91 protein-coding genes, 2 pseudogenes and 1 riboswitch (1 of these 94 running past the window's edge) are annotated in these 115,343 nt (G+C 70.5%); of the genes and pseudogenes, 24 read left to right on the top strand and 69 right to left on the bottom strand.

Annotated elements, in window-relative coordinates; all coding sequences use genetic code 11:
* The 3 genes from ACIQTP_RS21130 to ACIQTP_RS21120 all read right to left on the bottom strand — a co-directional run.
* Positions 1-739, bottom strand: partial view of a histidine kinase gene (locus tag ACIQTP_RS21130; RefSeq protein ID WP_403401759.1) — the 5' portion only. It extends 620 nt beyond the left edge of the window; 739 of the gene's 1,359 nt are visible here — the first part of the coding sequence; its start codon is at positions 737-739; the stop codon falls past the left edge of the window.
* Positions 740-878: 139 nt separating this feature from the next.
* A complete protein-coding gene (locus ACIQTP_RS21125; protein WP_402045876.1) occupies positions 879-1,727 on the bottom strand; it encodes an ABC transporter permease in 849 nt (282 codons plus the stop codon).
* Entirely contained in the window at positions 1,724-2,659 is a 936-nt protein-coding gene (locus ACIQTP_RS21120) for an ABC transporter ATP-binding protein (protein WP_168511504.1), read from the bottom strand. The genes ACIQTP_RS21125 and ACIQTP_RS21120 overlap by 4 nt, the downstream gene beginning before the upstream one ends.
* Before the next feature lie 222 nt (positions 2,660-2,881).
* On the opposite strand from ACIQTP_RS21120, the gene ACIQTP_RS21115 reads away from it, so the two are divergent.
* On the top strand, positions 2,882-3,541 hold the full coding sequence (locus tag ACIQTP_RS21115) for a class I SAM-dependent methyltransferase (RefSeq protein WP_403401757.1): 660 nt from the start codon (positions 2,882-2,884) through the stop codon (positions 3,539-3,541).
* Positions 3,542-3,650: 109 nt separating this feature from the next.
* Here ACIQTP_RS21115 and ACIQTP_RS21110 read toward each other — a convergent pair whose 3' ends face one another.
* Genes ACIQTP_RS21110 through ACIQTP_RS21095 form a run of 4 tightly spaced genes read right to left on the bottom strand, consistent with a single transcriptional unit; the run spans position 3,651 to position 5,889 of the window.
* Entirely contained in the window at positions 3,651-4,013 is a 363-nt protein-coding gene (locus ACIQTP_RS21110; RefSeq protein WP_403401755.1) for a DUF4180 domain-containing protein, read from the bottom strand.
* A gap of 50 nt (positions 4,014-4,063) precedes the next feature.
* Positions 4,064-4,951 (bottom strand): ABC transporter permease, encoded by an 888-nt coding sequence (locus ACIQTP_RS21105; protein WP_403401753.1) that lies wholly within the window; start codon positions 4,949-4,951, stop codon positions 4,064-4,066.
* Complete coding sequence (locus ACIQTP_RS21100; RefSeq protein WP_403401751.1) at positions 4,948-5,133, bottom strand: hypothetical protein; 186 nt, start codon at positions 5,131-5,133, stop codon at positions 4,948-4,950. The genes ACIQTP_RS21105 and ACIQTP_RS21100 overlap by 4 nt, the downstream gene beginning before the upstream one ends.
* Positions 5,134-5,181: 48 nt before the next feature.
* A complete protein-coding gene (locus ACIQTP_RS21095; RefSeq protein ID WP_403401749.1) occupies positions 5,182-5,889 on the bottom strand; it encodes a hypothetical protein in 708 nt (235 codons plus the stop codon).
* A 28-nt stretch (positions 5,890-5,917) separates the two neighbouring features.
* Between ACIQTP_RS21095 and ACIQTP_RS21090 the strand changes: the two genes are divergently transcribed.
* Positions 5,918-6,721 (top strand): response regulator, encoded by an 804-nt coding sequence (locus tag ACIQTP_RS21090; RefSeq protein WP_403401747.1) that lies wholly within the window; start codon positions 5,918-5,920, stop codon positions 6,719-6,721.
* On the opposite strand, the gene ACIQTP_RS21085 is transcribed toward ACIQTP_RS21090, so the two are convergent.
* Complete coding sequence (locus ACIQTP_RS21085; RefSeq protein ID WP_403401745.1) at positions 6,722-7,768, bottom strand: FUSC family protein; 1,047 nt, start codon at positions 7,766-7,768, stop codon at positions 6,722-6,724. It lies immediately after the preceding gene.
* A gap of 60 nt (positions 7,769-7,828) precedes the next feature.
* Between ACIQTP_RS21085 and ACIQTP_RS21080 the strand changes: the two genes are divergently transcribed.
* A complete protein-coding gene (locus ACIQTP_RS21080) occupies positions 7,829-8,329 on the top strand; it encodes a MarR family winged helix-turn-helix transcriptional regulator (protein WP_403401743.1) in 501 nt (166 codons plus the stop codon).
* 71 nt (positions 8,330-8,400) lie between these two features.
* Here the strand turns inward: ACIQTP_RS21080 and ACIQTP_RS21075 are convergent, their stop codons facing one another.
* A complete protein-coding gene (locus ACIQTP_RS21075) occupies positions 8,401-9,750 on the bottom strand; it encodes a hypothetical protein (RefSeq protein ID WP_403401741.1) in 1,350 nt (449 codons plus the stop codon).
* A 558-nt stretch (positions 9,751-10,308) separates the two neighbouring features.
* Positions 10,309-13,326: a glycoside hydrolase family 3 protein gene (locus ACIQTP_RS21070; RefSeq protein WP_403401739.1), complete on the bottom strand. Its 3,018-nt coding sequence runs from the start codon at positions 13,324-13,326 to the stop codon at positions 10,309-10,311.
* Positions 13,327-13,640: 314 nt separating this feature from the next.
* On the opposite strand from ACIQTP_RS21070, the gene ACIQTP_RS21065 reads away from it, so the two are divergent.
* A complete protein-coding gene (locus tag ACIQTP_RS21065) occupies positions 13,641-15,509 on the top strand; it encodes a lectin (protein WP_403401738.1) in 1,869 nt (622 codons plus the stop codon).
* Between the two features lie 466 nt (positions 15,510-15,975).
* Here the strand turns inward: ACIQTP_RS21065 and cimA are convergent, their stop codons facing one another.
* The 6 genes from cimA to ureA all read right to left on the bottom strand — a co-directional run bounded on the left by cimA (position 15,976) and on the right by ureA (position 23,439).
* A complete protein-coding gene (gene cimA / locus ACIQTP_RS21060) occupies positions 15,976-17,580 on the bottom strand; it encodes a citramalate synthase (protein ID WP_382237346.1) in 1,605 nt (534 codons plus the stop codon).
* A gap of 284 nt (positions 17,581-17,864) precedes the next feature.
* Positions 17,865-19,184: an MFS transporter gene (locus ACIQTP_RS21055; RefSeq protein WP_403401736.1), complete on the bottom strand. Its 1,320-nt coding sequence runs from the start codon at positions 19,182-19,184 to the stop codon at positions 17,865-17,867.
* 142 nt (positions 19,185-19,326) lie between these two features.
* Positions 19,327-19,863: a TetR/AcrR family transcriptional regulator gene (locus ACIQTP_RS21050; RefSeq protein WP_403402018.1), complete on the bottom strand. Its 537-nt coding sequence runs from the start codon at positions 19,861-19,863 to the stop codon at positions 19,327-19,329.
* Positions 19,864-19,943: 80 nt separating this feature from the next.
* Positions 19,944-20,981, bottom strand: coding sequence for an agmatine/peptidylarginine deiminase (locus ACIQTP_RS21045; protein WP_403401734.1), 1,038 nt, complete (start codon positions 20,979-20,981; stop codon positions 19,944-19,946).
* Between the two features lie 14 nt (positions 20,982-20,995).
* The gene (locus ACIQTP_RS21040; protein ID WP_095852443.1) at positions 20,996-22,672 is read right to left on the bottom strand and encodes an urease subunit alpha; all 1,677 of its coding nucleotides are present in this window, start codon (positions 22,670-22,672) and stop codon (positions 20,996-20,998) included.
* The gene (gene ureA, locus ACIQTP_RS21035; RefSeq protein WP_403401732.1) at positions 22,669-23,439 is read right to left on the bottom strand and encodes an urease subunit gamma; all 771 of its coding nucleotides are present in this window, start codon (positions 23,437-23,439) and stop codon (positions 22,669-22,671) included. Before ureA ends, ACIQTP_RS21040 begins: the two co-directional genes overlap by 4 nt.
* Before the next feature lie 163 nt (positions 23,440-23,602).
* Here ureA and ACIQTP_RS21030 point away from each other — a divergent pair, with 163 nt between their 5' ends.
* The gene (locus tag ACIQTP_RS21030) at positions 23,603-25,048 is read left to right on the top strand and encodes a cytosine permease (RefSeq protein ID WP_403401730.1); all 1,446 of its coding nucleotides are present in this window, start codon (positions 23,603-23,605) and stop codon (positions 25,046-25,048) included.
* On the opposite strand, the gene ACIQTP_RS21025 is transcribed toward ACIQTP_RS21030, so the two are convergent.
* The 5 genes from ACIQTP_RS21025 to ACIQTP_RS21005 all read right to left on the bottom strand — a co-directional run bounded on the left by ACIQTP_RS21025 (position 25,026) and on the right by ACIQTP_RS21005 (position 30,437).
* Positions 25,026-25,235, bottom strand: coding sequence for a hypothetical protein (locus ACIQTP_RS21025; RefSeq protein ID WP_403401728.1), 210 nt, complete (start codon positions 25,233-25,235; stop codon positions 25,026-25,028). The two genes, ACIQTP_RS21030 and ACIQTP_RS21025, sit on opposite strands and share 23 nt — an antisense overlap.
* 82 nt (positions 25,236-25,317) lie before the next feature.
* Positions 25,318-26,613, bottom strand: a complete 1,296-nt coding sequence (locus tag ACIQTP_RS21020) for a KamA family radical SAM protein (protein ID WP_403401726.1) — start codon at positions 26,611-26,613, stop codon at positions 25,318-25,320.
* A gap of 101 nt (positions 26,614-26,714) precedes the next feature.
* Positions 26,715-27,785 carry a hypothetical protein gene (locus ACIQTP_RS21015; RefSeq protein WP_403401724.1) on the bottom strand — a complete coding sequence of 357 codons (1,071 nt, stop codon included), beginning with the start codon at positions 27,783-27,785 and terminating at the stop codon, positions 26,715-26,717.
* Between the two features lie 222 nt (positions 27,786-28,007).
* On the bottom strand, positions 28,008-29,096 hold the full coding sequence (locus ACIQTP_RS21010; RefSeq protein WP_403401722.1) for a branched-chain amino acid aminotransferase: 1,089 nt from the start codon (positions 29,094-29,096) through the stop codon (positions 28,008-28,010).
* Positions 29,097-29,393: 297 nt separating this feature from the next.
* Positions 29,394-30,437: a 3-isopropylmalate dehydrogenase gene (locus ACIQTP_RS21005; RefSeq protein WP_402045826.1), complete on the bottom strand. Its 1,044-nt coding sequence runs from the start codon at positions 30,435-30,437 to the stop codon at positions 29,394-29,396.
* Between the two features lie 142 nt (positions 30,438-30,579).
* Here ACIQTP_RS21005 and ACIQTP_RS21000 point away from each other — a divergent pair, with 142 nt between their 5' ends.
* Positions 30,580-32,148 (top strand): purple acid phosphatase family protein, encoded by a 1,569-nt coding sequence (locus ACIQTP_RS21000; RefSeq protein ID WP_403401720.1) that lies wholly within the window; start codon positions 30,580-30,582, stop codon positions 32,146-32,148.
* Between the two features lie 102 nt (positions 32,149-32,250).
* On the opposite strand, the gene ACIQTP_RS20995 is transcribed toward ACIQTP_RS21000, so the two are convergent.
* Both ACIQTP_RS20995 and ACIQTP_RS20990 read right to left on the bottom strand, forming a co-directional pair.
* The gene (locus ACIQTP_RS20995; protein WP_097286358.1) at positions 32,251-32,379 is read right to left on the bottom strand and encodes a hypothetical protein; all 129 of its coding nucleotides are present in this window, start codon (positions 32,377-32,379) and stop codon (positions 32,251-32,253) included.
* A 237-nt stretch (positions 32,380-32,616) separates the two neighbouring features.
* Positions 32,617-34,059 (bottom strand): DHA2 family efflux MFS transporter permease subunit, encoded by a 1,443-nt coding sequence (locus tag ACIQTP_RS20990; protein WP_403401718.1) that lies wholly within the window; start codon positions 34,057-34,059, stop codon positions 32,617-32,619.
* Positions 34,060-34,125: 66 nt separating this feature from the next.
* Here ACIQTP_RS20990 and ACIQTP_RS20985 point away from each other — a divergent pair, with 66 nt between their 5' ends.
* Together ACIQTP_RS20985 and ACIQTP_RS20980 are read left to right on the top strand one after the other, a co-directional pair.
* A complete protein-coding gene (locus tag ACIQTP_RS20985) occupies positions 34,126-35,088 on the top strand; it encodes a LysR family transcriptional regulator (protein ID WP_403401716.1) in 963 nt (320 codons plus the stop codon).
* Positions 35,089-35,570: 482 nt separating this feature from the next.
* Positions 35,571-35,777 (top strand): DUF5988 family protein, encoded by a 207-nt coding sequence (locus ACIQTP_RS20980; RefSeq protein ID WP_402045811.1) that lies wholly within the window; start codon positions 35,571-35,573, stop codon positions 35,775-35,777.
* Between the two features lie 31 nt (positions 35,778-35,808).
* Here the strand turns inward: ACIQTP_RS20980 and ACIQTP_RS20975 are convergent, their stop codons facing one another.
* The 3 genes from ACIQTP_RS20975 to ACIQTP_RS20965 form a co-directional block, all read right to left on the bottom strand.
* The gene (locus ACIQTP_RS20975; RefSeq protein WP_403401714.1) at positions 35,809-36,672 is read right to left on the bottom strand and encodes an alpha/beta fold hydrolase; all 864 of its coding nucleotides are present in this window, start codon (positions 36,670-36,672) and stop codon (positions 35,809-35,811) included.
* A gap of 102 nt (positions 36,673-36,774) precedes the next feature.
* A complete protein-coding gene (gene pruA / locus ACIQTP_RS20970) occupies positions 36,775-38,415 on the bottom strand; it encodes an L-glutamate gamma-semialdehyde dehydrogenase (protein ID WP_403401713.1) in 1,641 nt (546 codons plus the stop codon).
* 49 nt (positions 38,416-38,464) lie between these two features.
* The gene (locus ACIQTP_RS20965) at positions 38,465-39,391 is read right to left on the bottom strand and encodes a proline dehydrogenase family protein (protein ID WP_403401711.1); all 927 of its coding nucleotides are present in this window, start codon (positions 39,389-39,391) and stop codon (positions 38,465-38,467) included.
* A gap of 163 nt (positions 39,392-39,554) precedes the next feature.
* On the opposite strand from ACIQTP_RS20965, the gene ACIQTP_RS20960 reads away from it, so the two are divergent.
* Complete coding sequence (locus ACIQTP_RS20960; RefSeq protein WP_403401709.1) at positions 39,555-40,838, top strand: PucR family transcriptional regulator; 1,284 nt, start codon at positions 39,555-39,557, stop codon at positions 40,836-40,838.
* 521 nt (positions 40,839-41,359) lie between these two features.
* Here ACIQTP_RS20960 and ACIQTP_RS20955 read toward each other — a convergent pair.
* Positions 41,360-41,947: a TetR/AcrR family transcriptional regulator gene (locus tag ACIQTP_RS20955; RefSeq protein WP_403401707.1), complete on the bottom strand. Its 588-nt coding sequence runs from the start codon at positions 41,945-41,947 to the stop codon at positions 41,360-41,362.
* 97 nt (positions 41,948-42,044) lie between these two features.
* Here ACIQTP_RS20955 and ACIQTP_RS20950 point away from each other — a divergent pair, with 97 nt between their 5' ends.
* Complete coding sequence (locus ACIQTP_RS20950; RefSeq protein WP_403401705.1) at positions 42,045-43,610, top strand: MFS transporter; 1,566 nt, start codon at positions 42,045-42,047, stop codon at positions 43,608-43,610.
* A gap of 327 nt (positions 43,611-43,937) precedes the next feature.
* Positions 43,938-46,904, top strand: coding sequence for an AAA family ATPase (locus ACIQTP_RS20945; protein WP_403401703.1), 2,967 nt, complete (start codon positions 43,938-43,940; stop codon positions 46,902-46,904).
* Between the two features lie 69 nt (positions 46,905-46,973).
* On the opposite strand, the gene serA is transcribed toward ACIQTP_RS20945, so the two are convergent.
* From serA to ACIQTP_RS20915, 6 genes are all read right to left on the bottom strand, one after another.
* Complete coding sequence (gene serA / locus ACIQTP_RS20940) at positions 46,974-48,563, bottom strand: phosphoglycerate dehydrogenase (RefSeq protein ID WP_403401701.1); 1,590 nt, start codon at positions 48,561-48,563, stop codon at positions 46,974-46,976.
* 326 nt (positions 48,564-48,889) lie between these two features.
* Positions 48,890-49,888 carry a ketol-acid reductoisomerase gene (gene ilvC / locus ACIQTP_RS20935; RefSeq protein ID WP_402045784.1) on the bottom strand — a complete coding sequence of 333 codons (999 nt, stop codon included), beginning with the start codon at positions 49,886-49,888 and terminating at the stop codon, positions 48,890-48,892.
* A 115-nt stretch (positions 49,889-50,003) separates the two neighbouring features.
* Entirely contained in the window at positions 50,004-50,534 is a 531-nt protein-coding gene (gene ilvN / locus ACIQTP_RS20930; protein ID WP_054234575.1) for an acetolactate synthase small subunit, read from the bottom strand.
* Positions 50,535-50,561: 27 nt separating this feature from the next.
* The gene (locus ACIQTP_RS20925) at positions 50,562-52,418 is read right to left on the bottom strand and encodes an acetolactate synthase large subunit (RefSeq protein WP_403401699.1); all 1,857 of its coding nucleotides are present in this window, start codon (positions 52,416-52,418) and stop codon (positions 50,562-50,564) included.
* A gap of 226 nt (positions 52,419-52,644) precedes the next feature.
* The gene (locus ACIQTP_RS20920; RefSeq protein WP_403401697.1) at positions 52,645-55,692 is read right to left on the bottom strand and encodes a putative bifunctional diguanylate cyclase/phosphodiesterase; all 3,048 of its coding nucleotides are present in this window, start codon (positions 55,690-55,692) and stop codon (positions 52,645-52,647) included.
* 413 nt (positions 55,693-56,105) lie between these two features.
* Positions 56,106-57,047 carry a 2-hydroxyacid dehydrogenase gene (locus ACIQTP_RS20915; RefSeq protein WP_403401695.1) on the bottom strand — a complete coding sequence of 314 codons (942 nt, stop codon included), beginning with the start codon at positions 57,045-57,047 and terminating at the stop codon, positions 56,106-56,108.
* Between the two features lie 76 nt (positions 57,048-57,123).
* Here ACIQTP_RS20915 and ACIQTP_RS20910 point away from each other — a divergent pair, with 76 nt between their 5' ends.
* On the top strand, positions 57,124-58,131 hold the full coding sequence (locus tag ACIQTP_RS20910) for an aldo/keto reductase (RefSeq protein WP_403401694.1): 1,008 nt from the start codon (positions 57,124-57,126) through the stop codon (positions 58,129-58,131).
* A 114-nt stretch (positions 58,132-58,245) separates the two neighbouring features.
* Positions 58,246-59,397, top strand: a complete 1,152-nt coding sequence (locus ACIQTP_RS20905) for a PQQ-dependent sugar dehydrogenase (protein WP_403401692.1) — start codon at positions 58,246-58,248, stop codon at positions 59,395-59,397.
* 16 nt (positions 59,398-59,413) lie between these two features.
* On the opposite strand, the gene ACIQTP_RS20900 is transcribed toward ACIQTP_RS20905, so the two are convergent.
* The 15 genes and pseudogenes from ACIQTP_RS20900 to ACIQTP_RS20830 all read right to left on the bottom strand — a co-directional run bounded on the left by ACIQTP_RS20900 (position 59,414) and on the right by ACIQTP_RS20830 (position 77,929).
* On the bottom strand, positions 59,414-59,650 hold the full coding sequence (locus ACIQTP_RS20900) for a DUF6191 domain-containing protein (protein ID WP_403401691.1): 237 nt from the start codon (positions 59,648-59,650) through the stop codon (positions 59,414-59,416).
* 38 nt (positions 59,651-59,688) lie between these two features.
* Positions 59,689-62,772 carry an AAA family ATPase gene (locus tag ACIQTP_RS20895; protein WP_403401690.1) on the bottom strand — a complete coding sequence of 1,028 codons (3,084 nt, stop codon included), beginning with the start codon at positions 62,770-62,772 and terminating at the stop codon, positions 59,689-59,691.
* A 146-nt stretch (positions 62,773-62,918) separates the two neighbouring features.
* Positions 62,919-63,116 (bottom strand): hypothetical protein, encoded by a 198-nt coding sequence (locus tag ACIQTP_RS20890; protein WP_403401688.1) that lies wholly within the window; start codon positions 63,114-63,116, stop codon positions 62,919-62,921.
* A gap of 223 nt (positions 63,117-63,339) precedes the next feature.
* Complete coding sequence (locus ACIQTP_RS20885) at positions 63,340-63,942, bottom strand: hypothetical protein (RefSeq protein ID WP_403401686.1); 603 nt, start codon at positions 63,940-63,942, stop codon at positions 63,340-63,342.
* 64 nt (positions 63,943-64,006) lie between these two features.
* Positions 64,007-64,573 (bottom strand): GNAT family N-acetyltransferase, encoded by a 567-nt coding sequence (locus ACIQTP_RS20880; RefSeq protein ID WP_402045755.1) that lies wholly within the window; start codon positions 64,571-64,573, stop codon positions 64,007-64,009.
* The gene (locus tag ACIQTP_RS20875; RefSeq protein WP_403401684.1) at positions 64,551-66,806 is read right to left on the bottom strand and encodes an MMPL family transporter; all 2,256 of its coding nucleotides are present in this window, start codon (positions 66,804-66,806) and stop codon (positions 64,551-64,553) included. Before ACIQTP_RS20875 ends, ACIQTP_RS20880 begins: the two co-directional genes overlap by 23 nt.
* Before the next feature lie 244 nt (positions 66,807-67,050).
* Positions 67,051-68,568, bottom strand: a complete 1,518-nt coding sequence (gene gatB / locus ACIQTP_RS20870) for an Asp-tRNA(Asn)/Glu-tRNA(Gln) amidotransferase subunit GatB (RefSeq protein WP_403401682.1) — start codon at positions 68,566-68,568, stop codon at positions 67,051-67,053.
* Between the two features lie 16 nt (positions 68,569-68,584).
* Positions 68,585-68,827 carry a hypothetical protein gene (locus ACIQTP_RS20865; RefSeq protein WP_101400827.1) on the bottom strand — a complete coding sequence of 81 codons (243 nt, stop codon included), beginning with the start codon at positions 68,825-68,827 and terminating at the stop codon, positions 68,585-68,587.
* Positions 68,824-70,329 carry an Asp-tRNA(Asn)/Glu-tRNA(Gln) amidotransferase subunit GatA gene (gene gatA, locus ACIQTP_RS20860; RefSeq protein WP_403401680.1) on the bottom strand — a complete coding sequence of 502 codons (1,506 nt, stop codon included), beginning with the start codon at positions 70,327-70,329 and terminating at the stop codon, positions 68,824-68,826. The genes ACIQTP_RS20865 and gatA overlap by 4 nt, the downstream gene beginning before the upstream one ends.
* Before the next feature lie 5 nt (positions 70,330-70,334).
* A complete protein-coding gene (gatC, locus tag ACIQTP_RS20855) occupies positions 70,335-70,631 on the bottom strand; it encodes an Asp-tRNA(Asn)/Glu-tRNA(Gln) amidotransferase subunit GatC (RefSeq protein ID WP_010984178.1) in 297 nt (98 codons plus the stop codon).
* Positions 70,632-70,950: 319 nt separating this feature from the next.
* A complete protein-coding gene (locus ACIQTP_RS20850) occupies positions 70,951-73,197 on the bottom strand; it encodes a putative bifunctional diguanylate cyclase/phosphodiesterase (protein ID WP_403401678.1) in 2,247 nt (748 codons plus the stop codon).
* 260 nt (positions 73,198-73,457) lie between these two features.
* On the bottom strand, positions 73,458-75,653 hold the full coding sequence (gene ligA, locus ACIQTP_RS20845) for an NAD-dependent DNA ligase LigA (protein ID WP_403401676.1): 2,196 nt from the start codon (positions 75,651-75,653) through the stop codon (positions 73,458-73,460).
* Positions 75,654-75,668: 15 nt separating this feature from the next.
* Entirely contained in the window at positions 75,669-76,664 is a 996-nt protein-coding gene (locus tag ACIQTP_RS20840) for a methionine synthase (RefSeq protein ID WP_403401674.1), read from the bottom strand.
* A complete protein-coding gene (locus ACIQTP_RS20835) occupies positions 76,661-77,359 on the bottom strand; it encodes an SDR family oxidoreductase (RefSeq protein WP_403401672.1) in 699 nt (232 codons plus the stop codon). Before ACIQTP_RS20835 ends, ACIQTP_RS20840 begins: the two co-directional genes overlap by 4 nt.
* A gap of 7 nt (positions 77,360-77,366) precedes the next feature.
* Positions 77,367-77,929 (bottom strand): annotated as a pseudogene (locus ACIQTP_RS20830) (TIGR00730 family Rossman fold protein).
* 50 nt (positions 77,930-77,979) lie between these two features.
* Between ACIQTP_RS20830 and ACIQTP_RS20825 the strand changes: the two are divergent.
* Positions 77,980-78,303, top strand: a complete 324-nt coding sequence (locus tag ACIQTP_RS20825) for a DUF427 domain-containing protein (protein WP_095852477.1) — start codon at positions 77,980-77,982, stop codon at positions 78,301-78,303.
* 122 nt (positions 78,304-78,425) lie between these two features.
* On the opposite strand, the gene mnmA is transcribed toward ACIQTP_RS20825, so the two are convergent.
* On the bottom strand, positions 78,426-79,553 hold the full coding sequence (gene mnmA / locus ACIQTP_RS20820) for a tRNA 2-thiouridine(34) synthase MnmA (RefSeq protein WP_403401670.1): 1,128 nt from the start codon (positions 79,551-79,553) through the stop codon (positions 78,426-78,428).
* Between the two features lie 292 nt (positions 79,554-79,845).
* Here mnmA and ACIQTP_RS20815 point away from each other — a divergent pair, with 292 nt between their 5' ends.
* Together ACIQTP_RS20815 and ACIQTP_RS20810 are read left to right on the top strand one after the other, a co-directional pair.
* Positions 79,846-80,544 (top strand): N-acetylmuramoyl-L-alanine amidase, encoded by a 699-nt coding sequence (locus tag ACIQTP_RS20815; RefSeq protein ID WP_403402016.1) that lies wholly within the window; start codon positions 79,846-79,848, stop codon positions 80,542-80,544.
* A gap of 261 nt (positions 80,545-80,805) precedes the next feature.
* Complete coding sequence (locus tag ACIQTP_RS20810; protein WP_403401669.1) at positions 80,806-82,299, top strand: multicopper oxidase family protein; 1,494 nt, start codon at positions 80,806-80,808, stop codon at positions 82,297-82,299.
* Positions 82,300-82,576: 277 nt separating this feature from the next.
* Here the strand turns inward: ACIQTP_RS20810 and ACIQTP_RS20805 are convergent, their stop codons facing one another.
* The 3 genes from ACIQTP_RS20805 to ACIQTP_RS20795 all read right to left on the bottom strand — a co-directional run bounded on the left by ACIQTP_RS20805 (position 82,577) and on the right by ACIQTP_RS20795 (position 84,375).
* The gene (locus tag ACIQTP_RS20805; RefSeq protein WP_403401668.1) at positions 82,577-83,746 is read right to left on the bottom strand and encodes a cysteine desulfurase family protein; all 1,170 of its coding nucleotides are present in this window, start codon (positions 83,744-83,746) and stop codon (positions 82,577-82,579) included.
* A 109-nt stretch (positions 83,747-83,855) separates the two neighbouring features.
* Entirely contained in the window at positions 83,856-84,185 is a 330-nt protein-coding gene (locus ACIQTP_RS20800) for a DUF4190 domain-containing protein (RefSeq protein WP_403401666.1), read from the bottom strand.
* Positions 84,186-84,207: 22 nt separating this feature from the next.
* Positions 84,208-84,375: a hypothetical protein gene (locus ACIQTP_RS20795; protein WP_097286339.1), complete on the bottom strand. Its 168-nt coding sequence runs from the start codon at positions 84,373-84,375 to the stop codon at positions 84,208-84,210.
* Positions 84,376-84,519: 144 nt separating this feature from the next.
* Between ACIQTP_RS20795 and ACIQTP_RS20790 the strand changes: the two genes are divergently transcribed.
* Positions 84,520-85,146: a TetR family transcriptional regulator gene (locus ACIQTP_RS20790; RefSeq protein WP_403401664.1), complete on the top strand. Its 627-nt coding sequence runs from the start codon at positions 84,520-84,522 to the stop codon at positions 85,144-85,146.
* 102 nt (positions 85,147-85,248) lie between these two features.
* On the opposite strand, the gene ACIQTP_RS20785 is transcribed toward ACIQTP_RS20790, so the two are convergent.
* Both ACIQTP_RS20785 and ACIQTP_RS20780 read right to left on the bottom strand, forming a co-directional pair.
* Positions 85,249-85,623, bottom strand: coding sequence for a hypothetical protein (locus ACIQTP_RS20785; RefSeq protein ID WP_403401663.1), 375 nt, complete (start codon positions 85,621-85,623; stop codon positions 85,249-85,251).
* A 125-nt stretch (positions 85,624-85,748) separates the two neighbouring features.
* Positions 85,749-86,732 (bottom strand): helix-turn-helix transcriptional regulator, encoded by a 984-nt coding sequence (locus ACIQTP_RS20780; protein ID WP_403401661.1) that lies wholly within the window; start codon positions 86,730-86,732, stop codon positions 85,749-85,751.
* Positions 86,733-86,941: 209 nt separating this feature from the next.
* On the opposite strand from ACIQTP_RS20780, the gene ACIQTP_RS20775 reads away from it, so the two are divergent.
* The gene (locus tag ACIQTP_RS20775) at positions 86,942-87,523 is read left to right on the top strand and encodes a TIGR03086 family metal-binding protein (RefSeq protein WP_403401659.1); all 582 of its coding nucleotides are present in this window, start codon (positions 86,942-86,944) and stop codon (positions 87,521-87,523) included.
* On the opposite strand, the gene ACIQTP_RS20770 is transcribed toward ACIQTP_RS20775, so the two are convergent.
* The gene (locus tag ACIQTP_RS20770) at positions 87,516-88,376 is read right to left on the bottom strand and encodes a thioesterase family protein (protein ID WP_403401657.1); all 861 of its coding nucleotides are present in this window, start codon (positions 88,374-88,376) and stop codon (positions 87,516-87,518) included. The genes ACIQTP_RS20775 and ACIQTP_RS20770 overlap by 8 nt on opposite strands.
* A 216-nt stretch (positions 88,377-88,592) precedes the next feature.
* On the opposite strand from ACIQTP_RS20770, the gene ACIQTP_RS20765 reads away from it, so the two are divergent.
* A complete protein-coding gene (locus tag ACIQTP_RS20765; protein ID WP_403401656.1) occupies positions 88,593-89,822 on the top strand; it encodes an alpha/beta hydrolase in 1,230 nt (409 codons plus the stop codon).
* Here ACIQTP_RS20765 and ACIQTP_RS20760 read toward each other — a convergent pair.
* Positions 89,722-90,387 carry a trimeric intracellular cation channel family protein gene (locus tag ACIQTP_RS20760; protein WP_402045701.1) on the bottom strand — a complete coding sequence of 222 codons (666 nt, stop codon included), beginning with the start codon at positions 90,385-90,387 and terminating at the stop codon, positions 89,722-89,724. The two genes, ACIQTP_RS20765 and ACIQTP_RS20760, sit on opposite strands and share 101 nt — an antisense overlap.
* 47 nt (positions 90,388-90,434) lie before the next feature.
* Positions 90,435-91,826: a M1 family metallopeptidase gene (locus ACIQTP_RS20755; RefSeq protein ID WP_403401654.1), complete on the bottom strand. Its 1,392-nt coding sequence runs from the start codon at positions 91,824-91,826 to the stop codon at positions 90,435-90,437.
* A 389-nt stretch (positions 91,827-92,215) separates the two neighbouring features.
* On the opposite strand from ACIQTP_RS20755, the gene ACIQTP_RS20750 reads away from it, so the two are divergent.
* Positions 92,216-92,737, top strand: coding sequence for a hypothetical protein (locus tag ACIQTP_RS20750; protein WP_402045695.1), 522 nt, complete (start codon positions 92,216-92,218; stop codon positions 92,735-92,737).
* Positions 92,738-92,817: 80 nt separating this feature from the next.
* Here the strand turns inward: ACIQTP_RS20750 and ACIQTP_RS20745 are convergent, their stop codons facing one another.
* The 8 genes from ACIQTP_RS20745 to ACIQTP_RS20710 form a co-directional block, all read right to left on the bottom strand.
* Positions 92,818-94,206 carry an ABC transporter ATP-binding protein gene (locus ACIQTP_RS20745; protein ID WP_403401653.1) on the bottom strand — a complete coding sequence of 463 codons (1,389 nt, stop codon included), beginning with the start codon at positions 94,204-94,206 and terminating at the stop codon, positions 92,818-92,820.
* Positions 94,207-94,229: 23 nt separating this feature from the next.
* Entirely contained in the window at positions 94,230-95,324 is a 1,095-nt protein-coding gene (locus ACIQTP_RS20740) for an ABC transporter ATP-binding protein (RefSeq protein ID WP_402045689.1), read from the bottom strand.
* Positions 95,321-96,319 (bottom strand): ABC transporter permease, encoded by a 999-nt coding sequence (locus ACIQTP_RS20735; RefSeq protein WP_060896606.1) that lies wholly within the window; start codon positions 96,317-96,319, stop codon positions 95,321-95,323. The genes ACIQTP_RS20740 and ACIQTP_RS20735 overlap by 4 nt, the downstream gene beginning before the upstream one ends.
* Positions 96,320-96,430: 111 nt before the next feature.
* Positions 96,431-98,230, bottom strand: coding sequence for an ABC transporter substrate-binding protein (locus ACIQTP_RS20730; protein ID WP_403401650.1), 1,800 nt, complete (start codon positions 98,228-98,230; stop codon positions 96,431-96,433).
* 69 nt (positions 98,231-98,299) lie between these two features.
* Positions 98,300-99,307, bottom strand: coding sequence for an ABC transporter permease (locus tag ACIQTP_RS20725; RefSeq protein ID WP_402045682.1), 1,008 nt, complete (start codon positions 99,305-99,307; stop codon positions 98,300-98,302).
* 343 nt (positions 99,308-99,650) lie between these two features.
* Positions 99,651-100,451, bottom strand: a complete 801-nt coding sequence (locus ACIQTP_RS20720; RefSeq protein WP_403401649.1) for an enhanced serine sensitivity protein SseB C-terminal domain-containing protein — start codon at positions 100,449-100,451, stop codon at positions 99,651-99,653.
* 198 nt (positions 100,452-100,649) lie between these two features.
* On the bottom strand, positions 100,650-101,453 hold the full coding sequence (locus tag ACIQTP_RS20715) for an enhanced serine sensitivity protein SseB (protein WP_403401647.1): 804 nt from the start codon (positions 101,451-101,453) through the stop codon (positions 100,650-100,652).
* A 139-nt stretch (positions 101,454-101,592) separates the two neighbouring features.
* The gene (locus tag ACIQTP_RS20710; RefSeq protein WP_403402014.1) at positions 101,593-102,273 is read right to left on the bottom strand and encodes an AAA family ATPase; all 681 of its coding nucleotides are present in this window, start codon (positions 102,271-102,273) and stop codon (positions 101,593-101,595) included.
* Positions 102,274-102,442: 169 nt separating this feature from the next.
* Positions 102,443-102,543: riboswitch (glycine riboswitch) on the top strand.
* Between the two features lie 146 nt (positions 102,544-102,689).
* Here ACIQTP_RS20710 and gcvT point away from each other — a divergent pair.
* From gcvT to ACIQTP_RS20690, 4 genes are all read left to right on the top strand, one after another.
* Positions 102,690-103,808: a glycine cleavage system aminomethyltransferase GcvT gene (gcvT, locus tag ACIQTP_RS20705; RefSeq protein WP_402045673.1), complete on the top strand. Its 1,119-nt coding sequence runs from the start codon at positions 102,690-102,692 to the stop codon at positions 103,806-103,808.
* Between the two features lie 128 nt (positions 103,809-103,936).
* Positions 103,937-104,314 (top strand): glycine cleavage system protein GcvH, encoded by a 378-nt coding sequence (gene gcvH / locus ACIQTP_RS20700; protein WP_403401645.1) that lies wholly within the window; start codon positions 103,937-103,939, stop codon positions 104,312-104,314.
* 13 nt (positions 104,315-104,327) lie between these two features.
* Entirely contained in the window at positions 104,328-105,590 is a 1,263-nt protein-coding gene (glyA, locus tag ACIQTP_RS20695) for a serine hydroxymethyltransferase (protein ID WP_403401643.1), read from the top strand.
* A gap of 172 nt (positions 105,591-105,762) precedes the next feature.
* On the top strand, positions 105,763-107,130 hold the full coding sequence (locus ACIQTP_RS20690) for an L-serine ammonia-lyase (protein ID WP_403401641.1): 1,368 nt from the start codon (positions 105,763-105,765) through the stop codon (positions 107,128-107,130).
* 279 nt (positions 107,131-107,409) lie between these two features.
* Here ACIQTP_RS20690 and ACIQTP_RS20685 read toward each other — a convergent pair whose 3' ends face one another.
* From ACIQTP_RS20685 to ACIQTP_RS20670, 4 genes and pseudogenes are all read right to left on the bottom strand, one after another.
* Complete coding sequence (locus tag ACIQTP_RS20685) at positions 107,410-107,658, bottom strand: BTAD domain-containing putative transcriptional regulator (protein WP_403402012.1); 249 nt, start codon at positions 107,656-107,658, stop codon at positions 107,410-107,412.
* An 8-nt stretch (positions 107,659-107,666) separates the two neighbouring features.
* Positions 107,667-107,993, bottom strand: a pseudogene (locus ACIQTP_RS20680) (BTAD domain-containing putative transcriptional regulator); the annotation flags it as partial.
* 227 nt (positions 107,994-108,220) lie between these two features.
* Positions 108,221-108,673: a hypothetical protein gene (locus tag ACIQTP_RS20675; protein ID WP_402045661.1), complete on the bottom strand. Its 453-nt coding sequence runs from the start codon at positions 108,671-108,673 to the stop codon at positions 108,221-108,223.
* Between the two features lie 96 nt (positions 108,674-108,769).
* Positions 108,770-115,189: an RHS repeat-associated core domain-containing protein gene (locus tag ACIQTP_RS20670; RefSeq protein ID WP_403401639.1), complete on the bottom strand. Its 6,420-nt coding sequence runs from the start codon at positions 115,187-115,189 to the stop codon at positions 108,770-108,772.
* Between the last annotated feature and the right edge of the window lie 154 nt (positions 115,190-115,343).

Raw genomic sequence — 115,343 nt, 5'->3', positions numbered from 1 at the left:
TGACGGAGAGGTTGTGGCCGACGATGTCGTGCATCTCGCGGGCCACCCGGGTGCGTTCGGCGGCGGCGGCGAGCTTGCTGCGCTGGTCGCGTTCGATCTCCAGGCGGGTCGCACGGTCGCGCAGGACGGCGAGCTGGGCGCGCCGGATGCGTACGGCCAGACCGAGCGCGACCGCCGCGGTGATCGTGCTGAAAAGGAAGAACAGCGCGTCCAGGACGGACACCGCGGACGGCAGCCGCAGGGCGACCAGTCCGAGGGCGGCCGCGGTGACCGCGCAGGCCACGGGCAGCCGTCGGAGCTGTCCGTGCAGCACCAGGCTGTAGAGGGCGATCAGCAGGGCGACGTCGGCGCGCAGCCAGACTCCCAGCGCCACCTGGAGGAAGAGCACCGCGGCGATCACGGCGAAGGCGAGTGACGGCCTCCGGCGCCGCCACAGCAGCGGCAGGACCAGTCCGGCCTGCAGCGCGACGGTCACCGGCCAGGGCAGGTGGGTGACCTGGGTGTCGAAGGCGTGTCGTCGGCCCTCGTCGTCGTGCACCAGGTCCGGTACGCAGAACATCAGCGCCACGACCACGATCACGCCCGTGTCCAGGACCCACGGATGGTTCCGGTCGCCCTGCTTGAGCCGTCGGCCGAGCCGGGACAGCCCGCGGGCCAGGGGATGGTTCCACGGCAGCTCCGCCTCCGCGAGGGGCAGGTCGGAGGGTGCCCCTCGGTGGGCGGTGTCGTCGATGCTCATGGGGGTCACTGGTCCGCGTTCATGGATGTCACCGGTTCGCGTTCATGGGTGTCACCTGTCCATTGTGTGTCCGGCCGCCTCCCCGTCCGGGTGTTCCTCCGGGTGTCCCTCCGGATGCCTCTCCGTCGGGTGTCAGGTGTCAGGCGTCGGTGCGTAGGAGGCGGTAGGCGGCGCCCGCCAGGGCGAGCACGGTCCAGCCGAGGAAGACCAGGAGCCCGGCCGTGGGCGCGAGGGTCGTCGAGTCGTGGGTGAGCGCGAACATCGACTGGCCCGCGTTGCTGGGCAGGTAGGGGCTGATGTCGTCCTGCCACGAGGTGGGCAGCAGCGAGATCAGGCCGGGGATCAGCATCAGCGAGGCGACCAGGACCGATATGCCGCCGGCGACCGAGCGCAGCAGGGCGCCCAGGGCGGTGCCGATCACGCCGACCAGGCCGAGGTAGAGGCCCGCGCCCAGCAGGCTGCGCACGACACCGGGGTGGGAGATCGTGAGGGCCGCGGGGGTGTTGGAGACGATCCCGCTGGTGATCATGAACGCGATGAAGACGCCGATGGTGGAGACGACGAGGGCGACCAGGCCGAATACCGCCGCCTTCGACCACAGCACCGGCAGGCGGCGCGGGACGGCGGCCAGCGTGGAGCGGATCATGCCGGTGGAGTACTCGCCGGCGGTGACCAGCACGCCCAGGACGCCGAGCGCCAGCTGGGCGAAGTTCGTGCCGAACACGGAGAGGCTGAGCGCGGTCGCCGAGGCGTCGTCCGGGCGCAGCCGCTCACCCGAGTTGATCTGGGACTTGTAGTGCGCGGCGGCGATCACGCCGAACGCGACCAGGAACAGCAGGCCCAGACCGAGGGTGATCCAGGTGGAACGCAGCGACCACAGCTTGGCCCACTCCGAGCGCAGCACGCGCCGGCCGGTGACCTTGTACTCCGGACGTGCCGTCCGCGCCGGTGCGGGCGCGGAGCTGTCGGTGACGGTGATGGTGCTCATGCCGCCCTCCCGGGGGCCTCGACGGTGGCGGTGGCGTGGTACTCGACGGCGTCACGGGTCAGGTCCATGAACGCCTGTTCCAGCGAGACGGTCCGCGAGCTGAGCTCGAACAGGGGGATGCCGTGCTCGGCGGCCTTGAGACCGATGGCCCGCGCGGACAGACCCGTCACGTGCAGTTCCTCGGAGCCGACCTCGCCGGTGATCTCGACGCCGGGGCCGGCCAGGACCTCGCGCAGGCGGGCCGACTGGTCGGAGGCCACGGTCACGGTGTCACCGCCGGCCTGCTGGACCAGCTCCTGCACGGTGGTGTCGGCGAGCAGGCGACCGCGGCCGACGACGATCAGGTGGTCGGCGACCAGCGCCATCTCGCTCATCAGGTGCGAGGAGACGAAGACCGTACGGCCGTCCGCCGCGAGTCCGGTCAGCAGGTTGCGGATCCACAGCACGCCCTCGGGGTCCAGTCCGTTGACCGGCTCGTCGAGCATGATGGTGGCCGGGTCGCCGAGGAGCGCCGCGGCGATACCCAGCCGCTGGCCCATGCCGAGGGAGAACGCGCCCGCGCGCTTCTTCGCCACGGACTGCAGACCGGTCAGCTCGATGACCTCCTCCACCCGGCGGCGCGGAATGCCGTGGGTGTAGGCCTGCGCCATCAGGTGGTCGAACGCGGAGCGGCCCGGGTGGATCGACTTGGCCTCCAGCAGCGCGCCGACCTCCTGAAGCGGTGCGGTGTGCTCGGCGTAGTGCTTGCCGTTGACCGTCACGCTGCCGCCGGACGGTGCGTCCAGTCCGACGATCATGCGCATGGTGGTGGACTTGCCCGCGCCGTTCGGGCCCAGGAAGCCGGTGACCGTTCCGGGCCTGACGACGAAGTCGAGCCGGTCGACCGCCGTCTTCTCCCCGTACCGCTTCGTCAGCTGATGTGCCTCGATCATCGTTCTTCCCTCACGCTCGGGGGGCCTGTGACCTGCCCCCGCCAGACTGCTCACTCGCCACGCTAGGGGCCCGCGGACCGGGATCCGTGGTACCCGGGAGCTCAATGAGGTGCGGCCCGTAGTACCGAGGTACCACGGGCCACGCGTGGGGGGGATGACGTCACCTCCCGCATACTCCCTGGTGGTTACGGAGGTCGCGGGCCCTCCCCTACAGTCGCCCGCGTGACTGATCTCGCCTACCTCGCCGCCGTCCGGGAGTCGTACGACAGGGTCGCCGCCGACTACGCCGAACAGGTCAAGACCCCGGCGCAGCTGGATCCGCTGTCGCGCTCCATGCTCGTCGCGTTCGCCGAGATGGTGCGGACGGCCGACGCCGGCGCCCTCGCGGACCTGGGATGCGGGCCCGGCCGGGTGACGGCCTACCTCGCCGAGCTGGGGGTGTCCACATTCGGCATCGACCTCTCGCCCGCGATGGTCGAGCTGGCCCGTCGGGCCAACCCGGGTCTGCGCTTCACCGTCGGGTCGATGACCGAGCTGCCCCTCGAGGACGACGAGCTCGGCGGCATCCTCGCCTACTACTCCGTCCACCACACTCCACCGGAGTTGTTGCCGGTCGTGTTCGCCGAGTTCCGTCGCACGCTCGCACCCGGCGGCCGTCTGATGGTCGCCGGCTATGTGGGAGCCGGGGAACATCTGCGTCCGACGCAGGCGTACGGCGGCCATCCGGTGTCCTTCGAGTCCTACCTGTTGCCGCCGGACCAGGTGGCCGAGCTGCTGGAGCAGGCCGGGCTCGTCGTCACCGCGCGGCTGGTGCAGGAGCCCGGCGAAGGAGCCAGGAGGACGGTCGCCACGTTCCTCGCCCGAAAGCCGGAACGGTCATGAGGCCGGATGCCGCCAACGTCACGGGGCAACACGCCCAGCTCTTCAGCCACTGGCCCTTCAGCCATTGACCCTTCCACCGTTAGCCCTTCGGCCGTTAGCCCGTCAGCCGTTAGCCCTTCAGCCGTTCGCGCAGTTCCTCGAGATCGGTGAGGAACCAGGTCTGCCGCCCCCGGTTGCACTCCCGGACGAAGTCCCGCAGCGCCGAACTGGCCTCCGTGTGACGGGAGATGTCTCCGAGGACGACGAGTGCCATCCGGTAGTTGGCGAACTTCTGGACGATGCCACCGGCCACCCGGGTACGCAGCTGAAAGAACGCCTCGTCGAACCGCTCGGCGGGAATGACCACCCACTGCGCGCCCTGGTAGCCGGCGTTGCCGATGAGATCCAGGACGTCGCCCTCACCTCCGATGACCTCGCCCTCGGCGGCACACATCATCACGGGCACGTCATGGATCGTCTGCAGGGTGCTCATGAAGATCGAGGCTAGGCGTGAACGCTCCCTGCGGGCTACGCGTTTCCCGGCTACGCGTCCCGGCGTGCGAATATCGCGCCGCCCACCAGCAGCACGCCCAGCGCGTACGCCGCCAGAACCCCCAGCCCCGGCCAGGGGCCGATCGGCAGGCGGGCGAGGTCCTTGGTCGCGCGGATGGCGAGGCCCGCCGGTATGGGGGCCCAGCGTTCGAGGCGGTCCTTCCAGGTGGGTGAGCCGAGGAGGTCGGACATGAGCGGGGCCACGTAGAGGATTCCCAGGCCCGTGGTGATCGCCGCCGCGCTGTCGCGGAGCAGCACCGCCAGCCCCAGGCCCAGGAAGGCTATGAGGATCAGGAAAAGGGTGGAGCCGAGGGCGGCGCGGAGGGTGGGGGTGTCGGTGAGGGAGAGGAGCGGGTAGCCCGCCTCGGGGGTGAAGCCGTTGGCCGGGAGGATCCAGCGGGCCGTGGCGAGGGACGCGAGGATCGCGGTGCCGGCCGCGATGCCCGTCGCCGCGGCCATCACCGCCGCCTTCGACACCAGGACCGTCGCCCGGCGCGGGATCGCCGTCAGCGTCGTCCGTACCGTGCCCGTGCCGTACTCCGCCCCCATCGACAGGGCGCCCAGGACGAGGACGGTCGCCTGGCCGAGCCACAGACCCGTCAGGGCGAGCTTCACCGTGTCCTCGTGGCAGGCCGCGGCGCTCGCGCACTCCCGGGTGCTGACCGAGGACACCGCGGCCGTGCCCACGGCGAAGGTCAGGGCCACCGTCGCGGCCAGCAGCAGCCAACTGCTCGGCAGCGTGCGGAGTTTGGTCCACTCGGCGTGAAGCGCGCGGAGTGCGGGCTGTGTGCGGAGTGCGGCCTGTGTGCGGAGTGCGGGATGGGCACCGTGTGAGGGCCCTGCGGGGTGGGCGCGGAGTACCGGCCGCGCGCGCCTCATACGTCCCTCCTGCGCAGGCGCCAGGCCGCGAGGGCGAGCGCCACGGCCACGTACGCACACAGGACGGCGAAGCCGTTCCACGGGGCCATGGGGTAACAGCCGCTCTCCGGGAGGCAGTTGTGCTGCACCTGCGGGTAGTACGTCACGCCCTGCTGGACCGCGAAGGCCGCCGCCGGAGTCACGCGCAGCAGCGAGGTCGCGATCGGGAGCGGGAGGGCGAAGGCAAGGATCTACGGGAGGACCACTAGGACCACGACGGCCGTGATCGCGCCCGCGCTGTTGCGGAGTATCGCTCCCAGGGCGAGGGCGAGGACCGCCACCAGGGACAGCAGTGCCGCGCTGCCCACCACCGCCCGCAGGGCGGGTGGGTCGAGGAGTGACAGGTCGGGGTAGGCGGGTGGCGCGAAGCCGTGGGAACGCATCGTGCGTTGGGCCAGGGAGAAGGCGATCGCCGTGGCAGGCAGGCTGACGGCGAAGGTGATGCCCCCGATCACCAGGGCCTTCGCGGTGAGGACCCGCACCCGGCGCGGAGTCGCCGTGAACGTCGTACGGATCAGGCCGCGCTTGTACTCGGTCGTGATGAACAGGGCTCCCAGGGCGACCATGAAGAGGATGGCCACGAAGACGCCCTGGAAGCTCATCTGGACGCTGTCGGCGCCGGTCTCGTCGGGGGCGATGTCGCCCTGGCCGGTCAGAGCGTAGACACCGGCCGCGGAGACGGTGGTGGTGCCCGGCTCGGCGCGGGCGGGGCCGGATTGCGGGGTGTCCGGGTCGTTCGGATCGGGGGCGCCCACGTCCGTGCTCGTCCAGGTGGCCGAGCCGGTCGCGGTGGCGCCGCTCAGGGCCAGGTGGTCGAAGGTCGCCCCGGCGGTCGCGCCGCCGGCCGTCTCCGACGTGCTGCCGAACGGCGCGCGGCGGTGGCTTTCTGGTCGAGGCACGGCTGCCGGTGCGGGCGGAGGCTCTCGTATGACGACCGCCGTAGAGGCCTTGGAAGCCGAGGGAGGGGCCCCGGCCGTGCGGATCGTGGTGGCCGACGACCACGAGGTGGTGCGCGCCGGGTATGCCGGACTGCTCGCCACCCAGGCGGACTTCACCGTCGTCGGCACGGCGTGCGACGGCGCCGAGGCGGTGCGCGTCTGCCGGGAGCGGCGTCCCGACGTGGTCCTCATGGACGTACGGATGCCGGTGATGGACGGGATCCAGGCCACCGCCGAGCTGATGGGGCACGAGGCCGGGGATGCGCCGCGCGTGCTCATCCTCACCACCTTCGATCTGGACGAGCATGTGTATGACGCGCTCGCGGCCGGGGCGAGCGGGTTCCTGCTGAAGGACGTGACGGCGGAGCGGCTGTTCGAGGCGGTACGGGTGGTGGCCGCCGGGGAGGCGCTGCTCGCGCCCGTCATCACCCGGCGGCTGATCGCGGAGTTCGCCCGGCTCAAACCCAGGGCGCCGACGGGGACGGCGCTCGGCGTGCTCACCCCGCGCGAAACGGAGGTGTTGCGGCTGCTGGCGGAAGGGCTGTCCAACCCGGAGATCGCCGCGCGGCTTCAGGTGGGCGAGGAGACCGTGAAGACCCATGTCAGCCGGGTGCTGTCCAAGCTGGGGCTGCGCGACCGTACGCAGGCGGTCGTGACGGCGTACGAAACGGGGCTGGTCGTGCCGCGTGCGGCGGCTCCGGAGGGGTTCGGACGGCAGGATCCGCGGAGGGAGGGCGTGCGCGGGATGAGACCGAGTGGGGAGGGGCTGCGTGGACCGGGGTCGCGGGGTTAGTCAGGCGGGGCTGGGGGCCGGTGTGCGGCGGCGTGGGATCGGCAGAACGCAGCAGGCCGACACGATCGCCAGGACCGCGCCGACCGCGATCGCCCCGAGACGGGTGGGCAGCAGGACCTGCGCGTCCTGGCCGAAGTAGCCGAGGAGGAGGGAGAGGGCGCTGGTCATGCCGGCAGCCCAGTAGGCGTAGTTCAGCGGACGCAGGCACAGGGCGACGGCCAGTACGGCGAAGATCAGGACGACGGAGGTCCGGCCCGTGATGCCGGGGGTGGCCACCGCGGTGGCGAGCAGTGTGCCGGCGCAGGCGCCGACCAGGCGCTGCACTCCCTTGCGTATGACGTCGTCGCGGCCACGGTTGCCACTCGCGACCACGTACACGGTCAGCACCATCCACGGCCAGTGGTGGTCGAAGAGGAGTCGTCCGAGGGTGAAGGCCGCGGCGACGGCGGCGGCCATCTGCCACGCCATGCGGGTGCTGGGGACGGGGCGCAGTCGGGAAGCTCGTCGGGGGCGGTGCGGCTCCGGGTCGGGCTGCCAGGGGCCGAGGCGGTCGGCGGACATCTGGACCAGCCAGACGCAGCCGCATGCCAGCAGCCCGATCACCGCCGACCAGCCCCAGCTCACCAGCGCGCTCTGGGCCCTGGACGGCAGCGCGGGGCCGGGGACGACGAGCAGGGCGACCAGCGGCAACGTCATCAGCGTGCCCGCCTTCGTCGCGGCCGGGCCGAAGCGGCGGATCCAGATGGGCAAGGAGATGGCGAGGGTGAACACCGCGGCGCCGAGTGCGTAGTGGTCGGCGATCAGGTGGCCGAGCAGGGTCGCCGCACCGGCCAGGGCGGGCAGCAGGACACAGGCCATGAGGCGACGGCGGGCGTCGGCGGTCCGCTGGGCGCGGGCCAGGGTGAGGGTCAGCGCGACCGCGAGGACGAGGACGTCCGTGTGCAGTGCGGCGGCGTTCTCCAACCACAGGGCGAGGAAGTAGGAGAGCAGCACAGCCGTCATGGTCAGCGCCGCTTCGTAAGCGTTGCGTATGTGTTTGACCGGCATGGTGCCGATGCTAGGGGGATTGGGGCTGTGGAGAAGTAAGGTTTCACTTACGATATGAAGGTGGATCACCTTTCCTACGCCGCCCAGATCCGACGTGGTGTCGTCCGGCTCAATCGGCGGCTGCGGCAGGAGCGGGGCGAGGGCAGCCTCAGTCCGAATCAGCTGGGGGTGCTGGGGCACTTGCGTCGGCGTGGGGCGGCGACACCCGGCGAGGTCGCGGCGGCCGAGCGGCAGCGGCCCCAGTCGTTGACCCGGGTCTTCGCCGAGCTGGAGGCGGACGGGCTGATCGCGCGGACGGCCGACAGCGCGGACCGGCGCCAGTCCGTGCTGACACTCACCAGGGAGGGGCTGCGGGCGCTGGAGCGGGACATGGCCGAGCGGGATGCCTGGCTGGCGGCGGCGCTCGGCACGTTGAACGAGACCGAGCGCGAGGTGTTGCGGCTGGCGGGAACACTGATGGACCGCCTTGCGGATACCGAGCCTCAGGAGCCTTCGGCCGGGACCGCTGCGCTTCAGGAGCCTTCGTCCGGAACGGCCGAGCTTCAGGAGCCTTCGCCTTAGAGGCCTTCGTCCCGGCGGACCCCGTCTCAGGAGGCTCGGTCTGAAGAGGCTCGGTCTCAGGAGGCTTCGTTTCAGAAGCCGCTGCCGAAGTCTCCTCCGCCGCCGAAGTCGCCGCCACCGCCGTCCCCGAAGCCGCCGCTGAAGTCGCCGGGGTCGAAGTCGGAGCCGGATACGTCGCCGCCGCCGTAGCCGCCGAAGTCTCCGTAACCGGAGCCGTAGTCGGAAGCGTAGGAGGGGGTGGCCATCACGCTGCCGAGCAGGGTGCCGACGAGGAGGCCGGGGAGGAGGCCGCCGCCGAAGTAGCCGCCCGCCCAGGGGCCGTAGGCCGGGCCGGCATCCCAGTACGGGCGGCGGCCGTAGTCGGTGTCGACCTCCCGGACCGCCGGGGCGCGGCCGTCCGCCAGACGGGCCTGGTCCGCCGCGCAGACCGGGACCTCGCGGGGAGCGCCGCCTGCCGGGGTCCAGGTCGCGTCGGCGACCGACGGGCCGTGTCGCGGGTCGAAGAAGCAAGGGGCGCGGCGTTCTGGCAGGGGCTTGCCCTCGCGACGGGAGGACAGCAGCGCGAGGGAGAAGCGGCCGTCCTCCAGGGACTGGGTGACGGCGCGTACGTCCTCCGGGCGGCGGGCCGCTGCCATGGACGACTTCGCCTGTTCGTAGGCGTCGAGCGCGCGTTCGTAGTCGGCGCGCATCGCGTCGTCGGCGCCGGCCTCGGCGGGGTGGAAGTCGAGCCGGTCGAGTTCCTCGCCGAACGCGGTGATGTCCTCGTCGACGACCACGCGGAGTTTGTCCAGTGCTTCCCGCTGTTCCTGCTCTTTGCGGCGGCGGTTGCGGCGTACGAGGGTGTAGGCGCCCGCGCCGCCGGCCACGACTACCGCGGCCACCGCGATGAGGGCGCTGGTGGAGACGCCGTGTCCGTCGGTCGAGCCCCAGCTCTTGGGGGCCGAGCCGTTGATGTTGGCCAGGGCGCGGTCCGTGAAGTTGTTCAGCTGGGTCTTCGCCGGTTCGCCCTGGACGCTGGTGACGAGGTTCTGGACGGCGGTGCGGGGCATGACCGCGGTGTCGGCGCGGGCGTCGAAGCGGGTGCCCAGTCTGATGGCGTACAGGCCTGTGATGCCGGTGTCGGTGCGGAGGTTCTGGAAGAGGTTCTGGGTGGGGAAGTCCGCGGGGAGGACGGCCACGAAGACGGGCTTGTTCGCGTTCTTGATCTTCTTGGCCAGGGTGTCGGCGTCTGCCTTGGAGAGCAGTGCGGAGGCTGCTGGGTCCACGTAGACGGGGCTCTTGCGGAGGGCTGCCGCCACTGATCCCACGTCTGTGGCCGCGTGGGCGGGGGGTGTGGTGAGGGTGAGTGTGAGTGCCGTGAGGGCGGCGAGTGTCAGCGCGATCAGCAGTCCGGGGAGTCCTCGGATCAGTGCGGCCTTCATATCTCCGAAGCTACCTGAACGTGCGCAAAACTGGGCATTGGGGGTGATGGGGGTGGGGTGGCCCGAGGGGTTTCTCGCCCCCGCCGCCCCTACCCATTCCCATCCCCAGGGGCTCCGCCCCTTCAACCCCGCCAGGGGCTACGCCCCCGGACCCCCAAACCCCCACAGCCCCCTGCGGCTCCCCGTCGCCCGAAGGGCTCGTCCTCAAACGCCGGACGGGCTGGCGATGCGCACAGCGCCCCTTCAGCGGCACGGGAAACTGCGCGACCAGCCCCCGGCCGCCCGCAGCCGAGCGACTCGGGACGGGCGGGGAATGGGGCCAAGCCCCACCCAAGGGGCGCGAGGAACTGCGCGACCAGCCCCCACCCACCCACAGCCGAGCGACTCGGGACGGGCGGGGAATGGGGCCAAGCCCCGCCCGAGGGGCGCGGGAACTGGGTGAGCTGTCCTACGCCGTTCGCGGCCGGATGGCTGCCGGAGTCCGGGGCGGAGCCCGGGGATGGGGCGGCGGGGGCGGGAGAACTTGGCCCGCCCCCGCCGCATATCAGCCTCTCGGCGTCACCTGGCTCGGTATGCCTCCAGGAGTTTCGTCAGTGCCTGGGTGTAGTGGGCGGTCAGGAGTAGGTGGTCGGCATCTGCGAAGGGTTTGGCGAGTGCGGGGGTGATGGTCGAGCCGGTGCTCTGCTGGACCAGGAGGCGGCCCTTGGTGACCGCGGCGCGGCCCAGTCGCGCCGAGCCGATTCGGTCAGCCGTCCGGGCGACGAGGGTGAGGGCCTCGAGCGTGGCCGCGCCGCCCTCGGGAACCTTCGTGAGTGTTGTCAGGCCCCAGCCGTAGGGGAACTGGGGATCGTAGGACGCGTCGCCGACGTTGATCGGGAGTTGGGCCTCCGACTTGGGCCAGGTGACGGGGAGCTGGCCGGTGAAGGCGCGCTTGCCGTACAGCACGTCCGCCACGCCGTCGCCCTCCGTGCCGGGCAGCCACGAGGCCACCAGGGCGTCGATCTCACCCAGGCGGTCGCCGATGAGCTGCGGGCGGCCCGAGACGATCAGGACCGCACACTTCATGGCGGCGCACACCTTGTCCACGGCGGCCTGGTCGGCGGGGGTGAGAGTGAGGTCGTTGCCGTTGCCCACATCGCCGACGCCCTCCGCGTAGGGAGTCTCGCCCACGACGACCACACCCACGTCGTAGCCGGACGTCGGCGCCGAGGCGTCCTTCGAGTAGGTGACGTCACCGCCGGCATCGCGCATGCCCTGCAGGATCGTCGTACCGTCCGTGTGCTTCCCGGACGCGCCCTGCCAGGTGATCGTCCAGCCGCCGGTCTGGTTGCCCAGGTCGTCAGCGTTCGAACCGGCCACGTACACCTTCTGGGACTTCTTCAGGGGCAGTACGCCGGCCGTGTTCTTCAGGAGGACCTGGGACTTGGCCGCCGCCTCGCGGGCCACCGCCCGGTGCGCGGTCGAACCGATCCGCGACGCGCCGCTCGTGTCGGCGTACGGCTTCTCGAAGAGGCCGAGCTTGAACTTCTGCGTCAGGATGCGCGACACGGCGTCGTCGATCCGCTTCGCGCTGACACGGCCCGCGGTGGCCTCGTCGATGAGCGTCGTACGGAAGTCCTTGTACGAGTACGGCACCATCATCATGTCGACGCCCGCGTTGACCGAGGTGCGGACGTGGGAGGCGTAGTCGCCGGGGAGCTGGTCGATGGCGTTCCAGTCACTGATCACGAAGCCGTCGAAGCCCATCCGGCCCTTGAGCACGCCGTTGATCATGTCCGCGCGGGCGTGCATCTTCACCGGGCCCTGGCCGTCGCCCAGGATGTCGAGCGAGGAGTACGAGGGCATGACCGAGCCGATGCCGCGGTCGACCGCCGTCTGGTACGGGGCCAGGTGCACGGCCTCCAGCTGCTGCCGGGTGACCTTCGTGACGCCTTGGTCGATGGTGTAGGAGCCGGTCGTGGAGGAGCCGTACTCCGTGCCGCCGTCGCCCACGAAGTGCTTCGCGGTCGCCAGCACCTTGTCGTCGTCCTTCAGGTCCTTGCCGTCGCGGGCGCCCTGGAGGCCCTGGATGACCGTCTCCATGGACTTCACGAGGGCCGGGTCCTCACCGAAGGACTCGTACGAGCGGCCCCAGCGTTCGTCGCGGGTCACGCACAGGCAGGGGGCGAAGTCCCACGGGATGCCGGTGGCGCGGACCTCGGCGGCCGTCACCGCGCCCGCCTTCTCCGCCAGGCCCGGGTCACGGGTCGCGCCGATGCCGATGTTGTGCGGCATGATCGTCGCGCCGGTGAGGTTGTTGTGGCCGTGCACCGCGTCCACGCCGTAGATCAGCGGGATCTGGAACCGCGTGGCCTGCGCCCGGAGTTGGTAGCCGTCGATCATCTTCGCCCAGGCCGCGGGGGTGTTGGGCGTCGGCGTGGAGCCGCCGCCGGAGAGCAGCGACCCCAGGTCGTACGAGGCGATGTCGCCGCCCGCGCCGATCGCGCCGCGCTCGGCCTGGGTCATCTGCCCGGCCTTCTCCTCCAGGGACATGCGGGACACGAGGTCGGCGACGCGCTTCTTCACGGGCAGTTTCGGGTCCAGGTACGGCAGGCCGTGGGCGTCGATGACCACCTGCGGGGTCTCGGCGGGGGCCTTCGCGCCGGTGACCGTGAGCTTCAGGGGAATCGTCTCGGCGGGTTCGGCTGACTTGTCGCGCAGCGTCGGAACCTGGATGGTGCGGGTGGCGCCGGAGGCCGTGCCCGCCGGGAAGGTGATCTCGCCCTTGACCGGTGTGTAGTCCTTGCCGGACTCGGCGGTGCCGCCCGCGCTCTCGTACGCGACCGTCACGGGTTCGTCGATCGGGGCGGACCCGGTGGTGGCGACGGAGAGCTTCACCGACGCCGTCCCGCCCTCCTTCACCGGGTAAACGGCCGAGTCGGCGCTCACGGAGGCGCGCAGGGACTGGTCGGCCTTGCCGTACAACTCGACGTCGTCCATGGCGAACCGGCCCTTGACGCCGACCGGGAGCGTGAGGGCGTACCCCCACATCTGGGTGAGGCCGAGGACCTGGTCGATGCCGCCGACGGGCTGGTAGTCCGTGCGGTAGGTGAAGTCGGTGAAGGGGATCTCGATCTGTTTCCAGCCGGTGAAGTCGTCGGTGAAGGACGTCGTCCACAGCTCAGAGGCCTCGCCGTTGGCGCCGCCGTCCTTGATCTCGAAGGCGATCTTCTTGGCGTTGTTCTGGCCGTCCCACCAGAAGCGGACGCCCTTGTGGGCCGACCAGTCGTGGGCCGGCTGGTCGAAGGCGAAGTCGTGGGTGAAGCCGCCGTAGCCGCTGATGTCGTAGGTGCCGGTGAGGACCTTGGTGCCCTCGGGGGCGTCGGTGCGGGTGGTCAGAGCGAGCGCGGGCGGGTCGTCGGCGTCGCCGCCCCAGGTGAACAGGCCCCCGGCGGGGGGATTGGCGAAGGGGACCTCGCCCTCGAAGCGGTCGACGGGGACGGGGGCCGGTTCGTCGGCCGTGGCCGCTCCGGCCGACAGGAGCGGCAGCAGCCCCGTGAGCAAAGCGGCGGAGGCGAGCAGGGCGGTTCTTCGCATGGACCTTCCCTCGACTCTACGTAGTCCTGTAATACCTGGTGATCCCTGGTGATCCCTGACTGAATGCCTGACTGAATGCGTGACGGCGTCTCTTCTGGTTGCTCTCTTACGACTTAGATCACGGCGTGAGTTAACTGGCGTCCCGGGAGGCCGTCAAGACTTCACGTCAGAACCGGTACACGGGCAATGCGCGGCCGGATCAGGGCAGTTGTTCTTTCACGCCCTGAACGCGAGACCCCTTGACGTGGACCCGAAGCCGTCATTTACTCACGGCTCGCACGCCCCCTCCCCCACACCCAGAAGGGCGACGCGTCATGAGGAGATCCACTCGGGCGGTCCGTTTGCTTCTTGCCGGACTGCTCACCACCGCCGGACTGACCGCCGTCACGGCGGCGCCCGCGCACGCCGCGGGCGAACCCGTCACGGCCTGGCTGACCACGACGGACGACGACGGCGGACGCCATGTCGTCCGCGGGCTGCAGGCCCAGACGCCGTTCGCCTTCCAGGCCGGTACTGGTGGCAGCGGCGAGAACATCACCGTCGACGAGAACACCCGCTATCAGACCTTCACGGGCGGCGGCGCGTCCTTCACCGACACCGCGGCCTGGCTGATGAACAGCAGCGGGGCGCTGTCGGGGGCCACGCGGGACGCGACGATGCGCAAGCTGTTCTCGCCGACGGAGGGCATCGGGCTCTCGTTCCTGCGAAATCCGATGGGCGCGTCCGATCTCGCCCGGTACGGGTACACGTACGACGACGTGCCGGCCGGGCAGAGCGACCCGTCCCTCTCGTCGTTCTCGATCGCGCACGATCTGGCCGACGTGGTGCCGCTGACCAAGCAGGCGCTCCAGCTGAACCCCTCGCTCACCGTGATGGCCTCGCCGTGGACGGCGCCCGCCTGGATGAAGGACAGCGGGCAGCTCAACGGGGGCTGGCTGAAGTCGGAGGACTACGGGGCGTACGCCTCGTACTTCGTCAAGTACCTCCAGGCGTACCGGGACCAGGGGGTGCCGGTCTCCTACGTCACCGCGCAGAACGAGCCGACGTGCTGCTCGGGGTACCCGTCGATGAGCTGGAACGCGTCGGGGCTCGCGTACTTCACGAAGAGTGAGCTGCTGCCGAAGCTGCAGGCCGCGGGGCTGTCCACGAAGGTGCTGGCGCACGACTGGAACTGGGACGTGTACGACTCGTACGCCGCCCAGACCGTCGACGACGCGGCCGTGCGCGCGCATCCGAACTTCGGGGGGATCGCCTGGCACGGGTACGGCGGGGACGTGGGCAAGCAGACGAGCGTGCACAACCAGTACCCGGGGGTCGACGCCTTCGGGACCGAGCACTCCGGTGGCACCTGGATCGCCAACCAGCAGCGCGAGGACATGCTGAACATCGTCGACTACACGCGGAACTGGGCGAAGTCGGTGACGAAGTGGTCGCTGGCCGTCGATCAGAACCGGGGGCCGCACAACGGGGGGTGCGGGACGTGTTCCGGGCTGATCACCGTCCACAACGGGGACGGGGCGAGTGGGCAGGTCGACTACACGATCGAGTACTACACGATGGGGCAGCTGACGAAGTTCGTGCGGCCGGGGGCGCAGCGGGTGGCCTCTACGGCGAGTACGTCCGTGCCGAACGTGGCGTGGCGCAATCCTGACGGTTCCAAGGCGCTGATCGCCTACAACGACTCCTCGTCCGCGAAGACCGTGACCATCAACTGGGGCTCGCAGCACGCGACGTACTCGCTGCCGGGGAAGACGTCCGCGACGTTCACCTGGGCTGGGGAGCAGGCCGGTGGGGGTGGACAGACGGGGACGTTCGTGGGGCTCGCCGGCAAGTGCCTTGATGTGGCCGGGGGGTCGTCGGCGAACGGTACGGCGGTTCAGCTGTACGACTGCAATGGCTCGAACGCCCAGCGGTGGACGGTGGCGGGGGACGGGTCCGTCCAGGCGCTGGGCAAGTGCCTCGATGTCACGTCGGCGTCCACGGCTGATGGGGCCAAGGTTCAGCTCTACGACTGCAATGGGAGTGGGGCGCAGCGGTGGTCGTACAACGGGTCGACGGGTGACGTGGTCAATTCGGCGGCGGGGAAGTGTCTGGACGTGACGGACAACTCGGCGGTGAATGGGGCTCGGGCGCAGATCTGGTCCTGCACGGGGGCTGCCAATCAGAAGTGGGCGCTGCGCTGACGGGGCTTGCCCTCTTTTCTCGCCCCCGCCGCCCCTACCCGTCCCATCCCCAGGGGCTCCGCCCCTTCAACCCCACCAGGGGCTACGCCCCCGAACCCCCGCGGGGATCCACCCCTGCACCCCACCAGGGGCTACGCCCCCGAACCCCCGCGGGGATCCACCCCTGCACCCCACCAGGGGCTACGCCCCCGAACCCCCGCGGGGCTCCGCCCCTGCACCCCACCGGGGGCTGCCGCCCCCTGAACCCCCCGCGGGGATCCGCCCCCGAAACCCCCGCGGGGATCCGCCCCCGAACCCCCCGCGGGGATCCGCCCCTGGACCCCGCCGGGGCTGCGCCCGTGAACCCGCATCGGCCTGAACGGCCTCGTCCTCAAACGCCGGACGGGCTGGGGGATGCGGGGCGCAGCCCTCGCCCGGGGGGGGCCTGGGGGCGGAGCCCCCGGGCTGGTCCCCCGGGCGGGGTCGGCTACTGCGCCGGCTCTACGCCCGCGCGCAGCAAGCCGTACGTGTACGCATCCTCCAGCGCCTGCCAGGACGCCGCGATCACGTTCTCCGCGACGCCCACCGTGGACCACTCCCCCGCACCGTCGGACGTGGAGATGAGGACGCGGGTGGTGGACTGGGTGCCGTGCTTGCCTTCGAGGATGCGGACCTTGTAGTCCACGAGTTCCAGCTTGGCGAGCTGGGGGTAGATCTTTTCGAGGGCGACCCGCAGGGCACGGTCGAGCGCGTTCACCGGACCGTTGCCCTCCGCCGTGGCGACGATGCGCTCGCCCTTGGCGAAGAGTTTGACGGTGGCTTCGTTGGCGTGGGTGCCGTCGGGGCGGTCCTCGACGATCGCGCGCCAGGACTCGACCTGGAAGTACGTACGGGCCCGCCCCTCCGCCTCCTCGCGGAGCAGGAGTTCGAAGGAGGCGTCCGCCGCCTCGTACGTGTAGCCCTTGAGCTCGCGCTCCTTGACGCGTTCCACGACGCGGCCCACCAGCTCGCGGTCGCCGCCGAGGTCGATGCCGAGTTCCTTGCCCTTGAGCTCGATGGACGCGCGGCCCGCCATGTCGGAGACCAGCATCCGCATGGTGTTGCCGACCTGCTCGGGGTCGATGTGCTGGTAGAGGTCCGGGTCGACCTTGATCGCGGAAGCGTGCAGGCCCGCCTTGTGGGCGAAGGCCGAGACGCCGACGTACGGCTGATGCGTGGAGGGGGTGAGGTTGACGACCTCGGCGATCGCGTGCGAGATGCGGGTCATCTCGCGCAGGGCGCCGTCAGGGAGGACCTTCTTGCCGTACTTCAGTTCCAGGGCGGCCACGACCGGGAAGAGGTTCGAGTTGCCGACCCGTTCGCCGTAGCCGTTCGCGGTGCACTGGACATGGGTCGCGCCCGCGTCGACGGCGGCCAGGGTGTTGGCGACCGCGCAACCCGTGTCGTCCTGGGCGTGCATGCCGAGCCGGGCGCCGGTGTCGGCGAGGACCGTGGCGACGACCGCCTGGACCTGGGCGGGGAGCATGCCGCCGTTGGTGTCGCAGAGGATGACGACGTCGGCGCCCGCCTCCCAGGCCGCGCGGACGACCGCCTTCGCGTACTCGGGGTTCGCTCGGTAGCCGTCGAAGAAGTGCTCGCAGTCGACGAAGACCCGGCGGCCTTGCGAGCACAGGTGGGAAACCGTGTCGCGCACCATCTCCAGGTTTTCGTCGAGGGTGGTGCGCAGTGCGAGTTCGACATGGCGGTCGTGGGACTTGGCGACCAGGGTGATCACCTGGGCACCGGAGTCGAGAAGGGCCTTGACCTGCGGGTCCTCGCTCGCCTTGCCGCCCGCGCGGCGGGTGGCGCCGAACGCGACCAGCTGGGCGTGCTTGAAGTCGATCTCCTGCTGGGCGCGGGCGAAGAACTCGGTGTCGCGCGGGTTGGCGCCGGGCCAGCCGCCCTCGATGAAGCCCACCCCGAAGTCGTCCAGGTGCCGTGCGATGGCCAGCTTGTCCGCCACGGTGAGGTTGATGCCCTCACGCTGCGCGCCGTCGCGCAGGGTCGTGTCGAAGACGTGGAACGAATCGTCGAGCTCGCTGGTTTCGGTCATGGTGTTCGGCTCCTGATGTCGGATCTCGGTCTGTACCGGAATGACCGGCTCCACCGTCCTCCAATGATCCCTCGCGCTCCCTTCCCGGCTTGAGGTGGGCCAGGAAAACGAAAAACCTCTCGCGGGTGCGAGAGGTCTGCGCGCGGGTCGAGGACGACGATGTCCGCCCGTACGTGGTGGTACGTGGCGGTCACTGCGGACCGGCGCGCCTGCTGCCAATAATCATGGCGAACGAGAGCACGGGGGCAGTCTGGCACATACCGCCCCCGCGCTCACGGGTTGTCTCAGGATGCGAGCCGCGCCTTGGGCTCCGAGGAGGGTTCCTGGCCGGGGCCGGCCCGGTTGAGGTCCAGGTCGCGGGTCTCCCGCATGGTGACGTAGACCACCAGCGACACCGCCGCGCAGCCTGCCACGTACCAGGAGAAACCGGACTCGATGCCCGCGTCCTTGAACCACAGGGCGACGTATTCGGCCGTACCGCCGAAGAGGGCGTTGGCGATGGCGTACGGGAGCGCGACGCCCAGGGCGCGGATGCCGGTCGGGAACAGCTCCGCCTTCACACAGGCGTTGATGGAGGTGTAGCCGGTGACCACCACCAGGGCCAGCAGGGCCAGGCCGAGGGCGGGCCAGAAGCTGCCCGCGTGCCGCAGCATCGTCATGATCGGAACCGTCAGGAACGTCGAGCCCACCGCGAAGGTGATGAGCAGCGGGCGACGGCCGACGCGGTCGGAGAGGCGGCCCGCGAGCGGCTGGAGGCAGGCGAAGACGATCAGCGCGGTGAAGGAGACGAGGGTCGCGGTCTCCTTGGGCAGGCCCGCCGAGTTGGAGAGGTACTTCGTCAGGTAGGTGGTGTACGTGTAGTAGGCGACCGTGCCGCCCATCGTGAGCGCGATGACCAGGAAGGCCTCCCTACGGTGCTGCCACAGGGCGCGCATCGTGCCGCGCTCCTCGCCGGACGCGGCCTCCTCGTACACCTCGGTCTCCAGCATCGTGCGCCGCAGATAGAAGACGACGGCGGCGCCGAGCGCGCCCACGATGAAGGGGATGCGCCAGCCCCAGCTGTGCAGCGCGTCGTCGGACAGGGTGCGCTGGAGGATGATCTGCAGGCCGAGGCCGAGGATCTGGCCCGCGGTCATCGACACGTACTGGAAGCTGGAGGCGAAGCCGCGCCGCTCGGGGGCGGAGGCCTCGGTGAGGTAGGTGGCGCTGGCCGCGTACTCGCCGCCCACCGAGAGCCCTTGCAGCAGGCGGGCGACGAGCAGGACGACCGCGCCGCCGTAGCCCGCCACCGCGTAGGTCGGTGCGAAGGCGATGAGGAGCGCCGACAGCGACATCAGGGTGACGGTCAGCGTCAGGGCGGTCTTGCGGCCTCTGCGGTCGGCGACCCGGCCGAGCAGCCAGCCGCCGACCGGGCGCATGAAGAAGCCGACCGCGAAGATGCCCGCGGTGTTCATGAGCTGGGCGGTGGGGTTGTCGTCGGGGAAGAAGGCTCCGGCGAAGTAGGTGGCGAAGCTCGCGTACACGAACCAGTCGAACCACTCCACCATGTTGCCCGCCGAGCCGACCCAGATCTTCTTCCAGTGCTCTCGTCCCGTGAGTGCCATGAGCCGTAACGTGCCCGCTGATCACGGCCGCGACAAGGGCGCCTCACGTTTTGTTCATTGCGTTCATCACGTTCGCCCTCACGGCGGACGCCGCGTCGGACGGTACGGCCGCCCCGGTGAGCGCGAGCGGGCCGAGTGACGGTCAGCTCAGGGATTCGTCCAGAAACTCCCTTACGTGGCGCAGGATCTGTGCTCTGTCCGTGCCGCGCAGTCCGATCGCCACATGGATGGAGAAGCCGTCGAGGAGGGCCCGCAGCCGGGCGGCGCAGCGGTCCGGGTCGACCGGCCGGAACTCGCCGCGCGAGACACCCTCGGCGAGCAGCGCGACCAGGTCGCGGTGCCAGGCGCCTTCGATGGCGACCTGCCGCTCGCGGGCGTCGTCGTCGGCGTTCTGTGAGCGGTTCCAGACCTCCAGCCAGAGCGTCCAGTGCGGGTCGCGGTGGCCGTCGGGGACGTACAGGTCGACGTACGCGTCGAGCCGCTCACGGGCGCTGCCCCGCGCGGCGAGCAACCGGCCGCGCTCGGCGCCGAGCCGCCCCTCGCTCCACTCCAGGGTCTGCAGCAGCAGTTCGTCCTTGGAGTGGAAGTAGTAGAGGAGGTGACCGCTGCTCATGCCGACCTCGCGGCCGAGCGCCGCCATGGTGAGCTTCTCCAGACCACACTCGGCGATCATGTCCATGGCTGCGGCCAGCACGTCCTCGCGCGGAGGCGCGTTCTTCCTCCGCGGCGTGCTGTCCCCTGCCACGTGCGACTCCTGGTTCAGATCCTCGGCTGCTGCTGGGTGATGCAGTGGATGCCACCGCCTCCGGCAAAGATCGTACGTGCGTCCACCAGTGTCACCGTCCGCTCGGGGAAGAGCCGTCGGAAGATGCCGGCCGCGAGCTCGTCGCGCGGGTCGTCGAAGCCGCACAGGACCACGCCGCCGTTGCAGAGGTAGTGGTTGATGTAGGAGTAGTCGGCCCAGTGGCCGTCGGCCTCCAGGACCGTCGGGGCCTGGACCTCGACGATCTCCAGGCGGCGCCCGCGCGCGTCGGTCGCGGCCTTGAGCAGGCCGGTGACCTCCTTGGTCACCTCGTGGTCAGGGTGCGCAGGGTCCGGCTGGGAGTGCGCGACCACGACTCCGGGGCGGGCGAAGGCGGCCACGATGTCGACATGGCCGAGCGTGCCGAAGCCGTACGGGGGGTAGTCGCCGGTCAGCCCGCGCGGCAGCCAGATCGCCTTGCGGGTGCCGAGGTGGGCGTGGATCTCCGCCTCCACCTGCTCGCGCGTCCAGTCGGGGTTGCGCTCGGGGCCGAGTTGCACGGTCTCGGTCAGGAGCACGGTTCCCTCGCCGTCGACATGGATCGCGCCGCCCTCGTTGACCAGCTTCGAGGCGTACGTCTTCGCCCCCGCGAGGTCCGAGACATACGTGCCGATCTTGGCGTCGTGCTCCCAGCGGGCCCAGTCCTGGGCGCCCCAGCCGTTGAACGTCCAGTCCACGGCGGCCAGTTCGCCGTTCCCGTTGGTGAGGAAGGTGGGGCCGATGTCACGCATCCAGGCGTCGTCGAGTTCGCGTTCGACGGTGTCGATGTCCGGGCCGAGCAGCGCCCGGGCCGCCTGCGACTGGCCCGGCCCGCACACGACCGTCACCGGTTCGAACCGGCGGATCGCGCGCGCCACCGCCGCCCAGGCCGCGCGCGCCTCGGCGAGGTCGTCGGGGTTGTCGAAGGTGGGGTTGGGGCCCGGCCACGCCATCCAGGTGCGCTCGTGCGGGGTCCACTCGGCGGGCATGCGGAAACCGTCGGCGGCAGGAGTCATGACGTGCACCTTCATCACAGGAAGTAGAGACGGTTGAGGGAGACCGAGTCGGCCGGCTCGGAGCGCAGCGGGTCGCCGTCGAGGGTGACCAGGCCGGTGCGCTGGTCCACGTCGACGGATCCCGTACGGGAGTTGAGGCGCAGGTCGGCGGGCCCGATCCCGCGGGTGCCGCGCACGGCGACCCGGCGTCGGCGCGTCGGCATGAGGTCGTTGCCCTGGTCGAGCGCGGCCTGGGCGACGAAGGCGACCGAGATCTCGGCGGGCGTCGCGCCGTGCGCCCCGAACTGCGGCCCCAGGACGAGGGGTTCGCAGGTGTCGGTGGCGGCGTTCGGGTCGCCGACGACGCCGTACGCCGGGAAGCCGGACTTGAGGACGAGCTGCGGCTTGGCGCCGAAGAACTCCGGGCGCCACAGGACGATGTCGGCGAGCTTGCCGACCTCGATGGAGCCGACCTCGTGGGCGAGCCCGTGGGCGATGGCGGGGTTGATGGTGAGCTTGGCCATGTAGCGCAGGACGCGCTCGTTGTCGTGGTCCACGTCCGCCGGGGCGCCGCGCTCGGCCTTCATCTTTCCGGCCATCGCGAAGGTGCGGCGCACGGTCTCGCCCGCGCGTCCCATGCCCTGCGCGTCCGAGGAGGTGATCCCGATCGCGCCCAGGTCGTGCAGCACGTCCTCGGCGCCCATGGTCCCGGCGCGGATCCGGTCGCGGGCCATGGCCGCGTCGCCGGGCAGGTCGGTCTTCAGGTCGTGGACGGAGACGATCATGCCGTAGTGCTCGGCGACCGCGTCCCGGCCGAAGGGCAGGGTGGGGTTGGTGGAGGAGCCGATGACGTTCGGGACCCCCGCCATTTTCAGGACGTTCGGCACGTGACCGCCGCCGCAGCCCTCGATGTGGAAGGCGTGGATGGTCCGGCCTTCGAGGACGCGCAGGGTGTCCTCGACCGACAGGCATTCGTTCAGCCCGTCGCTGTGCAGGGCGACCTGGACGTCGTGCTCCTCGGCGACGCGCAGCGCGGTGTCGAGGGCGCGGGTGTGGGCGCCCATGTCCTCGTGGACCTTGAAACCGCTCGCGCCGCCCTCGGCCAGGGCCTCGACGAGGGGTGCGGCGTCGGAGGACGAACCCCGGCCCAGGAAGCCGATGTTGACCGGCCAGGCGTCGAAGGCGTTGAAGGCGTGGCGCAGGGCCCAGGGCGAGTTGACGCCGACGCCCCACACCGGCCCGAACTCCTGGCCGATGATCGTGGTGACGCCGGAGGCGAGCGAGGCCTCCATGATGCGCGGTGACAGCAGGTGCACGTGGGTGTCGACGGCTCCGGCGGTGGCGATCAGCCCCTCGCCCGAGACGATCGACGTGCCCGTACCGACGACCACGTCGACCCCGTCGAGGGTGTCGGGGTTCCCGGCCCGCCCGATCGAGCAGATCCGCCCCTCGCGGATGCCGATGGAGACCTTGCGGATCCCCTGGGCCGCGTCGATCACCACCACGTTGCTGATGACGACGTCGCAGGTCTCGCGTACGGCGGCGGCCTTGAGGTGCAGTCCGTCGCGGGCGGTCTTGCCGAAGCCGGCGAGGAACTCGTCGCCGTAGCGCTGGGCGTCGGACTCGACGCGGATGGTCAGTCCGGAGTCACCGAGGCGGACACGGTCGCCGGCGCGGGGGCCGTGGGTGGCCGCGTACTCGTAAGGATTCATCGCCGCTCGGCTCCCTCGTTCTCCCCGACGCCCCCGGCATCCCCGGCATCCCCGCTGCCCCCGCTGGCCCCGGCATTCTCAGTGCCCGTGCCCCCGGCCCCGAGGTATCCGCAGGCGGCGGCCCTGCGCAGGGCCTCTTCCCTGGCTCCGGGCGCGTCCAGCGGCCCGTCGACCAGGCCCGCGAAGCCGATGGCGATCCGCTCACCGCCGATGGGCAGCAGCCCGACCTCGATGCTCTCCCCCGGTCCGAAGCGCACGGAGGACCCGGCGGGGACTGCGAGCCGCATCCCGTAGGCCGCCGCCCGCGGGAAGTCGAGCCGCGGGTTGGTCTCGAAGAAGTGGAAGTGCGAGGTGACGGAGACGGGCACGGTCGCGGTGTTGGTGACCGTCAGCCGGACGACCGCGGCGGGCTCGGCGTGCGCCGGCCCCGGCAGCAGCGCGCCCGGCGCCCGCTCCCCCAGTCCGCCCCCGAGGGGGTCGCTGACCACCGCGAGCCGGGACCCGTCGTCGAAGACGGCCTCGACATGCACCTCGGTGACGACATCGGCGACGCCCGGCAGGACGTCGTCCGGGCCGAGCACCGCCCGGGCCGCGGCGATCGCTTCGGCGAGCCGGCGCCCGTCCCGGGCCGCCTCGCACACGGTGTCCGCGATGAGGGCGGTCGCCTCGGGGACGTTCAGCCTGAGGCCCCGGGCCCGGCGGGCACGGGCCAGCTCGGCGGCCCCGAAGAGCAGCAGCCGGTCACGTTCCGTGGGGGTCAGTCTCATGTCCGGGCACCTCCTTGCCTTCCTCGATTTAGAGCACCACTCTAAACGCGAGATTCATGGAACGGAAACATTGACATCCAGAATCTGGTCACAGACATTGAACGTCGTTCTAACTAATTGAACGTCGCTCTAACTCTCAGGCGGCCGTCGAAGGAGACCAGCCATGCCGATCGAACAGCGCGGAGTCGACACCATCCCCGACGAGGAACGGACCAGCGGGCCGGGCGACCTCGTCTCGATCCTGCTGGGGTCGAACCTCTGTCTGGGCGTGATCATCTTCGGCTGGCTGCCACCCTCCTTCGGGCTCGACTGGTGGTCGTCGGTGAGCGCGATCGTGGCGGGCACGGTGATCGGCACGGCGCTCACCGCGCCGCTCGCGCTGGTGTCCCTGCGCACGGCGACGAACCTCTCCACCTCCTCCGGCGCCCAGTTCGGTGTGCGCGGACGGCTGGTCGGCTCGGTCGTCGGCCTGCTGCTGGCCCTCGGCTACACCGCGCTGACCGTCTGGATCGGCGGCGATGTGATGGTGAGCGTGCTCGGCCGCCTGTTCGGGCTGCCGGCGAACGGGCTGTCGTACGCCTTCGTGTACGCCGTCCTCGCCGCCGCCACCGTCGCGGGCGCGGTGTACGGCTACCGTGTGCTGCTCGCGATGTCCCGGGTCCTCGCGGTCGGCATGACCGCGCTCCTCGCGCTCGGTGTGCTCGCCTACGCGCCGCACTTCACCACCGCCGCGCTTCCGGAGACCGGCGGCTATCTGCTGGGCTCCTTCTGGCCGACCTGGCTGCTGGCGGCGGTCGCGGCGGGCCTGTCCGGACCGATCGCGTTCATCACCCTGCTCGGCGACTACACGCGCTACATCTCTCCATCCAGGCACTCCTCCCGTACGGTCCTGCACGCCACCTGGCTGGGCCTGATCGCCGGGCTGCTGGTCCCGCAGCTCTTCGGCACCTTCACGGCGTACGCCGCCCGCGCGGCCCTCGACTACGCGGGGCCGCTGGTCTCCGCCTCCCCCACCTGGTACCTGGTCCCGCTGCTGCTCGCCGCCTCCGCCGGGTCGGTCGGCAACGCGGGCCTGATGCTGTACTCCATGGGCCTGGACCTGGACGCGATCCTGCCGAAGGCCTCGCGCGCCCGGGCCACGCTCACGGTCGCCGTCGTCGCCACCGTCTGTGTCTTCGTCGGCCACTACGCCTGGAACGCGCAGTCCGCGATGACGTCCTTCGTCCTTCTCCTGACCGCCATCGGCACCCCGTGGGCGGTGATCACCCTCATCGGCTTCGCCCGCTGCCGCGGAATCTACGACCCGGACGCCCTCCAGGTCTTCAACCGCCGCTCCCGGGGCGGGATCTACTGGTACCGCGCCGGCTGGAACGTCCAGGCGACGGTCGCCTGGGCACTGGGCGCGTTCGCCGGCCTCCTCGCCGTCTCCCTCCCGTCGTACCAGGGACCGCTGCTGTCCCTCACCGGTGGGGTGGACTGCAGCTTCGTCCTGTCGGGGATGGTGGGCGCGCTCGTGTACCTGGTGCTGTGCCCGAGGGCGGCCTCGGACACAGCCGGCTCGGAGTCCGACCAAACGGAGGTCGGTGTTACAGCAGGCCCACCGTGCTGAACATCGGCAGGAGCAGGGCCAGGGTGCCCGCGAACGCCACAGCTGCGGAGGTGATGACAGTGGTGGCTGTGGTTTCGTCCTCCTGGACCTTCAGGAGGGCCGCGGCAAGCGCTACGACCAGGGAGGACAGGATGGCGATCAGGAGCCAGGCGACGGTTGTTCCGGCCTGGGCCGGCAAGGTGTTCACGGCGGCGTCCTTCCGGGAGGTGAGGGGATCAAGTCGGTCAGCAGGACGGCGGGACGACCGTGGTCCTCTCGCCGGGCGGGCGTCATACCGGGTCGAGGCCGGGTAGGAACCGGCTCTCGCCGAAAGCGGGCTTCAGGTCGCTGAACCAGGTGGCGTTCTCGTCGTACGCGGCGAAGAACGGGCGGCCCACCAGCTCCGGGTCGCGGGCCTGGATGAGGTGGAGCACGAAGACCTTCTCGCCGGCCACCTCCGTGATCCCGTCCACGCACACCTTGCCCGGCATGGCCGACATGACCGGGCCGCGCACGGTCCGCGCGAGGCCGGACACCTGGGCGTAGGCGTCGCGGAAGATCTGGTGAGCGCGGGCGAGCGGCACCCCGAAGTAGCCCTGCGGGCCGGTGTCCCGCTCCACGAACTGGTAGTACGGCACCGCCCCCAACGCGGTCGTCTCGTTCCACAGCCCGGCCCATGCCTCGGCACTGTCGTTGATGCCCCTGACCAGCGGCCCCTGGCAGCGGATCACGGCACCCGTGTCACGCACCCGGCGCATCGCCTCGCGCACCACCGGGGGCCGCAGCTCCTGGGGATGGGTGAAGTGGGCCATCAGCGCGAGGTGGCGCCCGCTCGCGACGACCTTCTCGAACAGGCGCAGCACGTCGTCGGCGTCACGGTCGGTGAGGAAACGGTACGGCCAGAAGGCGAGCGACTTGGTGCCGATGCGGATCGACTGGACCGACTCGATCTCCAGGAGCGGTTCGACGTAGCGGCGCAGCACCTCGGTGCTCATCACCATCGGGTCGCCACCCGTGACGAGGGCGCTGGTGACCTCCGGGTGGGCGCGCAGATAGGCGGATGTGGTGGCGATGTCGTCGGTGGCGATGCGCAGGTCGGACTCGCCGACGAACTGGGGCCAGCGGAAGCAGTACGTGCAGTAGGCGTGGCAGGTCTGGCCCTGGCGGGGGAAGATCAGCACCGTTTCCGGGTACTTGTGCTGGAGGCCGGTGAGGCGCCGCCCCTCGTACACGGGGACGTTGGCGTCCAGCTGGCCGGAGGGATGCGGGTTGAGCTTCATCCGGATCTCGTGGGCCGCGCGCAGGACGTCGGCCTTCGGGGCGTCCCGCGCCAGCAGCTCCGCCATCAGCTTGAGGTCGGGCTCGGGCAGCATCTCGGCCTGCGGGAACGTCAGCCGGAAGATCGGGTCGTCGGGCACGGCCGTCCAGTCGATCAACTCGTCGACCACGTAGGCGTTCGTACGGAACGGCAGGACGGCCGCCACCGCCCGCAGGGCGAGTCGCCCGGCGGGCGGCAGGGACACGCGCCGCAGCAGGCCGTCCAGGTCACGGGGCGTGAAGGCGCGAAAGCGGGGGCTCGGGTGCAAGGACCTGGAGCTGGTGTCCGGAGATCGGAGGCTCAGGTGCGCGGAGCCGGGTCTCGCGGGCTGAGCGGGGTGGAGCGCTGAACTCATGTGTGCCGGGGCCTCTATTCCCTGACCAGGACCGACGGCCGCAACTCGACGAAGGCGGCCGCCGACGCATCGTACTTCTCCGCGAAGTGCTGCATGAGCAGCCCGTGCAGCTCGCTCTCGTCGTCCACGACGATCAGCTCGTGCGCGCCGGGGGCGGTCAAGGCGTCGCTGTAGGCGGAGAGTTGGTCGAGGCGGTGGCGGGCCATGTACGACACGAGGTCGTGCCCGGCGACGTACAGGCAGTCGTCCACGTAGACGAAGCGACAGCTGAACGCCCGGCGGCCGTCGGTCGCGTCGACCAGGGTCAGCGGCAGACGGGTGAACCGCTCCATCGGCTTGCTCTGCTGCCACAGCTCGTCGAAGCGCTGTTCGACGAAGGTGCCGAGCGGGGAGCGGACGGCGACTTCGAGCTGGACACCTTCGCCGGAGAGGCGCCCGACGGTGAGGAAGGAGACCAGGGAGCGCTCGTCCCAGCGGTAGAGGGTCACGCCGGGGGACGTGGAGCAGAGGCGTACTTCGAGGAGCTGGCGGGAGTTCTCGTCGAGCCGGAGCGCGAACCGGTCCAGCGTGCGCAGGTTGCGCATGATGTCGCGGCGGATGTCGGCGCTCTGCTCGCCCAGTTCACGGCCGCGCAGGATGACCGCGAGGGAGTCGGGGTCGAGGAGGAGGATCTGCACGCGGGCGCCGTGCCCGGTGGCCGCCTTGATGCCGCGGAAGAGACGCTCGGAGAACTGCGGGCCGAACACGTTGGAGAAGGTGTCGAGGACCTTCACGTTCGAGGTCGCGCCGTTGACCTGGGCGCTGAACCACTCGTAGTCCAGCCGGGTGTGTTCGCGGACCCGGCCCTCCTGGGCACGGCTGATCAGCGGGCCGATCACGAAGACGGTGACGACGACGCCGACGATGTCGGTGCCGAGATTGAGGGTGAGGTTCTCCTCGTAGTTGTCCATCCGCGAGCTGCTCCAGAGGAGGAGGGCTGCGACGGCGGCGAGCAGGACGAGGACCGTGAGGCTCTGGGGGCGGCGTGGGGTGCGTAGGGTGCGCAGCAGCCGGCGCAGTCGTGGTATCGGCGACCCTGCGCTCACCTGCGCTCCCTCGGTGGCCGTACGGGCACACGGGAGGGCGGCACACTCCCCCCGTGGAGTCTGTGGAAACTGTGGATACCCGTGTCACGGAGCCGCTACGCGTCGAACGAACCGCCGGTCCCCGCACTCCTGTTGGGGAGAGGGGGACCGGCGGGAGGCGTGGGATGCAGTGGACCGACGGGCGCGAGGGTCGCGAGGGTCGCGAGGGTCGCGAGGAACGTCCTAGCCCAGCGGGTGCATCCAGCCGTGCTTGTCCTCGCTGATGCCGCGCTGGATGTCGAGAAGCGCCTCGCGCAGCTTCAGGGTGACCTCGCCGGGCTCACCGCCGGACTGCTGCCACTCCGTGCCGGTGCGCTTGACCGTGCCGACGGGGGTGATGACCGCGGCCGTGCCGCAGGCGAAGACCTCCGTCAGGGTGCCGTTCTCCGCGTCGCGCTGCCACTGGTCGATGGAGACACGGCCCTCCTCGGCGGTGTGGCCGAGGTCGCGGGCGACGGCGAGGAGCGAGTCGCGGGTGACGCCCTCCAGGATGGAGCCGGTGAGCGACGGAGTGATGATCTTGTCCCCGTACACGAAGTACAGGTTCATACCGCCGAGCTCCTCGATCCACTTGTGCTCGACCGCGTCGAGGTAGCAGACCTGGTCGCAGCCCTTCGCCGCGGCCTCGGCCTGGGCGAGAAGGGAGGCCGCGTAGTTGCCGCCGGTCTTGGCGTCGCCCATGCCGCCGGGGACGGCGCGCACACGGTCCTCGGAGAGCCAGATCGACACCGGCTTCACACCACCCGCGAAGTACGCGCCCGCCGGGGAGGCGATGACGAGGAAGAGGTACTCGTTGGCGGGCTTCACACCCAGGCCGACCTCGGTCGCGATCATGAAGGGGCGCAGATAGAGGGACTCCTCGCCGCCGTGGGCGGGGACCCAGTCCCTGTCCTGCTGGACCAGCACGTCACAGGCCTCGATGAACGTCTCCACGGGCAGCTCCGGCATGCCGAGCCGACGGGCGGAGGCCTGGAAGCGCCGGGCGTTCTTGTCCGGGCGGAAGGTGGCGACGGAGCCGTCGGGCTGACGGTAGGCCTTGAGTCCCTCGAAGATCTCCTGCGCGTAGTGCAGGGTCATGTTCGCGGGGTCGAGGGAGAGCGGGCCGTACGGAACGAGCTGGCCGTCGTGCCAGCCGCGGCCCTCGGTCCACTTGATCATCACCATGTGATCGGTGAAGTGGCGGCCGAACCCGGGGTTGGCGAGGATCGCCTCGCGCTCCGCCGCGGAGCGGGGCTGCGAAGAGGGCTTGAGCTCGATCGTGGGCGTCGTCATGTGGTTGTCCTTCACCGGTTGTGTGTGACGGGCCGCGCTCACGCCCGCACTGCCAGTGGCCAGTACTAGGACGTCCGAGCATTCCCTCATTCCCGCGGCTCCGCGTTCGATTATCGCGCGCGCGAAGCCCTGGACGAAACGGGGTGAACATGGCCCGGGGGTTGCCCAGGGGTTGTTGATGGTGGCACCCGGCGAGGGCATGGCGAAAGCCGCCGGGTGCGGACGCGACCCGGCGGCTCCTACGGAAGGTAAGTGGCGGTGGGGGTCACCCCACGCCCTTAAGGCAGTGGAGGAGGGTCAGCCGGCTACTCGTACGGCGAGCGCGTCGCCGATTTCCTCGGTGCTGCGGGCGGGCTTGCCCACGCGCTCGGCGAGGTCGGCCGAGACGGCGTCCTCGATGCGGGCGGCCTCGGCCTCGTAGCCGAGGTGGCGCAGCAGAAGGGCGACGGACAGGACGGTGGCGCTGGGGTCGGCCTTGCCCTGGCCCGCGATGTCGGGCGCCGAGCCGTGCACGGGCTCGAACATCGAGGGGAACTCGCCGGAGGGGTTGATGTTCCCGCTCGCGGCGACGCCGATGCCGCCGGAGACGGCCGCGGCGAGGTCGGTGATGATGTCGCCGAAGAGGTTGTCGGTGACGATCACGTCGAAGCGCGCCGGGTCGGTGACGAGGTAGATCGTCGCGGCGTCCACGTGGATGTAGTCCGTGGTGACCTCGGGGAACTCCTCGGCCACCTTGTTGAAGACGTTCGTCCAGAGGTGACCCGCGAAGGTCAGCACGTTGTTCTTGTGGACCAGCGTCAGCTTCTTGCGCGGGCGGGCCTGCGCGCGGGCGAAGGCGTCACGGACGACACGCTCGACACCGAAGGCCGTGTTGACGGAGACCTCGGTGGCGACCTCGTGCTCGGTGCCCTTGCGGATCGTGCCGCCGTTGCCCGTGTACGGGCCCTCGGTGCCCTCGCGGACCACGACGAAGTCGATCTCCGGCTGGCCGGCCAGCGGGGTGGCGACACCCGGAAGGAGCTTCGACGGACGCAGGTTGACGTGGTGGTCGAAGGCGAAGCGGAGCTTGAGCAGGAAGCCGCGCTCCAGGACGCCGGACGGGACCGAGGGGTCGCCGATCGCGCCGAGCAGGATCGCGTCGTGCTGCTTGAGGGCATCGAGGTCGGCCTCGGTGAGGGTCTCACCGGTGGCCCGGTAGCGCTTGGCCCCGAAGTCGAACTCCTTGGTCTCCAGCTTCACATCCTGCGGAAGGACGGCGGAGAGCACCTTCAGCCCCTGGGCCACGACCTCCTGGCCGATGCCGTCACCGGGGATCACTGCGAGATTGATGCTGCGAGACATGAAGGCACCGTACTCCGTGTCCCATGGAATGACACGAGGTGTCCGCCATCCGGACATCGTCGGGGTGTCGCGAATCGTTTCTTCGACCTGCGTTCACTCCTGCGTATGGCGGGCGTTGGGACTTGCTGGGAAGTTCACCGTCATGGACCTTCCCGACTTCGGCATTCCGCAGCAGCTCGCGAGCCGGATGAGCATGGCGGAGCAGTACGAGTACCTGCGCACGAGGCTCACGCGGCGCCGCGCCCTGGTGACGGCGGGCGCGTTCGCGGGCGGCGGGCTGCTGGCCGGCTGCTCCTCCCCGTCAGGGACGGTGAGGCACGGCTCCGCCCCGGGCAGGAGCGTCACGGGACAGGTGCACGGTTCCGTCGTCACTCCCTTCGGCCGCCATCTCGCCTTCGGCGCCGACCCGAAGACCCAGATGCGGGTCTCCTGGCAGGTGCCGCTCGCGGTCCGCAGGCCGTATCTGCGGGTGGGCACGCATCCCGGACAGCTGAGCCGGAAGGTCGGGGCCGAGGTCCGCGCCCTGCACACGCCGGGGGTCACGGGCGTACGGCCGGCACTGGAGCAGTACTACGTGCACGCGGCCCTGGACGGTCTGCGGCCCGGCACGACGTACTACTACGGCGTCGGCCACGACGGCTTCGACCCGGGCTCACCGGCGCACAGGTCGACCGTCGGCTCCTTCCGCACGGCGCCCGCGCACCCGGAGAAGTTCGTCTTCACCGCCTTCGGCGACCAGGGCGTCAGCTCGGCCGCGCTCGCCAACGACAAGGTGCTGCTGCGCCAGAAGCCCGCCTTCCATCTCCACGCGGGTGACATCTGCTACGCGGACGGGACGGGACAGGGCAAGAAGTCGGACGGGTTCGACCCCGGGTACTGGGACCTGTTCCTGAAGCAGACGGAGCCGGTGGCGAAGTCGGTGCCGTGGATGGTGACGACCGGCAACCACGACATGGAGGCCTGGTACTCGCCGGACGGGTACGGCGGCCAGGCGGCCCGTTTCTCCCTCCCGGACAGCGGCTTCGACCCCCGGACGTCACCGGGCGTCTACTCCTTCACGTACGGCAACGTCGGCATCGTGGCACTGGACGCGAACGACGTGTCGTACGAGATTCCCGCCAACCAGGGCTACACGGGCGGCAAGCAGACGAAGTGGCTGGACAGGAAGCTGGGCGAGCTGCGCTCCTCGGCGGCGGTGGACTTCGTCGTGGTCTTCTTCCACCACTGCGCCTATTCGACGTCCGCGCACGCCTCCGACGGCGGGGTGCGCGCGGCGTGGCTGCCGCTGTTCACCAAGCACCAGGTGGACCTGGTGATCAACGGTCACAACCACGTGTACGAGCGGACGGACGCCGTCAAGAAGGGCGCGGTGGGCCGTTCGGTGCCGGTGGGCGGCTCGACGGATCCGACGCGGGACGGGATCGTCTACGTCACCGCGGGCGGCGGCGGCAAGGATCTGTACGGCTTCCCCTCGGGCGTGAAGGACAGCTACGAGGGGCACGTCGGCCGCCACGAGTCCGTGAGCAGCTTCCACTGGACCAAGTCGCAGGACCAGCAGCGCGAGACGGTGGAGTGGTCCCGGGTACGGTACGCCGGCTTCTCCTTCCTCTCGGTGGAGGCGGAGGCGGGCCCGGCGCCCCAGCTCAGGGTCTCGGCGCTCGCGGAGAGCGGCAGGCGCATCGACCACTTCGAGGTGCGGCGCGGTGGCTGAGCGCACGGCGGCGGCTCAGCACTCCGAGGTGCGGCGCGGGGTGTGAACCCCGCGCCGCACCCCGTGCGGGTGCGGCTCCCGGCATGGGGTGGTGCGGGCGGGTCAGTGACCCGTCTCGCCGCCGTTGTCCCTGCGGTCGAGGGCGCGCTGGAGGGCGGCGGCCGCGTTCTTGCGGTCGGACTCGCTGGTGCGGGACACGTGGCGGACTCGGCGGACGGTCGTCTCGGCCATGATGGATCGACTCCTTGCCTCCGGAAAGCGGCCCGGAACGGACCACCGGAAGTGCGGTTGGGAGGGATACGAGACTCCCCCACTGCCTCAAGGGCGTGGGCGGGGCCCCCAGGGCCGGGGAGCGGTGCCGCAGGGGTTGCCTGCCAGGGGCACCGGCTCACGACCGCCATTCGCTTGGTCTAGCGAGACGTTCGGCTCCTACAAAACTAAGTCAGGAAGGAGCATCTGTCTCCACAGTTAGTCGGACTTCCTACTATCTGAGACGGTGGATTGGGTCACACGGCCCTGACCTGGGACAACAGTTCGCGCGGCATCGCCCGCCGCGGGGTGCAGCCGCAGGGCGCCCGCCGTCGGAACGAGACACAGCACGCCGAGCACCACGAACGCGACGGCGTACGCCGAGCGCGTCCCGTCCGTCAGCGCCGCGCCCGCGCGCAGCGCCACGGCGGTGACGGCCACGCCGAGCCCCGCGGCCAGTTGGTGGGAGGTCGCGAAGAGGGCGTTGGCGTCGCGCAGCCGCTCCGGCGGGGTCTCGCTGAAGGCGATGGTCGCGTAGCCGCTGAGGCCGACCGAACGGGCGACACCGGAGAGCACCGCGACGACCGCGATCACCGCGACCGGCGTGCCCCGCGTGAACAGCGCGCAGGCCGTGGTGGTGACCGCGAGCCCGAGCGTGGAGACGATCAGCAGCGGACGGAAGCCGAAGCGGTTGATCAGATACGTCGTCGCGGGCTTGACCCCGATGTTCCCGACGAAGACGAACAGCACCACGGCGCCCGACTTCACCGCGCTCCAGCCGAACACCTCCTGGAAGAGCAGCGGGAGGAGAAAGGGGAGGGCGGCGACGACCGCCATGTAGAGCGAGCCGTCGAGCGCCGACGCGCGGAAGGACTGGACGTCCAGGGTGCGGAGGTTGACCAGCGGGTGCGGGGTGCGCAGCAGATGCCGTACGGCCGCGGTGAGCGCCGCGGCGGCGATCGCGCCGACCGCCACCACCTGCGCGGCAGATCCTCCGGTCGGGTCGGAGAGCAGGTGCGCGGTCCAGGTCAGGGCGGCGAGACCGGTACAGGTGAGCAGGGTGCCGGCGAGGTCCAGCGGGGGCGTCTCGTCCCGCGGGGCCGGTGCGATGAGGCGGTGCGCGACGAGCAGGGCGACCACGCCGAGGGGCACGTTCAGCAGGAAGATCCAGTGCCAGGAGGCGTACGTGGTGATCAGGCCCCCGAGCAGGGGCGCGAGCACCGGGGCGACGAGGCCGGGCCACACGATGTACGCGACCATGCGCGGCAGTTCCCGCTTGGCGGTGCCGGTCAGGACGACCAGCCGGCCGACCGGCACCATCATGGCGCCGCCGACGCCCTGCAGCACACGGGTGCCGACGAGCACACCGAGGTTGGGGGCGAACGCGCACGCCAGGGAGGCGAGGGTGAAGACCGTGATCGCGGTGAGGAAGACCCGGCGTGGGCCGAAGCGGGCGGTGAGCCAGCCGGAGAGGGGGATGAGAACGGCGAGGGTGACGAGGTAGGCGGTGATGACCAGGCCCACGGAAGTGGGGGCGGTGTGCAGGTCCCGGGCTATCTGCGGGACCGCGGTCGACACGATCGTGCCGTCCAGCATCTCCATGAAGAAGCAGCCCGCCACGAGGAGCGCGGTCGCGGTGCCGCGCCGGTGAGAATCCGTCATGGGTCCAGGTTCGGGGCACCCATTGCTGCACACAAGGTCCGATTCCTTCACGTAGCCTTGCGTCTCATGCAGCATTCAGCGCATGCGTCGTCCGGGTCCGGGCTGGCCGCTCCCCTCCCCGACATGAACCTCCTGCCCGCCCTCGACGCCCTGCTGCGCGCGGGCAGCGTGGCGGGCGCGGCGGCCGAAGTGAACGTCTCCCCCTCGGCGATGAGCCGCACCCTGGGCCGGCTGCGCCGGGTGGTCGGCGACCCGCTCCTCGTCCCGTCGGGGCGGGGCCTGACCCTGACGCCCCGCGCGCGGGAGATGCAGCCGCGGGTGCAGACGGCGCTGGCGGGCGCGGTGGCGGCGCTGCGACCGCCGGCCGATGTCGAACTCTCCTCCCTGCGAAGGGAGTTCAGAATCCGCACCAACGACGGGATCGCCCTGTCCCTCGGCGCCCCGCTGCTGGAGCTGGTGGCCCGCGAGGCACCCGGCGTACGGCTGCGACTGCTGCCCGAGGGCGAGGAGGACCCGGCGGATCTGCGTACCCATGTCGATCTGGACGTGGGCGAGTTGCCGGACCCGCTGCCGCACGATGTGCGCGCCTCGACGCTGTACGAACACCGGATGGTGGCAGTGGCGCGGGCCGGCGCGGAGTTCGCGCGCGAGCCGCTGACGCCGGAGCGGTTCGCCGCGCTGCCGCACATCACGATGACACGGCGCGGCCGGGCGCACAGCGTGGTGGACGAACACCTCGCCGGGCTCGGCCTGCGCCGCGACGTCCTGGCCACCGCCCCCAACTACGGGGCGGCCTGCTTCCTCGTTCTGCGCACCGACGCCCTGGCGCTCGTCCCGGCGGAGGTCGCGAGGGAGGCGGAGCGCTGGATGCCGCTGGTGGTGCTGGAGGTTCCGCTGGACCTGCCGAGGATGTCGTCGGGCCAGGCGTGGCACGTACGGCTCGACATGGATCCGGCGCACCGGTGGCTGCGGGGGGCGCTGGCGCGGGTGGCGGAAGAGGTCGGGTGCGTCGTCGACGCGTCCGGGTGAGGCCGACGGTCTCAGCACGCCCCCGTCGGACGTCAACGGCACCTACGCGGGCGCCCACGTGACGCTTGCCGCGGACTCGTCGACGTACGGGCTGAGTCTCTGGAACGACGAGCCGATCCTGACGACCGGCCCGCTCACCACCCCCCGGCGTCCCGGGGGCCGCGCAGGAGGACTACGCGGACTACGCGGTCGAGCGCGCCGACCGATCCCGTCGAGCGCGAGAAGTGGCGCCTTCCACGCCGACGCGTTGGGGCGGCTACTGACGGGTGATCCGGGCCGCTCGGCGGTCCTCGCGCGCCGGTGGGCCGTACGACCTGCGAGAACTGACCCACCGTGGCGGCCCGCCCCTCCCCTTCCCCCGAGCGGGTCGGGGGAGCCGCTCGTGCCCGACGACCGCCGACGGCACGGCGGCGGATCGCCCACACGACTGATCCTCCGCGCGGCATGCGACATCGGGCTCCGCCAGGGGGAACGGTGACGTCATGAGCGACACGACCAAAGCACTGCTCGAGGGCGGCCCGGATGATCTGCCCGAGCGGATCGTCCCGGGGCCGCCCCCTGGAACGGACGTGAAGATCGAGTTGCGCGGTGGATACGAACACTTCAGGGCGACCCCACGGCACGCGGACACGCCCGAGGGCAGGCTGCCCGTGTACGAGTGGTGGGAGCGGACGGAGTTCGCCGGGTGACGCCACGTCCGCCGCGGCGAGGGGCGGCGGATCACGGCAACGCCGCCGTCACCGCCTCCCTGAAGCCCCTCGGGTCCTCGGCCCACGGCAGGTGCCCGGCCTCCGGCAGGATCACCCGGCGTACCCGGGGCAGCGCCTTTTCCAGTGAGTCGACCGCCGAGCGCGGCCGGATGTCGAGCGCCCCGTCGACGACGACCACGGGCAGGTCGAGTTTCCGGCAGGCGGCGTAGAGCTCCGGGGTGCCCCAGGTCGTTCTCCGCTCGGCGTTGAAGGCCTTGTTGCACTCGGTGTTGATGTCGAACCAGGGCTCGGCCATCCGCCCGGCAAGCTCCAGGTCCCGCTCGCGGTCCACGAACTCGGCGGACCACTGCAGCACCGCATGCTCCCGCTCCTCCGCCTCGGAGCGCTCCGGACGGCCCGTCAGCTCGCGCCAGCGGGCCAGGCGTTCGGGGCGCTCTCCAAGCCGGGCGACGAGGTTCGCCTTGAAGCCGTCGAACCAGTCGCCGTCGGGTCCGATCCCCGTACCGCTCACATAGACCAGCGCGCTCACCCGCTCGGGATGGGCCAGCGCATAGCTCAGCACCAGCTGTGCGCCCCACGAGTGGCCGAGCAGCGTCATCCGCTCCAGCCCGAAGTGCCGCCGTACGGCCTCCAGGTCGGCGACGAACCGCTCGCTCGTCCAGGGCCCCGCGCACCGCTCCGACCGTCCGCAACCGCGCTGGTCCCAGCGGTGGACGGCGGCCCCGTCCCCCAGTGGTCCGGCCACGTCCTCGAACATGTCCCACAGGCCGGGGCCGCCGTGGCACAGCACGAGCGGGGCGCCTTCACCCGACCGCTCCGCCCACAGACGTACTCCGTCGTCGGTCTCGACCGTCTCACTTCGCGTCCGGGCCATGGGGAGATTCTGCCCGGAGACGCCCGAGACACCCGGACATGGAGACGGGCCGGGAAGCCCGCTCGGAGGTCGGGCTTCCCGGCCCGGGTTCGGAAGGGCTGATCAGCCCATGTGCGGGTACGTGTAGTCGGTCGGCGGGACCAGCGTCTCCTTGATGGCGCGGGTCAGCGTCCAGCGCATCAGGTTCTGCGGGGCGCCCGCCTTGTCGTTGGTGCCGGAGGAACGGCCGCCGCCGAAGGGCTGCTGGCCGACGACCGCGCCGGTCGACTTGTCGTTGATGTAGAAGTTGCCCGCGGCGTAGCGGAGCTTCTCCATCGTGTACGCGGCGGCCGCACGGTCGCCCGAGACGACCGAGCCGGTCAGCGCGTAGTCGGACGCCGACTCCATCTGGGTCAGCATCTCGTCGTAGCTCTCGGCCGAGCTGTCGTCGTACACGTGCACGGCGAGGAACGGGCCGAAGTACTCCGTCTTGAAGACCTCGTTCTCCGGGTCGGAGCACTCCACGACGGTCGGGCGCACGAAGTAGCCGACCGAGTCGTCGTACGAGCCGCCCGCGACGATCGTGCAGGTCGGGTCGGTCTTCGCCCGGTCGATCGCCGCCTTGTTCTTGGCGAACGCGCGCTCGTCGATGACCGCGCCCACGAAGTTCGCGAGGTCGGTGACGTCACCCATGGTCAGGTAGTCGACCTCGGCCGCGAACTCCTCCTTGAACCCGGAGTTCCAGATGGACGCCGGGATGTACGCGCGGGAGGTGGCCGAGCACTTCTGGCCCTGGTACTCGAAGGCACCACGGGTCAGGGCGGTCTTCAGGACCGCGCGGTCGGCGCTGGGGTGCGCGACCAGGAAGTCCTTGCCGCCGGTCTCGCCGACCAGGCGCGGGTACGAGCGGTACTTCTCGATGTTGTTGCCGACCGTCTTCCACAGGTACTGGAAGGTCTTGGTCGACCCGGTGAAGTGGATGCCCGCGAGATCGCGGTGCTCCAGGGCGACCTTGGAGACCTCGATGCCGTCTCCGGTGACGAGGTTGATGACGCCCTTGGGGAGACCGGCCTCCTCCAGGAGCCGCATGAGCAGCACGGCGGCGTGGGTCTGCGTCGGGGACGGCTTCCAGACGACGACGTTGCCCATCAGCGCGGGCGCGGTCGGCAGGTTGCCCGCGATCGCCGAGAAGTTGAACGGCGTGATCGCGTAGACGAAGCCTTCGAGCGGGCGGTGGTCGAGGCGGTTCCAGACGCCCGGCGAGTTGGCCGGGGGCTGCTCGGCGAGGATCTGGCGGGCGTAGGCGACGTTGAAGCGCCAGAAGTCGACGAGCTCGCAGGGGCAGTCGATCTCGGCCTGCTGGGCGGTCTTCGACTGGCCGAGCATGGTGGAGGCGGCCAGCGTCTCGCGCCAGGGGCCGGCCAGCAGCTCGGCGGCGCGCAGGATGATCGCGGCGCGGTCGTCGAAGGACATCGCGCGCCAGGCCGGCGCGGCGGCGAGGGCCGCGTCGATGGCGTCCTGCGCGTCCTGCTGGGTGGCGTGCGCGCCGGTGCCGATGACGGCCTTGTGGTTGTGCGGCTGCACGACCTCGAAGCGCTCACCGCCGCCGAGCCGCTTCTCGCCGCCGATGGTCATCGGCAGCTCGATCGGGTTCTCCGCCAGCTCCTTGAGCTTGGCCTCCAGGCGGGCGCGCTCGGGCGAACCGGGGGCGTAGCCGTGCACCGGCTCGTTGACGGGGGTGGGGACCTGGGTCACAGCGTCCATGGTTTCCGTAACTCCTTTATGAGCGGGTGGTTCGGGCTCGGCCCGTGGTTCAGCCCTTGGTCAGAATGCTGCGAACGAAGAAGAGGAGGTTGGCCGGCTTCTCGGCGAGGCGGCGCATGAAGTAGCCGTACCAGTCGGTGCCGTACGCGGTGTACACCCGCATGCGGTGGCCCTCGGCGGCGAGCCGCAGGTGCTCCTCGCCGCGGATGCCGTACAGCATCTGGAACTCGTACTCGTCCAGCTTGCGCCCGGCCTTGCGCGCCAGTTCCTGCGCGATGGAGATGAGGCGCGGGTCGTGGGACCCGATCATCGGGTACCCCTCGCCCTCCATGAGGATGCGCAGGACGCGGACGTACGCCTTGTCGGTCTCGGCCTTGTCCTGGTAGGCGACCTCGGCGGGCTCCTTGTAGGCGCCCTTCACCAGGCGGACGCGGCTGCCGCTCGCGGCGAGGCGGCGGGCGTCGGCCTCGGTGCGGTACAGGTAGGCCTGGATGACGCAGCCGGTCCCCGGGAAGTCCTTCCGCAGCTCCTCGTGGATGGCGAACATCGAGTCGAGGGTGGTGTGGTCCTCGGCGTCCAGGGTGACGGTGGTGCCGATGGCGGCGGCGGCCTCGACGACGGGGCGCACGTTAGCGAGGGCCAGCTCGTGGCCGCCCTCCAGCGCCTGGCCGAACATCGACAGCTTGATCGACATCTCGGCCTTGGTGCCGAGGTCCAGCTCCTTCAGGTGCTCGATGAGCTCCAGGTACGCGTCCCGGGCGGCGAAGGCCTGCTCGCGGGTGGTGATGTCCTCGCCGACGACGTCGAGGGTGACTTCCAACCCCTTGGCGACGGCGTCCTGGACGACCGGAACGACCTGGTCGACGCTCTCACCGGCGATGAAGCGGGCGACGACCTGCTTGGTGCCGGGGGCCGCCGACACGAAACGGCGCATCCGGTCGCTGCGCGACGCGGCGAGAATCACGGGACCCAGCACGGGGCACCTCCACAACAAGGCGAGCAGAAGGCCGTATCCCGACCATTCGGGTACGGCACGGAGAACCACCGTGAAACCTAAGGATCCCTCCGATCCTGAGCCATCGACAGCTGTCACGCATCCGTGCCCTGGATCTCAGACAGATGTATGAAGGGCTGCGGAATTGCGGGAGAATGCCCGGGTGAGCGACGAACACAGGGATCACAGAGAGCCCCGGGATCACCGGGAGCACCGAGATCACCGTGGCGACCACGGCGGCTATCAGGAGCTGGTCGACGAGATCTCGGCGCTCCTCGGTGTGCCCGCGACGCTGGAGAACCGGGACTTCGAGCTGATCGCCTTCGGCGCCTACGACAGCGAGGGCGAGCTCGACCCGTCGGCCCTGGACCCCGTACGGACCCGCTCGATCCTCACCCGCCGCTCCACGACGGCGGTCCGTACCTGGTTCGAGGGCTTCGGCATCACACGCGCGACGGCCCCCGTGCACATCCCGCCCACCCCGGAGGCGGGCGTGTACCGGGGCCGGATCTGCCTGCCGGTACGCCATCGGGGTGTCGTCCTCGGCTACGTCTGGCTGCTGGAGGACGACCCCGGCCCGTCCGAGGCGCAGCTCTCCGCGGCGATGGAGGTCGCCGCCCGCATCGGCGACCTGCTCGCGGACGAGGCGCAGGCGGGCGCGGACCTCACCCGCGAGCTGCGCGCGGTCCTCACCGCCGAGCGCGGCTGGCAGCGGGACATGGCGGTGGCCGAGCTGCGCACCGCTCTCGGCCCGCGCGGCGACGGCCTGCACGCGGTGGTGTGCGTCGCGCCCTGGCCCTCCGCCGACCCGGACGACGCCCCTTCGGTCCGTACGGTGCCGGGCGCGACCGCGCTGTGCACGGTGCCGTGGGGGGCCACCGGCCAGAGCCTGGCCCTCCTCGTACGCCTGCGCTCGGCGGACGTACTGACTCCGGCGCTCACGGCGGCGACACGCTTCGTACGGGAGGCGGACGGGGAGCGCGGGGGCGGGCAGGCAGCGGCGAAGGGTGCCGGGACGACCGTGGCCGCCGGAGTCGCCGGGGCCCGGGTGGGCCTCGCCGAACTGGGGGCGGCCTGGCAGGAGGCGTCCGCCGCCGCCCGCGCGGTCCTCGCGGAGCCCCGCCTCGGTCCGGTGGCCGAGTGGGCCTCCATCGGCCCGTTCCGCCTCCTCACGGCCCTGCCCCCGGAGGCGGCCCGCGACCCGGCCGTCCGCACCCTCCTCTCCCCCGCGCACCGCGAACTCGCCCGCACCGCCGAGGTGTTCCTGGACTGCGCGGGCCAGGCGGGGCGTACGGCGGGGGAGTTGGGCATCCACCGGCAGACCCTCTACTACCGCCTGTCCCGCGTCGAGCAGCTGACCGGCCTCGACCTGGACGACGGCGAGGACCGCCTGCTGCTGCACATGGCGTTGAAGGGGGCGCGACTGTGATGCCCGCGCGCGGCGATCAGCCGTGGGGTGTGCCGTCGAAACGCTCGCCGCGGGCTCGGGCGACGGTGCGCCGCGCAAGGAGTAGGGGGACCCGGAATATCCACATCTCAGCAGAAGGTGACCATCGGTCAGGCGGAGGCGCGTCGGCTCGCTCTGTCACGGCAGTGGCTCGGAGCGGGCGCGCCACGCTGCCCTCCCCCTTCGGCAACCTCGTGGGCGACCGGCGCCAGACCGAACGAAGGTGGGGCTTCGCCTTCCGCAACGAGATGTACGTGCCCAAGGCCAAACGGGAGTACGGCTACTGGTGGAACCCGGCCGCGAGACCCGTCAGCCGGGCCTCCGGGGCGTGTGCGGCGAGGGCCATGACCAGGGCCGTACGCCGCGCCGCGCACGTCGTGCGCATGCGCCGCCACGGCGGTGACCGGCGGTCCCGTCGCGGTCCTCACCGGGGTCGCGCTCTTCGCTCATCCCGGCGTACCGCGATGCGCGAGCCTCGCTCCCGCTGCGCGCCGGGTGACGTCTCAGCCCCGTGAGCCGGCCGCCCCCTCGATCACCCGTCGCAGCCCCTCCGTGAGGTCGTCCGCCGTGGAGGCGCTCGCCGGGTCGAAGAGCCACTGCACCATCAGACCGTTGAGCAGCGCCTGGTAGAAGCCGCCGAGGGACTGGACGGTGCGCTCGTCGAGCGTCTCCTCGTCCAGACCCGTGAGCATCGCGACGAGCCCGGACCGTCCCTCGATCTGCGCCTTCGCCATGAGGTCCCGCAGCTGCGGCACCCGCTCCCCCTGCGTCACGATCTCCATGCTGGCCGCCCACACGGGCTTGAAGTCCTCGAAGGACTCCAGCATCCGCGCCCACACGTCGTGGAACCGCTCCACGGACCCCCCGGGCGCGTCCTCGCGCCCCTGGTGGAGGGCGAACTTCTCGCCCCAGTCCTGCACGAGCTCCACGAAGGCCTGGGTCAGGAGCGCGTCCTTCGACCCGTAGTGGTAGCCGATGGACGCCAGGTTCGTCCCGGACTCCTTCACGATGTCGCGCGCGGTGGTGCGCACGAACCCCTTCTCCAACAGGCAGCGCTTGGCGCCTTCGAGCAGATCCTCACGGTGTCCCATGCCGGTCAGCGTACTCCCGATACAGACAACCGTCCCAGACGCTCGTTCTAAACAAACGTACTAGACAACCGTTTAAGACGTCCGTACAGTCCCCGTCATGACGAACTCGAAGCACTCGACGAGCACCACCCCCGCACCCGGCGGAGGCCTCGCCGGCCGCCGCGAATGGACCGCCCTCGGCGTCCTGATGCTTCCGCTGCTCCTGGTCTCGATGGACGTCTCGGTCCTGTACTTCGCGATCCCCGCGATCAGCGCGGACCTGGAGCCGAGCGGCACCCAGCAGCTGTGGATCTTCGACATCTACGCGTTCGTGCTCGCCGGACTGCTGATGACGATGGGCTCGCTCGGCGACCGCATAGGCCGCCGCAAGCTCCTCCTCCTCGGCGCCGCCGCCTTCGGCACGGCCTCGGTCATGGCCGCCTACGCCGACAGCGCCGAGATGCTGATCGCGGCCCGCGCGGTACTCGGCATCGGTGGCGCCACCCTCATGCCGTCGACGATGGCGATCATCCGCACGATGTTCACCGACCCCGGGCAGCGCGCGAAGGCGATCGGCCTGTGGTCCGGCGTCATGACCAGCGGCATCGCGCTCGGTTCGGTGATGAGCGGTGTCCTCGTCGAGTACTTCTGGTGGGGCTCGGTCTTCCTCGTCAACCTGCCCGCGATGGTGCTGCTGCTGGTACTCGGCCCCGTCCTGCTCCCCGAGTCCAAGAACCCGGAACCGGGCCGTTTCGACCTGCTCAGCGTGCCGCTGTCGATGGCCGCCGTGCTGCCCGTCATCTACGGCGTGAAGGAAATCCCGTCCGAGGGCTGGAAGTTCGAGTACGGCGCCTCGATCGTCGTCGGTCTCGTCTTCGCCGCGCTCTTCGTCCAGCGGCAGCGCACCGCCAAGTCCCCGCTGATCTCCCCCGAGTTGTTCCGGGGCCGGGGCTTCGCGGCCGCCGTCGTGCTCAACCTGGTCTCCGCGTTCGGGATGATGGGGTCGGCGTACTTCACCACGCAGTACCTGCAGTCCGTGCTCGGCAAGAGCTCCATGGAGGCCGCGCTGTGGTCACTGCTGCCGACGGTCCTGGTCGGGGTCGCCGCGCCGGTCGCCGCGCAACTGGTGCAAAAGGGCGTCCACCGCGCCCACGTCGTCTCCGGCGGCTTCGTCCTCGCCGCGTGCGGATACGGGCTGCTGGCCCTCACCGGGACCGACTCGATGTGGCTGGTCCTCGGCGGTGCCGGGGTCCTCGCCTCGGGGATCGTCACCGTGATGTCCCAGATGATGGATCTGGCGCTGGGCACCGTGCCCGTCGGCAACGCGGGCGCCGCGTCCTCGCTGCTGGAGACGGGTGCCGAGTTCGGCGGGGCGCTCGGTATGGCGGTCCTCGGCTCCATCGGTACGGCCGTCTACCGCCACGAGATTCCGTCCGGCGCCCCGGCGCCGGCCCAGGACACCCTCGGCGGGGCGCTGGCCATCGCCCACCAGTTGCCGGGCGACGCGGGGGACGCGCTGGTGCGGGCCGCGCGGGAGGCGTTCACCAGTGGGATGCAGGCGGCGGCGATCGCGGGGGCGGTGCTGTTGTTGGGGGCGGCGGTGTTGGCGTCTGTGACGTTGCGGCGGGTGCGGGTGCGGGGGGTCGGGGCCGCGGCCCCACACCCTGAACAGGCTTCCGTCTGAAACCGCCCCCACCAGGGCTACGCCCTTGGAACCCCGGCTGTGATCTTCAACTGCGGGTGGGTGGGGGCTGGTCGCGCAGTTCCCCGCGCCCCTCGGGCGGGGCTGCGCCCCGAAACCCCGCCCACCCGTAGTGCATTGCCTGCGGGACGGTGGGGGCTCGTCGCGTAGTTCCCCGCGCCCCTCGGGCGGGGCTGGTCGCGTGGTTTCTCGTGACCCTCGTAGCCTCGACCGGCGCCGGAGCGCCGGGCTTGAGGACAAGGTCGAAGGGCGAACCCCACCCACGCGACGGGCGGTGCGTTGTCGGTGGTGCGTGTCAGGATGGGCGGCGTGGCACAGACATTCGGTACGCCGTTCATCGGCCGGGACGGCGAACTCGCCCGGCTCACCGGCGTGCTGGACCGCGCCCGCGAAGGCACCCCCCACGCCGTCGTGCTCTCCGGAGACGCCGGCGTCGGCAAGACCCGCGTCCTGACGGAGGCCGCCGCACACGCCACACGCACCGGCATGACGGTGCTCACCGGCCACTGCGTGGACCTCGGCGACGTGGGCCTGCCCTATCTGCCGTTCACGGAGATCCTCGGCGTACTCGGCGCGGACGAGCGGTTCGCCGCCGCCCTCGCGGCACACCCGGCCGTCGACCGCCTGCTGGGCTCCGGCAGCGGGACGGACACGGACACCGGCAGCCGGCTGCGGCTCTTCGAGGGCGTGGCCGGCCTGCTGGCGGACGCCGCCGACATCACCCCCCTCCTCCTGGTCCTCGAAGACCTCCACTGGGCGGACCAGTCATCGAGGGACCTCCTGCGCTTCCTCCTCAGCCGAGGCGTCCTGCAGAATCCGACCCCCGGCTCCCCCACCCACCGCCTCGCCCTCTTCGCCTCGTACCGCGCGGACGACCTGCACCGCCGCCACCCCCTGCGCCCCCTGCTCGCCGAGCTGGCCCGGCTGCCCTCCGTGGACCGGCTCGAACTGCGCCCCATGGCCGACGCCGAAGTGGCCCGCCTGGTGCGCGCCCTGCGGACGGAGGCCCTCTCCGACACCACCGTCCGCCGCATCGTCGACCGCGCCGAGGGCAACGCCTTCTACGCCGAGGAGCTGCTCGCCGCGCTGCCCGGCGACCTCGACCCGGCGGCGCCCGCCATGCCGAGCGGCCTCGCCGACCTCCTCCTCATCCGGATCGAGCAACTCTCCGACACCGCCCAGCAGGTGCTGCGCACGGCCGCGGTCGCCGGGCGGCGCGTCGAGCACGACCTGCTGCGTGACGCCGTACAACTGCCCGAGGACGAGCTGGAGTCGGCGCTGCGGGAGGCCGTAGGACGGCAGCTGCTGGTCCCCGGCGACGACGCCACGTACTCCTTCCGGCACGCCCTCACCCGCGAGGCCGTCTACGCCGATCTGCTGCCCGGCGAGCGGGTCCGGCTGCACGGCGCGTTCGCCAAGCTCCTCGCCGGGCGCGGCCACACGGCGGAGAGCGCGGCCGAGCGCGCCCACCACTCGCGGGAGAGCCACGATCTCGCGGACGCGCTGACCGCCTCGCTGGAAGCCGCCGACCACGCCCAGCGGGTCGGCGCGCCCGCCGAGGAGCTGCACCACGTGGAGGCCGCGCTCGAACTGTGGCCCGCGGTGGACCCCGGCGCCCGCCCCCGGGACGGCGACCCGGTCACGCTCACCCTGCGCGCCTCCGCTGCCGCCGCGCACGCCGGGGCGACCCACCGGGCGGTCTCCCTCACCCGCGCCGCACTCGCCAGGGCGGGGTCGGACGCGGACTCGGAGCTCGCCGCCCGCGTCCGCTACACCCTCGCGGGCAATCTGATGCGCGTCGACAGTCTGAAGGCCGCCTTCACCTACAGCAGCGAGGCACTGGCCATGATCCCGGCCGAACCCCCGTCGCACACCTGGGTGTGGGCGGCGGCCACCCATGTCATGGCCGCGCGGTACATGGGCCACGACGAGGACGCCGAGCGCGTCGGCCGACAGGCGTTGCGCACCGCCGAGGAGCTCCGACTCGCCGACGCCCAGGCCGACTTGATCATCTCCCTGGTCGGTCTTGAAGACCGCAACCGGCGTACGGCCGAGGGCCGGGACCGGCTTCGGCAGGCCCGTGACCTGGCCCGGCGCGCCGGCAATGTCTCCGTCGAGATGCGCGCCCTCTTCAACCTCGCCATCGGGGCCTACGAGTCCGGGGCCGTGGACGAGTGCCTGGCCTGGCTCGCCGAAGGACTCGAGTGGGCGAACCGCTCCGGGCTCGTCTCCTCCCCGTACGCACTGGAGCTGCGCTACCTCCAGTCCCTGATCCTCTACACCCTGGGCCGCTGGGACGAGTGCGCGCGGGCGGCCGCCGTCGACGCCGAACGGCTGCCACCGGCGGGCGGCTTCGCCGTCGGGCCCGCGTTGTACGTCGCCCTGGCGCGCGGCGAGGAGGGGGCCGCCGAGCGTGCCCGCGCGCTGCTCGACGGGCCGTTCGACTGGATGGCCACGCTCGTGGCGGGCATCGTGCTGACCGACGCCGCCGCCCTGCGCGGTGACCCCGAGGGTGCCGTCGCCTGCGTACGCGCGACGCTCGCGGCGCTCAGCGACGGTTCCGGCGGCGGGCGGCCGGACATCGGTGTGCGGCTCGCGGCGCTGGCTCTGTCGGCGGTCGCGGACGCCGCCGTCGAGCTGCGTCCGTCCGGCGACGAAGCGGGCGCCCGGCGCTGGGCGGACATCGCGACCGAGCTGGTGGAGATGGCCCGGAGTACGGCCGCGAAGGGGGAGGACGGGTCGCGGCAGGGACCGGAGGGGCTGGCCTGGCTCGCCCGCGCCGAGGCGGAGTGGCTGCGCGCGCACTCGGGTCCCGATGTGGCCGCCTGGGAGAAGGCGGTCGCCGCGTTCGACTACGGCGATCCCTATGAGCTGGCCCGCTGCGCAAGGCGGCTGGCCGAGGCACTGCTCGTGGCGGACCGTCGGGAGGAGGCCGCCGAGCGGGCCCGCGCGGCGCGCGACACCGCCGTCCGGCTCGGCGCCGTACCGCTGCGCGAGCAGCTGGACACCCTGATCCGGCGCGGTCGTCTCGCCGGCCCACCGTCCGCCGCGGACCGTGTCCCGGCGCTGACCGCCCGTGAGAGCGACGTCCTGGAGCTGCTGGCGCGCGGTCGCACCAACCGTCAGATCGGCGAGGAGCTGTTCATCACGGGGAAGACGGCGAGCGTGCACGTCTCCAACATCCTGGCCAAGCTGGGCGCCGCGAGCCGCACCGAGGCCGTGGCCATCGCCTACCGGGAGGGGCTGGTCGAGTCGCCCCGGGACCCTCGCCGATGACCGGCCCCCGCGCATGACCGGGGCCCGGTCACCCCAGGTGACCGGGCCCCGGCCCGCATACTGCGAAGGTCAGACGAGGTTCACCGAGCGGGCCGAGGTGGCGCCGATCTCCTCGGCCACGTCGCCCAGCACGTTCTGCGGGACCGTGTCGTCGACGGTGAGGACCGCGAGGGCCTCGCCGCCCGCGGCGGCACGCGCGACCTGCATGCCCGCGATGTTGATGCCCGCCTCGCCGAGGATGCGGCCGACGGTGCCGACCACGCCGGGACGGTCCTCGTAGCTCAGCACGACCATGTGCGCGGCGAGCGCGAGGTCCACGTCGTACTCGCCGACGGCGACGATCTTCTGCAGGTGCTTGGGGCCGGCCAGCGTGCCGGAGACCGAGACCTCCTGGCCGTCGCCGAGCGTGCCGCGCACGGTGACCACGTTGCGGTGGTCGGGGGACTCCGAGCTCGTGGTCAGCCGGACCTCGACGCCGCGCTCCTGCGCGAACAGCGGGGCGTTGACGTACGACACCGTCTCGTCGACGACGTCCTCGAACACGCCCTTGAGCGCGGAGAGTTCGAGCACCTTGACGTCGTGCTGGGTGATCTCGCCGTACACCTCGACGTCGAGACGGACCGCGACCTCGCCCGCGAGGGCGGTGAAGATGCGGCCGAGCTTCTCGGCGAGCGGCAGACCGGGCTTGACGTCCTCGGCGATGACACCGCCCTGCACGTTCACCGCGTCCGGGACGAGCTCACCGGCGAGGGCGAGGCGCACCGAGCGGGCGACGGAGACACCGGCCTTCTCCTGCGCCTCGTCCGTGGAGGCGCCGAGGTGCGGGGTGCAGACGACCTGGTCGAGCTCGAAGAGCGGGGAGTCCGTGCAGGGCTCCTTCGCGTACACGTCGAGGCCGGCACCGGCGACGCGGCCCTCCTTGAGCGCCGAGAACAGCGCCTCCTCGTCGACGATCCCGCCGCGCGCGGCGTTGACGATCCGCACCGACGGCTTGACCTTGTGCAGCGCCTCGTCGCCGATGAGACCGACCGTCTCGGGGGTCTTGGGCAGGTGCACGGTGATGAAGTCCGAGACCTCGAGCAGTTCGTCGAGGGAGAGGACCTTGACGCCCATCTGCGCGGCCCGGGCAGGCTGGACGTAGGGGTCGTAGGCGACGACCTTCATGCCGAACGCGGACATGCGCTGGGCGACCAGCGCGCCGATGCGGCCGAGGCCGACGACACCGAGGGTCTTCTCGGCGAGCTCGACGCCGGTGTACTTCGAGCGCTTCCACTCGCCGTTCTTCAGCGCCGAGTTGGCCTGCGGGATGTGGCGCGCGGTGGCGAGCAGGAGGCCGCAGGCCAGCTCGGCCGCGGTCACGATGTTCGAGGTGGGGGCGTTGACGACCATCACGCCGGCCTTGGTGGCGGCGGAGACGTCGACGTTGTCCAGGCCGACGCCGGCTCGTGCGACGACCTTGAGCTTCTTCGCGACGGCGACGGCCTCCGCGTCGACCTTGGTGGCCGAACGGATCAGGATCGCGTCGACGTCGGCGATCGCGGGCAGCAGCTCGGCGCGGTCCGCGCCGTTCGCGTGCCGGATCTCGAAGTCCGGGCCCAGGGCGTCGACGGTCGCGGGCGACAGCTCTTCAGCGATGAGTACGACAGGTTTCGAGCTCACGTGAGTCCTCACAAGTCCAATGCGGACGGCCGTCCCGACGGCCGCAGGCGGTGGAGGGTTGTCGCGGCCTCGGTGAAGTTCCGGGCGGCGTGGGGCGTGCCTTCACTTCTTCGGGGTCGCTTGAGCCGCGTGGAAGACGCACGACGCTGTGGGCCTGACGCGTATGTTGTGCAGCAGTGTAGTGCCGCTACGGGGGCCTTCTTGCGCCTCCGTGGAAGGATCACCCGTCCGTGGCTGGACGGGGTGGACAACGTCGCGCTCACGGGCGTTACCCAGGGTTGGCCGAAGGGGCCGGAGCGGATGCTCCGGCCCCTCGGCCGTACGGCTTACGCCTCGTCGTTGACCCACGACATGAGCTTGCGGAGCTCCCTGCCGGTGGTCTCCAGGAGGCTGTTCTCGTCCTGCGTCTTGTACTCGTTGTACTTCTTCAGGCCGGAGTGGTACTCCTCCATCCAGTTCTTGGCGAAGGTGCCGTCCTGGATCTCCGCGAGGACCTTCTTCATCTCGGCCTTGGTGGCGTCCGTGATGATCCGCGGGCCGGTGACGTAGTCGCCCCACTCGGCGGTCTCGGAGACCGACCAGCGCATCTTCTCCAGGCCGCCCTCGTACATGAGGTCGACGATGAGCTTCAGCTCGTGAAGGCACTCGAAGTACGCGATCTCCGGCTGGTAGCCGGCCTCGGTCAGCGTCTCGAAGCCCGCCTTGACCAGCGCCGCGGTGCCACCGCAGAGAACGGCCTGCTCACCGAACAGGTCGGTCTCGGTCTCCTCCGTGAAGGTCGTCTTGATGACGCCCGCGCGGGTGCCGCCGATGCCCTTGGCGTAGGAGAGGGCGAGCGGGAAGGCGCTGCCCGTGGAGTCCTGCTCGACGGCCGCGATGCAGGGAACGCCGCGACCCTCCTCGTACTGGCGGCGCACCAGGTGACCGGGGCCCTTGGGGGCGACCATGGCGACGTCGACACCGGCCGGGGGCTTGATGAAGCCGAAGCGGATGTTCAGACCGTGGCCGAAGAACAGCGCGTCGCCGTCCTTCAGGTTGTCCTTGATGGACTCCTCGTAGACCTGGGCCTGGATCGGGTCCGGCACCAGGATCATGATGACGTCGGCCTCGGCCGCGGCCTCCGACGGCGTCACCACGCGCAGGCCCTGCTCCTCGGCCTTGGCCTTGGACTTGGAGCCCTCGTGCAGACCGACGCGGACGTCCACACCCGAGTCGCGCAGCGACAGCGCGTGGGCATGGCCCTGGCTGCCGTAGCCGATGACCGCGACCTTGCGGCCCTGGATGATGGACAGGTCGGCGTCGTCGTCGTAGAACAGCTCGGCCACTGGGGTTCTCCTTGGTGTGCGGTGTTGCGTCCCACCGTACGGCGGGCGGGGGGAGGGAAGTTTTCGGGTCTCGGTATACGGGCGGCCGGTGATCACCGACCGCCCCTACCAAGGATCAGGCTGATCGGTCGAGCGCGCGCAGCGAGCGGTCCGTGATCGAACGCGCCCCGCGTCCGATCGCGATCGTGCCGGACTGGACGAGCTCCTTGATGCCGAACGGCTCGAGCATCTTGAGCATGGCCTCCAGCTTGTCGCTGCCGCCGGTGGCCTCGATGGTGACGGCCTCCGGTGAGACGTCCACGGTCTTGGCGCGGAACAGCTGGACGATCTCGACGATCTGGGAGCGCGTCTCGTTGTCGGCGCGCACTTTCACCAGAACGAGTTCGCGCTGCACCGCCGAGCCGGGTTCCAGTTCGACGATCTTCAGCACGTTGACGAGCTTGTTGAGCTGCTTGGTGACCTGTTCGAGCGGCAGCGCCTCGATCACGTTCACCACGATGGTGATGCGCGAGATGTCGGGGTGCTCGGTGACACCGACGGCGAGCGAGTCGATGTTGAAGCCGCGACGGGAGAACAGGGCGGTGATCCGGGCGAGGACACCCGGCTTGTTCTCGACGAGGACGGAGAGGGTGTGCTTGGTGCTCATGGTGGTGGACTCGGCTCTCTCTCGGTCTCAGTCGTCTTCGTTGTCGCCGAAGTCGGGGCGGACGTCCCGGGCGGCCATGATCTCGTCGTTCGAGGTGCCGGCGGCGACCATCGGCCACACCATGGCGTCCTCGTGCACGATGAAGTCGACCACGACGGGGCGGTCGTTGATCGAGTTCGCCTCCGCGATGACCTTGTCGAGGTCCTCGGGGGACTCGCAGCGGATCGCGTAGCAGCCCATGGCCTCCGACAGCTTGACGAAGTCGGGGACGCGGGTGCCGGCGCTCGGCTGCTTGCCGTCCGCGTCCGGGCCGGAGTGCAGCACGGTGTTGGAGTAGCGCTGGTTGTAGAAGAGGGTCTGCCACTGGCGGACCATCCCGAGGGCGCCGTTGTTGATGATGGCGACCTTGATCGGGATGTTGTTCAGGGCGCAGGTGGTGAGCTCCTGATTGGTCATCTGGAAGCAGCCGTCACCGTCGATCGCCCAGACCGTCCTGCCCGGCTGACCGGCCTTGGCACCCATCGCGGCCGGGACCGCGTAGCCCATCGTTCCGGCGCCGCCGGAGTTCAGCCAGGTCGCGGGCTGCTCGTACTGGACGTAGTGCGCGGCCCACATCTGGTGCTGGCCGACGCCCGCCGCGAAGATGGTGCCCTCGGGGGCGAGCTGTCCGATGCGCTCGATGACCTGCTGCGGCGACAGGGAGCCGTTGTCCGGCTGCTCGTAGCCGAGCGGGTAGGTCTCGCGCCAGCGGTTGAGGTCCTTCCACCAGGCGGCGTAGTCGCCGGCGTGGCCCTCGCTGTGCTCCTTCTGCACGGCCTGGACCAGGTCGGCGATGACCTCGCGGGCGTCACCGACGATCGGCACGTCCGCGGCGCGGTTCTTGCCGATCTCGGCCGGGTCGATGTCGGCGTGGACGATCTTGGCGTACGGGGCGAAGCTGTCCAGCTTGCCGGTGACGCGGTCGTCGAAGCGGGCTCCGAGGGCGACGATCAGGTCGGCCTTCTGCAGCGCGGTGACGGCGGTGACCGCACCGTGCATGCCCGGCATCCCCACGTGCAGCGGGTGGCTGTCGGGGAATGCGCCGAGCGCCATCAGGGTGGTGGTGACGGGCGCTCCGGTGAGTTCTGCGAGGACCTTCAGCTCGGCGGTGGCCTTGGCCTTGAGGACGCCGCCGCCGACGTAGAGGACGGGCCGCTTGGCCTGGGTGATCAGCTTGGCGGCCTCGCGGATCTGCTTGGCGTGCGGCTTGGTCACCGGGCGGTAGCCGGGCAGGTCCTGGGTGGGCGGCCACTGGAAGGTGGTCTGCGCCTGGAGGGCGTCCTTGGCGATGTCGACCAGGACGGGGCCCGGGCGGCCGGTGGAGGCGATGTGGAAGGCCTCCGCGATCGTCTTCGGGATGTCCTCGGCCTTGGTCACCAGGAAGTTGTGCTTGGTGATCGGCATGGTGATGCCGACGATGTCCGCCTCCTGGAAGGCGTCCGTACCGATCGCCTTGGACGCGACCTGCCCGGTGATCGCCACGAGCGGCACCGAGTCCATGTGCGCGTCCGCGATCGGCGTCACCAGGTTGGTGGCACCTGGGCCGCTGGTCGCCATGCAGACGCCGACCTTGCCGGTGGCCTGCGCGTAGCCGGTGGCCGCGTGACCCGCGCCCTGCTCGTGGCGCACGAGCACGTGCCGCACACGCGTGGAGTCCATCAGCGGGTCGTACGCCGGAAGGATCGCGCCGCCGGGAATGCCGAATACCGTCTCGGCCCCGACCTCCTCAAGCGAGCGGATGAGGGACTGCGCTCCCGTGACGTGCTCGGGGGCGGACTGCTGTCCTCCGGAACGGGGCCGCGGCTGCGGGTGATGGGCCCCGGTGGCCTGCTCGGTCATCGGCATTCTCTTCTCGATGCTGAGGGTTTTTGCGAGTTTTGTGCGGTGTACGACTGGTGCCTGTGCAACAAAAAACCCCTCGTGCCGTGAGGCAAGCGAGGGGAGCGCGCCGGGTGCGGTCGCTGGGTGTTCCGGGTCCGTCCGGTGGTCACCAGCTTCAGCCGACGCGCTTTCCAAGTACGAGAATTCGGGTGCGCATGGCATTGACCCTCCCCCCGGCACGCACTGACTGTCAAGTGGGTGGGACGGGAGTCTCATTATGTGAGCGGAGGGTCGTACCGCCCCCGAATACCGCGGGCACACCACTCGTATACACCCCCGCGCCGCCGCCCGCGAACGCGGGCTCGGCCGGGCCGTGCGGCACCGGGTAGTGGCCGCAGGACAGCGCTCTGCGCAGCCGGTACTCGTCGAGCGGCCCGGAGAAGGCCATGCCCTGTCCGTGCGTGCAGCCCATCGCGCGCAGGGCGACGACCTGCTCGGGCAGGTCCACCCCGTCGGCCACGGACTGCAGCCCCAGGTCGGTGGCGATCCGCAGCAGCCCGCTGGTGATCTTGTGCAGCCGGGCGGACTCGACGACTCCCTCGACGAGGCCGCGGTCGAGCTTCAGTACGTCGACGGGCAGCCTTCTGAGCGTCGTGATGGCCGCGTAGCCACTGCCGAATCCGTCCAGGGCGACCCGGACGCCGAGCCGCCGCAGCGCGTTCAGCCGCCGTTCCAGCTCGTCCAGGGAGACCCGGGGGTCGGTGTCGGCCAGTTCGACGATCAGGGAGCCGGAGGCGAGCCCGTGCCGGGTCAGCAGGGCCTCGACGGAGCCGAGAGGCATCGAGCGGTCCAGCAGACGCCGGGCGCTCATCCGCACGGCGACGGGCACCGTGACGCCCGCGGCGGCCCGCTCGGCGGCCTGCTCGACCGCCTCCTCGAGCATCCACCGGCCCAGCTCGGCGGTCTTGTCGCTGTCCTCGGCGACGCGCAGGAACTCCGCCGGCGTGAAGAGCACCCCTTGGGAGGAGCGCCAGCGGGCCTGGGCGGTGACCGTCGCGATCCGGCCGTTCCCGAGGCAGACCACGGGCTGGTGGAGCAGCGCGAACTCGCCGTCCTGGAGGGCGGAGCGCAGTCGGGTGGCCAGCTCCGCCTTCCGTACGACGTCCTGCTGCATCTGGGGCGCGTACAGCTCGACGCGGCCCTTTCCGGCCGCCTTGGCCCGGTACATGGCGAGGTCGGCGTTGCGCAGCAGCTCGCCCGCGCCCAGACCCGGTTCGGCGAAGCCGACGCCGATGGACGCGGCGACCCGGACATCGTTGCCGCCGATGGCGTACGGCTGGGAGAGCCTGATCCGCAGCCGGTCGGCGAGCTCCAGGATCTGCTGCTCGCGCGCGCCCCGGTCGCGGCTGCCGTCGCCGACGATGAGCGCCGCGAACTCGTCACCGCCGAGGCGGGCGGCGGTGTCGCCCTGCCGCACCGAGTCCTGGAGTCTGCGGGCGGCCTGGACGAGGAGCTCGTCGCCGGCCTGGTGCCCGATCGTGTCGTTGACGGCCTTGAAGCCGTCGAGGTCGATGAAGAGGACTGCGGTGCCGCGCAGCGCGGCGCCGCGGTCGGTGGAGCGGCGGCCGGACAGGGCCTGCTGGACGCGCCGGGTGAACAGCGCGCGGTTGGGCAGGTCGGTGAGCGGATCGTGTTCGGCGTTGTGCTGGAGCTGCGCCTGGAGCCGGACCCGCTCGGTCACGTCACGGCTGTTGAAGATGAGGCCGCCGTGGTGTCGGTTGACGGTGGACTCCACATTGAGCCAGCCGCCGTCGCCGGACTTGAAGCGGCACTCGATGCGGGTGGTGGGCTCCTCGAGGTGGCTGGCGGCCAGGAAGCGGCGCACCTCGTGCACCACACAGCCCAGGTCCTCGGGGTGGATGAGGGAGGCGAGCTCGGAGCCGACGAGCTCCTCGGCGTTGCGGCCGTAGACCCCGGCGGCGGCGGGGCTGACGTACCGCAGGATGCCGTTCGGCGCGGCGATCATGATGACGTCGCTGGAGCCCTGCACCAGGGAGCGGAAGTGGTTCTCCTGCTGGGCCAGCTCCTGGGTGAGGGTGATGTTGTCGAGCAGCATGATGCCCTGGCGCACCACGAGGGCGAGCACGACGAGCCCGGCGGTGATGAGCACGACGCGGTCGACGCTGCGGCCGTTCAGGACGTTGTAGAGAATGCCCAGCGTGCACACGGCGGCGGCCAGGTAGGGCGTGAGCGCGGCCAGTGACCCGGCGATCGGACGGGTGGTCGGGTACCGGTTGTGGCCTCCGTCCTGAGGTCCTTGAGGTCCTTGAGGCCCATGAGGCCCATGAGGCCCATGAGGCGCCTGTGGCCCTTGAGATCCGTGAGATCCCTCGGTGATCCCGGGTCCGCCCTGGCGGGGCCCCGGGATGTGCTCGTGCACCACGCGCGCGTGCCCCTCCCCGCGGGGCTCGTCCGTGCTGTGGCTGTCGGCGGTCGGCTGCCCGAATCGGGGGCCGACCCAGGGGGCGTACGCGAGGAGCAGTGACCCGGCGAACCAGCCCGCGTCGAGGAGCTGCCCGGAGTGGTAGTTGTTGTGCAGGAGGGGCGAGGTGAACAGGGCGTCGCACATCACGGTCAGGGCGAGCGCGCCGATCGCGGTGTTCACCGCCGAGCGATTCACCGACGAGCGCCTGAAGTGCAGCGCGAGCACCATGCTGACCAGGGCGATGTCCAGCAGCGGGTACGCCAGCGAGAGCGCGGTGTGCGCGACGCTCGGCCCGTCGAACTTCGCCGCCTGGGCGAGCGCGAGGCTCCAGGACAGCGTGAGCAGGGAACCGCCGATCAGCCAGGAGTCGAGCGCCAGGCAGACCCAACCCGCCCTGGTCACGGGCCTCTTGGCTAGCACGAGCAGTCCTACGATGGCGGGCGGAGCGAAGCAGAGGAAGAAGAGATCGGCGTAGCTGGGACTCGGGACCTGGCGGTCGAGGACGACCTCGTACCACCCCCAGACTCCGTTGCCCAGCGCGGCCATGGTGGAGGACAGCGCGAACAGCAGCCACGCGGGTCGAAAGCGGCTGCGACGGCTGCGGGCGTAGAGGAAGCAGGAGACCGCGGCGGTGCCCGCGGCGGCGCTCAGCCCGAAGTCGCCCATGAACAGCGCGAGGCCGGCGCAACCCCAGCCGAGCGCGGACCCGAAGGCGTATCCCGCGCACACGAGGGCCAGCACCAGTTGCGGAATCAGACCCGTCCCACTGCCGTACAACGGCCGACGGGACAGCAGCGCCCCGGGGGAGCTCACCGGGCCCACCCGGTCCGCGCGGGGTCCCGCTGGCCCGTGTGCGCTGGGTGCGCATGCCTTCTGCGGCCGCTGTGGCTGCGGTGGTGATGGGCACCGTGACCACCATGGCCGCCGTGGCCGCGTCTGCGCGTCGCCGCGCGCCAGGGTCGTCGGCGGTCCCGCCGCGTCGGATCGTTGGTCCATAGGCCGTGCATCGCCCGTCGCCCCCCTCGCAGTCCGAATGTCCATCCCCGGCGCCGAACGGTGCGCGGCGCAGCCCCTGTCGGGACGATACACCAGTCTCGTCACTCAGGGACATAGTTCCTCTACGCTCCGTGACGATCAGCGGTCGCTCGGGCACCGCCCGCATTCGCCGCACTGCGGAGGGTGTCCGATGGGGTCCCCGCTCGAGCGGAGCCGAGAGCGGGGGAGGGTTACGCGCCCGTCGTAAGGACCACGTTGCCCAGGGGTTCCTGGTTCACGAAACGATTCAACTGCGCGGTCAGAAGCCGCTTGGCGCGCGGCAGGAACGCGGAGGTGGGGCCGCCGACATGGGGGCTGATGAGCACGCCGGGCGTCTGCCACAAGGGATGTCCCTGGGGCAGCGGCTCCGGGTCGGTGACGTCGAGGGCCGCGGTGAGGCGCCCGCTGTCCAGCTCGGCGAGCAGCGCCTTGGTGTCGACGACGGGCCCGCGGGCGATGTTCACCAGCAGCGCGCCGTCCTTCATCCGGGCCAGGAACTCGGCGTTCACCAGGCCCCGTGTGCTGTCGGTGAGGGGCGTGGAGAGCACCACGATGTCGGCCTCGGGGAGCAGGGCGGGCAGTTCCGTAAGTGGATGCACCGGACCGCGCGCCGTGGTGCGCTCGGAGCGCGCGACGCGCGCCACCCGCGCTACTTCGAAGGGCGCGAGCCGGTCCTCGATCGCGGACCCGATCGAGCCGTAGCCCACGATCAGTACGGACTTGTCGGCCAGCGCCGGATGGAACCCGGAGTGCCACTCCCCCTTGTCCTGCGCCCGTACGAAATCGGGGACGCCCCGCAGCGAGGCGAGGATCAGCGTGAGCGCGAGCTCGGCGGTGCTCGCCTCGTGCACTCCGCGTGCGTTGCACAACTGCACGCCCGGGTGCAGGGACTGCACACCCGGCAGAACGTGGTCGACTCCGGCGGAGAGCGTCTGCACGACCCGCAGGGAGGTCATTTCGGCCAGCGGTCGCAGCCCGACGCCGGGCGCCTTCATATAGGGGACGACGTAGAACTCGCAGTCCGCGGGATCCGCGGGAAACTCCTGGTCGCCGTCCCAGAAGCGGTAGCTCAGGCCCTCGGGGAGGCCCTCGATCTCGTCGGCGTGAAGGGGAAGCCACACATCGGAAGTCATGGTCAGGAGGCTATGCCAGGTACCTGATCGCGCAGAGGCTAGGTTGGGGTGCCGGAAGAAGGAGGGTCAGGGCCAGGTGGAGCGCAGGACGATCGGCGCGGCAACGCTCGATGTGGGGGCGATCGGGCTCGGGTGCATGCCGATGAGCTGGGCGTACACCGGTTCGCGACAGCGCGGTGAGGAGTCGCTGCGCGCGGTGCACGCGGCGCTCGACCGGGGGTCGACGCTGCTCGACACGGCCGACATGTACGGGCCCTTCACCAATGAGCTGCTGCTGGGGCGGGTGCTGAAGGAGCGGCGCTCCGAGGCCTTCGTGTCGACGAAGGTGGGGCTGCTGGTGGGCGAGCAGCACATCGTGGCCAATGGGCGCCCCGGCTATGTGAGGCGGGCGTGCGACGCGTCGCTGCGCCGCCTCCAGACCGATGTGATCGACCTGTACCAGCTGCACCGCGCGGACCCGGAGGTACCGGTCGAGGAGACGTGGGGCGCGATGGCCGACCTGGTGTCGGCCGGAAAGGTGCGCTCGCTCGGACTGTGCGCGGTGGGCGCCCGGTCGGCCCGTCGTACGGGGGCGCGGCTGCACGACGGAACGATCCGGCAGCTGGAGCGGGTGCAGCAGGTCTTCCCGGTCAGCGCGGTGGAGGCGGAGCTGTCGGTGTGGTCGACGGAGGCGCTGGACACGCTGCTGCCGTGGTGCGCGGCGCGCGGGGTGGGCTTCCTGGCGGCGATGCCGCTCGGCAACGGCTTCCTGACCGGCACGCTCACCCCCGGCGAGGGGTTCGAGCCCGATGACCTGCGCGCCCGCCACCCCCGCTTCACCGCGGAGATGATGGCCGCGAACCAGCCCATCGTCGTCGGGCTGCGGCGCATCGCCCGGCGCCACGGCCGGCTCGGGAACATGGTCACGCCGGCCCAGGTGGCGCTGGCCTGGGTGCTGGCCCAGGGGCGGCACGTGGTCCCGGTGCCGGGCGCCAAGCGGGAGCGGTGGGTCGCGGAGAACGCGGGCGCGGCCGGGCTGCGGCTGACGGCGGAGGACCTGGCGGAGGTGGCGGCGCTGCCGGGGGCACGGGGGTCCTGGGACTGAGGCCCCGCTCCGGAGGGGCCGGGTGCTCGGGTTCGGGAACCCTTGGGACTCGCGCGGTGTATGAACAGTAGGACCACCGCGTCGAAGGGACCCCTGATCGTGCAACGTCGAGTGATGAAGGCCGTGTTGGCCGCGGCAGCGCTGGTGGTGACGGCCGGCTGTTCCTCCGGTGGCGGAGGAGGGGCGCCGATCGGCGGCCTGAGCCCGTCGTCGAGCGGTACGGCGACGGGGGCGTCGTCCGCCCCGCGGGCCACCGAGACGGCCGCGCCCGCCAAGGGCTCGGTGAAGGTGGTGCGCACCGTCACCGAGGACCTCAAGTCGCCCTGGGGCCTGGCGCCGCTGCCGGAGGGCGGCCTGCTGGTGTCCTCGCGGGACGAGGGGACGATCACACGGGTCGACGAGAAGACGGGCAGGAAGACCGAACTGGGCCAGGTGCCCGGTGTGGCTCCCGCCGGCGAGGGCGGCCTGCTCGGCATCGCGCTCTCCCCCGCGTACGCCTCCGACCACATGATCTACGCGTACTTCACGACGGCCTCGGACAACCGCATCGTCCGCATGTTGTACGACGAGAAGAAGCCGTCCGGGGAGCAGCTCGGGGCGCCGGACACGATCTTCAAGGGCATCCCCAAGGGGATGATCCACAACGGTGGGCGGATCGCCTTCGGTCCCGACCGGATGCTGTACGCGGGGGCGGGCGAGACGGGTGACCGGGGGCAGGCCCAGGACACGAAGGCGCTGGGCGGCAAGATCCTGCGGATGACGCCGGACGGCGATCCGGCGCCCGGCAACCCGTTCGACAACTCGGTGGTCTACTCGTACGGCCATCGCAATGTGCAGGGCCTCGCCTGGGACGACAAGCAGCGGCTGTGGGCCTCCGAGTTCGGCCAGGACACCTGGGACGAGCTGAACCAGATCAAGCCGGGCGACAACTACGGCTGGCCTGTGGTGGAGGGCAGGAGCGACGACCCCAAGTACCACAATCCGGTCGCCCAGTGGCACACGGACCAGGCCTCCCCGAGCGGTATCGCCTACGCCGAGGGCTCCATCTGGATGGCGGGGCTGCGCGGCCGGCGGCTGTGGCGCATCCCGTTGAAGGGCACGGAGGCCGCCGCCGCCCCGCAGGCCTTCCTGAAGGGCGAGTACGGCCGGTTGCGCACGGTGGTCGCGGCGGGCGGCGACAAGCTGTGGCTCGTGACGAGCGAGACGGACGGCCGCGGCAGCCCCGGGAAGGGCGACGACAGGATTCTGGAGCTGGAGGTGAAGTAGGAGTAGGAGTCCGGCCTCAGGACTCGTCCGGTTCCGCCACGGGTTCCTCCCCCGTGTTCCGCTGCCTGCCCTCCTGCTCCTGGTCCCGCTCCTGCTTGGGCAGCCGTACGACCACCTTGCCGGAGGTCAGGTCTATGGGGCCACGGCCCGGATCACCGTCGTTCAGGTCCACGCGGCTCAGTTCGAGTCGCTTGCGTTCGTCGTCGGTGTGCTTGCGGCCTGGTGCGAAGAGCTCCTCGAACATGTTGAACACGGCGCCTCCTTCGGCCCGGATCCCTGCCAGCGTATGCCTCAGCCCGTCGTCCGGGCAGTGGGGGCCTCCTGCGGGAACAGCCGCAGCCGGTGTGCCAGCGCCGCCGCCTCCCCCCGGCCCGAGACGGCCAGCTTGGCCAGGATGTTCGAGACATGGACGCTGGCGGTCTTCGGGGAGATGAAGAGTTCCTCGGCGATCTGGCGGTTGCTGCGGCCGGCGGCGACGAGACGCAGGACGTCGCGCTCCCGGCTGGTGAGGCCGAGGGCCTCGACCGGGTCGGCGGGAGCCGCGGCCGACGGCTCGGGGGCGCGGCCCAGGGCGAGGCGGGCCCGCTGGGCGAGGAGCGCGACGGTGTCGGCGAGCGGGCGGGCGCCCAGGTGGCCGGCCGCCGCCCCGGCCAGCCGAAGAAGCTCCGTGGCGCGGGTCCGGTCGTCCTCGTCGGCTCCCGAGATCAGCAGGGACTCGGCGAGACGGTGACGGACACGGGCGAGGTCGTAGGGGCGCTCCAGCGGTTCGAAGGCGGTGACCGCCTCGGACCACTCGTGCGGTTCGGCCGCGCCCTCGGCACGGCGGAGCTCGGCGCGTACCCACCGTTCATGGGCGAGCCAGACGGGTGCTCCGGTGGCCAGGGACTTGGCGGCCTTGCGCAGACGCTCCAGGACCCGGGCGCGGCCCGCCTCGGCGACGGGCAGTCCGCGGGCGTCGGCCTCCGCGGTGGCGGCGGCGAGCAGCAGCGGCCAGCCGTCGCGCTGGGTGCCGGGCGGGAAGCCGGTGTCGAGGACGTCCTCCAGGGCGGCGCGGGCGTCGAGGAGGCGTCCCTCTCCGGCGGCGATGCCGATCGCGGTACGGACCAGGGGCAACGAGTACTGCGGCATGGCTTCGTGGGTGCCGAAGTGGGCGCGGGCTGCGGTGAGTTGACGTGCCGCGTCGGCGAGGTCGCCGCGGGCGAGCGCGAGATCCGCGAGGCGCATGGCACCGCTGCCGGACGGTTTGCCGCTGAGCCCGACACCCAGCGCGTTGCGCGCGGCTTCGACGGCCTCGTCCCACTGGCCGAGCGCGTAGAGCGACTCCGAGAGGTTGCCCCAGACCCAGGCCTCGGTGTCCAACAGCCCGGCCTTCCGGGCGAGTTCGATGCCCTCACGCAGGATCGTGATCGCTTCCCGGGAGCGGCCGACCGACTCCAGGTGGGACGGCAGATTGACGTAGACACGCCCCGTGACGTGGGAGGCACCGTGCCGGGGTACCCGCTCCTTGACCTCGTACATCTCCGCGATGCCCGTCTCCACGTCGCCCGCGTCGACCATGAGGCCGCCGAGCGTGAGCCGGGCGTTCAGCTCGATGTCCCGGGCGCCCACCATGCGCGCGTACTCCACGGCGCGCTCGGCGGCCGAGAGGGCGCCGGGGCCCGGTTCGTGCAGCATGCACCAGGCGGCGACCATGGAGAGCACCTCGGCGTGCACCTCCGACGGCGGCAGGCCGCGCACCAGGTCCTGGGCGGTGGCGAGCTCCGCCCAGCCGTCCCCGCGGGCCTGTGCCTGCACCAGGCGGGAGCGCTGGGTCCAGAACCAGGCGGCGCGGAGGGGGTCGTCCTCGTCCTCCAGGACGCGCAGCGCCCGCTTGGTGATCTTCAGGGCGCGCTCGCGTTCCCCGCACAGCCGGCCCGCGACGGCGGCCTCGGCCATCAGGTCGAGGTAGCGCAGGGGGGTTTTGGCCGGGTCGCAGCCACAGGGCGGGAAGACCTCCACGTAGTCGATGGGGCGCAGCTCGTCCCGTACGGCTTCGGGGGCGGCCTCCCACAGCTCCATCGCGCGCTCCAGGAGCCTGAGTTGCTCGGAGTGGGCGTGGCGGCGGCGGGCCGCGACGGAGGCGTCGAGGACGGCGGGGAGGGCCTTGGCGGCGTCGTGCGCGTGGTACCAGTAACTGGCCAGGCGGGTGGCGCGCTCGTCGGCCGGGACGAGCGTGGGGTCGGCCTCCAGGGCTTCGGCGTAGCGGCGGTTGAAGCGGGAGCGCTCACCGGGGAGCAGGTCGTCGCTGACTGCCTCCCGGACCAGGGAGTGACGGAAGCTGTAGCCGTCGCCGCCGGGAGAGGGGTGCAGGATGTTGGCGCCGACGGCGGCGCGCAGCGCCTCGATGAGGTCGTCCTCGGCGAGCCGGGCGACGGCGGCCAGCAGCGGGTACTCGACGGTGGAGCCGCCCTCGGCGACGATCCGGGCGACGCGCTGGGCGCTCTCGGGGAGGCCCTCGACACGGACGAGGAGCAGGTCGCGCAGGGAGTCGGTGAGCCCGGTGCGGCAGCCCTGGTGGGCGGCGACGGCGAGCTCCTCGACGAAGAACGCGTTGCCGTCGGAGCGTTCGAAGATGTCGTCGACCTGGGCGGGGTCGGGTTCGTGGGCGAGGATGCCGGCGATCTGACGGCCGACCTCGGCGCGGCTGAAGCGGCCGAGTTCGATGCGGCGGACCGTGCGGAGGCGGTCGAGTTCGGCCAGCAGGGGGCGCAGGGGGTGGCGGCGGTGGATGTCGTCGGCGCGGTAGGTGGCGATGACGACGAGGCGGCCGCTGCGCAGGGTGCGGAAGAGGTAGGCCAGCAGGTGGCGGGTGGAGGCGTCGGCCCAGTGCAGGTCTTCGAGGGCGACGACGACGGTGCGGTCGGCGGCGACGCGCTCCAGGAGGCGGGCGGTGAGTTCGAAGAGGCGGGCCATGCCCTCTTCCTCGGGCCGTCCGCCGCGGCCGGTCTCGCCCAGCTCGGGCAGCAGCCGGGCCAGCTCGTCCTCCTGTCCGGCGGCCGCGGCGGCGAGCTCGTCGGGGAGCAGTCGGCGCAGGGCGCGCAGGGCGGTGGAGAACGGGGCGAAGGGCAGTCCGTCGGCGCCGATCTCCACACAGCCGCCGCACACGAAGACGGCGCCCTCGCGGACTGCCGCGGTGGCGAACTCCTCGAGCAGGCGGGTCTTCCCGACCCCGGCCTCACCGCCGAGCAGCAACGCCTGCGGCTCTCCCGCCGTGCTGGACGCCTGGGTGGTGCCCCCAGTGGCGGCACGGGCGAGCGCGTCGTGCAGGATGCCGAGTTCGTCGGTGCGGCCGACGAACACCGGGCTGACGAACCTGGTTTCCACAGACCCGAGCATCGCACAGGGGTCTGACAGTGCGGCACTGGTTATCGAGCGGGCGACCGCCGCCCCCTTCGTGTGACGGGTGGCCGCCGCCGTGTCGCGGCGGTCACCGCTCGCCGGGAGGCGGCCGACCCCCGTACGGCCGCCCCCCGCCCCCGCGCTCATGCGGCGCGGGCGAACCGGTGCCGGCGGGGACGTCGGCTATGTGCCTGCCCCTCCGAGTCGTTCTGCCCGGACTCGCGCGCGGCGGAGCGGCGGGCGACGCGACGGCCACGGAGGGCTTCCTGCGCCTGGCGGTGGTTCTGTGCCTCGCGGATCAGCTCGTTGGATCGCATCTGCTGGAGCTCGTACTCGAACATGTCGTGTCCCTCGTGAGGAGTCGGTTTCGTCATCGCTTTCTGCGATGCCTCAACCTTCGTCTCCCAGGGGGGTGCGCCACATCGGGAGAGTTCCGCATCTTGCGCACGCGAAGGGCCTTAGGAGCGGCCGTAAGTGGCTTACGGCGGCCCTAAGGCCCCTCAGAGGTACGGAGATCCGGCCGGGCATTCGGCTGGAGATCCAGCTGAAGATCCAGCCGGGGATTCAGCTGGTGGACGGCAGCCCGAGGATGATGTCGGAGTACTTGGCGACGGCGAGGACCAGGCCGATGACGCCGAGCGAGACGCCCGCCCAGGCGACCGACTTGATCCAGGCGGCCTGCGGCTTGCCGGGGGCCCCGAAGGCGGGCCGGACCAGGACCACGACGCCGACGATCAACGCGGCCAGCGCGAAGAGGCCGCCGACCAGCGCGGTGGTCGCCCACGCGTCGCCGTAGACCTCCTTGACCTGCTTGGCGACGCTCGCGGTCGAGGAGGTCCCCAGCTGGCCGACGAGGGTCTCGCGGGCGGCCGCCACGGTGGCGACCCAGCTGCCGGTGAGGGACACGACGCCAAGGCCGGCGGAGACGACGGCGGCGGCGCCCTGGCCGACGCCGGGGGTGCCCTTCCCGGCCTCGGGGGCATCGCCCTCCAGGGCCTCGGTGTCGAGGTCTTCCTGGTCCTCGGCGTCCTCGGCTGCGGCGTTGCCGGTCTCCTCGACCTCGGCGTCCGGCGCCTCGTCGGTCTTGGTGGCGTTCACGGTCTCCTCGTCGCTCTTTGCCTCGGTGCCGTTCGCGTCCACGGCTTCGTCAACTGTCTTGGTTCCCATGACCCGCACCGTACGGACGGAGTCTGAGAAGTCTCTTAATGATCGTTGTGAGCCACGGCCAAGATCATCGCTGCTCACGCGCGCGTGCCGCCCGCCACTCGGGCGCGAGCACCGACCAGACCTCCATGTCGAGGCGTACGCCCCGGTGGGGGAAGCTCTCCCGCAGCACCGCGTCCCGGGTCATCCCGAGCCGCCGGGCGGCGTTCACGCTCGGCACGTTCGCGGAGGCGGCGATCCACTCCACACGGTGGATCCCGCGCTCCTCGACCGCCCAGTCGATGAGGATCCGCATCGCCCGCGTGACCAGACCGCGTCCGGTGCCGGCGGGTTCCAGCCAGCAGCCGACCTCGCAGTTGCCGCGCTCGGCGTCGAAGTTCAGGAGGAGCACCCCGCCGACGAGCTTCCCCTCCAGCCACAGGCCGTGCAGGGCCCCGGTGTCCGCGGCCCGCATGTCGGCGTACCGCTGGAGTGTCTCCCGCGCGGAGGGCACGTCCGTGGCCTTGGACCCGAAGGGGATGTACTGCCCGATGAACTCCCTCCCCCGGTCCAGGTGCGCGAGGAACTCCTCCGCGCGCCAGGGCTCCAGGGGCCGCAGTTCCGCGCCGTCGTCACCCAGGGATATCGCGTACATGGTGCTGCCGCTCCGTCTCCAGCTCGTCCTCCAGTACGTCCGCCACCTCGGCGTCCGTCGCAGCGGCCAGCCTCTCATGGGCTGCGCGGCACTCGGGCGGTTCGACGCTGATGCGCGGCAGCAGCCGGTCGAGCCGGCGGGGCAGCCACCAGTTGGCGCCGCCGAGCAGATGCATGAGGGCGGGGACCAGGAGAGTGCGCAGGACGAAGGCGTCGAGAGCGACGGCGGAGGCGAGGGCGATGCCGAACATCGCGATGACGCGGTCGCCGCTGAGCACGAAGGCGAGGAAGACCGAGATCATGATGACGGCGGCGGAGTTGATCACCCGGCTGGTCTCGGCGAGCCCGACCCGGACGGCACGCCGGTTGTCGCCGGTTTCCAGCCACTCCTCGTACATCCGGCTGACCAGGAAGACCTGGTAGTCCATGGAGAGCCCGAAGAGCACCGACACCATGATCACGGGGAGGAAGGGCTCGATCGGACCCGCGCGGCCGAGGCCCAGCAGCTCGCTCCCCCAGCCCCACTGGAAGATCGCGACGACCACCCCGAACGCGCCGGCCACGGCGGCGATGTTCATCACGGCGGCCTTCAGCGGAATGCCGAGCGAGCGGAAGGCGAGCAGGAGCAGGACACAGCCGAGGCCGATCACGACGCCCATGAAGAGGGGCAGTCTGCCGATGATGACGGCGGCGAAGTCGTCGTAGCTCGCCGTCACCCCGCCGACACGCACGTCGAGCCCGGTGCCCGCCTCGACACGCGGCAGCACCTCGGTGCGCAGCCGGTCCACGAGGTCGCTGGTCTTCTGGGACTGCGGCGCGGAGTGCGGGACGACGGTGAGATACGCGGTGTCGCCCCCGGTGTCGTACGTCACCGGGGTCACCGAGGCGACCCCGGCGGTCGTCCGGAGCGTGCTGTCCAGGCTGTCGAGGGCGAGTCTGTCCTCGGCGCCGCCGACGTGGGTGACCAGGGTCAGCGGCCCGTTCACGCCCGGCCCGAAGCCTCCGGCGAGGAGGTCGTACGCCTGCCGGGTCGTCGCCGACCTGGGGTTGTTGCCCTGGTCGGAGGTGCCGAGGTGGAGGGAGAGTGTGGGCAGGGCGAGCAGCGCCATGACGGTCACGGCGACCGCGCCGAGCAGCTTGGGGTGGTGCTCCACGAACACCGACCAGCGGGCGGCGAGTCCGGTGGGGAGTTCCGGCTGGGGCCCGTGCTCGTACAGCCTGCGCCGCTCGCGCCGGCTGAGGGCGCGAGGGCCGATGAAGGACAGGAGGGCGGGCAGCAGGGTCACGGAGGCCGCGACGGTGAGGACCACGGTGAGGGAGGCCGCGATCGCGACACCGCCCAGGAAGCTGAGCCGCAGGGTGAGCATGCCGAGCAGGGCGATGCAGACGGTGGCGCCCGCGAAGACGACCGCGCGGCCGGTGGTGGCGACGGCGTTGCGGGCCGCGTCGGCCACCGGAAGCCCTCGTTTGAGCCCGCGACGGTGCCGGGTGACGATGAACAGCGCGTAGTCGATGCCGACGCCGAGGCCGATCAGTGTGCCGAGCATGGGCGCGAAGTCGGCGACCGTCATCGCGTGCCCCAGGAGCACGATCGAGGCGTACGCCGTCCCGACGCCGACCAGGGCGGTGGCGATGGGCAGCAGGGAGGCGGCGAGCGAACCGAAGGCGAGGAAGAGCACCACGGCGGCCACGACCACGCCGACGACCTCGGCGAGGTGGCCGCCGGAGGACTCCGTGAGCCCGATGGCGGTGCCGCCCAACTCCACCTGGAGCCCGTGGGTCCCAGCGGCCTTGGCGGCGTCGACGACGGCCTGCGCCTCGCCCTTGGAGAGGTTGTCGGCCTGGTCGTCGAAGGTGACGGTGGCGTACGCCGTACGTCCGTCGCCGCTGATCCGGCCCGTGCCCTGCCCTTCGTAGGGGCTGACGACGGAGGCCACGCCGGGCAGCGTGGCGATCTCGTCGAGGGCGCGGGTCATGGTCTGTTCGACGGCTGCGGAGCGGACGGTGCCGGGGGTGGTCCGCCAGACGACGGTGTCGCTGTCGCCGCCGAGACCGGGGAAGCCCTGCCGCAGGAGCCGGTCGGCGCGGCCCGATTCGGTGCCGGGGGCCTCGTAGTTGTTCGAGTACGCGGAGCCCGTGACGGCCGCGGCGGCGCTCACCCCGCCGAGGGCGAGGAGCCACAGCAGAACGGTGACGAGGCGGTGCCGTACACACCAGCGTGCAAGGGCTGCCAACGGACGAGCTCCCTGAGTGATTTATGGATCTTTACCGGGATTTGCCCGTAAAGAACGCATGACGAATGCGTCATCACTCTTGCAGCCAGAAGCGATCGTTCGCCTCATTCGTGGGTCCGCTCACGAGAGTGCGAGGCAGTTCACACGACAATCCGACGAACTCTGTCGCACCGAGGGCCTCTGGACAGGCCTGGGGGGATGCATCGGCCTCGATGCATCCCCCCAGGTGGGTACTTACGGGTACTCAGCCCTCGCTGACGCCCAGCTTCTCCAGGATGAGTTCCTTGACGCGGGCCGCGTCGGCCTGGCCGCGGGTGGCCTTCATGACCGCGCCGACCAGGGCGCCGACCGCGGCCACCTTGCCGCCGCGGATCTTGTCCGCGACGCCCGGGTTGCCGGCGATGGCCTCGTCGACGGCGGCAGTCAGCGCGCCCTCGTCCGAGACGACCTTCAGACCGCGCTTGTCGACGACCTCGTCCGGGGTGCCCTCGCCCGCGAGCACGCCCTCGATGACCTGGCGGGCGAGCTTGTCGTTCAGGTCTCCGGAGGCGACGAGCTGCGTCACCCGGGCGACCTGCGCCGGGGTGATGGGCAGGTCCTCCAGGGCCTTGCCCGACTCGTTGGCGCTGCGCGCCAGTTCACCCATCCACCACTTACGGGCGGACGCGGCGTCCGCACCGGCCTCGATCGTGGCGACGATCGGGTCGATGGCACCGGCGTTCAGGATCGACTGCATGTCGTGCGCCGAGACACCCCACTCCTCACGGAGGCGGTTGCGGCGCGCGAGCGGCTGCTCGGGCAGACCCCCGCGCAGTTCCTCGACCCACTCGCGGGACGGGGCGACCGGGACGAGGTCGGGCTCCGGGAAGTACCGGTAGTCCTCGGCCTCCTCCTTCACGCGGCCCGAGGTCGTGGACCCGGTGTCCTCGTGGAAGTGGCGGGTCTCCTGGATGATCGTGCCGCCGCTGTTGAGGACCGCGGCGTGCCGCTGGATCTCGAAGCGGGCCGCACGCTCCACGGAGCGCAGCGAGTTGACGTTCTTCGTCTCGGAGCGCGTGCCGAACTTCTCGCGGCCGTGCGGGCGCAGCGACAGGTTCACGTCGCAGCGCATCTGGCCCATCTCCATGCGGGCTTCCGAGACGCCGAGCGCCTTGATGAGCTCGCGCAGCTCGGCGACGTACGCCTTGGCGACCTCGGGAGCGCGCTCGCCCGCACCCTCGATCGGCTTGGTGACGATCTCGATGAGGGGGATGCCCGCGCGGTTGTAGTCGAGCAGGGAGTGCGAGGCGCCGTGGATGCGGCCGGTCGCGCCACCCACGTGGGTGGACTTGCCGGTGTCCTCCTCCATGTGGGCGCGCTCGATCTCCACGCGGAAGACCTCGCCGTCCTCCAGCTGTACGTCGAGGTAGCCGTTGAAGGCGATCGGCTCGTCGTACTGGGAGGTCTGGAAGTTCTTCGGCATGTCCGGATAGAAGTAGTTCTTCCGGGCGAAGCGGCACCACTCGGCGATCTCGCAGTGCAGCGCGAGGCCGATCTTGATGGCGGACTCGACGCCGGTCGCGTTGACGACGGGCAGCGAGCCGGGCATGCCGAGGCAGGTCGGGCAGGTCTGCGAGTTGGGCGCGGCGCCCAGCTCGGTGGAACACCCGCAGAACATCTTGGTCTTGGTGCCGAGCTCGACATGGACTTCGAGGCCCATGACGGGGTCGTACGTCGCGAGAGCGTCCTCGTACGACACCAGCTCGTCGGTCGTGGTGGTCACGGTGAAAACTTCCCTCTCAGCCCAGCAGGACGTCGTCGTCGCCCAGGCGCCTGAGCTCCCGGTAGAGGATGGCGAGGCCGGTGACGATGGCGGCGGCGGACACGGCCGCGTCGATGAGGCGCAGCGTGTCGTGCTCCGTGCGGGCCTTCTTGGCCTGCTTGGCGACGCCGACGGCACCGAACGCGGTGGTCGCGATGGACAGGTACGTGCCGGACTTGGACTTCTTGAAGCCCTTGGCCTTGGTCAGAGCCTTACTCACAGCGACGGAGCCTCCTCGAGCAGCGGGTGCCCCCACTTTTCCACGAAGGCGGCCTCGACTGCGGCGCCGACCTTGTAAAGCCTGTCGTCCTTCATCGCGGGGGCGATGATCTGCAGACCGACCGGGAGGTTGTCCTCCGGGGCGAGACCGCAGGGCAGCGACATGGCGGCGTTGCCCGCCAGGTTGGTCGGGATGGTGCACAGATCCGCGAGGTACATCGCCATCGGGTCGTCGGCGCGCTCGCCGATCGGGAAGGCGGTGGTGGGCGTGGTCGGCGAGACGATGACGTCGACCTTCTCGAACGACTTCTCGAAGTCGCGCGTGATGAGCGTACGGACCTTCTGGGCGCTGCCGTAGTACGCGTCGTAGTAGCCGGAGCTCAGCGCGTAGGTGCCGAGCATGATGCGGCGCTTGACCTCGTCCCCGAAGCCGGCCTCGCGGGTGAGGGAGGTGACCTCCTCGGCGGAGCGCGTGCCGTCGTCCCCGACCCGCAGGCCGTAGCGCATGGCGTCGAAGCGGGCGAGGTTGGACGAGCACTCGGACGGGGCGATCAGGTAGTACGCGGAGAGCGCCAGGTCGAAGGACGGGCAGTCCAGCTCGACGATCTCGGCGCCGAGCTCCCTCAGCAGGGCGACGGCCTCGTCGAAGCGCTGCACGACACCGGCCTGGTAGCCCTCGCCGCGGAACTGCTTGACGACACCGACGCGCATGCCGGCGACGGAGCCGTTGCGGGCCGCCTCGACGACCGGCGGGACCGGGGCGTCGATGGAGGTGGAGTCGAGCGGGTCGTGGCCCGCGATGACCTCGTGCAGCAGCGCGGCGTCCAGGACCGTACGGGCGCAGGGCCCGCCCTGGTCGAGGGAGGAGGAGAACGCGACCATGCCGTAGCGCGACACCCCGCCGTACGTCGGCTTGACGCCGACCGTGCCGGTGACGGCCGCGGGCTGGCGGATGGAGCCGCCCGTGTCGGTGCCGATGGCGAGGGGCGCCTCGAAGGAGGCGAGCGCGGCGCTCGACCCGCCGCCGGAGCCACCGGGGATACGGGTGAGGTCCCAGGGGTTGCCGGTGGGGCCGTAGGCGCTGTTCTCGGTGGAGGACCCCATGGCGAACTCGTCCATGTTGGTCTTGCCGAGGATGACGACGTCGGCGGCCTTCAGCCGCTTGGTGACCGTCGCGTCGTACGGCGGGATCCAGCCCTCGAGGATCTTCGAACCGACGGTCGTCGGGATGCCCTCGGTGGTGAAGATGTCCTTGAGCGCGAGCGGCACACCGGCGAGGGGGCCGAGCTTCTCGCCCCGCTCCCGCTTGGCGTCGACGGCGCGGGCCTGCGCGAGGGCGCCCTCGCGGTCGACGTGCAGGAAGGCGTGCACCTTCTCGTCGACGGCCTCGATCCGGGCGAGGTGGGCCTCGGTGACCGCGACGGCCGTGAGCTCGCCCGCGGCGATCTTCGCGGCGATCTCGGCCGCCGTCAGCCTGATGATGTTGACGTTGGTGTCCGTCATGGTGATTAGTCCTCCCCCAGGATCTGCGGCACCTTGAAACGCTGCTGCTCCTGGGCCGGGGCGCCGGAGAGCGCCTGCTCGGGGGTGAGCGACGGACGGACCTCGTCCGCGCGCATGACGTTCGTCAGCGGCAGCGGATGAGAGGTCGGCGGTACGTCTTGGTCGGCGACCTCGCTGACGCGGGCGACCGCGCCGATGATGTCGTCGAGCTGGCCGGCGAAGTGGTCGAGCTCTTCGGCCTTCAGCTCCAGACGCGCCAGCCGTGCGAGGTGGGCGACCTCCTCGCGCGTGATGCCAGGCATGCAGCGATCCTCTGGGTGAGAGTGTGTGGTTTGGCCCAATCCTATGGGTCCGGGGCCGATGCCTGCGCCCGGGTTTGCCTCAGCCCTCTTTCCCACCCGCACCACCTGTGACGGTTCGCTTACCGGGTACGGGTCGCCTGTGGGGATTTCGCACCATCGGCACCCGCCCCTGGCGGACGGGACTGCGGCGCCCCGTCAGGGGCGCGAGGAACCGCGCGACCAGCCACAACGGGCGGACGGACGCCGACGGCGATGAGGCGCCACTGGCGAGGTCCACCTGTCGGAGGACCGTCACGCGTGGTGCGCGGGTGGGAGAGAACTACTCCGCGGCCGGCAGCGCGGCGCGCGGCCGCTGCCAGCCGCGCGACCCCCGCGCCAGCAGCCACGCCGTCGCCTCCTCCGGAGGCATCGCCGCCGCGACCAGCCAACCTTGCACCGCGTCACACCCGAGATCCCGCAGCCGCTCCCACGTCTCGTCGTCCTCGACACCCTCCGCCACGACGAGCAGCCCCAGCGAATGCGCGAGATCGACGGTGCAGCGCACGATCGCCGCGTCCTCGTTGTCCACGGCGAGCCGCGCGACGAAGGACCGGTCGATCTTCAGCTCGCTCACCGGCAGCCGCCGCAGATGCACCAGCGAGGAGTACCCCGTACCGAAGTCGTCCAGCGACATCTTCACGCCGTGCCCGGTCAGCCCGGCCAGCGTGTCCGCGGCCCGCTGCGGGTCCTCGAGGAGCACATGCTCCGTTATCTCCAGCTGCAACGCCCCCGCGGGAACCCCGTGCCGGGCGAGCCGCGCGGCCACCGAGCCCGCGAAACCGGGGGTGTGGACGTCCCGCGGCGACACGTTCACCGCGACCGGTACGCGCAGTCCCTGCGCCCGCCACCGCGCGACCTGGGCGAGCGCCGTCTCCAGCACGTACTCGGTGAGGTGCGGCATCAGCCCCGACGACTCGGCGATCGCGATGAACTCGTCCGGCGGCACCTTCCCCCGCTCGGGATGCACCCAGCGGACCAGCGCCTCGAGCCCGGCCACCTGTCCGTCGAAGCGGACCTTGGGCTGGTAGTGCAGTTCGACGTCACCGGTGTCCAGCGCCCGGCGCAGATCCCCCAGCAGACCGAGCCGGTCCGGCGTGTTCGAGTCCCGCTTGGACTCGTACACCTCCACCCCCGTACGGTCCCGCTTGGCCTGGTACATCGCCACGTCCGCCCGCCGCAGCAACCCCTCCGCGTCCAGCGCGTGGTCGGGGAAGACGGCGAGCCCGGCGCTGGCCTCCAGGACGAGGGTGAGTCCGTCGAGGTCGAGCGGCGAGCCGAGGGCGGCGACGAGATTGCGGGCGACCCGCGTGGCCGACGTGGTGGAGTCGGCGACGGGGAGTAACACGGCGAACTCGTCCCCGCCGAGCCGCGCGGCCTCCGCCCCGCGCGGCAGCGCCAGCCGCAGCCGGTCGGCTATCTGAAGGAGCAGTCGGTCACCGGCGAGGTGCCCCAACGTGTCATTCACGGAACGAAAGCGGTCAAGGTCGATCAGCATCAGGGCGGAGCGCGCACCGATGCGCTCGGCATCGTCCAGAGCCGTCCAGGTCCGTTCGAGCAGCCACTGGCGGTTGGGCAGCCCGGTCAGCGGGTCGCGCAGCTGCTCCTCGGCCCGGACGCGGGCGATCCACAGGGTGGAGTCGAGTGCGATGAGGGGGATCGAGAACAGCGGCAGCAGCATCGGCTGGGCGATGGCGACCACGCAGATCAGCGGCGCGATACCGAGCAGCGCGACGGCGACCAGGCCCTGCCTGACCAGCGCCGTGCGGGTGGCGGTCGGCAGGCCGCCGGTGCCCGTCGCGTGCAGGTACCAGAGCAGGACGCGGGTGACCGCGAGATAGGCGGTCGCGACCAGCACCACCTCGGGTGCGGCGTAGAAGTTCCAGCTCTCCGGATTCCAGGGCGCCTCCACGGACGGCACCCGCCCGAACATGGCGAGGACCAGCGCTCCAGCACCGATGCCGAGGATGTCGACCGCGCCGTGCAACACCCCCTGGCGCCAGCGGCCTCGGCGCGCGGCGCCGACCAGCACGACGACGGTCAGGCTGACCATCCCGGCGGCCACCCAGCCGTACAGCAGCAGGACCGCGAGGGTGAGCGCGGCGCCGGAGCCCGTGCCGCCCCACCAGCGGGCGCGGCCGAGGGCGACCAGATGGCCGACGATGATGCCGGTCAGTACGGCCAGCGACCAGCCGACCGCGCCGGACGGGAAGAGGGCGTGGTGGCCGCTGAAAGCCCGGTAGAAGCCGCCGCCGAGGACGAACGCGGCCATCCCGACGACCGCGGCGGGCAGCGTGGGCCAGGAGATGTGCCGTTCGGGATCGTGACCGGACAGGCCGCCGCCACGCCCGGCGGCGAGCCTGCCGGCACCCGGGGCGGGGACGGTTACGGTGAGGGGTGGCGCGGAGCCCTGCCCGCCCGTGCCGGGGCGCTCCGACGAACGCCCCGTCCGGAGGCCGGCCATCCACGCGCCGGTCATCCGGCGCAGGCGCAGCCGTGAGTCCGGGGCGGCGCTCTCGGTCGGTTCCATTCCCGTCCCTCTCACAGCCGGCGGTGCCCACGCCACGCGGCCCGTTGCCGGCGACAACTGCCAACGGCACCGCGTCTGAAAACCCTTCCCCAGACTCTTGCGGAGCAGGGGATGCCCCAGCCGCAGCTGGGCACGGCAGGCGCACACCTCAACAGTAGGCCGCAGAAGGCTTCTACGGGCAGCGGTCGACGACGGTTGCCCGAATGCGACCCGGCCACCCGTATGCATCTGATATGCGCCGAACGGGTGGCCTTCAACCGCTACTCCCCGGTCGGGAGGGCGACTTCCGCGGCGGCCTCCGGTCCCTGTTCGAGCAGGACGGCGAAGCCCTCCTCGTTCAGAACCGGCACCTTCAGCTGCATCGCCTTGTCGTACTTGGATCCCGGATTGTCGCCCACCACCACGAAAGACGTCTTCTTCGAGACCGAACCGGTCACCTTCGCTCCCCGGCTCTGCAGGGCCTCCTTCGCGCCGTCCCGCGTGTGGTGTTCGAGCGTGCCGGTGACGACGACGGTGAGTCCTTCGAGCGGCCGCGGGCCCTCTTCCTCGCCGGAACCCTCGTCCTCCATACGGACGCCCGCCGCCCGCCACTTGCGGAGGATCTCGCGGTGCCAGTCCTCCGCGAACCACTCCTTGAGCGAGGCGGCGATGATCGGGCCGACTCCCTCGGTGGTGGCGAGCTCCTCCTCGGTGGCCTGGTCGATCCGGTCGATGGAGCGGAACTCGCGCGCCAGCGCCTCCGCCGCGACCGGCCCGACATGACGGATCGACAGACCGGTCAGGATCCGGGCGAGCGGGCGCTCCTTGGCCGCCGCGATGTTGTCCAGCATCGCGATCGCGTTCTTCCTGGGCTCCCCCTGCTGGTTGGCGAAGACCGTGGCGATCTTCTCCTCGCCGGTCTTCGGGTCGCGCTTGGGCAGGCCGCTGTCCTGGTCGAGGACGTACGCCTTGATGGGCAGCAGCCGCTCGATGGTGAGGTCGAAGAGGTCGCCCTCGTCGGCCAGCGGCGGTTCGGCCGGCTCCAGCGGCTTGGTGAGGGCCGCCGCCGCCACGTACCCGAACTGCTCGATGTCGAGTGCCTTGCGGCCCCCGAGGTAAAAAAGCCGCTCTCGCAACTGGGCCGGGCACGAGCGCGCGTTCGGGCAGCGCAGGTCGACGTCGCCCTCCTTCATCGGCCGCAGCGGCGTACCGCACTCGGGGCACTCGGCGGGCATCACGAACTCGCGCTCGCTGCCGTCCCGCAGGTCGACGACCGGGCCGAGGATCTCGGGGATGACGTCACCGGCCTTGCGCAGCACCACCGTGTCCCCGATGAGGACGCCCTTGGCCTTCACCACGTCCTGGTTGTGCAAGGTGGCGAACTCGACCTCCGAGCCGGCCACCGTGACCGGCTCGACCTGTGCGTACGGCGTGACGCGGCCCGTGCGGCCCACGCCGACCCGGATGTTGACGAGCTTGGTGTTGACCTCCTCGGGCGCGTACTTCCAGGCGATGGCCCAGCGCGGCGCGCGCGAGGTGGAGCCGAGGCGGCCCTGCAGCGGGATCTCGTCGAGCTTGACGACGACTCCGTCGATCTCGTGCTCCACGGAGTGCCGGTTCTCGCCGTAGTACGCGATGAACTCCCGTACGCCGTCGAGGTCGTCGACCACCTTCGCGTACCGCGTGGTCGGCAGGCCCCAGGAGTGCAGCAGCGCGTACGCCTCGGAGAGGCGGGAGAGGCCCTCGAAGCCCTCCAGGGCGCCGATACCGTGGACCACCATGTGCAGGGGGCGGCTCGCGGTGACGCGGGGGTCCTTCTGGCGCAGCGAACCCGCCGCCGCGTTGCGCGGGTTGGCGAAGGGCTTGTCGCCGGCCTCCACCAGGCGGGCGTTGAGCTCCTCGAACTTCTCCATCGGGAAGTAGACCTCGCCGCGGATCTCCACCAGGTCCGGGACGTGGTCACCCTGGAGACGGTCCGGAATCTCCGCGATCGTGCGCACATTGGGCGTGATGTCCTCGCCCGTGCGGCCGTCGCCACGGGTCGCCCCGCGGGTGAGGCGGCCGTGCTCGTAGGTCAGGTTGACCGCGAGGCCGTCGACCTTCAGCTCGCACAGGAAGTGGTGGTCCGAGGTGCCCACGTCCTTGGCGACGCGCTCGGCCCAGGCCGTCAGCTCCAGGTCGCTGAAGGCGTTGTCCAGCGAGAGCATGCGCGAGCGGTGCTGGACGGAGGTGAACTCGGTCGCGTACGCGCCCGCGACCTTCTGGGTCGGGGAGTCGGGGGTGCGCAGCTCGGGATACCGCTCCTCCAGGGCCTCCAGCGAGCGCAGCAACTGGTCGAACTCCGTGTCGCTGACGACCGGCTGGTCCTTCACGTAGTACCGGAAGCGGTGCTCCTCGATCTGCTCAGCGAGCTGCGCGTGCTGCTCCCGTGCCTCGGCGGGCAGGGAATTGGGCTGTGCGTCCTTGTCGCCGGCCACCGTGTCGTCCTCCCGTTACTCTGGGTTGTCCGCGAGGGATCTCGCCGCCCGGGCGCAGTGGGCGAGCGCCCGGCGCGCGTACTCCGGGGAAGCGCCCGCGAGTCCGCACGACGGAGTGACCGTGACCGCCTCCGCGAGAAGACCCGGATGCAGCCCCAGCCTGCGCCACAGCGTCCTGACACCCATGACGCTACCGGCAGGGTCCGACAATGGTCCGTCCGTGCCCGGCACGACACCGGCGAACAGCCGGGTGCCGCCCTCCACCGCCTCACCGATGACGTCGTCGTCACGCTCGGTGAGCAGTGAGAAGTCGAACGAGATGGCCGCGGCCCCTGCCCTGCGCAGCAGCGCGAACGGTACGTCGGGTGCGCACGAGTGCACCACGACCGGGCCGTCGGTGTGCACCCCTACGACGTCCCGCAGCGTCGACTCCACCCGTTGCCGGTCGACGGCGCGGTGGGTGCGGTAGCCGCTGGCGGACTTCACCTGGCCGCGCAGCACCGCGATGAGCGAGGGCTCGTCGAGCTGCAGCACGATCTGGGCGCCGGGCACCCGGCGCCGTACCTCGTCGAGGTGCGTGCGCAGTCCCTCGGCGAGCGATCCGGCGAGGTCCCGGCAGGCTCCGAGGTCGGAGAGCGCCGCCTCGCCGCCCCGCAGCTCCAGGGCGGCGGCCAGCGTCCAGGGGCCCACGGCCTGCACCTTGAGCGGCCCCTCGTAGCCCTGGGTGAACTCCTCCAGCGCGTCGAGGTCTTCGCCGAGCCAGGACCTGGCCCGCTTGGTGTCGCGCCCCGGCCGGTCCCCGATCCGCCAGCCGCTGGGCTCCACGCGCGCGTAGAGCTCGACCAGCATCCCCGCGGTCCGCCCGATCATGTCCGCGCCGGGCCCCCGCGCGGGCAGTTCGGTCAGGAACGGGAAGTCCTCGAAGGACCCGGTCACGGTCTTGGCGGCCTCGCGGGCGTCGCCGCCGGGCATGGAGCCGACCCCAGTGGCGGGGCCCCAGGTGAAGCTCATCGTCCCGGCCGCACGGTCAGGTCGTTGACCTCCGCGTCGTGCGGCAGGTCGACGGCCATCAGGATCGTCGTCGCGACGGACTCCGGGTCGATCCACTTCGAGGCGTCGTACTCCTTGCCCTCCTGCTGGTGGACCTTCGCCTGCATGGGGCTCGCCGTCCGGCCCGGATAGACGGAGGTCACCCGGACGCCGTTTGCGTGCTCCTCGTGGCGCAGGGAGTCCGCGAGGGCCTTCAGGCCGTGCTTGGAGGCGGCGTACGCGGACCAGTCGGCGTGCGCGGCGAGGCCGGCGCCGGAGTTGACGAACACGACATGGCCCTGGGCCACGCGCAGTTGCGGCAGGAAGTGGCGGGTCAGCTCGGCGGGGGCGATCAGGTTGACGTTGAGCTGGTGACGCCAGGACTTGGGGGTCAGCTCCCCGACGGGGCCGAGGTCGACCACGCCCGCGATGTGCAGGAGCGAGTCGATGCGCTCGGGCAGGGACTGGTGGGAGAACGCCCAGGAGAGCTTGTCCGGGTCCGCCAGGTCGCCGACCAGGGTCCGGGCCCCGGGGAACTCGGCCGCCAGTTCCTTCGCGCGGCCCGCGTCGCGCGCGTGGAGCACGAGGTCGTCCCCGCGCGCGTGCAGACGGCGGGCGACGGCCGCGCCGATGCCGGAGCCCGCCCCGGTGATCACATGTGTAGCCATGGACGCCATGCTCGCATCACCGGGTGCCCACGCCCGCGGCGGGAGCCGCTGATGTCACAGCCTCCAGGTAGGCCAGCGCGCCCACCGGCTCCTCGGCGAAGAACACCAGGTCGGTGAGCGGGCACGGCAGGAAGCCCTCGGCCTCCATGCGGCGGAACTGCTCCTTCAGGCCGTCGTAGAAGCCCGCCGTGTTGAGCAGGACGACCGGCTTCTCGGTCTTCCCGTGCTTCTTCAGCTCCAGGATCTCGGTCGCCTCGTCGAGGGTCCCGGTGCCGCCCACCATGATCACGACGGCGTCGGCCTTGGCCAGGAGCAGCGCCTTGCGCTCGGCGAGGTCCCGGGCGATCACCATCTCGTCGGCACCCGCCCGCGCCGTGGCCGCCAGGAAGTCCACGGAGACGCCCACCAGCCGTCCGCCCCCCTCCTGCACCCCGTCGGCGACCACCTTCATCAGCCCGACGTCGGAGCCGCCCACACCAGGGAGTGGCCGCCCTTGCCGAGGAGTTCGGCGAACTCCCGGGCGGGACGGGTGTAGCGGTCGTCGAGGTCGGCGGCGGAGAGGAAGACGCAGATATTCATGTGCCTACGGTACGAGGGAAGAACCCGGGTCCCACGCGCGCTGTACGGGTATGGCCAATGGACACACGATCACGATCGAACAGGGCACGGAGCGGGTACGCGTCGTGCACGGCGACCAGGTGCTGGCTCAGAGCGACCGGCCCCTGGTGCTGCGCGAGACCGGCTGTCCCGTGCGCTACTACCTGCCGGCCGAGGACGTCCGCCTGGACCTCCTGACGACCTCCGACACCCACACGCACTGCCCCTTCAAGGGCGACGCGTCCTACTGGTCCCTGCCCGACGCCCCCGACCTCGTCTGGTCCTACCCCGACCCCAAGCCGGACGTCGCCCGGATCAAGGACCACTTCTGCTTCTACGAAGTCGAAGTGGCGTGACCGAGTGCTTCTACGAAGGCGAAGTGGCGTGATCGAACCGGCCCGGGCGCTCTCGGGCCGCGGCTGACGGAGCTGCTGGCCGACGACCGGCGGGCGTCCAGGGGTTGTCCGGCGGACAGGTCCTAGACGCCCGCCGTCGCGCGGGTGGTCGTCGCGATCGTCGCCGAGCCGACCACGCGCGTGCCGTCGTACAGGACGATCGCCTGGCCGGGGGCGACGCCGCGGACCGGCTCGGTGAACGTGACCTCGAGTTCGCCGTCGACCAGCTCGGCCGCGACCTGCGTCTCGCCTCCGTGGGCGCGGAGCTGGGCGGTGTAGGTACCCGGCCCGGTGGGGGCGGCGCCGCACCAGCGGGGCTTGATGGCGGTCAGCCCGCTGACATCGAGGGATGCCGCCGGACCCACCGTCACCGTGTTGTTCACCGGCGAGATGTCCAGGACGTAGCGCGGCTTGCCGTCCGCGGCCGGGGTGCCGATGCGCAGCCCCTTGCGCTGCCCGATCGTGAAGCCGAACGCGCCCTCGTGGGAGCCGATGACCGACCCGGACTCGTCGACGATGTCGCCCTCCGCCTTGCCCAGGCGGTTCGCCAGGAAGCCCTGGGTGTCGCCGTCGGCGATGAAGCAGATGTCGTGCGAGTCGGGCTTCTTGGCGACGGCCAGGTTCCGGCGCTCCGCCTCCGCGCGGATCTCGTCCTTCGTCGTCACCGTGTCACCCAGCGGGAACAGCGCGTGGGCGAGCTGGCGGTCATCGAGGACACCGAGGACGTACGACTGGTCCTTGGCCATGTCCGAGGCACGGTGCAGCTCGCGCGTGCCGTCCTCGTTCACGATCACCTTGGCGTAGTGGCCCGTGCAGACCGCGTCGAAGCCGAGCGCGAGCGCCTTGTCGAGCAGGGCGGCGAACTTGATCTTCTCGTTGCAGCGCAGACACGGGTTGGGCGTACGCCCGGCCTCGTACTCGGCGATGAAGTCCTCGACCACGTCCTCGCGGAAGCGCTCGGCGAGGTCCCACACGTAGAACGGGATGCCGATGACGTCCGCGGCGCGGCGGGCGTCGCGCGAGTCCTCGATGGTGCAACAGCCTCGCGCGCCCGTGCGGAACGATTGCGGGTTGGCGGAGAGCGCGAGGTGCACGCCCGTCACGTCGTGACCGGCTTCCGCCGCGCGGGCGGCGGCGACGGCGGAGTCCACGCCGCCGGACATGGCGGCGAGGACGCGGAGGGGGCGGGGGCGCTGCGAGGTGTCAGTCATAGCCCCTCCAGAGTACGGGGCCGCGGGAACCGAAGCCCGCGGGTATCCGTTGGTGATCGCAACGGGGACCGTCCGGGGACGGGCGGGCACGAAGGACGGGGCGGACGTGATGAGTGAGGCCGCGGAGAACACGGAGAACTCGGAGAACACAGGCAACACGACCACCGAGGCCACGGGGACCGTGGGAACCAGGGGGGCCACGGCCGGCACGGGGACCACGGGAGCCACGAGGGCTGTGGGCACCACGGGGATCACCGGAGCCGGAGAACCCACCGGGAGCAGCGGGGACAGCGTGAGCGAGAACAAGACCAAGGGGCGCGCCCGCCGGGACCGTGACCGGCGGATCGGGCGGCGGACGCTGCTGATCGGTGGCGCCGCGGCCGCCGTGGGCACGGCGGTGCTCGCACGCGGCGAGCTCGGCCACCTGTGGTGGCGGCTGCCCGGCGTCGAAAAGCCCCGGGTGGCGGGCGCCGTCGACTTCCGGGGTGCGCAGTGGGTGGCCGCCTCGTCGGCGAACTGGCGGCGGGCGGACCGGCCCGACGACTACGGGATAGACCGGGTCGTCATCCACGTCACCCAGGGCAGCTACCGAAGCGCCGTGAAGGTCTTCCAGGACCCGGCACACGGCGCGGCCGCGCACTACATCCTGCGCAAGGACGGACACATCACCCAGATGATCCGCGAGCTGGACGTGGCGTTCCACGCGGGCAACCGGGGGTACAACGAGCGGAGCGTCGGCATAGAGCACGAGGGCTTCGTCGAGAGCGCCTCGTCGTTCACGGACGCCATGTACGCGGCCTCGGCGCGGCTGACGGCCGCGGTCTGCGGGCGGTACGGCATTCCCGTCGACCGTGCGCACATCATCGGACACGTCGAGGTGCCGGGCACGGACCACACGGACCCCGGGCGGTACTGGGACTGGGACCGGTACATACGGCTCGTACGACAGGCCCGCACCGCGGCGGAGCCGACGCGCACAGCCGGGGCGTAGCCGCCGGAGAGCGCTTTCGATGCGCGCTCACAGACAGCGCCACACGGGGCTCAAGTCACCTAATCGTGATGCTGTGAGGCATCCGCGGGACGCGCCTGTCCCTTGCGCCCCGTGCTGCCGATGTGACCTGCGACACGTCAACTCTCGCCGTTTCCAAGGGAGTTGATCCTGACTTTAAGTCATCGGATTTCACAGCGACGACGGCTTTCTCCTAACTCCGGCCCAGTCTGCGCATAGCCCTCGGGCCGAGAGTCCACCGCTATGACTCACACCACGGGCAAGACCCCGGGCAAGTCCACGGGCAAGGGCATGCACCGCCGCAAGTTCCTCGGCGGGATGGCCGGAGCGGGCATCGCGGCGGTGACCGCGGGCGGCACGGCCATCGCCTTACTGACGAACGCGACACAGAACAAAGCGCACGCCGCGGGCACCACGCTGACCATCCCCGACCTCCTGGAGGGGACCACCACGGACGGCACCACGACGTACACCCTGGAGGCGAAGAGCGGCACCAGCGAGGTGCTCAGCGGGGTGACCAGCACGACCGCGGGCTACAACCAGTCGTTCCTCGGCCCCACCATGAAGTGGACCTCCGGCGACACCGTCCTGCTGAACATCACCAACAGCCTCACCGAGGACACCACCGTCCACTTCCACGGCGCGCACGTCCCGCCCAGCATGGACGGCGGCCCGCAGAACGCCTTCGCCGCGGGGAAGACCTGGTCGCCGACCTTCACGGTCAAGGACGAGGCGAAGACGCTCTGGTATCACCCGCACGCCCTGGGCACCACGGCGGAGCAGGCCACCCACGGCCTCGCGGGCATGATCATCGTCGAGGACGACTCGGACGCGTCCGCGGCCCTGCCCAGCACCTACGGCACCGACGACATCCCGATCATCCTGCAGTGCCTGGCCACCGACAGCGCCGGAGACATCAAGTACAACCTGACCGGCTACCTCAGTAACGGCCTGAGCTTCCCGCTGCTGTGCAACGGCACGAACGTCGACGACACCACGCTCTCCTTCACCGCCACCAAGAAGCGCACCCGCTTCCGGCTGCTCAACGCCTCGCCGTCCGACATCATCACCGTCCAGCGCAGCGACGGCGCGACGCTCACCCAGATCGCCACCGACCAGGGCTATCTGACCGAGGCCACCGAGGTGGCATCGATCCGGCTGGTGGCGGGCGCGCGGGCCGAGTTCGTCATGGAGCTCAGCGACGCGGTGACCTTGGAGGCCGTGGTGACGACGGGCTGGGTGCGCGGCGGCAGCGGGACGTACGAGTTCCTGACCGTCACCCCGGACGCCTCGGACACTCCGGAGACCCTGCCGACCCTGAACACCATCACCCGCTACGACACCAGCGACTTCACCGCCCGGACGATCACGCTCGGCCAGAGCGGCACCTCGATGACGATCAACGGCTCCGCCGGGACGAGCATGTCCTCGATGGCGATGATCAGCACCACCCTGGGTGCCGAGGAGGTGTGGACGGTCAAGAACAGCACGCAGCTTGAACATTCGTTCCATCTGCACGATGTGCCGTTCCAGCTGATCTCCGTCAACGGGGAGGATCCGACGGGCGTCCAACTGGGCTGGTACGACACGTTCGAGGTGGTCGGCGGCGGCTCCATCGAGATCGCGATGAAGTTCACCGACTTCTCGGACGACACCTATATGTACATGCTCCACTGCCATCTGCTGCAACACGAGGACGAGGGCATGATGGCCTCCCTCATGGTGACGGACAGCTAGTGCCGCAACAGGCAACGTTCGCCCCGTCGCGACGCCCGGCACGCACTCTCGCCGCACCAGCCGAAGACCCAAGTACGTCCAGTACGAGGGCCTGCGGCCGGCACGCCGAGAGCACGCACCGGACGCCGCTCCTTGACGGGCAAACGTTGCCTGCCGCGGCACTAGGACGACAGCCGGTACGAGGACCTGTCCGGCCGATCACGGTGGAGGAAAGCTGCGGCCCCGCGTCTCCGCCGTGATCGGCCGGACAGGTCCCAGGTGAGCGAGCGCGGTGGTGTCAGGTCAGGCCTGCCGTCCGTGCCCGCTCCACCGCCGGGCTGATCGCCTTGGCCACCGCCTCGACGTCCGCCTCCGTGGAGGTGTGGCCGAGGGAGAAGCGCAGGGTGCCACGGGCCAGGTCGGGGTCGGTGCCGGTGGCCAGCAGGACATGGCTGGGCTGGGCGACGCCTGCCGTGCACGCGGAGCCCGTGGAGCACTCGATGCCCTGGGCGTCCAGCAGAAGCAGCAGGGAGTCGCCCTCGCAGCCCGGGAACGTGAAGTGGGCGTTGGCGGGCAGCCGGCCCCCGGCCGCGGGGTCGCCGCCGAGGATCGCGCCGGGCACGGCAGCGCGTACGGCGTCGACCAGGTCGTCGCGCAGGGCGCCGATCTCGCGGGCGAACCACTCGCGCTGCTCGGCGGCGAGCCGCCCGGCGACCGCGAACGAGGCGATGGCGGGTACGTCGAGGGTGCCGGAGCGCACATGCCGCTCCTGGCCACCGCCGTGCAGCACGGGTACGGGGGTGTACTCGCGGCCCAGCAGCAGGGCGCCGATGCCGTACGGGCCGCCGATCTTGTGGCCGGAGACGGTCATCGCGGCGAGGCCGGACGCGGTGAAGTCGACGGGGACCTGGCCGAAGGCCTGTACCGCGTCGGAGTGCAGCGGGATCCCGAACTCGGCCGCGACGTCGGCCAGTTCGCGGACCGCCATCACCGTGCCGATCTCGTTGTTGGCCCACATGACGGTGACGAGGGCGACGTCGTCGGGGTTTCGGGCGATGGCCTCGCGCAGGGCGTCCGGGTGGACGCGCCCGTAGGAGTCGACGGGCAGGTACTCGACCGTGGCGCCCTCGTGTTCGCCGAGCCAGTGGACGGCGTCGAGGACGGCGTGGTGTTCGACCGGGCTCGCGAGGACCCGGGTGCGGGCCGGGTCGGCGTCGCGGCGGGCCCAGTACAGGCCCTTCACGGCGAGGTTGTCGGCCTCGGTGCCGCCGGAGGTGAAGACGACCTCGCTGGGGCGGGCGCCGAGGGCCTCCGCCAGGGTTTCCCGGGCTTCCTCGACCGTCCGCCGGGCGCGGCGGCCGGCGGCGTGCAGGGAGGAGGCGTTGCCCGTGATGCTCAGCTGGGCGGTCAGCGCCTCTACCGCCTCGGGGAGCATCGGTGTGGTCGCGGCGTGGTCGAGGTAAGCCATGATGGGCCCGAGTCTACGGGCCGTCCGTCCACGGCCTCGGCCCCCGTCCGGGTAGCCGTCCACCCGCCCCTCGTTGCGCGGTGGATCGAAGGCCTCGTTCGGCGGCGGCTCAGAAGTTCCAGGACACCGTGCTGTCGAACTGCATGAACGCCACCAGCACCAGCAGATCGGCGATACCGAGGCCCAGGCCCAGGAAGGCGCGGCCACGGCGGGCGGTGCCGCGCCAGAGGGCGACGGAGGCCAGGGCGATGGCGATCGGGCCCAGGAAGACGTTCAGGACCAGCAGGCCGAGGAGGCCGAGGATGAAGGAGGCGACGGCCATGCCGTCGGCGTCCTTGGTGCCGGTCGCGCGGGCGGGCGCGCCGGGCGCGGTCGCCGTGGGCTTGGTCGCGGTGGGCTTGGTCGCGGTGGCGAGGTGGGTTCGCTCGGTGAGTTCCATGACGTGAGTCAGCTCCCAACGATCAGTTGGTGGAGGTGTGGCGCCGGCGGGCGTTGCGCTCGCGGACCGCGAAGACGGCCAGCCAGACGCCGATGACGACCGCGGCGACGAGGGTGACGGGCAGCGGGGCGTGGGCTATGGAGCCCATCACGACACCCAGCAGCAGGAGGGCGGCGACGAGGAACAGCATGAGGTGCCTCTCGACGGTGAACCCCGATTGTTTCGGGGACTTGACGACTCAGTGAACGGTTGTAGTAACACTTGTTCACTGACTCCAGAGTCTAGCGCGTCGCCCCGCTTTTCAATTACAGAGAACAGTTGTTAACTGCATGGTATGAGTCACACTCTCGGCATCCGGCAGGCCCAGAAGCAGAAGACCCGTCAGGCGCTCCTGGACGCGGCGTTGGAGCTGCTGGAGGAGCAGAGCCTGAGCAGCCTGGGTCTGCGCGAGGTCACCCGCGCCGTCGGAGTCGCGCCGACCGCCTTCTACCGGCACTTCCGCTCGACGGAGGACCTCGGCGTGGCGCTGGTCGAGGAGGCGCTCGGCAGTCTGCACCCGATGATCGGGGACACGGTCTCCGCGGCCGGAGACAGCGCCGGACGCATCGAGCGCGCGGTCGACCTGATCGCCCACCATGTCGAATCCCATCCCGCGCACGTCCGTTTCATCGCGCGCGAGCGGCACGGCGGCGTCCAGCGGGTGCGTCGGGCGATCAGGGAGCAACTGGAGCGGTTCGCCGCGGAGGTGAAGGTCGAGCTGGCCAAGCACCCCGAGTCGGAGGGGTGGAGCGACGACGACCTGCTGATGCTCGCGGGGCTGTACGTCGACCAGATGCTGATGACGGCCTCGCTCTATCTGGAGGCGCTGGAGGCGTCCGAGGAGGAGCGGGAGCGGGTGGCCCGGGTCGCGACCCGCCAGATGCGGCTGATCGCCATCGGCCGCCGCAACTGGCTTGGGTGACGCACCCGTTCCCAAGGCCGGAGTGACGGCACCCGTTCACCAAAGGGCGAGGTGACGCACCCGGGCGTCGAGTACGTCACCCCTGGGAGAACCGGGACGGGCTCAGCCCTGTGCCGCCTGCCCGCTGGGCTGCCCACTCGGCTGCCCGCCACCGCCCGGGCCGCCGCCGCAGCCGCCCTGACCGCCGCCCTGACCCCCGCCCGGACCGCCGGACGGCATGCCCGAGGGACCACCGGAGGGCATCTTGCCGGTGGGCATGTTCGACGGTGTCCCGGAGGGCGATCCCGTGGGCATCCCGGAGCGCCCGCCCCTCGGCATGCCCGACCGGCCTCCGCCCGGCATGCCGGAGGGCCGCTGACAGTTCTGGCTCGAGTTGCCGCTGTCCGAGGACGACGAGTCGCCCGAGCCGCAGGCCGCCAGCAACGGCGAGAGCGCCAGCAGGGCGACGGCGGGGACGAGTCGGGCACGACGGTTCATGAGGTAACTCCCAGTCAAGTCACGTGGACCGGTTGATGAAGGCCGGATGAGTGCGGGATGAGCGGTGGCCAGAGGACCAGATCCACGTAGGGCCGCGCTGTGCCGAACCTGTGGTTACCTGTGGGTCAACTTCCCTCGTGCGGGGCCCGATCCCCGCCGTACACCGCACCGATCGCGGCCGCCGCCGCGGCCAGTTCCGCCCGCGCCTCCGGCGGCGACAGCACCTCCACCGTGTCCACGAAGGCCAGCAGCGTGCGGGCTTCGCGGACGGCGCCGTACGACAGGTGCGCGAGGACCCACTCGCTCTCGCCGTCGTCCTCCGGAAGCGCCGCGAGGGAGGCCGCGTTGAGCCTGAGGAACATGTCGAGGCGGGCCCGCCGTACCCGAACTGTGACATCGAGACCGCCCGGCCGCTCCTCGACATGGCGTCGCAACACCTCCCAGACGTCACCGAGTTCGACGCCCGGGCGCCGCTTCACGGGATCGCCCAGGAGCGTCGCCGAGCGCACCCGGTCGGCCCGGAACAGCCGCGGCTCGCCGCGCCGGTCGGCCACGAGGTACCAGACGCCCGCCTTGGACACGAGGCCGTACGGGTCGACGGTGTAGGTGCTGGGCTCGGTGTGCCCGCCGTGCCGGTAGCTGAGCCGCAGCCTGCGGTCGGCGAAGACCGCGTCCTGGAGCACCTCCAGGTCCACGGCCCGCTGGGGGCCGCCCTTCCAGCGCGTCGCGTCGACGAGGATCCTTCGGCTGGTCACCTCGGCAACCGGGCGGTGCGGCGCCGGCAGCGCGGCCATCACCTTGCGCAGCGCGGAACCCAGCGCCGCGTCCAGGCCGAGCGCGGCGTGCGCGCCCTGCGCGGCCAGGATGAACAGCGCGCGGGACTCGTCGGCGGTCAGTCCCGTGACGTCCGTACGGAATCCGGCGAGCAGTTCGATGCCGCCGTGCCGCCCGCGCTCGGCGTACACCGGGACGCCGGAGGCCGAAAGGGCCTCGATGTCGCGGTAGATGGTGCGCACCGACACCTCGAGCCGGTCGGCGAGTTCGTGTGCGGGGACGCGGCCGCGGGTCTGCAGCAGCAGAAGGATCGAGAGCAGGCGGTCGGACTTCACGCGCACCAGGATCGCGCACCGCGGATCACGCCCGTCGAAGCCCACCGGAGCTCGCCGTAAATGCTGACGGAAACTGTCAGGTTATCCAGCGAACCTGAGGCGCGACGGCACGACAACGCAACGCCGACACCCGACATACGACACCGACACCGACACCGACACCGACACCGACACCGACACCGACACACCTACGCCGATAGAGGTCCGCCATGAACATCGACCCCCGCCCCCTCTACACCCGCGCCACCGAGCAGATCGCCGCCCTGGTCAGGACGGTTCGCCCGGAGCAGCTCGCCGGTCCCACCCCGTGCGCCGAGTTCGACGTACGGACCCTGCTGTCGCACATCGCGGGCGGTACCCGCCGGATCGCAGTGGTCGGCGCGGGCGGCGACGGAATGGCCGTACGACCGTTCCTCGACGGCGTCGAGGACGACCGCTGGAGCGCGGCGTACGACGAGGTCAGGACGGAGGTCCAGAAGTCCTGGGCGGACGACGCGCGCCTGGACGCCCTCGTCACCGTGCCCTGGGGCGAGACCCCCGGACGTATCGCCCTGTCGGGCTATGTGATGGAGGCCGTCACCCACACGTGGGATCTCTCCGAGTCCCTCGGACGGCCGCTCGCACTCGATCCGGAGCTCGCCGAGTTCGCGCTCGGGATCGCCCGGCGCGTGCTGCCGGACGAGCGGCGCGACGACGAGGAGCTGCCGTTCGACTCGGCGGTACCGGCCCCCGAAGGGGCCGACGCCTATGGACGGCTCGCGGCCTACCTGGGCCGGCGACCGCTCAGCTGAGCCGGACCCGGGCGAGCTGTCGGGACTGCGCGACCAGCCGGTCCGCGCTGTCCCACACCTCGGCGTCCTCCTCCAGGAAGCCGCCGGCGAGGTTGCGGGTGGTGATCGACACCCGCAGCGGGCCAGGCGCCGGACGGCAGCGCACATGGACCGTCAGTTCGACCGTCGGCACCCAGCCGGAGATGCCGAGCTCGAAGGCGGTGGGCGGCAGCGCGTCCACCGCGAGGAGCAGCGCGAGGGGGTCGGGGTCACGGCCGTCGGCGAGCCCGAACCAGGAGCGCATCTCGCCCTTCCCGGACGGCGCCCCCAGGGCCCAGCCGAGGGTCGCGGGGTCGAGCTTGAGCATCAGCCGCTCGGTGATGGCGGAGCTGCCGTCGATGGGCGCCGGTCCGTCCTCCGGCCCGAAGCAGTGCTCCATGGGCGGGATCGCGGGCGGTGTCGCCGTGGTGCGGACGTCGTCGGGCAGGGCGTCGAGGTCGCCGTACGAGGCGAGCACGCGGATCCGTTCGACCTCGCGGCCCTCGTCGTCGTACTGGAAGAGCGAGGCCTGCCCGGTCGACAGGGTCCGCCCCGTCCGCACGACGTCCGTTCGGACCACCGCCGGGCCGGGCTGCGACGCGGTCAGATAGTGGGCGGAGACGGTGAACGGGTCGCTGTGCGGCAGGGCGTCGGCGAGGGCGCGGCCCAGGACGGCGAGCAGATAGCCACCGTTGACGGCGCTGATGATGGTCCATCCGGCGGACAGGTCGATGTCGTAGACGCCGGGTTCGCGCAGGGTGACCGCGGTGTCGCGGTCGAACTCGCTGTCACCGATCGCGGCGCGCGCGGCCTGTGCGGTAGCTGCTTCTGACATGCCTGAACGGTACAACAGGTAATTACTAAGCGGTAGCTTTTGTTGTTTCGGCCATGTGAACCCCGTCACCCGGGAGTGAGATTTCGGCAATTTCTTGGTAAGTGTCCGAACTCTTCCGTGAACCAACGGCATCGGATACCCCTCTCCAAGGACATAGAACCCGATGCAGCTGCTGACCGTTGATCCCAGCCCGTCACAGGAAGAGCCGCACACACCGTGAGCCTCACCGGAACGCCGTTCCTCCTCACCGCCATCGTCCTGGTCGCGGTCGCCCTGATCCTTCCCCTCGTGCTGTGGTCGCGCATTCCCGGCCCCAAGGTGCTGCGCAGCGTGGCCCGGATGGTGATGCTGCTGTTCGCCCAGGGCACCGCGATCACCCTCGTCTTCGTGCTCGTGAACAACGCCAACAGCCTGTACGACAACTGGGCCGACCTGCTCGGCACGGGCAACCACGTGCGGGCGGCCGCCAACCTCGGCCGTGACGGCACCGGCGGTATCTCGCTGCGCAAGCTCCCCAAGGTCCGCCAGACGTTCTCGCAGGCCGACGGCCCCGGTATGTCCCAGGCGGGCGGGGTGAAGGTCACCCAGCTGCACGGGCAGGTGTCGGGTGTGGACGCGGAGGTCTACGTCTGGCTGCCGCCGCAGTACAACGAGCCCGCCTACCGCAACCGGAAGTTCCCCGTCGTGGAGCTGCTGCCCGGCTATCCGGGCTCGGCGAAGGCGTGGTTCGGTTCGCTGAAGGTGCATGAGCAGTTGCTGCCGCTGATGCGCGACGGGCAGGTCGCGCCGTTCATCCTGGTGGCGCCGCGCACGAATCTGCTGGCCAAGACCGACACCGGTTGCGCGAACGTGCCCGGCAAGGTGAACGCCGACACCTGGCTCAGCATCGACGTGCCGAAGATGGTGGTGGACAACTTCCGGGCGAAGTCCGCGCCGGACGGCTGGGGCGTGGCCGGCTACTCGGCCGGGGCGCACTGCGCGGCCAAGCTCGCCGTCGCCCACCCCGACCGCTTCCGGGCCGCGGTGAGCATGTCCGGGTACAACGACCCGATCGGCGAACGCAACTCGCTGACGGCGCGGAGCCTGACGCTGCGCCGGGAGAACAATCCCTACCTGCTGCTCAAGTCCTACCGCACGCCGCCCCGCATCTCCCTCTACATCTCCGGCGAGGCTCACGACGGCTACGAGGCCGGCGCGGCGCTCCAGTCGATCGCGAAGGCGCCGACGAGCGTGCAGGTGGTGCTGCTGCCGCGGAGCGCGGGCGGCCACAACATGGCCCTGTGGCGGCCGCAGATCCCGGAGGTCTTCCGTTGGCTGACCCTGCAGATCGGGCCGGGGGCCCACGCTAAGGAGTCTCCGACTCCGTCGCCGTTGACCGGCGGTGCCAAGCACGCGGCGCTCGCCAGTGGTACCGCATCGCAAGCAGCCGCAGGACGAAAGCGGTGAGCGCGGCGAGCCCGCTGGTGAACGGGGACAGCGCGTCGTAGCGGATGCACAGGACCACCATCGTGGCGCCGACGATCGCCGGGACCGCGTACAGATCGCGGTCCCAGCGCAGCAGTGAGGGCACCTCGTTGGCGAGGACGTCGCGCAGCACACCGCCGCCGACCGCGGTGGCCAGGCCCAGGGCGGCGGACGGGGTCAGGCCGAGGCCGTACTCGTACGCCTTCGTGGTGCCCGCCACGGCGAAGAGACCGAGCCCGGCCGCGTCGAAGACGTTGACGGCGACCTGGATCCTCTCCACCTCCGGATGGAGGAAGAAGACGAGCAGGGCGGCGAGCAGCGGGGTGCTGAAGTAGCCGAGGTCGGTGAACGCGGCCGGGGGCACGGCTCCGATGACCACGTCCCGGAACAGCCCCCCGCCCAGCGCCGTGACCTCGGCGAGGACGGCGATGCCGAAGACGTCGAAGTTCTTGCGGACGGCCAGCAGGGCACCGGAGATCGCGAAGACGAAGATCCCCACGAGATCGAGCACATGCTGGACGGAGGGAGTGAAGAGTTCCTGAAGCACCCGGACATCTTCACCTGTCGCGGGGCTCGCACCTTACAAAGAAAGGCTTACAGGGCCGGTTTCCCTGTGGTGAACAGCCAGGTCTGGAAAAGGTCGTCGAGCTGTTGCCCCGAGATCCTCTCGGCGAGGTGGATGAAGTCGGCGGTGTTGGCGTTGCCGTACTTGTGGAGCTTCGTCCAGGCGGGCAGCAGTTTGAAGAACGCGGTGTCGCCGATGCGTTCGCGCAGCATCTGGAGGGTCATCGCGCCGCGCTGGTAGACCGCCGAGGCGAACATGGTGTCGCGCTGCGGGTCGGCGACGACGGTCCCCCAGAAGGCGGAGTCCGCGGGTCGCGTGTTGTAGCCCGCGAGGAAGGAGTCGTGCGCCGAGCGGATCCCCTTGTGCTCGGACCACAGCCACTGGGCGTAGGTCGCGAAGCCCTCGTTCAGCCAGATGTCCTTCCAGCGCTCCACCGACACGGAGTCGCCGAACCACTGGTGGGCCAGCTCGTGCACGATCGTCGACTCCGAGCGCACGGCGGAGTACGCGGGCTTCGACTGCACCTCCAGCGAGAATCCCGCCTCCGGCATGTCGTCGACGATCGCGCCGGTCTCCTCGAAGGGATAGGGCCCGAAGACCTGCGACCAGTAGTCGGTGGCCTCGGCCGTCACGGCGTACACGTCGACGCTGTTGCTGCCCGCGAGCACCGGGTCGATGGCCACGTAGATCGGCGTCCCGGCGGGGGTCGTCCCCGTCCTCACGTCGAACTTCCCGATGGTCGCGGTCGCGAGGTAGGTCGCCATCGGCCTGCTCTCGCGCCAGTGCGCGACCGTGCTGTCGCCCTTGTCGTACGTCGATATCAGCCGTCCGTTGGAGACGCCCGTCAGGCCCTTGGGTGCCTTGATCCGGATGTCGTAGGTGGCCTTGTCGGAGGGGTGGTCGCTGGAGGGGAACCAGGTGGAGGCGGCGTTGGGCTCACAGGCGACGAAGACTCCGTCGGTCGTCTTCATCCACCCGTAGTCGGAGCCGAAGACGATGGGACCGTTGAGGGCTTCGGGGACGCCACCGTAGGTGACGGTGACGGTGAAGGTCCTGCCCTTGTGGATCGCCCCGTGCGGGGTGATGTGGATCTCGTCGCCGTCGCGGGTGAAATCAGCGCGTCTGCCGTTCACTTCGACGCGCGTGACCTCCAGTTTCTGGAGGTCGAGGTCGAAGGAGGAGAGGGACTGGGTGGCGCGGGCCGTGAGCGTCGTACGGCCGTCCAGGCGGTCGGTGTCCGGGTTGTACGCCACGTTCAGGTCGTAGTGGCGGGCGTCGAAGCCGCCGTTGCCGAGCTGGGGGAAGTAGGAGTCGCCGATGCCGTCGGCACCCGGGGTCGGGGCGGAGGAGGCGGCGATGACGAGGAAGGAGGCCGCCGCGGTCGCGAGGGCCCCTAAACGTGCCGAACGGGAGAGTGCCATGAGCGTCCCTTTCGTACGTGTTCCGATCGTTCCCGATCAGTTGGACACGCGAGACTCTGCACTCTTCCGCTTAGGCATGTTCATGACTTTACCCAATCGTCATGGCCTACCTGTCGGTTGACTCCTGACCATCGGCTTCCGGCCCCCCCTACTCCGCGCCGGCGACGGGCCCCCGGCGCGGGGCATCCCCCGAACGAGCGGAAACGGTCCGCCATTTGACCGCACCAAGACCCTGCCATTCCCGAGTCTTTACCGCATAAAGCGGCAGGCTCAATTGTTGCTCAACTCCACAGAATGCGATTGACCGGTCTCGGTCAACTTCATACGCTCATTCCAGCTTGACGGGCTCCGCCGAAACGGAGGCCGGACCACTTGCATGGGGGAAATTCATGCGTAAGAGAACCAAGCTGGCCACACTCGTCGTCGCCGGAGTAATGCCGCTCGTCGCGGGTGCGGCGCCGGCCTCGGCGGTCGTCACTCCGAAAAGGTCGTGCCCGGTCGATTACGGGGTCCTGATCACCTCGCACTCGTCCTATCGGATTCCCGCCGCGGGGGCCTACTTCAAGGACGGTCCGGGCGGCACCATCACCGCCTCCGTCACCAGGGCGTCCACCATCACATACAGCCTCTCCACCTCCCTGGAGGTGAGCGCGAGCTACCTCTTCGCCTCGGCCAAGGCGTCGGTGAGCGGCAGCATCACCAAGTCCGTGGCGGTCACGACCGGCCACACGTACTCGCACAACATCCGCTCCAACAAGTACGGAAACCTGCAGTACGGCTCCAACGGCTTCAAGGTCGGATGGGAGTCGAACCGCACGAACCCGAACTGCTCGGTGACGACGCTCGCGAGGGGCACGGCCAAGCTTCCGGCGACTTCGGTCGGCTGGCACTACTGGGAAACCAGTTCCTGACAATTCTTCAATACAAATGCCCCGGTAACCATTTCTCTGGTTACCGGGGCATTTGTTTCGGTGAATTCACACGGCCCTGTTCACTTCTGGCTTTCGGTTCCCGGCTCCTCCGACGAGTCCGACTCGTCGACGGCGACCGTTTCGGAGGCCTCCTCGGCGGCGCCCTCCTCCGTGGTGGCGGCCTCCTCGGCGGCGGCCTCCTCCGTGATGGCGGCCTCCTCGGCGGCGGCCTCCTCCGTGGTGGCGGCCTCCTCGGCGGGCTCGGTGGTCGTCTCCGCGGCGGGCTCCGGAGTCTCCTCCGTGGTTCCCAGTTCCGCGGCCACCGCCGCCGACGTCTCCGCCGACTCCGCCAGTACCTCGTCGGCCACGAGCGCCGCGGCCTCCTTCGCCACGGACAGCAGCACCACGTCCTGCGGCGCCTGGTCCTCGAAGTTCTCCGGGTGGTGGCAGGCGACCTGCTGGCCGGGCTTCAGCTCCAGGAGCGGCGGCTCGGTCGTCTTGCAGATCTCCGTGGCCTTCCAGCACCGCGTGTGGAAGCGGCAGCCGCTCGGCGGCGCGATCGGCGAGGGCACGTCGCCCGTGAGCAGGATCCGCTCGCTCTTCGCGTGCTTGCGCTTCGGGTCCGGGATCGGCACCGCGGACATCAGGGCCTTGGTGTACGGGTGCATCGGCGCCGAGTAGAGCAGGTCGCGGTCGGCGAGCTCCACGATCTTGCCGAGGTACATCACCGCGATCCGGTCCGAGACGTGCCGGACGACCGACAGGTCGTGCGCGATGATCACGTACGTGAGGCCGAGCTCCTGCTGCAGGTCGTCGAGAAGGTTGACGACCTGCGCCTGGATGGACACGTCCAGCGCCGACACCGGCTCGTCCGCGACGACCAGCTTCGGGTTGAGCGCGAGCGCGCGGGCGATGCCGATGCGCTGGCGCTGGCCGCCGGAGAACTCGTGCGGATACCGGTTGTAGTGCTCGGGGTTGAGGCCGACGACCGACAGCAGTCGCTGGACCTCCTTCTTGACACCGCCCTCGGGGGTCACGCCCTGCAGCTTGAACGGGGCACTGATGATCGTGCCGACCGTGTGGCGGGGGTTGAGTGACGAGTACGGGTCCTGGAAGATCATCTGGACGTCACGGCGCATCGGACGCATGCCGCTCACACCGAGGTGCGTGATGTCCTTGCCCTGGAACTCGACCTTGCCCGCGGTCGGTTCGAGCAGCCGCGTGATGAGCCGGCCCATCGTGGACTTGCCGCAGCCGGACTCGCCCACGACGCCCAGGGTCTCCCCGGAGCGCACCTCGAAGTCGAGGCCGTCGACGGCGCGCACGGCACCGACCTGACGCTGCAGCAGGCCCTTCCGGATGGGGAAGTGCTTCTGCAGTCCGGTCACCTTCAGCAGGACGTCACCGGGAGCGGCGTCCTTGGTGAGGGTGGCGCCGCCTTCGTCCTGTGCCTGTGCGGGAATGGTCACTTCCGCGTCCTTGGCTTTCTCGCTCACAGCTTCGGCGCAATCTCTTCGATCCAGATGCGTTCCCGCTGCTCCTGGGTCATGTGGCAGGCGGCCCAGTGCCGTCCGCCGACCTCGGTCAGCTCGGGACGGACCGTGCGGGTCACGTTGTCCTTGGGAACGTCCGCGTACGGGCAGCGCGGGTTGAAGGCGCAGCCGGACGGGAGGTTGATCAGCGAGGGCGGGGAGCCCTTCACGGGGATGAGGCGTTCGGTCTGCTCACGGTCCAGGCGCGGCATCGAGCCGAGCAGCCCCCAGGTGTAGGGGTGCCGGGGCTCGTAGAACACCTTCTCGGCGGGACCGCGCTCGATGCAACGGCCGCCGTACATCACCAGGATGTCGTCGGAGAGTTCGGCGACGACGCCCAGGTCGTGGGTGATGACGATGACCGCGGAGCCGAACTCCTTCTGCAGGTCCCGGATCAGGTCGAGGATCTGCGCCTGGACGGTCACGTCCAGGGCGGTCGTCGGCTCGTCCGCGATGAGCAGCTCGGGGTTGTTGACCAGCGACATCGCGATCATCGCGCGCTGGCGCATACCGCCGGAGAACTCGTGCGGGTAGCTGTCCACGCGCTTGTCCGGCTGCGGGATGCCCACCCGGTCGAGCATCTCGACCGCGCGGCGCTTCGCCGTCTTCTTGTCCACCTTGTGGTGGATGCGGTACGCCTCCACGATCTGCTGACCGATCGTGTAGTACGGGTGCAGCGCGGACAGCGGATCCTGGAAGATCATCGCCATCTCGCGGCCACGCAGCTTGCGTACGTAGTCCGGGTCGGCGGACAGCAGTTCGGTGCCGTTCAGCCAGATCTCGCCGGAGATCTGTGCCTTGCGCTTGCCGTACTGGCCGGCCGTGTGCAGGCCCATGATGCCGAGCGAGGTCACCGACTTGCCGGAGCCGGACTCGCCCACGATGCCGAGGGTCTTGCCCTTCTCCAGCTGGAAGCTGAGCCCGTCGACGGACTTGACCAGACCGTCGTCGGTCGGGAAGTGCACCTTCAGGTCACGTACTTCGAGGAAGGCGGACGGTGCGGGCGAGTCCTTGACGGGCTCGGCCACCGCTCCGCTCTTGCTGAGTTCGGTCATGAGAGCCTCACTCGGGGGTCGATCACGGCGTACAGGACGTCCACCACGAGGTTGGCGATCAGCACCGCGAGAGAAGTGATCAGGGTGACGCCCAGGATGATGGGCAGGTCCTGGTTACGGATGGCGTCGAGCACCGCGCGGCCGAGGCCGGGCAGGTTGAACGTCGACTCCGTCAGGATGGCGCCGCCGATGAGGGCGCCGAGGTCCATGCCCAGCATGGTGAGGATGGGGGTCATCGTGGAGCGCATGGCGTGCTTGCCGATGACGACCTGCTCCTTGAGGCCCTTGGCACGTGCCGTGCGGATGTAGTCCTCGCCGAGGATCTCCAGCATGGTGGCGCGGGTGATCCGGGCGTACATCGCCGCGTAGAGGAACGCGAGGGTGATCCAGGGCAGGATCATGCCGCCGAACCAGCCGCTGATGCTCTGGTCGAAAGGCACGTACTGCGCGTTGATCCATTTCAGGCCGAAGGCGAAGATCGCCAGGCTGAGCAGACCGGTGAAGTAGATGGGGAGGGAGACACCCGCCAGGGCGACGACCATCGCTCCACGGTCCCAGATGGTGCCCCGCTTGAGCGCGGAGAGCACACCGGCCGCGACACCGAAGACCAGCCACAGGACGGCGGCACCGAGCGCGAGCCCCAGGGTCACCGGGAAACGGTCGGTGAGCACCGGCCAGACGGCCTGCTCGCTGCGGAAGGAATAGCCGAAGCAGGGCGCGGCACAGTGCGTGACGTCGCCACCGCCCGAGTAGGTGCGTCCGGCGAAGATACCCTTGAAGAACTCCCAGACCTGGGAGTAGATCGGGTCGCTCAGGCCCAGCTTCTGCCGTACGGCCTCGACAGCGGCCGGGTCGGCCTGCTTGCCCACGAAGCTCGAGGCGATGTCCACGCCCGCCCACTTGGGGACGAGGAAGAAGATGCCGAAGACCACCATGACGATGACCACGAGCATCACTGCGGCGGCGAACAGCCGCCTGATGAGGTAAGCGAGCACAGCTTACGGCCCGCCGCGGGGCCGCGGGCCACCGGAGGTCATCCGATGGCCCGCGACCACGCCGCGCCGGCCTTCACCTGCCTTTCGTGCCTGTACGGCGGGTGTGCCGGTTTACTTCTTCGGGTTCTTCAGACCGAGGTTGACGAAGTCGTACGTACCGCTGTAGTTGTCCGTCGTGTAGACGTTCGCGAGGTTGTCGCCGCGCCAGTTGATGAACTTCTCGAAGGTGAAGGGCAGGTAGTACGCGCCCTCCATGACCTTGTGGTTGATCTCGGTCGAGAGCTTGGTCTTGCCCGCGTCGTCCAGCGTGGTGACGTACTGGTCGAACAGACCGTCGATGGTCTTGTCGTTGATCAGGGCGAAGTTGTTGTTACCGCTCGGCGCGATGTACTTGCTGTCCCACAGCGGCAGACCGAAGCCCTGGACGGTCGGGAAGTCCGGACCCCAGCCCATGATGATGATGCCGTAGCCCTTCTTCTTCACGTTCTCGGGGCTGCCGATGATGCCGGTGGTCTGCGAACCGTCGAACTGGTCGATCTGCGCGGTGATGCCGACCTTCTTCAGCGACGCCTGCAGCGACTGGGCCGTGGCCACCTCGACCGGCTTGTTGTTGCGCACCGCGATGGTGGTGGAGAAGCCGTTCGGCTTGCCGCACGCCTTCAGCGCCGCCTTGGCCTTCGCGACATTGCCGTTCTTGTCGGCGCCGGAGATGCCGTACGGGTCGTACTTCTGGCCCTCGGCGCCCGGGACGGACGGCGGGAGCATGTTGGTGCCGATGTCGCCACCGGCGACCGGGCCACCGCGCGCGGTCTGCAGCGAGACGTGGTCCGCACCGAGGATCACGGCCTTGCGGCACTCGACGTTGTCGAACGGCTTCACGCTCTGCGGGAAGGCCGCGTAACGGATGTAACCCGAGATCGGGTTGTCCAGGTTGGCCTTGTGCTCCTTCAGGGCGGTGGTGCGGCCCTGCGGGGACATGCCGGTCTGGTTGATGTCCAGGTCCAGGTCACCGTTGAGCAGGCGCTGGTCCAGCTGGTTGGCGTCCGAGAAGAACTGGACGGTGATCTTGTCCGGGTACGCCTTGCGGACCGGGTCCGAGGACTGCTTCCAGTTCGTGTTGCGCACCAGCGTCAGGCTCTTGCCCGGGCTGTACGACTCGAACTTGTAGGGGCCGGAGGAGAACGGCTTCAGGCTGTACTTGGACTTGGTGTCCATGTCCTGGCGGACCGGGGAGGCCGAGACCAGACCCAGCACCTCCTGGAAGTCCGAGTTGGCCTTGGGGAGGTGGAAGACGATCGTCTTGTCGTCCGGCGTGGTGATGGCCTTCAGGCCCAGCTTGTCCTTGGACGTGTCCTTGTAGGGACCCTTGTACTCGCCCTTGGGGTCCAGGAAGTCCTTGAGGTACGTCGGACCGCCGGACAGCACGTCCTGCGCCCACACGCGCTCGATGCCGTACTTCACGTCCTTGGACGTGATCGCCTTGCCGTCCTCCCACGTGATGCCGTCACGCAGGGTGTACGTGTAGGTCTTGCCGTCGTCGGTGACCTTGGCGAGACCGGTGGCGAGGTCCGGGGTCAGCTCGGCGCCGGCCTTGCCCGGCTCCGCCTTGCCCGTGACCAGCTGGCGGCTGTAGTAGCGCGCGAAGTCCCACATGAAGCCGTAGTAGCCACGCGTGGTGTCCCACGAGTCCGCGTCCTGGGCACCGCCGAACCGCAGCGTGCCGCCCTTCTTGACCAGGGAGGCCTGGGCGACCTTGTTGTTGGCGGCGTCGAAGCCGGCGGCGCCGGTCTTCGAACCGTTGTTGTCGTCGCTGCCTCCACCGCCGCACGCCGCCGTGGTCAGCAGTGCGGCGACCGCAGCAGCGGCGGCAAACGCCTGCTTACGCCGCCCTGAGGTGCGTTGGGTAGTCACGATCTCGGATCCTCCGGATTTGATGAGAGACCCCGTGTCGATGCCACGGGACGCTTGGGGTGCGGCAGTTCAGCGGGAAGCCTTCGGGTCCAGCGCGTCCCGCACGCCGTCGCCGAAAAGGTTGAAGGCAAGGACGGTGATGAAGATCGCCACACCAGGGACCACCATGTACATGGGGTCGGACTCGTAGTAGTCGATCGCGCTCGACAGCATCTGTCCCCAGGACGAGGTGGGCGGCTTGACGCCCACACCCAGGAAGCTGAGTGCCGCCTCGGTGAGGATGTTCGTGGGGATCATCATCGTCGTGTAGACGATGATCGGTGCGACCAGGTTGGGCAGCAGCTCCTTGAACAGGATGTAGAAGCGCCCGGCGCCCAGCGAACGCGCGGCCTCGACGTACTCGCGCTCACGCATCGAGAGCGTCTGGCCGCGCACCACGCGTCCGATGTAGGGCCAGCCGAAGAAGCCGATGACCAGGATCATCACGAACACGCGCACGTTGGACCCGGACAGGCCCAGCATGTTGTTCGGCATCACCGAGACCAGGGCGATCGTGAACAGGAGTTGCGGGAAGGCCAGCAGGCCGTCCATCACGCGGCTGATGAGCGAGTCCACCCAGCCTCCGAAGAAGCCCGCCAGGATGCCGAGCACGGTGCCGAGGATGACCGCGACGACGGCGGAGAGGAAGCCCACCAGGAGCGAGACGCGGGCACCGTAGAGGATGCGGGCGAGGATGTCGCGGCCGTTGACAGGCTCGACGCCCAGCAGGTGGTCGCCGCTGATGCCGCCCAATGACCCCGTGGGAGTGCCGAACAGAGGGTCGATCAGCTTCTCGTTGAAGGTGTCCGGGTCCTGACCGAGCAGGTTGGTGATCACTGGCGCGAGCAGGGCGATCACGATGAGGACGAGCACGACGATGCCACCGGTCAGGGCGAGCTTGTCCTTCTTCAGTCGCTCCCAGGCGATCCGGCCCAGGGAACGTCCCTGCACGACCTTCTCGCCGGCGGTTGCAGCCGCCGCTTCTTCGGCCGCACTCGGGGGTGCCTCCGCGGTCGGCTCGTGCAATGGTGCCGTCATCTGGCAGGGACCCCTCTCAACCGGCGGTAGCCGGCCCACACGTGCCGCTCGTAGCGGCGTGATCAGTCCGTCGTACACGGGGGCTAAACCCCCTGGAGCGGGAGTCTTCAACGCGTCGGCGATCTGTAGCCAGACTTGACGGTGAATGGATGCGTAAACGTGATGCTGTCAGGGGGGTTCCGTTATCCGGACGGCGGGTAACGGGGGTCGGACGCGGGGCAGTTGGGACGCTGAAGGCCAATACGGGCATTACCCGGACGATCCATTGCCATCTACGCGCGAAGAAATGCAGAGCCGCGGTGAAGGACCCGTGCCGATCCTTCACGGTTCGCCGGACGGCGGATCAGTATCCGCCGGGTGCCGGTGGATAGCCGTACCCACCCGCCACCGGAGCCTGGGCGGGGGCCGCGTGGGCCTCGCGGTCGTAGAACGGCCGCGCGTTGGCGCCCAGCCACATCGCCACCGGGTCGTCCTCGTCCGACATCGCGACGGTCGACACGGGCAGCCCGTCCGGAACCGCGCCGATGGACTGCTGCATCATCGCCCGCACCGAGTCGACGGCGGGCGGCGAAGTGTCGTAGACGTCGAGCCCGATGGCCAGATACGGCGCCCCGAGCGCCGGCTGCACCCAGGCACGGCGCAGCGAGCGCACGGCGGTGGTGCGATGCGCGTTCTGGGTGAGCAGGGCGTAGAACTGCGGGATCTCGATGCCGGGTTCGGACAGTCGCAGCGGACCGGCGGGCTGGCGCTCCAGACCCGCCGCGATTCTGCGCAGATCGAGCCATGGGATGCCGACCCCGCCGCCCGGGGCGTGCGGATTGAGCCAGAGTCCGAAGTGATCGGGGTAGAGGGTGCGGGCCACGTCGAGTCCGTCGACGACCTCGTACGACCGGTTCCAGCCGCTGGCCGAGAGTTCCTGGGCGGACGTGACGCACGGCGCGTAGCCGAAGCCGTCCACCTCCATGTTCCCGTACTGGGCGTCCGGGGATCCGGCCTGGCCGTGCCAGAGCAGCATCCACACCTGGCCGGACGACGGGGTCGCGAGCGCGCGAAGGAGCGCCTCGTAGGCGTCGTAACGCCCGGGCGTCACCTGGCGCAGCATGTGCTCGACCTGACCGGCCGCGGCCGTGCCCGACGCGCTCACCTTCAACCGCCCCTTCGTGAAGAAATCATGACGTCGACCAACACCTCGGCCGAACCCCGGCCGAGCCATGAAACCAGCTTAAGCGGCGAATGCGCTCCGCTGGGGAAGCCGTTGGGAGCTCGGGGCTCGCTGCGTTTGGGCCGCAGCAGGTCCGTTGTGGTTGCTCGCGCAGTTCCCCGCGCCCCTGACGGGGCGCTTCTACTGGCCTTGCTGATAAAAGGGCCGTACCTGGGCTCGCATCCAGTCGGCCACCGGGTCCTGGGCGACGTCGAGGAGGACCAGGTTCACCGGCCACTTGACCGCGACGCGGGAGAGGGCCCGGGAGAGGGCGTCCATGGGGAGGACGCGGAGGTCTCCCTCCCACACCGAGAGTTCGACCCCGACGAACATGACCGGGTCGTCGCCCTCGATGCTGGCCAGACAGCGGCGGGCGGTCCGTACGACTCCCGTCGCCGCGAACTCGGCCGAGGCGGCGGCGAAGAAGTCCACCGGGTCGTCCTGCCAGTCGGGCTCGTAGAGTTTCACCCGGCCACCGCTCGTGGGCCCGTCCAGCGGGGTGCGCCCGGTCCGGCACAGCTCGGCGACCGCGAGGGGCGGCAGCGGCACACCGACCGTCCCGTCCGGGTTGATCGCGATGCCGACCTGCGGAGGCAGCCCGCGGGCGAACTCGACCGCGGGCGCGATCGTGTACGACAGATGGCTGCCGGCGACCTGGCGGAACTGCTCCTCGGAGCTGAAGACCGGCACGTACGCCTGGCCCTCGATCTCCAGGGTGGGCAGGTCGAGGGATCCCGCGTGCGGTCCGCCGCCGTTGGGCAGCGGCACCCAGACGAAGCTGCGGCCGAGGACCTCGACGATGCGGCCGCCGGCCGAGGGCACTCCGAGGGACGCGGAGAGCACCTCCTCCAGTTCGTTGCCCGGCCAGCCGCCGTGCGAGTGGGGGTGTGAGCCGGGTTGCGGGTACGCCGGTGCCGAGAAGTCCGGGAAGTCGGGGATGTCCATCTGTCTACCTGTCTACCGCCTGCGGTGAACCACTGTTCTGGTGTTCTGGCTGGAAAGATTAGTGGGCCTGTACGACTTCCCCACCGCCCTCGGCCGCTCTCGGCCACTCGCGGATGCCTCGGCCGCTCGCGGCCGTTTCTCAGTCACCGAAGCCGATCCGCCGCAGTACGTCCGCCGCGTCCCGGTCGAGGAGCACCGCCGAGCCGCAGCCCTCCGGCAGGTCGCCCCGCTCGACGGAGCGCAGCAGCCGGGCGACCGCGCCCCGGTGACGGGCGAACGCGTACCGCGACACGCCCCGGCCGCGCTCGCGCTGGCCCTCCAGTGCCGTGCCCGGCGTGACGTCGAGCAGCAGCAGATGGAGGGTGCCGCCGCGGCGCCGGGCCTCGCGGGCGAGCCAGCGGCGCACCCAGGCCTGCGTACCGCAGTCGTGCACGACGACCCCGGCACCGGAGCGCAGGGCGCCGCGCAGGCCCGTGTAGTGCGCGAGGCGGACGAGGGGCCGGTAGACGGCGTACGGCAGCCGGCCGGCCGCCCGCTCGTCCCAGCGGTCCCTGGTGTCCTGGGAGTCGATGCGCGGGCCCTCGACGGCGCGGCGCATCAGGGTCGACTTGCCGCTGCCCGGCAAACCGGTGACCACCACGACGTCGGCCGCCGCGAAGTACAGACCGTGCGGAGAGTGTCCCGCGCGCTCTCTGAGGTCGCGGACGACGGCCGTCGGCAGCGCTCCGCACGTCTCCCGGGTCCTGGCCGGGGCGCCGGGCTGCTCGGGCAGCGCGAGGCCCGAGGTCGTGGCGTACGCCGTGGTCCTGTGCACCGTGATCGTCCTCCCCTTGGGTGTGGAGTCCCATCCCCGTCGAGTGTAAAGAGAAGGTAATGCGCGGTGTCTCTCGTTTCCGTACGCGGACTGCCACAGGCCGGTTACAGATGCCGGTCTGCCGTGATCGGACGGCGCGTGCGATGATGTGCCCGCCAACTGCATACCGGCCGCTTGAATCCGCGCGGGAGAGTTCCGGGAACCTTCGGGTACCCGGGCGCCGAAGGAGCAAGTCCCTCCCTTGAATCTCTCAGGCCCCGTTACCGCGCGGGCGAGGCACATCTGAAAAGCGGGCCGCTGTCCAGTGGCTCCACCCAAGGTGCAAGTCAGGACCTCCGTTCGCGGGGTCGTGATGAACCTCTCAGGTTCCGATGACAGATGGGGAGGAACGACCTCGCCGTCATGCCTTGGGAGCCCCACCGATGAGCAGTAACGCACCCCGTCTCACCGCGCTCGATGCCCTGCATCGCTCGCTCGGCGCGACGATGACCGACTTCGCGGGCTGGGACATGCCCCTGCGCTACGGCTCCGAGCGCGACGAGCACCTCGCCGTGCGCACCCGGGCCGGTCTCTTCGACCTCTCGCACATGGGCGAGATCACGGTCACCGGGCCGGGGGCCGCCGCCCTGCTCAACCACGCGCTGGTCGGCAACATCGCCTCCGTCGGCGTCGGCCGCGCCCGCTACACGATGATCTGCCGGGAGGACGGCGGCATCCTGGACGACCTGATCGTCTACCGGCTGGCCGAAACCGAGTACATGGTCGTCGCGAACGCCTCCAACGCCCAGGTGGTGCTGGACGCGCTGACCGAGCGTGCCGCCGGCTTCGACGCCCTCGTGCGCGACGACCGGGACGCGTACGCGCTGATCGCCGTGCAGGGCCCCGAGTCCCCCGGCATCCTCAAGTCGCTGACCGACGCCGACCTGGACGGGCTGAAGTACTACGCGGGTCTGCCGGGCACCGTCGCGGGGGTCCCGGCGCTGATCGCCCGCACGGGCTACACGGGCGAGGACGGCTTCGAGCTGTTCGTGGCCCCGTCCGACGCCGAGAAGCTGTGGCAGGCGCTGACGGAGGCGGGCGCGCCCGTCGGGCTCGTCCCCTGCGGCCTCTCCTGCCGTGACACGCTGCGCCTGGAGGCGGGCATGCCGCTGTACGGGCATGAGCTGACGACCTCGCTCACCCCCTTCGACGCGGGGCTCGGGCGGGTCGTGAAGTTCGAGAAGGAGGGGGACTTCGTGGGGCGTGCCGCGCTCCAGGAGGCCGCCTCCCGCGCCGAGGAGAACCCCCCGCGGGTGCTCGTCGGGCTCGTCGCCGAGGGCCGTCGCGTGCCGCGCGCCGGTTTCTCGGTCGTCGCCGACGGCAAGGTGATCGGCGAGGTCACCTCCGGCGCGCCCTCCCCCACGCTGGGCAAGCCGATCGCGATGGCGTACGTCGACGCCGCGCACGCCGCGCCGGGCACGGCCGGGGTCGGCGTGGACATCCGGGGCAGCCATGAGCCGTACGAGGTCGTGGCGCTGCCGTTCTACAAGCGCCAGAAGTAGCTTCGGGGCCGAAGGGGCCCCGTCCAGCGCGCCCACGTGACGCACGCCGCTGTGTCACGTCTCGTATCCCAGGACCACTCGGTCATCCCGTTCATCCGCACTCCCCCGCGTACAGGAGAATTCAGGCCATGAGCAACCCCCAGCAGCTTCGCTACAGCAAGGAGCACGAGTGGCTGTCGGTCGCCGAGGACGGCGTCGCGACGGTCGGCATCACCGAGTTCGCGGCCAACGCGCTCGGCGATGTCGTCTACGCCCAGCTTCCGGAGGTCGGTGACACGGTGACCGCGGGCGAGACCTGCGGCGAGCTGGAGTCGACCAAGTCGGTCAGCGACCTGTACGCGCCGGTCACCGGCGAGGTCGTGGAGGCCAACCAGGACGTGGTCGACGACCCGTCGCTGGTGAACTCCGCCCCCTTCGAGGGCGGCTGGCTGTTCAAGGTACGCGTCACGGACGAGCCGGCCGACCTGCTCTCCGCGGACGAGTACACCGAGTTCTCCGGCTCCTAAGGACTTCTGACTGATGTCGCTTCTGAACACGCCCCTGCACGAGCTGGACCCGGACGTCGCCGCCGCCGTCGACGCCGAGCTGCACCGCCAGCAGTCCACCCTGGAGATGATCGCCTCGGAGAACTTCGCTCCGGTCGCGGTCATGGAGGCCCAGGGCTCGGTCCTGACCAACAAGTACGCCGAGGGCTACCCGGGCCGCCGCTACTACGGCGGCTGCGAGCACGTCGACGTGGTCGAGCAGATCGCCATCGACCGCGTCAAGGCGCTCTTCGGCGCCGAGCACGCGAACGTGCAGCCCCACTCGGGCGCCCAGGCCAACGCGGCGGCGATGTTCGCGCTGCTGAAGCCGGGCGACACGATCATGGGTCTGAACCTCGCGCACGGCGGGCACCTCACCCACGGCATGAAGATCAACTTCTCCGGCAAGCTGTACAACGTGGTCGCGTACCACGTGAACGACGAGACCGGTCAGGTCGACATGGACGAGGTCGAGCGCCTCGCCAAGGAGTCCAGGCCGCAGCTGATCGTGGCGGGCTGGTCGGCGTACCCGCGTCAGCTGGACTTCGCCGCGTTCCGCCGGATCGCGGATGAGGTCGGCGCGTACCTGATGGTCGACATGGCGCACTTCGCGGGCCTCGTGGCCGCGGGCCTGCACCCGAACCCGGTGCCGCACGCCCACGTGGTCACCACCACGACCCACAAGACGCTGGGCGGCCCGCGCGGTGGCGTGATCCTGTCCACCGCCGAGCTGGCGAAGAAGATCAACTCCGCGGTCTTCCCCGGCCAGCAGGGCGGTCCGCTGGAGCACGTGATCGCCGCGAAGGCCGTCTCCTTCAAGGTCGCCGCCTCCGACGACTTCAAGGAGCGCCAGCAGCGCACGCTGGACGGCGCGCGGATCCTGGCCGAGCGCCTGATCCAGGACGACGTCAAGGCCGTGGGCGTGGACGTCCTGTCCGGCGGCACGGACGTGCACCTGGTCCTGGTCGACCTGCGCAACTCCGAGCTGGACGGCCAGCAGGCCGAGGACCGTCTCCACGAGGTCGGCATCACGGTCAACCGGAACGCGATCCCGAATGACCCGCGGCCCCCGATGGTGACCTCGGGCCTGCGTATCGGCACCCCCGCCCTCGCCACCCGCGGCTTCCAGGCCGAGGACTTCACCGAGGTCGCGGACATCATCGCCGAGGCGCTCAAGCCCTCCTACGACGCGGATTCCCTCAAGACCCGGGTCTCCGCCCTGGCCGACAAGCACCCGCTGTACCCCGGCCTGAAGTAGTACCGCCTGAAGCAGTACCACCTGAAGCAGTACAGAACCAGTTCCCGCGAAAGTTCACTTTCGTACAGAAATTCGCACGGAACGTACGATTCACCAGGACGCCGCGCACACTGGAACCGGAGCTGTGCGCGGCGCCCACCCCCATGCACCACCCCTGTTGTGAGGAGTCCCCGTGGCCATCTCGGTCTTCGACCTGTTCTCGATCGGCATAGGCCCGTCGAGCTCCCACACGGTGGGCCCGATGCGTGCGGCGCGCATGTTCGCCCGCCGGCTGCGCAACGAGGAGCTGCTGGACTCGGTGGCCTCCGTCCGGGCGGAGCTGTACGGCTCCCTGGGCGCCACCGGCCACGGCCACGGCACCCCCAAGGCGGTACTGCTGGGCCTGGAGGGCGCGTCGCCGCGAACGGTGGACGTGGAGGGCGCCGACGACCGCGTGGAGCAGATCAAGTCGTCGGGCCGTCTCTCCCTCCTCGGCACGCACGAGATCGACTTCTCCTTCGACGACGACCTGGTCCTGCACCGCCGCAAGGCCCTGCCGTACCACGCGAACGGCATGACGATCTTCGCGTACGACGCCTCTGGCGCACTCGTCCTGGAGAAGACGTACTACTCGGTCGGCGGCGGCTTCGTGGTCGACGAGGACGCCGTGGGCGAGGACCGCATCAAGCTCGACGACACGGTGCTCAAGTACCCCTTCCGCACGGGCGACGAGCTGCTGCGGCTGACGAAGGAGACCGGCCTGTCGATCTCCGCCCTGATGCTGGAGAACGAGCGGGCCTGGCGCACCGAGGAGGAGATCCGCGAGGGCCTTCTCGCCATCTGGCGTGTGATGCAGGCGTGCGTCTCCCGGGGCATGTCCCGCGAGGGCATCCTGCCGGGCGGCCTCAAGGTCCGCCGCCGCGCCGCCGTCTCGGCCCGCCAGCTGCGGGCGGAGGGCGACCCGCTGGCCCACGCGATGGAGTGGATCACGCTCTACGCGATGGCGGTGAACGAGGAGAACGCGGCGGGCGGCCGGGTGGTCACGGCCCCCACGAACGGCGCCGCGGGCATCATCCCGGCGGTCCTCCACTACTACATCAACTTCATCCCGGGCGCGGACGAGGACGGCGTCGTGCGCTTCCTGCTCGCCGCCGGCGCCATCGGGATGCTCTTCAAGGAGAACGCCTCCATCTCCGGCGCCGAGGTCGGCTGCCAGGGCGAGGTCGGCTCGGCCTGCTCGATGGCCGCGGGCGCTCTCGCCGAGGTCCTCGGCGGCAGCCCCGAACAGGTCGAGAACGCCGCCGAGATCGGCATGGAACACAACCTCGGCCTCACCTGCGACCCGGTCGGCGGCCTCGTCCAGATCCCCTGCATCGAACGCAACGGCATGGCAGCGGTCAAGGCGGTCACCGCCGCCCGCATGGCCATGCGCGGCGACGGCTCCCACAAGGTCTCCCTCGACAAGGTCATCAAGACCATGAAGGAGACGGGCGCGGACATGAGCGTGAAGTACAAGGAGACGGCGCGGGGCGGGCTCGCGGTCAACATCATCGAGTGCTGAGGAAATAGTCCTCCGCAGGCACCCCAACGCTCGAGAAGATGTCGAGTGCCTGCTGCCTCATCGGTCCGGCGGCAGCGTCTTCGCGCTTTCGGAGGGTGCGGCTGAGGACCATGAGAGTACGGGCTTCGCCCAGCCGATGGCCGGTCTCACGGTGTACTGCCAGTACTTCCTGGCCGAACTTGACGGCTGTGTCGTACGCCGCCTCGGACTCCGCCGTCCCGCACAGGACGGTCAACGCCTGGCCCTCGACCACACGGAAGCCGTGCTCGCGTGCCAGGCTCAGCGCCCGCTCGGCACGGCGGCGGGCCTGCTCGTGCCGGCCCCCTCACCGGGATCGACTCCGACTTCGTCCCGCAGGCGAACGCGCATCTCCTGATAGACGTTGAGCGCTTCCGCTCGACGTTCGCAGCCGTACAGGGCTCGAGGCGCAGCGCCGGCAGCGACTCGTCGAACGGGCCGGAAGGGGACGCGGACGGGGCGCCGAGGTCGTCCAGGGCCTCGCCGAACCGGCCGAGCAGCACCAGGCACTCGAGACTCGCCAGCCGGAGCGTCCGCCGCCGCTCCAGCAGCCGCTGCCGCTCGTTCTGCGCGAACGGTCCAGGAAGGTTGACCAAGGGCTCTCCGCGCAACAGCGCGAGCGCCGCGGACAACTGGTCCGTCGCTCCCGCCAGATCGCCGGACGCCTTCACGCGCAGCGCCTCGTCACCCCGTTCCGTCAGGTCCGCCGTATCGAGCCGGACCCCGTCGACGACGAAGCGATACCAGCCCTTGCCGGTGCGGATCACCGACTCCGCAGGCAGGGTGCCCAACGCGTCGAGCGCCCTGCGCAGTGGGTTGACATGACTGGCCGGCACCTTGCGCATCAGCAACGCGGCCGGCACCGCCCGTCGTTTGACAGGCCCCAGACCCCAATGGTGTTCCGCCCCGCCAGGCCCGTAACGGCCCGAGCACCTCCATCCGAAGCCGCTCAGGAGATCCGCCGTCCACCGCGAAGCCTCCGCTCCCGCAGATCATCGGCATTTCATCAGCGTTGCAGCGTGCCCCGCCATGGTTGCAGACGCGATCGCGTGGGCCGCGCCGGCGAACTCCCCTACCGTGGCGGGTCCTCCCAGGACGGGTCCACGGGGACGTTCCAGCCTCGCAGCATGGACAGAGTCTCCGCCCGGGTCTTCGGCCAGGCGAACCGGAAGGCGCGGTCGAGCACTTCCCTGCTCTCCAGAAAAAACTCCAGAAAAGTGAAGTGGGCCGTATCCACCAGCCAGCCATCGGGGTCCTCCTCGAGCCCCTCGATGAACTCGAAACAACGCGCCAGGAAGTCCTCCGCCTCCGCGTCGATTTCTGGAGATTTCATCAAGGGCTTGAAAAGAGGGTAAACAAGCACTTCGGACAGGAGTGTCCCCGGGTGGGTGTTGACCTGCTCCCAATGGGTCACCTGCGACACACGCAGGTCGTGACGCTCGGCCGCCTTTTCGAAATAAGGCTCCACTTCCGGGAGCAGTCGCATGAGCTGCGTGACCAATTCACCCGAGGTGATTCCTTGCATGTCCATCCTCTTTCATATTACGTCGAATAATACCGTGCCACCGGCCGGGAATTCCTCCCGGCCGGTGGCACGTCTGGTAGGTGGTCCGGTGGGGGGTCAGGCCATCGGGGTCACCACATAGCAGTCACCGAAGAACACACACCCCGCGCCCTGGCCGTCGGGGACCACGTCCAGCGGGTCCGTCAGGGATTCCGAGAGCTGTTTCGTCGCTTCCTCGAATCCATAGTTGTAGACGTCCACCGGGTACTGTGCGGCGCTGGCGGCGCCACCCACCACACCGAACGCCTTCGCGAAACCGCGGCCCTTGATCCTCTCGCCCGTGGGCACGGCCCGCTGGGGGGCCTTCGGGTGGAGGTTCTCGGGGACGGCGAACTTCTGCCCAGTGACCTCGCTCATCGACTCCGCCGAGATGACGGTCTTGACAAGTTTGGACACCGTTTTGTCGAACCCCGACGCCTTCACTCTCTTCGTCACCTCGCCGGCCACGTCGTCCGCGTTGAGGGCCGTCCAGAGTTCCTTCGATTCGTTGAGCGCGACCTTGCGGTCGGAGTCGGAGAGAATCCCCTTTCCGGTGTCCTCCTTGGCCTTGCGGTCCTCCTCCAGCAGATCACGCAGACCGCCCAGTTTCGCGACGGCCTTCTCGATGTGCCATTTCGATCCGTCACCGCCGAAGCCCTTGCCCTCGTTCATCTCCTCGATCAGGGCAGTGCCCGTCTTGCCGTCGCCCACCACGTCCTTGTCCGCGACCTGCGGCCTGATGTAGAGCTCCTCGATGATGTCCTTGAGGCGCTCGTTCTCCACCGCCGGCATATGGGCGCGCTTCTTGTCCATACCCGGGTTCGGGTTCTTCTTGGGCTTCGAGGGCTTGCTGGGTACGACCCTTCCGCCCACGCACTTGCCGGGGTTCTGGCGGCAGTACTCCATCATGTCCGGGTCGTAGTTACCCGTCGGGTCGCTGCGCCGCAGCGGGTTGTTGTGCCCGTAGGCGTAGCCGTTCAGCTGCTGCGGGTCCGACGGGTCGACCACCGCGTCGGCGCTGAGGAAGCGACCCGTCTTCGGGTCGTACTCCCGGGCTCCGAGATGGGTGAGGGCGGTGGGGTCCTGCGTACCGCCGACGAAGCCCTTGGTGCCCGGCCAGCTTCCGGCCTGCGGCACCGTGCCGCGTGCTTCGCCGAAGGGCATGTTGCGGCGCTGCACCATGGTCTGGCTCATGGCGTCGATGGCGAGTTCGCCGGTGCCGTGGTGGTCGGCGACGACGAACGAGAGCGAGCCGTCGTCCTGACGCACGGCGCTCGCCCCGCCGAGGTCGTAGTACCGCCGCGCCGTCGTCTTCCCGGTGGACTTCGTCCAGGTGATCTCCGTGGCGCCCAGGTACAGCGTCGAAACACCGCCGGGACCGCGGCTGATCAGGCGTTTGCCGTCGGCGTCGTACAGGTACTGGGTGGTCGAGGAGCCCTCGGTCACCGAGGCGAGATTGCCCTCGGAGTCCCAGACGAACGACTGCTTCGCCCCGCCGCTCGGCGTACGGGACTCGGTGCCGCCGCCGGGCTCGTAGGTGTACGTGTCCTTGCCGGTGACGGCGCCCGTGGAGGAGACCGAGGTCAGGGTGTTCGGCTGGCCCTTGCCGTTCTCGTCGTAACGGTAGGTGCGCGTGATGTCTCCGGCGGTCTTCCCGGTGGGATCGTGCCGGGTGTCGGTGTCGCGGTTCCCGGCCGCCGTGTAGGTGTACGACTGCCAGTACGGCGCCGGCCCGCCGAGCGCGGTCGTGCCGGGGGCCGGTGCGCAGTCACCGGCCGGTGTCCACGCCTCGGTCAGCCGCTGGAGGTAGTCATAGCGGAAGCACTGCCGGTCCGTGCCCTGGCGCGAGGCGTCGGTGACCGAGGTGACGTTGCCCGAGTCGTCGTAGTCGTAGGTGGCCGCGCGGTCGACACCGGGGACGCCTTCGCGTTCGGCGCGGCTGGTGGACAGCCGCTGGGTGCCCGGTTCGTACGTGTTGTTGATCCAGACCCGCTTGCCGGCGTCGCCCAGCTCCAGCTCCTCCAGCTTCCCGGTGAGGCTGTAGCGCGCGTTGCCGATGTAGGTGCCCAGGCCTTCGGCCTTCACCACGCGCTGGAGCCCGTCGTAGGTCGGTGCGACCACCTCGGCGGGCAGGTTCCCCGCCGCCGGGTAGCTGGCGGACTTGACGGTCCCGTCCAGGTTGTAGGTGGTGTTGGTCTGGTAGCTGACGCCTGCGGTACCGCCGAGGCCGGGCTCCGAGGCCGGGATCGACACGGTCGAGCGCAGCGGCCGGTACAGGTTGTCGTACGCGTTGATCGTCTGCGTGTACTGGGCGCCGCCCGCGCCGCCGACATAGCGGGTGGAGCTGCCCAGGTAGCCCTTGCGCACGGTGTCGAAGGTCCAGGAGGCCAGCAGCGGGCCCGTGGCGGAGTTCTCCCGGGTCTCGATGTGCCGGCCGAGACGGTCGTAGACGAAAGCGATCTTCTTCTGACGGCCTTCGTCGGTCGCGGTGGTGACCCGGTCCGCGTCGTCGTACGTCGTCCTGGTGGTGCCCGAGTCGGGGTCGGTGGAGGTGAGCTGGCGCCCGAGCAGGTCGTAGGTGTAGGAGCGGACCGTCTTGTCCGGGCTGGTGACCTTGGTCAGGTGCCCGGCGCTGTCGTGCTCGTACAGCGTGCTGTCGAAGTCGCCCGTCGGCGACGTCCCGTGGAACTCACGCAGTTCCTTGGTCCGGCCCGCCGCGTCGAGCACCGTCGCGGTCGGGGTGGTGCCGGCCGGCGGGTCGACGGTCACCAGGTCGGCGCTGTGGGTGGTCGTGGTGCGGGACAACTCCACACCCACGCCGTTGCCCCTGAGGGTCCTGGTGACGGTCTGGCGGCCCAGGCCGTCGTACTCGTTGACGGTCTGGGTGTCCACGGCGCCCTGTTCGGTCACGCCGAAGAGCTTGGCCTCCGGTGCTTTGGCGGCGTAGTACGGCGCGAACTTCCGCTCGACCAGGCCGCGTTCGTCGTAGAACGTGTCGTCGATCAGCCGGCCGCCGTCGGGTCCGGCGGACTGCGACTGCCGGGGCCGCAGCCAGCCGTCGTAGAGGATGTACGACGCCTGCTGGCTGCCGTCGTTCAGCAGCTTCTTGGCGACGACCGCGGCGATGTCGCCTTCCGTGATCCGGTAGCCGTACTCCAGGCTGGGCGTCGGGCTGGAGGCCTTGGGCCGGTTCGCGAGCCAGGCCTTGGTGAGCCGGCCCAACGCGTCGAACTCCGCGTCACTGCGCTTGCCGTTGGCGTCGATCGTGGCGGTGGGCAGCGAGCGGACGCCGTCGAACTCGGTCACGACGGACTGCGCGCTGGACGGGGTGCCGGCGACCAGTTCGGTGCCCGTCACGGTGAGGGTGCCGGGCTTGGTGGTGGTCGCGGGGGCGAAGACGGTCGTACTGCTGGCACCGGATGAGTCGGAGGTGGACTTTGCCCGCCCGTAGCTGTCGTAACCGGTGCTCTTCCAACGGTAGTTGGGGGTGGTGCCGGTGTAGCCGACCAGCTCCTCCTGCTTGGTGAGCAGGCCCCGGGTCGGTGCGGCGCCGAAGGCGAGGGAGTCGTAGGTGTTGCGCTTGCGGGAGAGCAGGTGCGCGGGGTAGGTGACAGCCGTACCGCATGCCACGTCGAGGACCTCGACCTGTTTGGGCAGGGCGCGCAGCCAGTTGGTCTCGTTGTCGGCGTACGAGGTGGTCGTGCACTGCTCGTCGCCGGGCGCGGCCTCACCGAGGTCGCTGTCCTCGATGACCCTTCCCTCGTCGTCGAACTTCGTCGCCGTGGAGGTCTGCTGCCAGCTGCCGTCGTGCTTGCGATCCCAGGTGCGGGTCGCGGCCGTGCCGGTCAGGTTCGCGGTGACCGTGCCCCAGTCCCGTACCCGCTTGCCGGTCTCCTTGCGCCACGGGGTGCTCACGGTCTTGCTCTCCACCGTGCCGCCCGGCGCGGTGTATTCGATGGTCTTGAACTCGGTTCCCTGGAAGGCTTCGTGGTCGGTGAGGCTGCCGCCCTCGCCGTCGGGGACGGTCACCGACTTGGCGCCGCCCGCGGCGTTCTTGCGGTCACCGTCCATGCCTCGCAGGAACCAGTGCTCGCTCAGCGCGCGCATGCCGTCCCAGCCGCCGGACTGCACCTGGACGCGGCCGTAGCCGTTCCACTGCGACCAGGTCTTGTACTTCTCCTTGGTCAGACCGTCGTCGTCGGCGTAGTGCCAGGCGGCACCGTCGAGGTACGCGTATCTGGTGACCATGTCGTCGGAACCGCCGGTGCGGTCGGTCGCGGTGACCTGTGTGACGACGTACTTGTTGAACCACTCCTGGACGGGGTCCGGCGCGCCGGCGGGCTGCCAGTACTGCGGGAAGCAGCGCGTGGTGTTCGTCTCGGGCGCGGGCAGCGCGGCGAAGTCGCACTCGGGCTCCGAGTAGGCGACGTCGATCGAACCGCCCGACTCGTCGGAGATGCCTGCGAGCCGGTACTTGATGAAGGGCGCGATGCCGTCACCGAGCCGGTCGAGGCGGTTGGGCGCCTGCTTGTAGCCGAAGGTCACTCTGGGCAGGGTGATCGAGGGGGTGGCGGACAGGCCGGTGTGCTGGATCGACTCCAGGAGCAGGGAACGGTCGATGTCCGCGTCCCCCCACTTCTGAGTGAACGCCCAGGCGTCGGCGTCCGCGTAGCCGCCCGAGGGCTGGAGGATCTGGGTGGTTATTTTGGAGAGCCGCTTGCGGGACCAGAAGGACGGGGCGAACCGGCCCTTGTCGCAGTCGGTACCCGCCTTGCAGTTCAGGTAGTACGGCGTGTCCTCCCATCGGGTGGGGTTCTTCTCGATCTCCGTGGGGGCGCAGTCGGCGGCCGTGGGCTGGATGCACCGCTCGGTGTTGGTGAAGGCGACCTTGCCGGTGGCCTTGGCGGTGAAGAGCGTGTCGGTGCGCTGGCCGTACTCGATGTGGTCGATGACACCGCCGCGCTCGTACGGGGTGTCGTCTGCGGCCACGCGGTCGCGGCCGTAGGAGTTGGTCTCCGGGTCGTACCAGTACGACATGGCGTTGCCGTTGAGGTCGACGACGTAGTCGAGGTTCCACCGCCAGGCCTGCTGGCACCAGGACGCGGCGAAGGTGGACTGGTGGCAGGGCTCGTCGGTGTTGTTGCCGAAGACGGGCACGGTCCAGGTGGACTTGGTCTCGGGCTTGCCCGTGCTCCAGCCGGGGAGGCGGTTGTAGCCGAAGAAGTACTGGAGGCCGTCGGTGGTCGTCACCTTCCAGTACTCGCCGTCGTTGTCGCCGTTCGCCCGCTCGGTGGCGTTGCTGAGCTTCTCGACGCGGGTGCCGTCGTCGTTGCGGATCCGCCAGGTGTCCTTGCCCGCCGGGATCAGCTCGCCCGCGCGGCCGTTGAAGCTGATGGTCGCGTTGTCGTATCCCCAGCACTGGTCGCCGGGGGCGTCGTCCTTGCTCCAGTCGCCGTCCTCGCCGCACGGCTTGTAGCGCCGCTCGATGAAGCCGGTGTTCATGTCGAAGCCCGTACCGACCCAGGAGGACTGGTTGTTGCTGGTGGTCGTCTGGCCGTCGACGGCGCCCGAGGAGTAGCCGATGGACAGCTTGGGCAGCAGTCCGCCGGGCACGGTCGGCGTGGTCAAGGGGTAGGACCAGGAGAAGTCGCCGGTCTGGAGACTGGTCTGCCACGCGGCGGACGACGACAGCGGGGTCGCCGTGTAGTCACCGGCGCCCGCGGAGCCGCCGTCGGCATCGGCCACGGCGGCGAGCAGGACGGCGGACGCGGCGGGCCGCAGTGCGACGGAGTCGGCGGACACCGTGTGCTTCTCGCTGTCGTTGTGGCCGGCCACCGGGGTGGTCGTACGGCAGCGGGGCAGCTTCGGGGTGGTCAAGGCGCAGGAGGGCAGGGTGACCAGGCGCAGCCGGGCGCCGTAGTCACCGCCGTACGCCTCGCCGAACGCGGAGTAGTCCAGACTGACGCCGACGTGGCGAGCGCCGGAGGACGTGCTCGGGGAGCCGGTGGCGCTGACGGAGAGCAGGACTCCGTCGAGGCCCAGGCCACGGGCCGTGTCATGCGGAAGGAGCCGCACCTGTGCCTTGGTGGAGCCGGTTGTCACCCGGTCGGCCAGCAGCCGGACGGGCAGGCCGGGTACCGACAGGGGTGCGACGGTGGCGCGCCCGGCCCGTGTGCCCGCCGCCTTCTTGCCGGTATCGGTGCCCGGGGCCGCGGCGGGCAGGGTGACCTGCGCGGCGCGGGCATCCGGCCAGGTGGCGTGAGGTGCGCGGCGAGGGCCGGAAGCCAGCCCGTCCGCCTTGCGCGGCTTGGCCCTGAGCGCCTTGCCGGGGACGGGGTGGTCGGCCTCGACGGGCGGTGTGTGTCTGGCACCGCTGGGCTTCGGAGCGGCCAGCGCGGGCTCGGCCTGGAACAGCGAGCCGGCCATGAGCGCGGCCACCGCCAAGGCGGTGTACCGGCGGAAGCGGGCCGCTCGACGCGGCGGTATGGGTCTGGACAACCCGAACGTTCCTTACGTTGGTGGGTGGGGGGTTGATTCCGGTCTCCCTTCGACCCCGGGGGGGGGGGGGGGGGGGGGGGCGCCGGGGGGCGGGGGGCGCCCCCCCCGCCCCCCCCCGCCCCCCCCGCGCGGGGGGGCCCCCGGGGGACCGCCC

This window comes from Streptomyces sp. NPDC090798, assembly GCF_044768965.1.
GTDB lineage: Bacteria > Actinomycetota > Actinomycetes > Streptomycetales > Streptomycetaceae > Streptomyces.
This window is presented reverse-complemented; position numbering and strand designations above follow the sequence as displayed.

What these genes read in the sequence shown, in the direction of transcription:
- ACIQTP_RS20755 (WP_403401654.1), bottom strand. Translation starts at nt 91,826, where the DNA reads ATGGCACTCTCCCGTTCGGCACGTTTAGGGGCCCTCGCGACCGCGGCG.
- ACIQTP_RS21065 (WP_403401738.1), top strand. Translation starts at nt 13,641, where the DNA reads ATGAGGAGATCCACTCGGGCGGTCCGTTTGCTTCTTGCCGGACTGCTC.
- ACIQTP_RS20905 (WP_403401692.1), top strand. Translation starts at nt 58,246, where the DNA reads ATGAAGGCCGTGTTGGCCGCGGCAGCGCTGGTGGTGACGGCCGGCTGT.
- ACIQTP_RS21045 (WP_403401734.1), bottom strand. Translation starts at nt 20,981, where the DNA reads ATGACTCCTGCCGCCGACGGTTTCCGCATGCCCGCCGAGTGGACCCCG.
- ACIQTP_RS20790 (WP_403401664.1), top strand. Translation starts at nt 84,520, where the DNA reads ATGAGTCACACTCTCGGCATCCGGCAGGCCCAGAAGCAGAAGACCCGT.
- ACIQTP_RS21000 (WP_403401720.1), top strand. Translation starts at nt 30,580, where the DNA reads ATGGACCTTCCCGACTTCGGCATTCCGCAGCAGCTCGCGAGCCGGATG.
- mnmA (WP_403401670.1), bottom strand. Translation starts at nt 79,553, where the DNA reads ATGACTGACACCTCGCAGCGCCCCCGCCCCCTCCGCGTCCTCGCCGCC.
- ACIQTP_RS20895 (WP_403401690.1), bottom strand. Translation starts at nt 62,772, where the DNA reads ATGCTCGGGTCTGTGGAAACCAGGTTCGTCAGCCCGGTGTTCGTCGGC.
- ACIQTP_RS21005 (WP_402045826.1), bottom strand. Translation starts at nt 30,437, where the DNA reads ATGTCTCGCAGCATCAATCTCGCAGTGATCCCCGGTGACGGCATCGGC.
- ACIQTP_RS20750 (WP_402045695.1), top strand. Translation starts at nt 92,216, where the DNA reads ATGCGTAAGAGAACCAAGCTGGCCACACTCGTCGTCGCCGGAGTAATG.
- gatC (WP_010984178.1), bottom strand. Translation starts at nt 70,631, where the DNA reads ATGCCTGGCATCACGCGCGAGGAGGTCGCCCACCTCGCACGGCTGGCG.
- ACIQTP_RS20740 (WP_402045689.1), bottom strand. Translation starts at nt 95,324, where the DNA reads ATGACCGAACTCAGCAAGAGCGGAGCGGTGGCCGAGCCCGTCAAGGAC.
- ACIQTP_RS20990 (WP_403401718.1), bottom strand. Translation starts at nt 34,059, where the DNA reads ATGACGGATTCTCACCGGCGCGGCACCGCGACCGCGCTCCTCGTGGCG.
- ACIQTP_RS20880 (WP_402045755.1), bottom strand. Translation starts at nt 64,573, where the DNA reads ATGTACGCGATATCCCTGGGTGACGACGGCGCGGAACTGCGGCCCCTG.
- ACIQTP_RS21120 (WP_168511504.1), bottom strand. Translation starts at nt 2,659, where the DNA reads ATGATCGAGGCACATCAGCTGACGAAGCGGTACGGGGAGAAGACGGCG.
- gcvH (WP_403401645.1), top strand. Translation starts at nt 103,937, where the DNA reads ATGAGCAACCCCCAGCAGCTTCGCTACAGCAAGGAGCACGAGTGGCTG.
- ACIQTP_RS21090 (WP_403401747.1), top strand. Translation starts at nt 5,918, where the DNA reads ATGACGACCGCCGTAGAGGCCTTGGAAGCCGAGGGAGGGGCCCCGGCC.
- ACIQTP_RS20675 (WP_402045661.1), bottom strand. Translation starts at nt 108,673, where the DNA reads ATGCAAGGAATCACCTCGGGTGAATTGGTCACGCAGCTCATGCGACTG.
- ACIQTP_RS21010 (WP_403401722.1), bottom strand. Translation starts at nt 29,096, where the DNA reads ATGACGACGCCCACGATCGAGCTCAAGCCCTCTTCGCAGCCCCGCTCC.
- ACIQTP_RS21030 (WP_403401730.1), top strand. Translation starts at nt 23,603, where the DNA reads ATGCCGATCGAACAGCGCGGAGTCGACACCATCCCCGACGAGGAACGG.
- pruA (WP_403401713.1), bottom strand. Translation starts at nt 38,415, where the DNA reads ATGGACGCTGTGACCCAGGTCCCCACCCCCGTCAACGAGCCGGTGCAC.
- ACIQTP_RS21125 (WP_402045876.1), bottom strand. Translation starts at nt 1,727, where the DNA reads ATGAGCACCATCACCGTCACCGACAGCTCCGCGCCCGCACCGGCGCGG.
- ACIQTP_RS20770 (WP_403401657.1), bottom strand. Translation starts at nt 88,376, where the DNA reads ATGTCAGAAGCAGCTACCGCACAGGCCGCGCGCGCCGCGATCGGTGAC.
- ACIQTP_RS20725 (WP_402045682.1), bottom strand. Translation starts at nt 99,307, where the DNA reads ATGACGGCACCATTGCACGAGCCGACCGCGGAGGCACCCCCGAGTGCG.
- ACIQTP_RS21075 (WP_403401741.1), bottom strand. Translation starts at nt 9,750, where the DNA reads ATGAAGGCCGCACTGATCCGAGGACTCCCCGGACTGCTGATCGCGCTG.
- gatA (WP_403401680.1), bottom strand. Translation starts at nt 70,329, where the DNA reads ATGACGGACACCAACGTCAACATCATCAGGCTGACGGCGGCCGAGATC.
- ACIQTP_RS20840 (WP_403401674.1), bottom strand. Translation starts at nt 76,664, where the DNA reads ATGAGCTTCACCTGGGGCCCCGCCACTGGGGTCGGCTCCATGCCCGGC.
- ACIQTP_RS20785 (WP_403401663.1), bottom strand. Translation starts at nt 85,623, where the DNA reads ATGAACCGTCGTGCCCGACTCGTCCCCGCCGTCGCCCTGCTGGCGCTC.
- ACIQTP_RS21050 (WP_403402018.1), bottom strand. Translation starts at nt 19,863, where the DNA reads ATGGACATGATCGCCGAGTGTGGTCTGGAGAAGCTCACCATGGCGGCG.
- ACIQTP_RS20915 (WP_403401695.1), bottom strand. Translation starts at nt 57,047, where the DNA reads ATGACTTCCGATGTGTGGCTTCCCCTTCACGCCGACGAGATCGAGGGC.
- cimA (WP_382237346.1), bottom strand. Translation starts at nt 17,580, where the DNA reads ATGACCGAAACCAGCGAGCTCGACGATTCGTTCCACGTCTTCGACACG.
- gcvT (WP_402045673.1), top strand. Translation starts at nt 102,690, where the DNA reads ATGAGCAGTAACGCACCCCGTCTCACCGCGCTCGATGCCCTGCATCGC.
- ACIQTP_RS20950 (WP_403401705.1), top strand. Translation starts at nt 42,045, where the DNA reads ATGACGAACTCGAAGCACTCGACGAGCACCACCCCCGCACCCGGCGGA.
- ACIQTP_RS21070 (WP_403401739.1), bottom strand. Translation starts at nt 13,326, where the DNA reads ATGCGAAGAACCGCCCTGCTCGCCTCCGCCGCTTTGCTCACGGGGCTG.
- ACIQTP_RS20985 (WP_403401716.1), top strand. Translation starts at nt 34,126, where the DNA reads ATGCAGCATTCAGCGCATGCGTCGTCCGGGTCCGGGCTGGCCGCTCCC.
- ACIQTP_RS21110 (WP_403401755.1), bottom strand. Translation starts at nt 4,013, where the DNA reads ATGAGCACCCTGCAGACGATCCATGACGTGCCCGTGATGATGTGTGCC.
- ACIQTP_RS21085 (WP_403401745.1), bottom strand. Translation starts at nt 7,768, where the DNA reads ATGCCGGTCAAACACATACGCAACGCTTACGAAGCGGCGCTGACCATG.
- ACIQTP_RS20885 (WP_403401686.1), bottom strand. Translation starts at nt 63,942, where the DNA reads ATGGGAACCAAGACAGTTGACGAAGCCGTGGACGCGAACGGCACCGAG.
- ACIQTP_RS20975 (WP_403401714.1), bottom strand. Translation starts at nt 36,672, where the DNA reads ATGGCCCGGACGCGAAGTGAGACGGTCGAGACCGACGACGGAGTACGT.
- ACIQTP_RS20800 (WP_403401666.1), bottom strand. Translation starts at nt 84,185, where the DNA reads ATGGAACTCACCGAGCGAACCCACCTCGCCACCGCGACCAAGCCCACC.
- ACIQTP_RS20925 (WP_403401699.1), bottom strand. Translation starts at nt 52,418, where the DNA reads ATGCCGATGACCGAGCAGGCCACCGGGGCCCATCACCCGCAGCCGCGG.
- ACIQTP_RS21040 (WP_095852443.1), bottom strand. Translation starts at nt 22,672, where the DNA reads ATGAATCCTTACGAGTACGCGGCCACCCACGGCCCCCGCGCCGGCGAC.
- ACIQTP_RS20825 (WP_095852477.1), top strand. Translation starts at nt 77,980, where the DNA reads ATGGCCAATGGACACACGATCACGATCGAACAGGGCACGGAGCGGGTA.
- ilvN (WP_054234575.1), bottom strand. Translation starts at nt 50,534, where the DNA reads ATGAGCACCAAGCACACCCTCTCCGTCCTCGTCGAGAACAAGCCGGGT.
- ACIQTP_RS20810 (WP_403401669.1), top strand. Translation starts at nt 80,806, where the DNA reads ATGACTCACACCACGGGCAAGACCCCGGGCAAGTCCACGGGCAAGGGC.
- ACIQTP_RS20890 (WP_403401688.1), bottom strand. Translation starts at nt 63,116, where the DNA reads ATGTTCGAGTACGAGCTCCAGCAGATGCGATCCAACGAGCTGATCCGC.
- ACIQTP_RS20955 (WP_403401707.1), bottom strand. Translation starts at nt 41,947, where the DNA reads ATGGGACACCGTGAGGATCTGCTCGAAGGCGCCAAGCGCTGCCTGTTG.
- ureA (WP_403401732.1), bottom strand. Translation starts at nt 23,439, where the DNA reads ATGAGACTGACCCCCACGGAACGTGACCGGCTGCTGCTCTTCGGGGCC.
- ACIQTP_RS21105 (WP_403401753.1), bottom strand. Translation starts at nt 4,951, where the DNA reads ATGAGGCGCGCGCGGCCGGTACTCCGCGCCCACCCCGCAGGGCCCTCA.
- ACIQTP_RS20805 (WP_403401668.1), bottom strand. Translation starts at nt 83,746, where the DNA reads ATGGCTTACCTCGACCACGCCGCGACCACACCGATGCTCCCCGAGGCG.
- ACIQTP_RS20850 (WP_403401678.1), bottom strand. Translation starts at nt 73,197, where the DNA reads ATGGAACCGACCGAGAGCGCCGCCCCGGACTCACGGCTGCGCCTGCGC.
- ACIQTP_RS20795 (WP_097286339.1), bottom strand. Translation starts at nt 84,375, where the DNA reads ATGCTGTTCCTCGTCGCCGCCCTCCTGCTGCTGGGTGTCGTGATGGGC.
- ACIQTP_RS20835 (WP_403401672.1), bottom strand. Translation starts at nt 77,359, where the DNA reads ATGGCGTCCATGGCTACACATGTGATCACCGGGGCGGGCTCCGGCATC.
- ACIQTP_RS20995 (WP_097286358.1), bottom strand. Translation starts at nt 32,379, where the DNA reads ATGGCCGAGACGACCGTCCGCCGAGTCCGCCACGTGTCCCGCACCAGC.
- ACIQTP_RS21055 (WP_403401736.1), bottom strand. Translation starts at nt 19,184, where the DNA reads ATGGCACTCACGGGACGAGAGCACTGGAAGAAGATCTGGGTCGGCTCG.
- ACIQTP_RS20775 (WP_403401659.1), top strand. Translation starts at nt 86,942, where the DNA reads ATGAACATCGACCCCCGCCCCCTCTACACCCGCGCCACCGAGCAGATC.
- ACIQTP_RS20715 (WP_403401647.1), bottom strand. Translation starts at nt 101,453, where the DNA reads ATGGACATCCCCGACTTCCCGGACTTCTCGGCACCGGCGTACCCGCAA.
- ACIQTP_RS20980 (WP_402045811.1), top strand. Translation starts at nt 35,571, where the DNA reads ATGAGCGACACGACCAAAGCACTGCTCGAGGGCGGCCCGGATGATCTG.
- glyA (WP_403401643.1), top strand. Translation starts at nt 104,328, where the DNA reads ATGTCGCTTCTGAACACGCCCCTGCACGAGCTGGACCCGGACGTCGCC.